93 protein-coding genes, 1 tRNA gene and 2 pseudogenes (1 of these 96 only partly in view) are annotated in these 101,566 nt (G+C 72.1%); 57 read left to right on the top strand and 39 right to left on the bottom strand.

Going from position 1 to position 101,566, the window contains the following annotated elements; genetic code table 11:
- Nucleotides 1–91 precede the first annotated feature (91 nt).
- From ACIBAD_RS22020 to ACIBAD_RS22010, 3 genes are all read right to left on the bottom strand, one after another.
- A complete protein-coding gene (locus ACIBAD_RS22020; protein WP_398908104.1) occupies nt 92–1,138 on the bottom strand; it encodes a lytic polysaccharide monooxygenase in 1,047 nt (348 codons plus the stop codon).
- Between the two features lie 253 nt (nt 1,139–1,391).
- Nucleotides 1,392–1,874: a DUF402 domain-containing protein gene (locus ACIBAD_RS22015; RefSeq protein WP_398908103.1), complete on the bottom strand. Its 483-nt coding sequence runs from the start codon at nt 1,872–1,874 to the stop codon at nt 1,392–1,394.
- Complete coding sequence (locus tag ACIBAD_RS22010) at nt 1,871–2,815, bottom strand: GNAT family N-acetyltransferase (protein WP_134074823.1); 945 nt, start codon at nt 2,813–2,815, stop codon at nt 1,871–1,873. Before ACIBAD_RS22010 ends, ACIBAD_RS22015 begins: the two co-directional genes overlap by 4 nt.
- Before the next feature lie 53 nt (nt 2,816–2,868).
- Here ACIBAD_RS22010 and ACIBAD_RS22005 point away from each other — a divergent pair, with 53 nt between their 5' ends.
- A complete protein-coding gene (locus ACIBAD_RS22005) occupies nt 2,869–3,273 on the top strand; it encodes a GntR family transcriptional regulator (protein WP_134074822.1) in 405 nt (134 codons plus the stop codon).
- Nucleotides 3,274–3,282: 9 nt separating this feature from the next.
- Here the strand turns inward: ACIBAD_RS22005 and ACIBAD_RS22000 are convergent, their stop codons facing one another.
- Together ACIBAD_RS22000 and ACIBAD_RS21995 are read right to left on the bottom strand one after the other, a co-directional pair.
- A complete protein-coding gene (locus ACIBAD_RS22000; protein WP_134074821.1) occupies nt 3,283–3,825 on the bottom strand; it encodes an FABP family protein in 543 nt (180 codons plus the stop codon).
- 167 nt (nt 3,826–3,992) lie between these two features.
- Nucleotides 3,993–5,093 carry a DUF5925 domain-containing protein gene (locus ACIBAD_RS21995; RefSeq protein WP_398908102.1) on the bottom strand — a complete coding sequence of 367 codons (1,101 nt, stop codon included), beginning with the start codon at nt 5,091–5,093 and terminating at the stop codon, nt 3,993–3,995.
- Between the two features lie 231 nt (nt 5,094–5,324).
- Here ACIBAD_RS21995 and ACIBAD_RS21990 point away from each other — a divergent pair, with 231 nt between their 5' ends.
- Nucleotides 5,325–6,128, top strand: coding sequence for an SGNH/GDSL hydrolase family protein (locus ACIBAD_RS21990; protein ID WP_398908109.1), 804 nt, complete (start codon nt 5,325–5,327; stop codon nt 6,126–6,128).
- Between the two features lie 18 nt (nt 6,129–6,146).
- Here ACIBAD_RS21990 and ACIBAD_RS21985 read toward each other — a convergent pair whose 3' ends face one another.
- Entirely contained in the window at nt 6,147–7,946 is a 1,800-nt protein-coding gene (locus tag ACIBAD_RS21985) for a serine/threonine-protein kinase (RefSeq protein WP_398908108.1), read from the bottom strand.
- A gap of 315 nt (nt 7,947–8,261) precedes the next feature.
- On the opposite strand from ACIBAD_RS21985, the gene ACIBAD_RS21980 reads away from it, so the two are divergent.
- Nucleotides 8,262–8,531: a hypothetical protein gene (locus ACIBAD_RS21980; protein WP_030870537.1), complete on the top strand. Its 270-nt coding sequence runs from the start codon at nt 8,262–8,264 to the stop codon at nt 8,529–8,531.
- Between the two features lie 35 nt (nt 8,532–8,566).
- On the opposite strand, the gene ACIBAD_RS21975 is transcribed toward ACIBAD_RS21980, so the two are convergent.
- On the bottom strand, nt 8,567–9,790 hold the full coding sequence (locus ACIBAD_RS21975) for a CaiB/BaiF CoA-transferase family protein (RefSeq protein ID WP_134074819.1): 1,224 nt from the start codon (nt 9,788–9,790) through the stop codon (nt 8,567–8,569).
- A gap of 187 nt (nt 9,791–9,977) precedes the next feature.
- Nucleotides 9,978–11,105, bottom strand: a complete 1,128-nt coding sequence (locus ACIBAD_RS21970) for a type ISP restriction/modification enzyme (protein ID WP_398908107.1) — start codon at nt 11,103–11,105, stop codon at nt 9,978–9,980.
- A 175-nt stretch (nt 11,106–11,280) separates the two neighbouring features.
- Here ACIBAD_RS21970 and ACIBAD_RS21965 point away from each other — a divergent pair, with 175 nt between their 5' ends.
- Nucleotides 11,281–11,460: a hypothetical protein gene (locus ACIBAD_RS21965; RefSeq protein WP_134074818.1), complete on the top strand. Its 180-nt coding sequence runs from the start codon at nt 11,281–11,283 to the stop codon at nt 11,458–11,460.
- A 72-nt stretch (nt 11,461–11,532) separates the two neighbouring features.
- Here the strand turns inward: ACIBAD_RS21965 and ACIBAD_RS21960 are convergent, their stop codons facing one another.
- A complete protein-coding gene (locus ACIBAD_RS21960; RefSeq protein WP_398908101.1) occupies nt 11,533–12,282 on the bottom strand; it encodes a GntR family transcriptional regulator in 750 nt (249 codons plus the stop codon).
- A gap of 82 nt (nt 12,283–12,364) precedes the next feature.
- A complete protein-coding gene (gene hmgA, locus ACIBAD_RS21955) occupies nt 12,365–13,687 on the bottom strand; it encodes a homogentisate 1,2-dioxygenase (protein WP_398908100.1) in 1,323 nt (440 codons plus the stop codon).
- Nucleotides 13,688–13,825: 138 nt separating this feature from the next.
- Between hmgA and ACIBAD_RS21950 the strand changes: the two genes are divergently transcribed.
- From ACIBAD_RS21950 to ACIBAD_RS21915, 8 genes are all read left to right on the top strand, one after another.
- The gene (locus ACIBAD_RS21950; RefSeq protein ID WP_398908099.1) at nt 13,826–15,913 is read left to right on the top strand and encodes a right-handed parallel beta-helix repeat-containing protein; all 2,088 of its coding nucleotides are present in this window, start codon (nt 13,826–13,828) and stop codon (nt 15,911–15,913) included.
- A gap of 47 nt (nt 15,914–15,960) precedes the next feature.
- Entirely contained in the window at nt 15,961–16,839 is an 879-nt protein-coding gene (locus tag ACIBAD_RS21945) for a hypothetical protein (protein ID WP_398908106.1), read from the top strand.
- The gene (locus ACIBAD_RS21940) at nt 16,836–18,203 is read left to right on the top strand and encodes a hypothetical protein (protein ID WP_398908098.1); all 1,368 of its coding nucleotides are present in this window, start codon (nt 16,836–16,838) and stop codon (nt 18,201–18,203) included. Before ACIBAD_RS21945 ends, ACIBAD_RS21940 begins: the two co-directional genes overlap by 4 nt.
- Nucleotides 18,204–18,238: 35 nt before the next feature.
- On the top strand, nt 18,239–18,859 hold the full coding sequence (locus ACIBAD_RS21935) for a TetR family transcriptional regulator (RefSeq protein WP_134074814.1): 621 nt from the start codon (nt 18,239–18,241) through the stop codon (nt 18,857–18,859).
- Nucleotides 18,860–18,968: 109 nt separating this feature from the next.
- Complete coding sequence (locus ACIBAD_RS21930; RefSeq protein ID WP_398908097.1) at nt 18,969–21,284, top strand: molybdopterin-dependent oxidoreductase; 2,316 nt, start codon at nt 18,969–18,971, stop codon at nt 21,282–21,284.
- A 73-nt stretch (nt 21,285–21,357) separates the two neighbouring features.
- Nucleotides 21,358–22,806, top strand: coding sequence for a CitMHS family transporter (locus ACIBAD_RS21925; RefSeq protein ID WP_398908096.1), 1,449 nt, complete (start codon nt 21,358–21,360; stop codon nt 22,804–22,806).
- A 106-nt stretch (nt 22,807–22,912) separates the two neighbouring features.
- A complete protein-coding gene (locus ACIBAD_RS21920; RefSeq protein ID WP_134074812.1) occupies nt 22,913–24,325 on the top strand; it encodes an aldehyde dehydrogenase family protein in 1,413 nt (470 codons plus the stop codon).
- Between the two features lie 62 nt (nt 24,326–24,387).
- On the top strand, nt 24,388–25,482 hold the full coding sequence (locus tag ACIBAD_RS21915; RefSeq protein ID WP_134074811.1) for a Zn-dependent alcohol dehydrogenase: 1,095 nt from the start codon (nt 24,388–24,390) through the stop codon (nt 25,480–25,482).
- Here ACIBAD_RS21915 and ACIBAD_RS21910 read toward each other — a convergent pair.
- The gene (locus ACIBAD_RS21910) at nt 25,479–26,201 is read right to left on the bottom strand and encodes a TetR/AcrR family transcriptional regulator (protein WP_398908095.1); all 723 of its coding nucleotides are present in this window, start codon (nt 26,199–26,201) and stop codon (nt 25,479–25,481) included. The genes ACIBAD_RS21915 and ACIBAD_RS21910 overlap by 4 nt on opposite strands.
- Before the next feature lie 68 nt (nt 26,202–26,269).
- Between ACIBAD_RS21910 and ACIBAD_RS21905 the strand changes: the two genes are divergently transcribed.
- The 3 genes from ACIBAD_RS21905 to ACIBAD_RS21895 all read left to right on the top strand — a co-directional run bounded on the left by ACIBAD_RS21905 (nt 26,270) and on the right by ACIBAD_RS21895 (nt 28,659).
- Nucleotides 26,270–27,421 (top strand): acyl-CoA dehydrogenase family protein, encoded by a 1,152-nt coding sequence (locus ACIBAD_RS21905; RefSeq protein WP_398908094.1) that lies wholly within the window; start codon nt 26,270–26,272, stop codon nt 27,419–27,421.
- Nucleotides 27,422–27,564: 143 nt separating this feature from the next.
- Entirely contained in the window at nt 27,565–27,855 is a 291-nt protein-coding gene (locus ACIBAD_RS21900) for a YiaA/YiaB family inner membrane protein (protein WP_134074809.1), read from the top strand.
- Nucleotides 27,856–28,002: 147 nt separating this feature from the next.
- Nucleotides 28,003–28,659, top strand: coding sequence for a TetR family transcriptional regulator (locus ACIBAD_RS21895; protein ID WP_134074808.1), 657 nt, complete (start codon nt 28,003–28,005; stop codon nt 28,657–28,659).
- Here the strand turns inward: ACIBAD_RS21895 and ACIBAD_RS21890 are convergent.
- Nucleotides 28,650–29,111: a MaoC family dehydratase gene (locus ACIBAD_RS21890; RefSeq protein WP_134074807.1), complete on the bottom strand. Its 462-nt coding sequence runs from the start codon at nt 29,109–29,111 to the stop codon at nt 28,650–28,652. The genes ACIBAD_RS21895 and ACIBAD_RS21890 overlap by 10 nt on opposite strands.
- Nucleotides 29,112–29,245: 134 nt before the next feature.
- Between ACIBAD_RS21890 and soxR the strand changes: the two genes are divergently transcribed.
- Nucleotides 29,246–29,689 (top strand): redox-sensitive transcriptional activator SoxR, encoded by a 444-nt coding sequence (soxR, locus tag ACIBAD_RS21885; protein WP_134074806.1) that lies wholly within the window; start codon nt 29,246–29,248, stop codon nt 29,687–29,689.
- Here soxR and ACIBAD_RS21880 read toward each other — a convergent pair.
- The 4 genes from ACIBAD_RS21880 to ACIBAD_RS21865 form a co-directional block, all read right to left on the bottom strand.
- Nucleotides 29,670–30,425 carry a 3-keto-5-aminohexanoate cleavage protein gene (locus tag ACIBAD_RS21880; RefSeq protein ID WP_398908093.1) on the bottom strand — a complete coding sequence of 252 codons (756 nt, stop codon included), beginning with the start codon at nt 30,423–30,425 and terminating at the stop codon, nt 29,670–29,672. The two genes, soxR and ACIBAD_RS21880, sit on opposite strands and share 20 nt — an antisense overlap.
- Nucleotides 30,426–30,493: 68 nt before the next feature.
- Nucleotides 30,494–31,120 (bottom strand): hypothetical protein, encoded by a 627-nt coding sequence (locus ACIBAD_RS21875; RefSeq protein WP_398908092.1) that lies wholly within the window; start codon nt 31,118–31,120, stop codon nt 30,494–30,496.
- A 151-nt stretch (nt 31,121–31,271) separates the two neighbouring features.
- Nucleotides 31,272–32,642, bottom strand: coding sequence for a serine-threonine protein kinase (locus tag ACIBAD_RS21870; protein WP_398908091.1), 1,371 nt, complete (start codon nt 32,640–32,642; stop codon nt 31,272–31,274).
- A 153-nt stretch (nt 32,643–32,795) separates the two neighbouring features.
- Nucleotides 32,796–34,130: an exo-beta-N-acetylmuramidase NamZ domain-containing protein gene (locus ACIBAD_RS21865; protein ID WP_398908089.1), complete on the bottom strand. Its 1,335-nt coding sequence runs from the start codon at nt 34,128–34,130 to the stop codon at nt 32,796–32,798.
- A gap of 80 nt (nt 34,131–34,210) precedes the next feature.
- Here ACIBAD_RS21865 and ACIBAD_RS21860 point away from each other — a divergent pair, with 80 nt between their 5' ends.
- From ACIBAD_RS21860 to ACIBAD_RS21850, 3 genes are all read left to right on the top strand, one after another.
- Nucleotides 34,211–34,990, top strand: coding sequence for an SDR family oxidoreductase (locus ACIBAD_RS21860; protein ID WP_398908088.1), 780 nt, complete (start codon nt 34,211–34,213; stop codon nt 34,988–34,990).
- Nucleotides 34,987–36,729, top strand: a complete 1,743-nt coding sequence (locus ACIBAD_RS21855) for an AMP-binding protein (protein WP_398908087.1) — start codon at nt 34,987–34,989, stop codon at nt 36,727–36,729. Before ACIBAD_RS21860 ends, ACIBAD_RS21855 begins: the two co-directional genes overlap by 4 nt.
- A 77-nt stretch (nt 36,730–36,806) precedes the next feature.
- On the top strand, nt 36,807–37,412 hold the full coding sequence (locus tag ACIBAD_RS21850; protein WP_030163051.1) for a TetR/AcrR family transcriptional regulator: 606 nt from the start codon (nt 36,807–36,809) through the stop codon (nt 37,410–37,412).
- A gap of 9 nt (nt 37,413–37,421) precedes the next feature.
- Here ACIBAD_RS21850 and ACIBAD_RS21845 read toward each other — a convergent pair whose 3' ends face one another.
- The 8 genes and pseudogenes from ACIBAD_RS21845 to ACIBAD_RS21810 all read right to left on the bottom strand — a co-directional run bounded on the left by ACIBAD_RS21845 (nt 37,422) and on the right by ACIBAD_RS21810 (nt 44,034).
- The gene (locus ACIBAD_RS21845) at nt 37,422–38,621 is read right to left on the bottom strand and encodes a S8 family peptidase (protein WP_398908086.1); all 1,200 of its coding nucleotides are present in this window, start codon (nt 38,619–38,621) and stop codon (nt 37,422–37,424) included.
- 189 nt (nt 38,622–38,810) lie between these two features.
- Nucleotides 38,811–40,058 (bottom strand): acyl-CoA dehydrogenase family protein, encoded by a 1,248-nt coding sequence (locus ACIBAD_RS21840; RefSeq protein WP_398908085.1) that lies wholly within the window; start codon nt 40,056–40,058, stop codon nt 38,811–38,813.
- Nucleotides 40,059–40,067: 9 nt separating this feature from the next.
- On the bottom strand, nt 40,068–41,138 hold the full coding sequence (locus ACIBAD_RS21835) for a phosphotransferase family protein (RefSeq protein WP_134074800.1): 1,071 nt from the start codon (nt 41,136–41,138) through the stop codon (nt 40,068–40,070).
- A 216-nt stretch (nt 41,139–41,354) separates the two neighbouring features.
- Nucleotides 41,355–42,265: pseudogene (locus ACIBAD_RS21830) on the bottom strand (MBL fold metallo-hydrolase).
- A 133-nt stretch (nt 42,266–42,398) separates the two neighbouring features.
- The gene (locus tag ACIBAD_RS21825) at nt 42,399–42,695 is read right to left on the bottom strand and encodes a hypothetical protein (protein ID WP_134074798.1); all 297 of its coding nucleotides are present in this window, start codon (nt 42,693–42,695) and stop codon (nt 42,399–42,401) included.
- An 83-nt stretch (nt 42,696–42,778) separates the two neighbouring features.
- The gene (locus tag ACIBAD_RS21820) at nt 42,779–43,099 is read right to left on the bottom strand and encodes a DUF202 domain-containing protein (protein ID WP_134074797.1); all 321 of its coding nucleotides are present in this window, start codon (nt 43,097–43,099) and stop codon (nt 42,779–42,781) included.
- On the bottom strand, nt 43,096–43,494 hold the full coding sequence (locus tag ACIBAD_RS21815) for a DUF202 domain-containing protein (RefSeq protein ID WP_134074796.1): 399 nt from the start codon (nt 43,492–43,494) through the stop codon (nt 43,096–43,098). Before ACIBAD_RS21815 ends, ACIBAD_RS21820 begins: the two co-directional genes overlap by 4 nt.
- A 9-nt stretch (nt 43,495–43,503) precedes the next feature.
- Nucleotides 43,504–44,034 (bottom strand): NUDIX hydrolase, encoded by a 531-nt coding sequence (locus tag ACIBAD_RS21810; RefSeq protein WP_398908084.1) that lies wholly within the window; start codon nt 44,032–44,034, stop codon nt 43,504–43,506.
- Nucleotides 44,035–44,110: 76 nt separating this feature from the next.
- On the opposite strand from ACIBAD_RS21810, the gene ACIBAD_RS21805 reads away from it, so the two are divergent.
- The 4 genes from ACIBAD_RS21805 (at nt 44,111) to ACIBAD_RS21790 (ending at nt 50,338) form a co-directional block, all read left to right on the top strand.
- Complete coding sequence (locus tag ACIBAD_RS21805) at nt 44,111–45,766, top strand: FAD-binding dehydrogenase (protein WP_398908083.1); 1,656 nt, start codon at nt 44,111–44,113, stop codon at nt 45,764–45,766.
- A 327-nt stretch (nt 45,767–46,093) separates the two neighbouring features.
- Nucleotides 46,094–47,041, top strand: a complete 948-nt coding sequence (locus ACIBAD_RS21800) for a hypothetical protein (protein WP_134074793.1) — start codon at nt 46,094–46,096, stop codon at nt 47,039–47,041.
- 71 nt (nt 47,042–47,112) lie between these two features.
- Nucleotides 47,113–48,657, top strand: coding sequence for an APC family permease (locus ACIBAD_RS21795; RefSeq protein WP_134074792.1), 1,545 nt, complete (start codon nt 47,113–47,115; stop codon nt 48,655–48,657).
- A gap of 244 nt (nt 48,658–48,901) precedes the next feature.
- Complete coding sequence (locus tag ACIBAD_RS21790) at nt 48,902–50,338, top strand: amino acid permease (protein WP_134074791.1); 1,437 nt, start codon at nt 48,902–48,904, stop codon at nt 50,336–50,338.
- Nucleotides 50,339–50,415: 77 nt separating this feature from the next.
- On the opposite strand, the gene ACIBAD_RS21785 is transcribed toward ACIBAD_RS21790, so the two are convergent.
- Both ACIBAD_RS21785 and ACIBAD_RS21780 read right to left on the bottom strand, forming a co-directional pair.
- Nucleotides 50,416–50,775: a zinc ribbon domain-containing protein YjdM gene (locus ACIBAD_RS21785; protein ID WP_398908082.1), complete on the bottom strand. Its 360-nt coding sequence runs from the start codon at nt 50,773–50,775 to the stop codon at nt 50,416–50,418.
- A gap of 73 nt (nt 50,776–50,848) precedes the next feature.
- A tRNA-Leu gene (locus ACIBAD_RS21780) sits at nt 50,849–50,933 on the bottom strand.
- A gap of 169 nt (nt 50,934–51,102) precedes the next feature.
- On the opposite strand from ACIBAD_RS21780, the gene ACIBAD_RS21775 reads away from it, so the two are divergent.
- From ACIBAD_RS21775 to ACIBAD_RS21765, 3 genes are all read left to right on the top strand, one after another.
- Nucleotides 51,103–52,428 carry a M20/M25/M40 family metallo-hydrolase gene (locus tag ACIBAD_RS21775; RefSeq protein WP_134074790.1) on the top strand — a complete coding sequence of 442 codons (1,326 nt, stop codon included), beginning with the start codon at nt 51,103–51,105 and terminating at the stop codon, nt 52,426–52,428.
- A gap of 130 nt (nt 52,429–52,558) precedes the next feature.
- Nucleotides 52,559–52,792 (top strand): chaplin, encoded by a 234-nt coding sequence (locus ACIBAD_RS21770; RefSeq protein ID WP_134074789.1) that lies wholly within the window; start codon nt 52,559–52,561, stop codon nt 52,790–52,792.
- A gap of 97 nt (nt 52,793–52,889) precedes the next feature.
- Entirely contained in the window at nt 52,890–53,663 is a 774-nt protein-coding gene (locus tag ACIBAD_RS21765) for a chaplin family protein (protein ID WP_398908080.1), read from the top strand.
- 58 nt (nt 53,664–53,721) lie between these two features.
- Here the strand turns inward: ACIBAD_RS21765 and ACIBAD_RS21760 are convergent, their stop codons facing one another.
- On the bottom strand, nt 53,722–53,910 hold the full coding sequence (locus tag ACIBAD_RS21760) for a DUF5703 family protein (protein ID WP_030163089.1): 189 nt from the start codon (nt 53,908–53,910) through the stop codon (nt 53,722–53,724).
- A 47-nt stretch (nt 53,911–53,957) separates the two neighbouring features.
- Here ACIBAD_RS21760 and ACIBAD_RS21755 point away from each other — a divergent pair, with 47 nt between their 5' ends.
- Nucleotides 53,958–54,644 carry a hypothetical protein gene (locus ACIBAD_RS21755; protein ID WP_134074788.1) on the top strand — a complete coding sequence of 229 codons (687 nt, stop codon included), beginning with the start codon at nt 53,958–53,960 and terminating at the stop codon, nt 54,642–54,644.
- Between the two features lie 79 nt (nt 54,645–54,723).
- Here ACIBAD_RS21755 and ACIBAD_RS21750 read toward each other — a convergent pair whose 3' ends face one another.
- Nucleotides 54,724–56,934: a helix-hairpin-helix domain-containing protein gene (locus ACIBAD_RS21750; protein WP_134074787.1), complete on the bottom strand. Its 2,211-nt coding sequence runs from the start codon at nt 56,932–56,934 to the stop codon at nt 54,724–54,726.
- Nucleotides 56,931–57,923 (bottom strand): aldo/keto reductase, encoded by a 993-nt coding sequence (locus ACIBAD_RS21745; RefSeq protein WP_134074786.1) that lies wholly within the window; start codon nt 57,921–57,923, stop codon nt 56,931–56,933. Before ACIBAD_RS21745 ends, ACIBAD_RS21750 begins: the two co-directional genes overlap by 4 nt.
- Nucleotides 57,924–58,032: 109 nt before the next feature.
- On the opposite strand from ACIBAD_RS21745, the gene ACIBAD_RS21740 reads away from it, so the two are divergent.
- Together ACIBAD_RS21740 and ACIBAD_RS21735 are read left to right on the top strand one after the other, a co-directional pair.
- Nucleotides 58,033–59,082 (top strand): LLM class F420-dependent oxidoreductase, encoded by a 1,050-nt coding sequence (locus ACIBAD_RS21740; protein WP_134074785.1) that lies wholly within the window; start codon nt 58,033–58,035, stop codon nt 59,080–59,082.
- A gap of 187 nt (nt 59,083–59,269) precedes the next feature.
- On the top strand, nt 59,270–60,058 hold the full coding sequence (locus ACIBAD_RS21735) for a ferritin-like domain-containing protein (RefSeq protein ID WP_134074784.1): 789 nt from the start codon (nt 59,270–59,272) through the stop codon (nt 60,056–60,058).
- 40 nt (nt 60,059–60,098) lie between these two features.
- Here ACIBAD_RS21735 and ACIBAD_RS21730 read toward each other — a convergent pair whose 3' ends face one another.
- A complete protein-coding gene (locus tag ACIBAD_RS21730; RefSeq protein ID WP_134074783.1) occupies nt 60,099–61,091 on the bottom strand; it encodes a magnesium and cobalt transport protein CorA in 993 nt (330 codons plus the stop codon).
- A 109-nt stretch (nt 61,092–61,200) separates the two neighbouring features.
- Here ACIBAD_RS21730 and ACIBAD_RS21725 point away from each other — a divergent pair, with 109 nt between their 5' ends.
- The 4 genes and pseudogenes from ACIBAD_RS21725 (at nt 61,201) to mshC (ending at nt 64,680) form a co-directional block, all read left to right on the top strand.
- Complete coding sequence (locus tag ACIBAD_RS21725; protein ID WP_134074782.1) at nt 61,201–61,938, top strand: histidine phosphatase family protein; 738 nt, start codon at nt 61,201–61,203, stop codon at nt 61,936–61,938.
- Nucleotides 61,939–62,000: 62 nt separating this feature from the next.
- Nucleotides 62,001–62,591: a DUF3090 domain-containing protein gene (locus ACIBAD_RS21720; RefSeq protein WP_134074781.1), complete on the top strand. Its 591-nt coding sequence runs from the start codon at nt 62,001–62,003 to the stop codon at nt 62,589–62,591.
- A pseudogene (locus ACIBAD_RS21715) lies at nt 62,555–63,329 on the top strand (SCO1664 family protein). Before ACIBAD_RS21720 ends, ACIBAD_RS21715 begins: the two are co-directional and overlap by 37 nt.
- A gap of 121 nt (nt 63,330–63,450) precedes the next feature.
- Nucleotides 63,451–64,680 (top strand): cysteine--1-D-myo-inosityl 2-amino-2-deoxy-alpha-D-glucopyranoside ligase, encoded by a 1,230-nt coding sequence (gene mshC / locus ACIBAD_RS21710; protein ID WP_134074779.1) that lies wholly within the window; start codon nt 63,451–63,453, stop codon nt 64,678–64,680.
- Between the two features lie 74 nt (nt 64,681–64,754).
- Here mshC and ACIBAD_RS21705 read toward each other — a convergent pair whose 3' ends face one another.
- The 5 genes from ACIBAD_RS21705 to ACIBAD_RS21685 all read right to left on the bottom strand — a co-directional run bounded on the left by ACIBAD_RS21705 (nt 64,755) and on the right by ACIBAD_RS21685 (nt 70,984).
- The gene (locus tag ACIBAD_RS21705) at nt 64,755–65,744 is read right to left on the bottom strand and encodes a PAC2 family protein (protein ID WP_134074778.1); all 990 of its coding nucleotides are present in this window, start codon (nt 65,742–65,744) and stop codon (nt 64,755–64,757) included.
- A 127-nt stretch (nt 65,745–65,871) separates the two neighbouring features.
- A complete protein-coding gene (locus ACIBAD_RS21700; protein WP_134074777.1) occupies nt 65,872–67,479 on the bottom strand; it encodes a glycerol-3-phosphate dehydrogenase/oxidase in 1,608 nt (535 codons plus the stop codon).
- Nucleotides 67,480–67,516: 37 nt separating this feature from the next.
- Nucleotides 67,517–69,043: a glycerol kinase GlpK gene (gene glpK / locus ACIBAD_RS21695; protein WP_134074776.1), complete on the bottom strand. Its 1,527-nt coding sequence runs from the start codon at nt 69,041–69,043 to the stop codon at nt 67,517–67,519.
- 74 nt (nt 69,044–69,117) lie between these two features.
- A complete protein-coding gene (locus ACIBAD_RS21690) occupies nt 69,118–69,900 on the bottom strand; it encodes an MIP/aquaporin family protein (RefSeq protein WP_134074775.1) in 783 nt (260 codons plus the stop codon).
- Between the two features lie 316 nt (nt 69,901–70,216).
- A complete protein-coding gene (locus tag ACIBAD_RS21685; protein ID WP_134074774.1) occupies nt 70,217–70,984 on the bottom strand; it encodes an IclR family transcriptional regulator in 768 nt (255 codons plus the stop codon).
- A gap of 252 nt (nt 70,985–71,236) precedes the next feature.
- Between ACIBAD_RS21685 and metH the strand changes: the two genes are divergently transcribed.
- The 4 genes from metH to ACIBAD_RS21665 all read left to right on the top strand — a co-directional run bounded on the left by metH (nt 71,237) and on the right by ACIBAD_RS21665 (nt 79,324).
- Entirely contained in the window at nt 71,237–74,749 is a 3,513-nt protein-coding gene (gene metH, locus ACIBAD_RS21680; protein ID WP_398908079.1) for a methionine synthase, read from the top strand.
- Between the two features lie 115 nt (nt 74,750–74,864).
- Entirely contained in the window at nt 74,865–75,566 is a 702-nt protein-coding gene (locus ACIBAD_RS21675) for an HAD family phosphatase (protein WP_134074772.1), read from the top strand.
- 480 nt (nt 75,567–76,046) lie between these two features.
- The gene (locus tag ACIBAD_RS21670) at nt 76,047–77,651 is read left to right on the top strand and encodes an ABC transporter substrate-binding protein (protein ID WP_134074771.1); all 1,605 of its coding nucleotides are present in this window, start codon (nt 76,047–76,049) and stop codon (nt 77,649–77,651) included.
- An 86-nt stretch (nt 77,652–77,737) separates the two neighbouring features.
- Nucleotides 77,738–79,324, top strand: a complete 1,587-nt coding sequence (locus ACIBAD_RS21665; RefSeq protein ID WP_398908078.1) for an ABC transporter substrate-binding protein — start codon at nt 77,738–77,740, stop codon at nt 79,322–79,324.
- A gap of 92 nt (nt 79,325–79,416) precedes the next feature.
- On the opposite strand, the gene ACIBAD_RS21660 is transcribed toward ACIBAD_RS21665, so the two are convergent.
- Both ACIBAD_RS21660 and ACIBAD_RS21655 read right to left on the bottom strand, forming a co-directional pair.
- Entirely contained in the window at nt 79,417–80,091 is a 675-nt protein-coding gene (locus tag ACIBAD_RS21660; protein WP_134074769.1) for a response regulator transcription factor, read from the bottom strand.
- A 65-nt stretch (nt 80,092–80,156) separates the two neighbouring features.
- Entirely contained in the window at nt 80,157–81,101 is a 945-nt protein-coding gene (locus ACIBAD_RS21655) for a RecB family exonuclease (protein ID WP_208329124.1), read from the bottom strand.
- A 186-nt stretch (nt 81,102–81,287) separates the two neighbouring features.
- On the opposite strand from ACIBAD_RS21655, the gene ACIBAD_RS21650 reads away from it, so the two are divergent.
- The 3 genes from ACIBAD_RS21650 to ACIBAD_RS21640 all read left to right on the top strand — a co-directional run bounded on the left by ACIBAD_RS21650 (nt 81,288) and on the right by ACIBAD_RS21640 (nt 84,243).
- Nucleotides 81,288–82,493 carry a site-2 protease family protein gene (locus ACIBAD_RS21650; protein WP_398908077.1) on the top strand — a complete coding sequence of 402 codons (1,206 nt, stop codon included), beginning with the start codon at nt 81,288–81,290 and terminating at the stop codon, nt 82,491–82,493.
- Nucleotides 82,494–82,511: 18 nt separating this feature from the next.
- Complete coding sequence (locus ACIBAD_RS21645) at nt 82,512–83,423, top strand: tRNA (adenine-N1)-methyltransferase (RefSeq protein WP_134074768.1); 912 nt, start codon at nt 82,512–82,514, stop codon at nt 83,421–83,423.
- Between the two features lie 205 nt (nt 83,424–83,628).
- The gene (locus ACIBAD_RS21640; protein ID WP_398908076.1) at nt 83,629–84,243 is read left to right on the top strand and encodes a hypothetical protein; all 615 of its coding nucleotides are present in this window, start codon (nt 83,629–83,631) and stop codon (nt 84,241–84,243) included.
- 4 nt (nt 84,244–84,247) lie between these two features.
- Here the strand turns inward: ACIBAD_RS21640 and ACIBAD_RS21635 are convergent, their stop codons facing one another.
- Nucleotides 84,248–84,568: a ferredoxin gene (locus tag ACIBAD_RS21635; RefSeq protein WP_030157182.1), complete on the bottom strand. Its 321-nt coding sequence runs from the start codon at nt 84,566–84,568 to the stop codon at nt 84,248–84,250.
- Between the two features lie 264 nt (nt 84,569–84,832).
- Between ACIBAD_RS21635 and arc the strand changes: the two genes are divergently transcribed.
- The 6 genes from arc to prcA all read left to right on the top strand — a co-directional run bounded on the left by arc (nt 84,833) and on the right by prcA (nt 90,985).
- Entirely contained in the window at nt 84,833–86,599 is a 1,767-nt protein-coding gene (arc, locus tag ACIBAD_RS21630; protein WP_030157184.1) for a proteasome ATPase, read from the top strand.
- Nucleotides 86,600–86,847: 248 nt separating this feature from the next.
- The gene (dop, locus tag ACIBAD_RS21625; RefSeq protein WP_398908075.1) at nt 86,848–88,359 is read left to right on the top strand and encodes a depupylase/deamidase Dop; all 1,512 of its coding nucleotides are present in this window, start codon (nt 86,848–86,850) and stop codon (nt 88,357–88,359) included.
- 170 nt (nt 88,360–88,529) lie between these two features.
- Nucleotides 88,530–88,742, top strand: coding sequence for a ubiquitin-like protein Pup (locus ACIBAD_RS21620; protein WP_134074767.1), 213 nt, complete (start codon nt 88,530–88,532; stop codon nt 88,740–88,742).
- A 71-nt stretch (nt 88,743–88,813) separates the two neighbouring features.
- Nucleotides 88,814–89,389, top strand: coding sequence for an endonuclease VII domain-containing protein (locus tag ACIBAD_RS21615; protein ID WP_134075732.1), 576 nt, complete (start codon nt 88,814–88,816; stop codon nt 89,387–89,389).
- On the top strand, nt 89,341–90,180 hold the full coding sequence (prcB, locus tag ACIBAD_RS21610) for a proteasome subunit beta (protein ID WP_134074766.1): 840 nt from the start codon (nt 89,341–89,343) through the stop codon (nt 90,178–90,180). The genes ACIBAD_RS21615 and prcB overlap by 49 nt, the downstream gene beginning before the upstream one ends.
- A gap of 40 nt (nt 90,181–90,220) precedes the next feature.
- Nucleotides 90,221–90,985, top strand: a complete 765-nt coding sequence (gene prcA / locus ACIBAD_RS21605; RefSeq protein WP_099893644.1) for a proteasome subunit alpha — start codon at nt 90,221–90,223, stop codon at nt 90,983–90,985.
- Between the two features lie 60 nt (nt 90,986–91,045).
- Here the strand turns inward: prcA and ACIBAD_RS21600 are convergent, their stop codons facing one another.
- Nucleotides 91,046–92,041, bottom strand: a complete 996-nt coding sequence (locus ACIBAD_RS21600; RefSeq protein WP_398908074.1) for a LacI family DNA-binding transcriptional regulator — start codon at nt 92,039–92,041, stop codon at nt 91,046–91,048.
- A gap of 157 nt (nt 92,042–92,198) precedes the next feature.
- Here ACIBAD_RS21600 and ACIBAD_RS21595 point away from each other — a divergent pair, with 157 nt between their 5' ends.
- From ACIBAD_RS21595 to ACIBAD_RS21545, 11 genes are all read left to right on the top strand, one after another.
- Nucleotides 92,199–93,533, top strand: a complete 1,335-nt coding sequence (locus tag ACIBAD_RS21595; protein ID WP_398908073.1) for an MFS transporter — start codon at nt 92,199–92,201, stop codon at nt 93,531–93,533.
- Between the two features lie 58 nt (nt 93,534–93,591).
- Nucleotides 93,592–94,953, top strand: a complete 1,362-nt coding sequence (gene pafA / locus ACIBAD_RS21590; RefSeq protein WP_134074764.1) for a Pup--protein ligase — start codon at nt 93,592–93,594, stop codon at nt 94,951–94,953.
- Nucleotides 94,954–95,057: 104 nt separating this feature from the next.
- The gene (locus tag ACIBAD_RS21585; protein ID WP_398908072.1) at nt 95,058–95,996 is read left to right on the top strand and encodes an FKBP-type peptidyl-prolyl cis-trans isomerase; all 939 of its coding nucleotides are present in this window, start codon (nt 95,058–95,060) and stop codon (nt 95,994–95,996) included.
- Between the two features lie 27 nt (nt 95,997–96,023).
- Nucleotides 96,024–96,416 carry an FKBP-type peptidyl-prolyl cis-trans isomerase gene (locus ACIBAD_RS21580; protein WP_134074762.1) on the top strand — a complete coding sequence of 131 codons (393 nt, stop codon included), beginning with the start codon at nt 96,024–96,026 and terminating at the stop codon, nt 96,414–96,416.
- A gap of 154 nt (nt 96,417–96,570) precedes the next feature.
- Complete coding sequence (locus ACIBAD_RS21575) at nt 96,571–97,527, top strand: WYL domain-containing protein (RefSeq protein ID WP_134074761.1); 957 nt, start codon at nt 96,571–96,573, stop codon at nt 97,525–97,527.
- A gap of 117 nt (nt 97,528–97,644) precedes the next feature.
- Entirely contained in the window at nt 97,645–98,613 is a 969-nt protein-coding gene (locus tag ACIBAD_RS21570) for a helix-turn-helix transcriptional regulator (protein WP_398908071.1), read from the top strand.
- Between the two features lie 135 nt (nt 98,614–98,748).
- Nucleotides 98,749–98,997, top strand: coding sequence for a hypothetical protein (locus tag ACIBAD_RS21565; protein ID WP_134074760.1), 249 nt, complete (start codon nt 98,749–98,751; stop codon nt 98,995–98,997).
- A gap of 26 nt (nt 98,998–99,023) precedes the next feature.
- Nucleotides 99,024–99,224, top strand: coding sequence for a hypothetical protein (locus ACIBAD_RS21560; RefSeq protein WP_134074759.1), 201 nt, complete (start codon nt 99,024–99,026; stop codon nt 99,222–99,224).
- A gap of 214 nt (nt 99,225–99,438) precedes the next feature.
- A complete protein-coding gene (tatA, locus tag ACIBAD_RS21555; RefSeq protein ID WP_398908070.1) occupies nt 99,439–99,735 on the top strand; it encodes a Sec-independent protein translocase subunit TatA in 297 nt (98 codons plus the stop codon).
- 73 nt (nt 99,736–99,808) lie between these two features.
- A complete protein-coding gene (tatC, locus tag ACIBAD_RS21550) occupies nt 99,809–100,774 on the top strand; it encodes a twin-arginine translocase subunit TatC (RefSeq protein WP_398908069.1) in 966 nt (321 codons plus the stop codon).
- Nucleotides 100,775–100,791: 17 nt separating this feature from the next.
- Nucleotides 100,792–101,566, top strand: partial view of a diacylglycerol kinase gene (locus ACIBAD_RS21545; RefSeq protein WP_398908067.1) — the 5' portion only. Its footprint extends 131 nt past the window's final position; 775 of the gene's 906 nt are visible here — the first part of the coding sequence; its start codon is at nt 100,792–100,794; the stop codon falls past the right edge of the window.

Raw genomic sequence — 101,566 nt, 5'->3', positions numbered from 1 at the left:
CTCGTCCGACAACGTCAATTCGGCCTTCGGCCGTCCCGTCCGTACCACAGGGCAAGCTTATACATCTGAACAGAATTCCCGACTCAGAAGACTAGCGGCCGTGGCGGCCCGGCGTCGTCGCACGGCGTCGGGCCACGCCGAACAGCACGGCCGCTCCGACGGCCAGCACGCCTGCCCCGGCGATCGCGATCGCCGGGGTGGCGGCGCTTCCGCCCGTCGCGGCGAGGCCGGTGCCGGTGCCGGTGCCGGCGGGAGAGTCCGACGGGACCGGGGCGAGGGCGGTGCTGCCGTTCGTCTTCGGGTCGTTGTCGCCGTGGCCGTTGTGCTCCACGGTGGACTTGCTCTGGCCGTCCGCGATCTGCTGGTCCGTCGGGGCCTTGGGCGCGTCCGAGGGGCGCCCGTCCCCGGTGGAGGGCTTGGCGCTGGGCTTCGTACTCGGCTTCGTGCTCGGGGTGGTGCCGGTGCCGGTGCCGGTGCCGGTGCCATTGCCGCCGTTGTCCTTGCCGAACACCACGTCGGAGCAGGTGTAGAAGGCCTCCGGGCTGTCCGAGCGCTGCCAGATGCTGTAGATCAGGTGCCGCCCGGACTTGCTCGGCACGCTGCCGGAGAACACGTAGTCCCCGTTCTGCATGCCCGGGTCGGTGGCCTCCGCGAACGGCGCAGGCTCCAGGTCCGACCACTTCAGCGGCTTCGACGGGTCGTAGCCGTCCTTCGTGATGTACAGCTCGAAGGAGCCCTTGTGCGGGGCGGTGCCCTTGTACCGGAAGGTGTGCGCGCCCGCCGCCATCGGGCTGGCCGGCCAGTCGGCGCGGGCCAGGTCCAGGCCCCGGTACTTGTCGTTGCCGGCGGAGCAGAGCTGCCCGTTCGGGATCAGCGACCGGTGGTTGCCCGCCGCGTTGGCGATGTTCACCGCGTTCCAGTCGTAGAACGCCTGGGCCCCGCTCGCCGCCACCGCCGCCTTGCAGGCAGCCGACTTCGGCGACTCCGGCCCCTCCGCGTAGCAGGCCGCCACCCGGCTGACCGGGTCCGTCATCGAGCCGTGCGCGGCCGCGGGCCCGGCGGCGTACGCGGCCACCGCGAGCGGGGCGAGGCCGGCTGCGGCGATACGGGTCACGGTGCGGCGGCGGCGTGCGGGCATGGGTGGATCTCCTTCGGAGCGGCGATGCGGGCACCACGGTCGTGGGTGTGCCGGGAGCCGGCCGGGCGGCGCCGCCCCCCCGTGGGTCCGACGCCGCCCCGTGCCCTCCTCGGCCCCGCCAAGCTAGCCCCCCGCACCCCCGCCACCACCCGTTTCGACCCCCTCCCGAAGATCCTTAGGCTCCCCTTAAGGCACCGGTAAGCACGGCCTCAGGAAGGGGCGGCCACGCCGTGCGCGGAGGGCGGGAGCCAGGTCAGGCGAGGAGGGGGGCCAGGCCCTCAGGGGTGTGCGCCTGGGCGGCCAGGGCGTCCAGGGCGCGCACGGCCTCGGCCGCCGCCTGCGGGTCGCTCTCCCCGAGCCCGCTCGCCGCGAACTCGTCCTCGTCCAGCCGCAGGACGCTCGCTCCGTCCGCCGAGACCCACAGGTCCAGATCCAGGTCCTCGACGAGGATCCCGCCCTCTCGCACCACCGCCGGGCGCGTGATGTCGCAGTACCAGCCCTTGAGGACGCCCTCGCCCGTCCGGACCTCCTTGACCGCGTACCAGCGGGTCCGCCAGAAGTGCTCGGTGAAGACGTCGCCCGGCTCGAAGCGCACGAAGCCGAAGTCCCGTACGCCTTCGGCCGCCCAGGGGGCCCGTACGGAGATCCGGTCGCCCGTGTCGGCGACCAGGGCCGCGGGGTAGCGGATCTTGGTGCGGCCCGCCTTGGTGAGGGTGACGGTGAGGTGATCGGTCATGGCCTGCTCTCCGGCTTCTTGGCGTAGCGCGTCTCGGTCGCGCAGATCTCGTACCCGAACCACTTGTTGACGGCGAGCATCGGCTCGTTCCCCGTGTCGTTGCCCGTGAAGGCCTCCGTGTAGCCGGCGGCGCGGGCCCGTCGGAGCGAGTCCGTCTTGGCGAGCTTGGCCAGCCCGCGGCCGCGGAACGCGCGCAGGGTGCCGGTCATCGCCGAGCCGTAGCGGGAGGCGCCGTCGGTCCGGGCCGCGCAGAACGCGGCCACGACGCCGTCGACCAGCACGACCCGGGTCAGCTCCCGGTCGAGCGTCGGCTCGTTCCAGACACTGCCCAGCCAGTCCTCGTAGCCGGCCGGCACCTCCGGTACGTCGCCCGGCTCGTCGGCCGACACCGCCGCGTCGGCCTCGAACAGCGGGCGCGGGTCGGCGGCGAAGGCCGAAGCCGGGCGCAGCTCGACCCCGGCGGGGAGGACGGCGGGGAGCTCCGGCAGCGGGCCGGCGGCCAGGTCCAGGCGCAGGAAGTGCGCGGAGCGGGAGGGCCGGTAGCCGCGCCGCTCGGCGAACGAGCGGTGGGCCGGCTCGTCGAGGACCCAGGCGTACGTCTCCACCGCGCCCTCGGCGGCCAGGTACTCCTCGGCCGCGCGCAGCAGGGCGGTCCCGGCGCCGAGGCCGCGGTGTGCGGGGTCGACGTAGGCGTTGACGAAGGACCGGCCGGGCTCGGGGCTCCGGTACACGAGCCCGACCTCGGCGGTGCCCACGACGAGACCGTCCTCGGTCTCGGCGGTGAGGACCCGGTAGCGCCTGTCGGGGGGCGAGGCGGCGAGTTGGTGGGCCAGGCCGGCAGAGGTGGTGATCATGAAGGGCAGCGCGGCGCGGCGCACCCGTACGACGGACTCCGCGTCCCGGGGATCGTCCGGGCGGAGGTCGCGGATCTTTACGGTCATGGCGTCGACCGTAGGCGCGGGGGCGGGGCGCACGCCTCCGAATTTCCCCGCGGATGGGGGAGAATCGCCGGGTGACCTCGACGAACCTGAAGATCCGGATCGACGGGGCGGCCGGCGCGGCCGCCCCGTACGAGCAACTGCGCACGCAGATCGCGGAGGCGGCGCGCTCCGGGGAGCTGCCGGTCGGGTACAAGCTGCCGACGGTGCGCGGGCTCGCCGAGGAGCTGGGGCTGGCGGCGAACACGGTCGCGAAGGCCTACCGGGCCCTGGAGGGCGACGGGGTGATCGAGACCCGCGGCCGCAACGGGACCTTCGTCGCGGCGGCCGGCGACGGGGCCGCCCGTGAGGCGGCCGCCGCCGCGCAGGCCTACGCGGAGCGCGCGAAGCGGCTGGGCCTCACCTTCGACGAGGCGACGGCGGCCGCCCTCGACGCCCTGCGCGCCCGCTACGGCAACTGACCGACACCCCTAGGGGGCGTACGGGCGCAACTGCGCCCGGAGGTGGTGCTGCAGGGGCCGTCCCATGGCCGCCATGTCCTGCTCGATCGTCAGCTCCCCGCCGCCGAAGGCGTACCGGCGCCGCATGGCGGTGACCTCCTTGGCCTTGGGGGTGAGGGCGACGGTGTCGGTGGCGATCTCGATCTCCGTCCCGGACACGCGGCCGGTGTACGTCTCCACGATGCCGGTCGGGTGCGCCAGGACGACCTCCAGAGAGGCGTCGGGCAGGATCCGCCACCACCCGGACTCCCGTCCCGAGGGGCGCAGGGCGGTGCCGGACTCGTCGATCAGCCAGGCCCGCGACTCGTAGCGCAGGAACGGCCGGCCGTCGTGGCTGAAGGTGATCTCCTGCTCGTACCGGAACCCCTGCTCCAGGGTCGGGTATTCGCCGCGGCCCCGGCCGTGCCAGCGCCCGAGGAGGGGCAGCACCGGCCGCAGCTGCGGGTGCGGCTCGGGGCCCTCGCCGAGGACGTGGCTGTCGGGGTACGGATTCTCCTGCGCCGGCTCGGGCACGTGCACTCTCCTGCTCGGTGGCGTCCCCGGCTGCTTCGGCCGGGTCCGGGGCCGACCCGGCCGGCCCGGCCGGTCGGCCCGGGGCGGTCGGCCGTCCGGCGCTCCGGGGCCCATTGTCCTCGGCGCGCGGGCGGCGACCGTACGCGCCCCGCCAGCGGAGCCGGTCCTTACAGGTAGAGGCCCGGCTCCGCGCCGTGCCGGCCCTGCGGCGGCAGCATCGACGCGGGGCCCGTGCCCCGCCGCAGCGCGAACAGTTCGGCGAGCGTGGCGCCCTCGCGCGACACCCCCTCGTCCGTGCCCAGCCAGTCCACCGCCTCGCCGTGCGTCAGCCGGCCGACCTCGATGCGGGCCAGGCAGCGGCCCGGCCGGACCACCGCCGGGTGGAGCCGCTCCAGGTCCTCGTTCGTGGTCACGCCGACCAGTACGTTGCGGCCCTGGCCGAGCAGCCCGTCCGTCAGGTTCAGCAGTCGCGACAGCGCCTGGCCCGCCGTGTGCCGGGCCTCGCCGCGGATCAGCTCGTCGCAGTCCTCCAGCAGCAGCAGCCGCCAGCGGCCCTTCGCCGTGCCCTCGTCCTCGCCGATCGCGATGTCCATCAGGTACCCGACGTCGTTGAACAGCCGCTCCGGGTCCAGGACGCAGTCCACCTGGCACCAGTCCCGCCACGACCGGGCCAGCGTCCGCAGCGCCGAGGTCTTGCCGGTGCCCGGCGGGCCGTGCAGCAGGAGCAGCCGGCCCGCGATGTCGTCCGGGGTCACCTTCATCAGCCGGTCCATCGCCCCGGCCACCGGCGCCGTGTAGTTGGGCCGCACCTCCGCCCAGGTCCCGGCCGCGATCTGGCGGGTCGTCCGGTACGGGCCGCGCCGCGGGGAGACGTACCAGAAGCCCATCGTGACGTTCTCCGGCTGCGGTTCGGGCTCGTCCTGCACCCCCTCCGTGGCCTCGCCGAGCACGGTGGAGGCGAGTTCGTCGCTGACCGCCGTCACCGTCACGTCCGCGCCCCGGCTCCAGCGGGAGACGAGCATCGTCCAGCCCTCGCCCTCGGCGAGCGTGGCGCTGCGGTCGGAGTCGCGCGCGGAGCGCAGCACGGTGGCCTCGGGCGGCAGCAGGGTCGCCTCCGCCTTCACCCGCTCGATCGTGACGCTGTGCGAGTACGGCTGCTCGCCCGACGCGAACCGGCCGAGGAACAGCGCGTCCACGACGTCAGACGGTGAATCGCTGTCGTCGACGTTGAGCCGGATCGGCAGCGCGTCATGCGGGTTGGCTGGCATGGCGCCCATGATCCGGCACGAAGTGGCCTCGTGCACCCGTGTTTCGCCGGATCGGGTGCCCAAGTTCCCTCTTCAAACGCACCGGTGGTGAAGATTCGGGTCGCAACTCCGCGCCGAAAATTCTTGGCATGAACACTTCCGGCCAACCCCGGCTCCCAGTACCACGGACTCAGGAGTAACTCCCGAGTAACCCCCGTGTACCTCCCCCCACAAGGAGCCGCACACATGAGCATGAAGATGTCGCGCTTCGCCGCCCTGACCTCATCCCTGTTACTCGCCGCGGGCGCCGCCCTGTTCGGCGCGGGACAGGGGGCCGCCGCCACGGCCGACTTCGGCTACGTCGCCCTCGGCGACTCGTACTCCTCCGGCGTCGGCGCCGGCAACTACGACAGCGGGAGTGGCGACTGCAAGCGCACCACCCGCGCCTACCCGGCCCTGTGGGCCGCCGCCCACTCCCCGCAGACCTTCTCCTTCGCCGCCTGCTCGGGCGCCCGTACGGGGGACGTCCTCTCCGGCCAGCTCTCCCCGCTGAACTCCGGAACCGACCTGGTCAGCATCACCATCGGCGGCAACGACGCCGGATTCTCCGACGTCATGACGACCTGTGTGCTCCAGTCCGAGTCCACCTGCGTCAACCGCGTCAACCAGGCCAAGGCGTACGTCGACTCCACCCTCCCCGGCCAGCTCGACCAGGTGTACGACGCCATCCACGGCCGGGCGCCCGGGGCCCACGTCGTCGTCCTCGGCTATCCCCGCTTCTACAAGCTGAACGGCACCTGCGCCACCGGGCTCACGGAAGGCGAGCGCTCCGCCATCAACGGAGCGGCCGACTACCTGAACGCCGCCATCGCCAAACGCGCCGCCAACCACGGGTTCACCTTCGCCTCGGTGGCCGGCGCCTTCACCGGCCACGAGATCTGCTCCGGCGACGCGTGGCTGCACAGCGTCAACTGGCTCAACATCGGGGAGTCGTACCACCCCACCGCCGCCGGACAGTCCGGCGGCTACCTGCCCGTGTTCACCAACGCCGCCTGATCGGGGCCGCCGCGCCGGTCACGAGGCGTCGGCCTCCGGGCCGGGTGCCTCAGGGCCGGCGGCCTCCGGGGCCGGAGCCTGCGCCTCCGGGGTCTGCGGGCCCGCGGACACCGGCCCCGCGGATCCCGACCCCGCCGGGACCGGGGCCGGGGCCGGCGTACCGCTCGCACCGGGGGAGGGGGAGGGACCGCCCGTCGGGGTCTCCCCCTCCCCTTCCGCCTCGCAGGTCACGGAGAACTCCACCCACTCCGAGGCCGTCGGCGCCTCCCCCCGCACCTCCAGCCGGACCGCGTCCGAGAAGGTCGCGCTCGGGTAGTACGTGAGCTCGGTGTGGTCCAGCTGCCGGCTCCGGGGGCCGTCCGCCTCGTACGTGACGGACTGCCAGCCGGGGCCGGAGGTGACCCCGCTGCGCGTCGCCCAGCGGTACTCCAGCACGGCGGGCGTACGGTCCGCGTCGACCGTCGCCGTGAAGGCCGGTGCCTGGTCGGCGGGCGGCGGACACGTCCCGCGGTAGTCGTCCCGTACGGCGCGCACCGCCACGGCGAACCGCGCCGCGGGCGCGGCCGACGGCGAAGCGGACGGCGAAGCGGAGGGGGACGGGGACGGAGCCGGGGACGGCGACTGCGAACCGGACGCGCTCGCGGACGCGCCCGACGAGGTGGCCGGGGCCGTCGTGCCGGTGCCCCCGCTTCCGCCTGACTCCTCGCGGTCCTTGAGCAGCAGCCACCCCAGGGCGGCGATCGCCAGCAGCAGCACCGCGATCCCGGCGGTCAGCACCGCCCCGGCCCGCCCCTCGCGCGCCGGCGTCCCGCCACCGCCCCCGGGTCCCGCCGGACCGGGCACCGCAGAAGGCGCCGGCCCCGGCACGGGCATCGGCATCGGCATCGGCGGGGTCGGCCCGTCCTGGCCGTCGTGCCGGTGGTGCGCCGTGGCCGTCGGGGAGTCCGGGCCCGACACCGCCCCGCCGGAGCCCTGCAGGACCCCGCCCGCCCCGACGATCCGCAGCATCCGGGCCACCTCCGCCGCGGGCAGCCGCTCCTGCGGATCCTTGCGCAGCAGCCCCTCCAGTACGGGCGTCAGCGGACCGGCCCGGTGCGGCGGCGGCAGCTCGTCGTCCACCACCGCCCGCAGTGTGGACAGCGGGGTGTCGTGGCGGAAGGGCGAGACACCCTCGACGGCGGCGTACAGCATCACCCCGAGCGACCACAGGTCCGACTCGGGCCCCGGATCGCGCCCGAGTGCCCGCTCCGGCGCGAGGTACTCGGGGGAGCCCAGCACCTCGCCCGTCATCGTGATCGAGGAGGAGCCCTCCAGGCTCGCGATCCCGAAATCGCTGAGCACCACCCGGCCGTCGTTGGCGACCAGCACGTTGGAGGGCTTGACGTCCCGGTGCAGCACCCCGGCCCCGTGCGCCGAGCGCAGCGCGGCCAGCACCTGCTCCCCGAAGTGCGCGGCGCGCTGCGGGGTGAGCGGCCCGTCGGCCTCCAGCACGTCGGCCAGCGAGAGTCCGTGTACGAGCTCCATCACGATCCAGGGCCGGCCGTCGTAGGCGGCCACGTCGTAGACCGTGACGACCCCGCGGTGCGAGACCCGGGCCGCCGCCCAGGCCTCCCGTTCCAGCCGCCGGTACATCCGCTCGATCTCGGCGCGGTCCAGTCCGGCCGGCGCCCGTACCTCCTTGACGGCCACCTCGCGGCCCAGCACCTCGTCGCGGGCCCGCCAGACGGTGCCCATGCCGCCCCGGCCCAGCTGGTCGAGGAGCAGGTACCGGCCCGAGATGACACGGCCTGCGGCGGATTCACCGCCCGGTTCACCCATGTTGTCACTCACGCGAGCCCCCAGGCGTGTCCGTGTGTCGGCGGGCGGTCACTCCAAGTTAGCGCAGCGGCCGCGTCGCGGGCCCGGTCCGGGGCGGGACGCGCGCGCGGAACTGCCGAAGGGCCCATGGGGGCTCGCGAAGGGTCCCCGAACCGCCCCGATCCCTGCGGAGAGTGACGGTCGACTCCGCTGAGTAACCGTCAACTCCCGGTCCCCATAGGGGTAATTCACACCACCGGGATACCCGAGCACGACGCGGGGGCGATAAGGTTACCCTGCCCGGGCCGGGTGCCCTCGTACGGGTGGGGAGAGATCATGGAACAGATAGCAATGCGCAGCAGGCCGCCTCGCGTGCCTGCCATCACCTGCGGCAGCAGCGCGACGAGCTCGCGCCTCGACCGCCACCTCGCCGTGCTGGGCGGACCCGCCGTCCCCCACCGCGAGGTCGCCGAGGCGACGCTGCTGATGCGCGAACTGACGTCCCGCGACCACACGCACCGCCTGCGGAGCCGGAGCGCGCGCGTTTCGCTCTTCGCGCCGCTGCGCCGTCTGCGTCGCACGCTCTTCGGCAGCCGCCGCTCGTAACAACGTCCCCGACCGTCATTGGTTTCGCCCCGGCCCTACGCAACCACACCATCCCGGCGCAGTGTCGTGATCTGCGCGCCCGTCATCCCCAGGGCGCGCAGCAGGGCCTCGGTGTGTTCGCCGAGCGCGGGCACCGCACCCATGTGCGGTTCCGCGCCTCCCGGCAGTCCGATCGGCGGCAGCAGTGCCCGCAGCGGACCGGCCGGTGATCCCACCTCGCGCCAGCGGTCCCGCGCGGCCAGCTGAGGGTGCTGCGCCAGCCGGGCCACCGAGTTCAGCCGTGCGCAGGCGATGCCCGCCGCCTCCAGCCGCCCGATCGCCTCGTCCGCGCCCAGTCCGGCCAGCGCCTCGGCGACCACCGCGTCGGTCTTCTCCCGGCCCCGGGTGCGTGCCGCGTTCGTCGCGTACGCCGGATCCTCGGCCAACTCCGGCCGCTCCAGCACCTGTTCGGCGAGGCGCCGCCACTCGCGGTCGTTCTGCACCGACAGCAGCACCCGGTCCCCGTCCGCCGTCGGGTAGGCGTCGTACGGGGCGATGACGGCGTGCGCGAGACCCGTCCGTACGGGCTGCTCCCCGCCGTGCATGGTGTGGTGCAGCGGATGGCCCATCCACTCGGCCAGCGCGTCGAGCATCGAGACCTCGACCCGGCCACCGCGCCCGGTGGTCCCGCGGCGCAGCAGGGCCGCCAGGACCCCGGAGAAGGCGTACATGGCCGCGGCGATGTCGGCGGCCGGGATGCCCGCCTTGACGGGCTGCCCGGGGGTGCCGGTCACCGAGACCAGCCCCGCCTCGCACTGCACGAGCATGTCGTAGGCGCGCTTGTGGGCGTACGGGCCCTCGGCCCCGTACCCGGAGATGTCGACGGCGACCAGCCGCGGGTACCGCGCGCACAGGGCGGCCGAGTCGAGTCCGAGCCGGGCGGCGGCTCCCTGGGCGAGGTTCTGGACGAACACGTCGGCCCCGTCGAGCAGCCCGTGCAGGACCTCCAGGCCGCGCGGGTCCTTCAGGTCGAGCGCGATCGACTCCTTGCCGCGATTGGCCCAGACGAAATGCGAGGCCAGTCCCTGCGCGGCGGTGTCGTAGGCGCGCGCGAAGTCTCCGCCGTCCGGCCGCTCGACCTTGATCACCCGGGCTCCGAGGTCGGCGAGCTGGCGGGTGGCGAAGGGGGCCGAGACGGCCTGTTCGACGGCGACGACGGTGACACCGTCGAGCGGCGGCGGTTCCACGGGGCGTGCGGGTGCGGGCGAGTCGGCTGTCATGACAGCCTGCCTACCCGCTCGGACCCCTGCCTGTCACCAGGCAGGATGTCGACACCGCCGGCTGTGCGCGGTTCGTCCGCGTATGGCGCCGGTCCAGGCCGTCCCCCCGGTCCCGCCGCGCCGAGCGTTCCGTGTTCGGTTGTTCGGTTGTTCGGTTGCTCCGTTTTCCGTTGTTTCCGTTGTTCCGTCAGAGCAGGGCGAACTGGCCGCCCGGGCCCTCCTCGTGGTGGTCGAGCACCGATGCGGGGCGCCTGGCCCAGCGCGGCGGCGGCAGCACCCCGGCCGCCGCCAGCTCGGCGGCGGGCAGCGGCGGCCCGGCGGTGAACGCCGCCCGCTCCGGGGCCAGATCGGCCAGCAGCGCGAGGGTGGTCACCAGGGCCGGCAGTTCCGAGGTCCAGGCCTGCGGCCACTCGGCGGGCCCGAGCGCCTCCAGCCCGTCGGCCTCGGGATCCCGGTGGGCGGTGCGGGCGGCGAACCAGGCCTCCAGCACCCGGGTACCGCCCTGCGCCCCGTACTCCCAGGCGCCCGGCGGGACGGGGGAGACCGTCCCGGTCCCGAGGCTCAGGGTCTCGGTCTCGGGGTCGTAGGCGAGTCCGTCCGGCCAGGCCCGGACCGCCGAGCGGACGTACGGGCGCCGGCCGCCCGGCAGCCGGGGCGGCTCGGCCCCGGGCCCGCCGCGCAGCTGGACGGTGAGCAGCCGGTGCCCCAGCTCCAGTCCGGCCCGCCAGCGGCCGGGGTCGCCGGTCAGCGGGACCTCGTACCCCCGGGGACCGGGGCGGCCCGCGGCGAGGATCCAGCACAGCACGTCCTGCGGGGTGACCCAGCCGCCGTAGCGCTCGCCCAGCAGCGGCAGCAGACCCGGCGCGAGGTTGGGCTCGGCGCCGCCGGGGCGCCGGTGCAGGGGGCGGATCCGCCCCAGCCGGCCGGCCGGGAGGTGCGCGGTGACCAGCAGCTCCGGCGTCTCCACGGCGAACAGCTGGTGCTCGTCCAGGACCCGCCACAGCTCCGGTCGGGCCATGTCGATGAGCCGCTGGTCGGGCAGCAGCCACTGCTCGTCGAAGGGGTCGCGCAGCACCCGTACGGGCTCCGGGCAGGGGCCCGGCGCGTCGGCGAAGCGGGCGGTCGACGGCGAGCGCCGCCCGGGCAGGGCCGCCGCACCGGTGGTGGGCGTACGGCTGCGGGTCGGGCGGAACAGCCGCTCCCGCTCGGTGCCTTCGGCGCCGGTCAGGGCCGCCCAGCGGGCGCGCAGGACCGCCGGGTCGGGGGCCGCCACCCAGGACCGGCCCAGGCGCAGGCCGCCCACGGACCAGGGCATCAGATCGTCCAGCAGCGGTACGTCTTCGCTCACCCGGCAGATGGTAGCGACGGGAGGCGGCGGCCGGGATGCGGCCGGGGCGTCGGCGCACGTGTGGCCGGGCTGGGCCCGGGCCGAAGAGCTACGCTCCCTATGTACGGGTATGTGCCTATGTATCGATGTCGAGGAGACGGACATGAGTCAGTACGACGAATACTCGACTCCGTCGCAGGCCGAGGGCGAACGGCTCGACGAGGACATGGACGAGAAGGAGAAGATGCAACGGCACCCGCAGACGATGCGGACCACGCCGTCGCAGGCGGAGGGCGAGCGGAGCACAGACGAGGAGCGGAGCAGGGACGAGGAAGGGAAGTAGCCCCCGCAGGGTGTGGCGCAGCCGTCCGGTGGCGCAGCGGTCCGGTGGCGCGGCGATCCGGCGGCGCAGCCGTCAGGTGGCGTCGACCGTCACCGTGAACGAGAACCGGTCACCCCGGTACCGGATCCGCGCCACGTCCACGACCCGCCCGTCCTCGTCGTACGTCACACCCGTGTAGTGCAGGATCGGACTGAGCAGCGGTACCTGCAGCAGCTCGGCCGTCTCCGGGTCGGCGAGCCGCGCCTCGACCGTGTCCGTGATCCGGCTGATCTTCACACCCACCACGTCGCGCAGCACCTTGGTCATCGGCCAGCGCGCCAGATCGGCCAGGTCCACGGCTTCGGCGACCTCCGGCCGGACCGCGTTCTCCGCCCAGTTCGTCGGCTCGCCGCTCTCCCCGTCGTGGCGGAGCCGGCGGAACGTGACCACCTCGGCCGTGTCCGGGAAGTGCTCCAGCAGCTCCCCGGACACGGGCGTCCGCGCGTGGCCGAGGATCGTCGTACGGTCGCCCGACTGCTGCGCCACGATCGCGTCGACCGAACCCAGCAGCCGTACCGGCGCCCCGCGCCGCGCACCCGGCTCGATGAACGTGCCGCGCCGCCGGTGCCGGCTGATCAGCCCCTCGCCCTCCAGCTCCTTGAGGGCCTGGCGCATGGTCAGCACGCTCACCCCGTAGTGCTCGGCGAGCTGCTCCTCCGTGGGCAGGCGCAGCGAGGCGTCCGGGGTGCGCCCCAGTATCGAGGCGCGCAGCGACTGTGACACCTGGTACCAGAGCGGAAGCTTCCGGTTGAGCACCAGCGAGTCGGGGGCGAAGGCGGTCACGGGTGGTTCTCCGTAGGGACGGGGCGTGGCGCACGTGGTGCGTGGCACGTGACGCGCAGCGCGGGGCGCGCGCGTAGCGATATTAGGCGCGGAAGTGGCGCTGGAGCCCCTGCCAGACGTCGTCGTATCCGCGCTGGAGGTGATCGGCGCCGGCCGCCTGGGTGGTGGCGGTGATCGGCCAGCGGGTCTCGAACATGAAGGCCAGGCCGTCGTCGATCTTCTGCGGCTTCAGCTCGGCGGCGCTCGCCCTGTCGAAGGTCTCCCGGTCCGGTCCGTGCGCCGACATCATGTTGTGCAGCGAGCCGCCGCCGGGGACGAAGCCTTCCGCCTTGGCGTCGTAGGCGCCCTCGATCAGGCCCATGTACTCGCTCATGACGTTGCGGTGGAAGTACGGCGGCCGGAAGGTGTCCTCGCCGACCAGCCAGCGCGGGGCGAAGACGACGAAGTCCACGCCCGCGAGGCCCGGGGTGTCAGAGGGCGAGGTCAGCACGGTGAAGATCGACGGGTCCGGGTGGTCGTAGCTGATGGAGCCCAGGACGTTGAAACGGCGCAGGTCGTAGACGTACGGGGTGTGCGTGCCGTACCAGGCGACCACGTCGAGCGGGGAGTGGTCGTAGGTCGCGGACCAGAGGTTGCCGCAGAACTTGTTGACCACCTCGGTCGGGCGCTCGACGTCCTCGTACGCGGCCACCGGGGCCCGGAAGTCGCGCGCGGCGGCCAGGCCGTTGGCGCCGATCGGTCCGAGGTCCGGCAGCTCGAAGGGGCGGCCGTAGTTCTCGCAGACGTACCCGCGGGCGTCCTCGTCCAGGAGCTCCACCCGGAAGCGCACGCCGCGCGGGATCAGGGCCACCTCGCCGGGCCCGGCGCCGAGCAGGCCCAGCTCGGTGCGCAGCAGCAGGCCGCCGCGCTCGGGGACGATCAGCAGCTCGCCGTCGGAGTCGCTGAACACCCGGTCGGTCATGGAGGCGTTGGCGGAGTAGAGGTGGATGGCCATGCCGGTGCGCTGGGTGGCGTCGCCGTTGCCGCCGAGCGTCCACAGGCCCGCCAGGAAGTCGGTGCCGGGGGCCGCGTCGGGCAGCGGGTTCCAGCGGAGCCGGTTGGGGTCCGCCGGGGCCTCGGTGAAGGGTGCGGAGCGCAGGACGCCGTTGTCGACCCGGGTGAACGGCGGGTGGGCCGCCGAAGGGCGGATCCGGTAGAGCCAGGAGCGGCGGTTGTGCCCCCGGGGCTCGGTGAAGGCGCTGCCGCTGAGCTGCTCCGCGTAGAGGCCGAGGGGGGCGCGCTGGGGCGAGTTGCGGCCGGGCGGCAGGGCGCCGGGGACAGCCTCCGAGCTGTGCTCGTTGCCGAAGCCGGTGAGGTACTCCAGTGCCTCGGCCGTCTTCCGGGCCTGCTCGGCCTGCTCGCTCATGGGTGCTCCCGCTCTGTCACGGTCGAAGGAATCCTATGGCTGACAGTAGGATTCCGCGGCCCGTGCGTCAATGGCGCCCCCGATTTCGCGCTGCCGCAGGGGATCCCAAAAGATGAACATTGCTCTACTCTCACGCGCATGTCGTGGACCCGCAGGTTCCCTGCCGTACCGGCGGCGCTCTTCGCCGCCCTCCTCGCGCTGCTGTCCCTCTTCGCCGCCGCGCCCGCCGCCCGCGCGCACGAGGAGCGCCCCGTGACCCTGCCGGACGGCTCCGGGTCCGTGCCCCGGTACCGGAAGGCCGAGCCGGACCTGGTCGTCTGCAAGACCGACCGGCCCGCGTTCGAACGCCGGATATCCGCCTTCCCGGAAGAGCTCAGGCAGCGCAACCTCACCCTGTACGAGCGCTGCGAGAAGAGCGGCTACCGGCACCTCCAGGAAGCCGTGGACGCCGTGGACCGGCCCGGCATGAACATCGCGATCCTCCCCGGCCTGTACGAGGAGGAGCCCTCGCTGCCGAAGCCGACGGGGGAGTGCGCCGCGCTCAAGGCCCCCAACTCCTCGCTCGGCTACCAGATCCTCACGTACGAGCAGCAGGTGCAGTGCCGGCACAACCAGAACCTCGTCGCGATCCTCGGCAAGACGGACCTGCAGATCGAGGGCACGGGCGCGAACCGGCAGGACGTCGTCATCGACGCCAAGTACCAGAAGCTGAACGCCATCCGCGCCGACAAGTCGAACGGCGTCTACTTCCGCAACTTCACCGCGCAGCGGACCACCTTCAACTCGCTGTACGTGCTCGCCGGCGACGGGTTCGTCATCGACGACGTCCTGACCCGGTGGAACGACGAGTACGGCTTCCTGACCTTCGCCAGCGACCACGGCCTGTACAAGAACTGCGAGTCGTACGGGAACGGCGACTCCGGCATCTACCCGGGCAGCGCCTCGAACATCAACGACGGGCGCGGCTACGAGGTCCCGCGCTACTCCATCGAGATCACCGGCTGCCACAGCCACCACAACATGGTCGGCTACTCCGGCACCGCGGGGGACTCGGTCTGGGTCCACGACAACGAGTTCGACCAGAACATGGGCGGCGCCTCGATGGACAGCGCCTTCCCCGGGCACCCGGGGCTCCCGCAGAACCACGCCAAGTTCGAGCGGAACCTGATCCACGACAACAACGCCGACTACTACGGGTACGTCGCCGACGGCACCTGCGCCAAGCCGCCGATCGAACGCGGCTACGAGCAGGGGGTGGTCTGCCCGCAGATCTCCATGCCGCCGGGCACCGGGATCATCACCGCGGGCGGCAACTGGAACGTGTACGAGGACAACTGGGTGTACGGGCACCGGCGCGCGGGCTTCTTCCTCTCGGCGGTCCCGGCGTTCATCCGGGGCGAGGAGGCGTGGTCGAAGCAGGCGGACACCTCCCACCACAACCGGTACGCCGCCAACATCCTCGGCAAGGACAAGTCGGGGGCCTCGCGCCCCAACGGCATGGACGTGTGGTGGGACGGCCAGGGCCGCGGGAACTGCTGGCAGAGCGGACCCGACGGCTCCACCCCGGGCACGCTCCCGCACTGCGGCGACCGCCGCGGTGAGGTGTCGGGCGCCTCCTCCCGGCTGGTCGGCGAACCGGTGAAGCTCGCCCAACTCCTCGTCTGCGCCGACTACAGCGTGCAGGCGCGCAAGCTCCCGGCCGGCTGCGACTGGTACGGCGCGCGGGGCATGGAGCGGGTGGAGACCCAGATCGCACTGGCGGTGGCGGCGGTCCTGCTCCTCGTCGGCGGGGTGCTGTGGTGGCGCCGCCTGCGCGGATCCAGCCTGGGCACGGCGGCCTCGCTGCTGGGCCTGGCCGGACTGGCCCTGGACGTGGCCGGCTCCACGATGCCGCTCGTGGACACCGCCGTGCCGGCCCTGGCGCTGCTCCTGCTGGGCCTGTGGTGGACGGGCGCGGGCCTCGCCCTGCGGCCCACCCGGCCCTGGCTGGCGCGGCTGACCCTGCTCCTGGCGGCCCTCACCCTCCTCGACGCCTTCGACAAGGCCGTCCTGATGATCCCCGCGATCCCGATCGGCCCCTCCTGGCTCCGGGCCCTGGTCCTGATCCCGTGGACGCTCTGGGCCACCATCGCCGCCTCCCGCCCGGGCGAGGGCGCTCCTGCCCCGGCCCGCCCGGGCGAGGGCGCGCCCCTCCCGGCCCGCCCCGCCGAAGGAGGAGCGCAGTGAGCGACGACCGGGCCGCAGGCCCCATCGGACGCGATGGCTGCGGGACACTGCCCGTCGGGGCGCGGGCTCGGGCTCGGCGCGGTGCCCGAAGCGCCGCCCTGTTCGCGCTCGCCCTCCTCCTCGTGGGCGGCGCGGCCACGGGCTGCGGCGGGCGGGCCACCACCCACCACAAGCCCGGCACCAGCCACGAGCAGGCCACCGGCAGCGTCGGAAACCTGCTCGACGCCCAGGACCCCGCCGGCCACCGGCTCCGCGAGGTCCCGGCCGAGGGCGCGCCGCAGGTGCAGCTCGCCGCCCGCCCCGACTCCGAGGACGGCTGGAACCTCCAGCTGACGGTGAAGAACTTCCGCTTCACCCCCGACAGCACCGGCGGGGCCGCCCTCCCGGGCGCCGGTCACGCACACCTGGAGCTGGACGGCCGCAAACTGGCCCGGCTGTACGGCCCCTGGTTCCACCTGCCGGCAGCTCAGGTGCCCGAGGGCGCGCACACCCTGACCGTCCGCCTCTACGCCGACGACCACACCGCCTGGGCCGTAGCCGGCAAGGCCGTCGAGGGCACGCTTCAGCTCACCGCCACCGCCGCTGCCCCCGGCCAGGCCGGCCACAGCCACACGCCGCCGCCGGTGCCCACGTCCCCCTCGCCGCCACCGCCGGAGGCGCCCGCCGACCGCACCGTCACCATCACCGTCCGGGACGGCAAGGTCAGCCCGGCCCCCGGCCGCACCGAGCTGCGGCGCGGGGAACGCGTCGCCCTGCGCGTCACCAGTGACCGCGCGGACACCCTGCACGTCCACGGCTACGACAGGGAACTCGCCCTGCCGGCAGGCCAGGAGGCCACCCTGGTCCTGACGGCCGACCGTACGGGCCTCTTCGAGGTCGAGACCCACGAGTCCCGCCTGGTCCTGACCCAGCTCCTCGTCCGATGACCCCGGTCGGGCCCGTGCCCGTGCCCGTCGCGGGCGGTGGCGGCGGGGGCCGGGGCGTGGTCGACTGCCCGGCCGGTCCGCTCACCACGCTCGCGCACGGGATCGGGTCCCAGCACGATCTGCCGATCTCCCCCTTCTACGCCTTCGCCGGTGCCTTCGCCGCACTGTTCGTCTCCTTCCTCGCGCTCGGCCTGCTCTGGTCCTCCTCCCGATTCCGCGGCGACCGGTCAGGCCTCGCCCTGCCCGCCGCCCTGGAACGGATCGCCGACGCCCCGGCCACCCGTACCGCCCTGCGCGGACTCGGCCTCGCCGCCGCCCTCGCCGTCCTCCTCTGCCTCCTCCTCGGTCCCGACGACCCCGCGCGCAACCCCGCCCCCGGCGCCGTCTACGTCCTCCTCTGGGTCGGCCTCGTGCCCACCTCCCTCCTCTTCGGCCCCGTCTGGCGCCTGCTCAACCCGCTCCGCACCCTCCACCGCCTGTACCGCCGGCTGCCCCGCGCCCGCCCGCGGCCCGCACCCTCCCCCCTTCCTCCCCGGCTCGGCCAATGGCCCGCCGCCATCGGACTGTTCGGCTTCACCTGGCTCGAACTCGCCGCTCCGGACCCCGCATCCACCACCACCCTCCTGACCGCCCTCGCCGTCCACACCACCGTCCACCTCGCACTCGCCGCCCGCTTCGGGGAGCGCTGGTTCGCCCACGCGGACGCCTTCGAGGCGTACTCCGCCCTCCTGGCCCGGCTCTCCCCCCTCGGCCGCCGCAGCGACGGCCGCCTGGTCCTCCGCAACCCCTTCCACGGACTCGACGCGACGCCCGAGCGGCCCGGACTCGTCGCCACCGTCTGCGTCCTGCTCGGCTCCACCGCCTACGACGGCTACTCCGACAACCCGTCCTGGATCAACACCCTCCAGACCTCCCCCCTCGGCCGCACCCCCACGGCCACCCTCGGACTGCTCGCTTCCGTCGCCCTCGTCGCCACCCTGTACTGCCTCTGCGCCGCGGCCACCCGCCTCGTCTGCGGCCCGCACCCGGGCCCGCTGACCGCCTTCGCGCACTCACTCGTACCGATCGCGCTCGGCTATCTCATCGCCCACTACTTCTCCCTCCTCGTCACCGAAGGACCACGCACAGTAAGCATGGCACTCGGCACTGACAACGCCCCAGAACCCTTGCCACCCCTGGGTCCCGGCGGCCTCGCCGCCCTCCAAGTCGTCGCCGTCGTCACCGGCCACGTACTCGGTGTGATCGCGGCCCACGACCGCTCCGTACGCCTCTTCCCGCCCGCCAGGGCCGTGACCGGCCAGCTGCCGCTGCTCGCGCTCATGATCACTTACACGATCGGGGGCATCGGCCTCCTGCTGAACTGACACCGCTGCTGAACCGAGGAGCCAGGAGCGGCATGATGGACCCCGTGCCCCCCGCCCACCCCCTGCGCCGGACGCCGATCCAGCAGCGCAGCGCCGACCGGCTCGCCCGGATCCTCGACGCCTGCGCCGAACTGCTGGACGAGACCGGGTACGAGAACCTCAGCACCCGGGCCGTCGCCCTGCGCGCCGGCGTGCCCATCGGCTCCGTCTACCGCTTCTTCGGCAACAAGCGGGCCATGTCCATCGCCCTCGCCCACCGCAACCTGGACCGGTACACCGACGCCATCGCGGACCGCCTCGCCGCGCTCCCGGCCGGCGACTGGCGGCCGGTCGTGGACGCCGTGCTCGACGAGTACCTGGCCATGAAGCGGACCGTCCCCGGGTTCGCGCTCGTCGACTTCGGGATCCCCGCCCCGCCCGCCGAGGGCCCGGCCGCCGACCCGAACGGGCTGGTCGCCGTGCGGCTCACCGAACTGCTCGGCGCCCACCTCGGCCTGACCCCCGACACCACCCTGGAGCGGGCGGTCCTGGTCGCCGTCGAGGCCACGGACGCGCTGACGAAGCTGGCCTTCCGAGCCGACCCGGCCGGCGACCCCGCCATCGTGGCCGAGACCCGGGCGATGATGCACGCGTACCTGTCCCGCGTACTGGACTGACCCGCACTCGGCGGGGTCCGGCGAGAACAGCCCCTCCCCACCGTGCCAACCGGTCGGTATGCTCGGCTCGCCCGCGTGTCCGTGTCGCGCCTGCCGCCCTGGAGGGCCCATGCCCCGCACCGCCCTGCGCATCTGCCCCCTCTGCGAAGCCACCTGCGGCCTCACCCTCACCATCGAGGGCACTGCCGTCACGGGCGCCCGCGGGGACCGCGAAGACGTCTTCAGCCGCGGCTTCATCTGCCCCAAGGGCGCGGCCTTCGGCGCGCTCGACGCCGATCCCGACCGCCTGCGCACCCCCCTCGTCCGCCGCGACGGCCGGCTCCGGGAGGCCACCTGGGAGGAGGCGTTCGAGACCATCGCCGACGCCGTCCCGGCCCTCGTGCAGGAGTACGGAGCCCAGTCCGTCGGCGTGGTCCTCGGCAACCCGAACGTGCACACCATGGCGGGCAACCTGTACCCGTCACTGCTGCTCAAGGCCCTCGGCACCCGGAACTTCTTCACCGCCAGCACCCTCGACCAGATGCCCAAGCACGTCTCCAGCGGGCTCCTCTTCGGCGACCCCTTCGCGATCCCGGTCCCCGACCTCGACCGCACCGACTTCCTGCTGCTCCTCGGCGCCAACCCGGTCGAGTCCAACGGCTCCCTGTGCACCGCCCCCGACTTCCCGGGCCGGCTCAAGGCACTGCGCGCCCGCGGCGGCACCCTGGTCGTCGTCGACCCCCGCCGCACCCGCACGGCCAAGCTCGCCGACCTCCACCTCGCACCGCGCCCCGGCAGCGACGCCCTGCTGCTGGCCGCCCTGGCGCGCACCCTCCTCGCGGAGCGGCTCGCGGCCCCCGGCGCCCTGGAGGAACAGGCCGCGGGGCTCGGGGAACTCGCCGAAGCCCTCGCGAGTTTCACTCCTGAGGCCGTCGCCCCCGCCTGCGACCTCACGGCCGCCGAGATCCGCGACCTCGCCCGCGCCCTGGCGGCCGCGCCCACCGCCGCCGTCTACGGGCGGATCGGCAGCTGCACCGTCGAGTACGGCACGCTCGCCAGCTGGCTGGTCGACGTGCTGAACATCCTCACCGGCAACCTCGACCGGCCCGGGGGAGCCCTCTTCCCGCTTCCGGCCGCCGGCCCGCGGCCGCGCCCCGCCGGGCCGGGCAAGGGCTTCACCCTGGGCCGCTGGCGCAGCCGGGTCAGCGGACACCCCGAGGCCAAGTCCGAACTGCCCATCGCCGCCCTGGCCGAGGAGATCGAGACGCCGGGGGAGGGGCGGATCCGGGCGCTGGTCGCCATCGCCGCCAACCCGGTGCTGTCCGCCCCCGACGGGCGGCGCCTCGACGCGGCCCTGGCCGGGCTCGACTTCATGGTCAGCATCGACCCGTACCTCAACGAGACCTCCCGCCACGCCCACGTCGTACTGCCTCCGCCGCCGCCCTCGCAGAGCGCCCACCACGACTTCGCCTTCAACGGGTTCGCCATCCGCAACCAGGTCCGCTACAGCCGTCCTGCCGTCCCGCTCGAAGCGGGCCGGCTCGACGAGTGCGAGATCCATGCCCGCCTGGTCCTGGCCGTCTCCGGCATGCACGGATCCGCCGACCCCTCCTCCGTCGACGAGATGGTCATCCTGGGCACCCTCGCCAAGGAGACCGCCGACCCGCGCTCCCCCCTGCACGGGCAGGACCCGGCGCGCCTGGCCGGCCTGCTCGCGGGGGAGAGCGGCCCCGAGCGGCGCCTCGACCTGATGCTGCGACTCGGGCCGTACGGAGACCGGTTCGGCGCCGGCTCCGCACCCGGGGCGGCACCGGGCGAGGACGGGGCCGCGGACGGGTCCGGGGGCAGGGGCGAAGGCGGGGACGCGGGCGGGTGCGGCGGTGCGGGGCTCAGCCTGGAGCGGCTGCTCGCGCACCCGCACGGCATCGACCTGGGCCCGCTACGGCCCCGGCTCCCGGGCGTGCTGAGGACGCGCAGCGGCAGGATCGAGCTGCTCCCGGACCCGATCGCGGCCGAGCTCCCCAGGCTGCGGGCGGCGCTCTCCGACCGCCCCGCCGCCCTGGTGCTCGTGGGCCGCCGCCACCTGCGGTCCAACAACAGCTGGTTGCACAACGTCCCGGCCCTCACCGGAGGTTCCAACCGCTGCACCCTCCAGGTGAATCCGCAGGACGCCGGGCGGCTCGGCCTCACCGAGGGAGGCCTGGCCCGGATCACCGCCGAGGGCGGCAGTCTTGAGGTCCCCGTCGAGGTCACCGACACCGTCCGCACCGGCGTCGTGAGCCTCCCGCACGGCTGGGGCCACGACCGTGACGGGGCCCGGCTCTCCGTCGCCTCCGCCGCGCCCGGCGCCAACGTCAACCAGCTCCTCGACGGCTCCCGGCTCGACCCGCTGTCCGGTACCGCCGTGCTCAACGGCTTCCCCGTCGAACTGGCACCCCTGCCCTGAGCTGGGGTTTTGCTCGTATTGCTCACACGCTGACGTCTTGTTGGCGCAAGGAGGGGGCACCTACGTTCCCTGCATGCTGACCTTCCTCGGCTTCGCCATGATCGCCACCTTCCTGGTCCTGATCATGATGAAGAAAATCTCGCCCATCGCGGCGCTCGTCCTCATCCCCGCGCTGTTCTGCGTGTTCGCAGGAAAGGGCGCCCACCTCGGCGACTACGTCATCGACGGCGTCGGCAAACTCGCGCCGACCGCCGCCATGCTGATGTTCGCCATCGTCTACTTCGGCGTGATGATCGACGTCGGCCTGTTCGACCCGATCGTGCGCGGCATCCTGCGCTTCTGCAAGGCGGACCCGGTGCGGGTCGTGGTCGGCACCGCGGTCCTCGCCGCGATCGTCTCGCTCGACGGGGACGGCTCGACCACCTTCATGATCACCGTCTCGGCCATGTACCCGCTCTACAAGCGGCTCGGCCTCAGCCTGGTGGTCATGACGGGCGTCGCCGCCACCGCCAACGGCGTCATGAACACCCTGCCCTGGGGCGGCCCCACGGCCCGCGCCGCCACCGCCCTCAAGGTCGACGCCTCCGACATCTTCGTCCCGATGATCCCCGCCCTCGCGGTCGGCCTGCTGTTCGTGTTCGTCCTCGCGTACGTCCTCGGCCTCAAGGAGCGCCGCCGGGTCGGGACGCTGGTCATGCCGGGGGAGGCGGCGGAGCCCGCCGAGGAGCGCCTGCTGGTCGCCACCGCCACCGCCACCGCCGGATCCGTCGAGGCCGGGTCCGCCGCTCCGGCCGAGCCGGCCGCCCCCGCCTCCCGTACGGGGGGAGGCTCCCCCTCCGCCCCGGAGTCCGCTCCCGGCTCCGCCGCGGAAGAGGACGGCTTCCAGGGCCTCGACCCCCACCGTGCGACCCTCCGCCCGCGCCTCTACTGGTTCAACGCCGGTCTCACCGTCGTCCTCCTCACCGCGATGATCACCGAGCTGCTGCCCATCCCGGTGCTCTTCCTCCTCGCCGCGGCCCTCGCCCTCACCGTCAACTTCCCGCACATGCCCGATCAGAAGGCCCGGATCGCCGCCCACGCCGACAACGTGCTGAACGTCGCCGGCATGGTCTTCGCCGCAGCCGTCTTCACCGGCGTCCTCAGCGGCACCGGCATGGTCAAGCACATGGCCGACTGGCTCGTCGGGGTCGTCCCCGAGGGCATGGGCCCGCACATGGCCCTGGTCACCGGGCTGCTCAGCCTGCCGCTCACCTACTTCATGTCCAACGACGGCTTCTACTTCGGCGTCCTGCCGGTCCTGGCCGAGGCCGGCGCCGCCCACGGGGTCTCCCCCCTGGAGATCGCCCGCGCCTCGCTGGTCGGCCAGGCCCTGCACATGTCCAGCCCGCTGGTTCCCGCCGTCTACGTCCTCGTCGGCATGGCCAAGGTCGAGTTCGGCGACCACACCCGCTTCACCGTGAAGTGGGCGGCCCTCACCTCCCTCGTCGTCCTCGGCGCGGGGATGCTTTTCGGCATCATCTGACCCGGGGAGCACTGGCGGGCCGAAAACTACCGGCGGTAGTTTGTAGGGTGGTCGAACGAGGTCAGGTCTATGCGACACGCGTTCGTGCGCGCTCGGGAGGAAAGCCATGAAGGCCCACGACGGGATGTACATCGACGGCGCATGGCGGCCCGCCGCCGGACGTGAGCGGATCGAGGTGGTCAACCCGGCCGACGAGCAGGTCATCGCCGGGGTCCCGGCCGGAAACGCCGACGACGTGGACGCGGCCGTACGCGCCGCGCGCGCCGCCTTCCCCGGCTGGGCGGCCACGGCCCCGGCCGGGCGGGCCGCCCTGATCGGCGCCCTCCGCGACGTGCTGGTCGCCCGGAAGGACGAGTTCGCCGAGATCATCACCGCCGAACTGGGCTCCCCCCGCGGCTTCTCGGAGATGGTCCACGTGGGGGCGCCGATCGCGGTGTCCTCCTCGTTCGCCGAGCTGGGGGCCTCGTACGCCTTCGAGGAGCGGATCGGCAACTCCACCGTGCTGCTGGAGCCGGTCGGCGTCGTCGGGGCCATCACGCCCTGGAACTACCCGCTGCACCAGATCGTTGCCAAGGTGGCACCCGCTCTCGCCGCCGGCTGCACCCTCGTCCTCAAGCCGGCCGAGGACACCCCGCTGACCGCACAGCTCTTCGCCGAAGCCGTGCACGAGGCGGGCATCCCGGCGGGCGTGTTCAACCTGGTGACCGGCACCGGCCCGGTCGCCGGGCAGGCGCTGGCCGCGCACGAGGGAGTCGACCTCGTCTCCTTCACCGGCTCCACCGCCGTCGGCAAGCAGATCGGCGCCACGGCCGGCGCCGCCGTCAAGCGCGTCGCCCTCGAACTCGGCGGCAAATCGGCCAACGTCATCCTGCCCGGGGCCGACCTGGCCAAGGCCGTCGCGGCGGGCGTGGGCCACGTCATGAACAACTCCGGCCAGAGCTGCAACGCGCTCACGCGGATGCTCGTCCACCGCGAGCAGTACGAGGAGGCCGTCTCGCTCGCGGCCGCCGCCGTCGCCAAGTACCCCTCGGGCGACCCCCGCGACCCGGGCACCCGCCTCGGCCCGGTCGTCAACGCCAAGCAGCGCGACCGCATCCGCGGATACATCGCGAAGGGCGTCGAGGAGGGCGCGCGCCTCGTCGCCGGCGGCCCCGAGGCGCCGCACGGACACGGGTACTTCATCGCCCCGACCGTGTTCGCCGACGTCACGCCCGAGATGACCATCGCGCAGGAGGAGATCTTCGGCCCGGTGCTGTCGATCCTCCCGTACGAGGACCAGGACGAGGCCCTGCGCATCGCGAACGGGACCGTGTACGGGCTGGGCGGCGCGGTCTGGGCGGCGGACGAGGAGACCGCGGTCGCCTTCGCGCGCCGCATGGACACCGGCCAGGTGGACATCAACGGCGGCCGCTTCAACCCGCTCGCGCCCTTCGGCGGCTACAAGCAGTCGGGCGTCGGCCGCGAGCTCGGCCCGCACGGCCTGGCCGAGTACCTCCAGACCAAGTCGCTGCAGTTCTGAGCCGCCCGCACCAGCTCCAAGCCACCGCCTTGCCCTCCTGAGCACGAGAGACGGAATCGACCATGGTCCGCGCCGCCATCCTGCCCGCCGTCGGAGCCCCGCTGGAGATCCGGGAGATCGTCCTGCCCGATCCCGGCCCCGGCCAGGTCCGGGTGCGGCTCGCCGCAGCCGGTGTCTGCCACTCCGACCTCTCCCTCGCCGACGGCACCATGACGGTCCCCGTTCCCGCCGTCCTCGGCCACGAGGGCTCGGGGACGGTCCTCTCCGTCGGCGAGGGCGTCACCCACGTCGCCCCCGGCGACGGGGTGGTGCTCAACTGGTCCCCGTCCTGCGGAGAGTGCCACCACTGCTCGATCGGGGAGGTCTGGCTCTGCGCGAAGGCGCTCAGCGGGGTCGGAGCCGTCTACGCCCACGACGCCGCGGGCACCCCGCTGCACCCGGGGCTGAACGTGGCCGCGTTCGCCGAGGAGACGGTCGTCGCGGCCAACTGCGTGCTGCCCGCGCCCGCCGGGATCCCGCTCGCCGAGGCCGCGCTGCTCGGCTGCGCCGTCCTCACCGGCTACGGCGCGGTGCGCAACAGCGCCCGGGTGCGCCCCGGCGAGTCCGTCGCCGTCTTCGGAGTCGGCGGGGTCGGCCTGGCCGCCCTCCAGGCCGCGCGGATCGCAGAGGCGGGCCCGATCGTGGCCGTCGACGTCTCCCCGGCCAAGGAGGAGCTGGCCCGGGCCGCCGGGGCCACGGAGTTCGTGCTCGCCTCCGACACCACCGCCAAGCAGATCCGCGCCCTCACCGGCGGACAGGGCGCGGACGTCGCCGTCGAGTGCGCGGGCCGGGCGGAGTCCATCCGCGGCGCCTGGGACTCCACCCGCCGCGGCGGGCGCACCACGGTCGTCGGCATCGGCGGCAAGGAGCAGAAGGTGGGTTTCCACGCCCTGGAAATCTTCCACTTCGCCCGCACCCTCACGGGCTGCGTCTACGGGAACAGCGACCCGGCGCGCGATCTCCCGCTGATCGCCGGCCACGTCCGCGCGGGCCGCCTCGACCTCGGCTCCCTGATCACCGACCGCATCACCCTGGACGGCATCCCGGCCGCCTTCGAGGCGATGCTCGCCGGCAAGGGCGGCCGCTCGCTCGTCGTCTTCCAGCCTGCGGCCTCCTAGCCGGCGGCTGGCGGCTTCCCATCGTCGGCGGCACGGCTCACAACGCCCTCGTGCCGGTCGTCGGCCGCGCGGCTCGTCAACGCCTCGTGCTGGAGGGCCAGTCCGTCCAGCAGGGCGGCCAGGCCCGTCTCGAACGCGCCCTCGTCCACCTCGCGCCGGCGTTCGGCCAGCAGGTGGGCCTGGCCCAGGTGGGGGTAGTCCGAGGGGTCGTACGCCGTCTCGTCGTCCACGAAACCCGCGGCGAACGAGCCCACCGCCGAGCCCAGGATGAAGTACCGCATCAGCGCGCCGATCCGCGTCGCCTGGGCCGGCGGCCACCCCGCCTCGGTCATCGCGCCGAACACCGCGTCCGCCACCCGCAGCCCCGCCGGGCGGCGCCCCGGGCCGCGCGCCAGCACCGGCACGATGTTCGGGTGGTCGGACAGCGCGTCCCGGTACGAGTGGGCCCAGTCGCGCAGGGCGCCCCGCCAGTCCCGGCCCGCCCCCGGCTCGAACATCGACAAGTCGACCCGCGCGCTGACCGCGTCCGCGACCGCGTCCAGGATCTCGTCCTTCGTGCGGAAGTGGTTGTACAGCGACGGCCCGCTGACCCCCAGCGCGGCGGCCAGCCGCCGCGTCGACACCGCCTCCAGCCCCTCCGCGTCCACCAGCGCGCCCGCCGCCTCGACGATGCGGTCTCTGCTGAGGAGGGGCTTGCGCGGTCTGGCCATGCGCCACATAGTAGGGCCTGCCCGCCATAAACTACCGGTGCTAGTTAACCTCGCGCCGGACCGTCCGGAGGTGCCCGGTGGACCTGGAGCTGAGCGAGGAGCAGGAAGCCGTACGCCGGCTCGCCCGCGAGTTCACCGAGCGCGAGATCGCCCCGTACGCCGCCGACTGGGACCGCGCCGAGAGCGTCGACCGGGCCATCGTCAAGAAGCTCGGCGACCTCGGCTTCCTCGGCCTGACCGTTCCCGAGGAGTACGGCGGCTCCGGCGGCGACCACCTCGCCTACGTCCTCGTCACCGAGGAGCTGGGCCGCGGCGACTCCGCCGTGCGCGGCATCGTCTCCGTCTCCCTCGGCCTGGTGGCCAAGACCATCGCCGCCTGGGGGACCGAGGAGCAGAAGCGCGCCTGGCTGCCCCGGCTCTGCTCCGGCGAGGCGCTCGGCTGCTTCGGCCTGACCGAGCCCGGTACCGGATCGGACGCGGGCAGCCTCACCACGCGCGCCGTGCGCGAGGGGGACGCGTACGTCATCAGCGGCAGCAAGATGTTCATCACCAACGGCACCTGGGCCGACGTGGTCCTCCTCTTCGCCCGCACCGGCGACGAGCCCGGCCACCGCGGGATCTCCGCCTTCCTCGTGCCCACCGCCACCCCCGGACTCGCCCGCCGCGAGATCCACGGCAAGCTCGGCCTGCGCGGCCAGGCCACCGCCGAACTCGCCCTCGACGGGGTCCGCGTCCCCGCCTCCGCGATGCTCGGCCCCGAGGGCAAGGGCTTCTCCGTGGCCATGTCGGCCCTCGCCAAGGGCCGGATGTCCGTCGCCGCCGGATGCGTCGGCATCGCGCAGGCGGCGCTGGACGCGGCCGTCTCGTACGCCGCCCAGCGCGAGCAGTTCGGCAAGCCCATCGCCCACCACCAGCTGGTCCAGGAGCTGATCGCCGACATCTCGGTCGACGTGGACGCGGCCCGGCTGCTGACCTGGCGGGTCGCCGACCTCGTCGACCGCGGGCAGCCGTTCGCCACCGAGTCCTCCACCGCCAAGCTCTTCGCCTCCGAGGCCGCGGTACGGGCGGCGAGCAACGCCCTCCAAGTGCACGGCGGTTACGGCTACATCGACGAGTACCCGGCCGGCAAACTGCTGCGCGACGCCCGGGTCATGACCCTGTACGAGGGCACCAGCCAGATCCAGAAGCTGCTGATCGGCCGTGCCCGTACCGGAGTGTCCGCTTTCTGAGCGGCGGTCCGGGCGGGCCTCCCTGCGTGCGGCCCGGAATGCGGCCCGGAATGCGCCCCGGAAAGCGTCCCGGCGGGTACCTGAGTACGCATCTGAGTACGTGCGCGGAGGCGCGCGCGGCCGCGCCGCCCGATGCTGGGCCCATGAGTGAGACACCGGTCAAGCAGCGCAACTCGGCGGCGTACTACGGTCAGGCCGTCGCCTCCTTCGCCATCGCCATCTGTGCCGTCGCCGTGGGGATCTACCACCTCCAGGTGGACGGCTGGGTCCGCGCCTTCCTCGGCATCGCGGTCCTCTACCTCACCACCTCGGCCTTCACCCTCGCCAAGGTGATCCGGGACCGTCAGGAGCTCACCCAGATCGTCACCCGGGTCGACCAGGCCCGGATGGAGAAGATCATGGCCGACTACGACCCCTTCCAGCCGAAGGTCTGAGGCCCGGGCTCGCGTCCAGGGCCCGGCGCGGGGTCCGGAGCCGTCGGCTGCGCCGGGGGCCCGGCCTGATCCGCACGACACGGCCTAAGCGCTTGCTCACCCTCCGGTAAGGTGTTCCTTCCACAGGACGAAGAGGGTGAGCGAGCGATGGACAGCGCGGAGGAGACGACCGAGGCGACCGCCGGCTACCGGCCGTGGTCGGAGGTCACCCCCGACGCCGCGCGGCGGCTGCTCGTCGCCGCCGTCGAGGCGTTCGCGGAGCGCGGGTACCACGCCACCACCACACGTGACATCGCAGGACGGGCCGGCATGAGTCCGGCCGCGCTCTACATCCACTACAAGACCAAGGAAGAGCTGCTCCACCGGATCAGCCGGATCGGCCATGACAAGGCCCTGGAAATCCTGGAGACCGCCGCTTCCGGCCCCGGGTCGGCCGCCGAGCGGCTCGACGCCGCCGTACGGTCCTTCGTGCTGTGGCACGCCGCGCACCACACCACCGCCCGCGTGGTCCAGTACGAGCTGGACGCCCTCGCCCCGGAGCACCGCTCCGAGATCGTGGCCCTGCGCCGGCAGAGCGACGCCGCCGTACGCCGCATCCTCGCCGACGGGGTCGCGGCGGGGGAGTTCGACGTCCCGGACGTCCCCGGCACCACCCTCGCCGTCCTGTCCCTCTGCATCGACGTGGCCCGCTGGTTCAACACGGCCGGCCGCCGCACGCCCGACGAGGTCGGCGCGCTCTACGCCGACCTCGTCCTGCGCATGGTGGGCGCCGCCCCGGGCGGACCCGGGACGCTTCAGAAGTAGTAGCGGGACACCGACTCCGCGACGCACACGGGCTTGTCGCCGCCCTCGCGCTCGACCGTGACCGTCGCCGTGACCTGGACGCCGCCGCCCGCCTCCGTGACCTCCGTGATCACGGCGGTGGCGCGCAGCCGCGAGCCGACCGGGACGGGCGCCGGGAAGCGCACCTTGTTCGTGCCGTAGTTGATGCCCATCTTCATGCGCTCGACCCGCATGACCTGCGGGACCAGGCTCGGCAGCAGCGACAGCGTCAGATAGCCGTGGGCGATGGTGGAGCCGAAGGGCCCGCCCGCGGCCCGCTCCGGGTCCACGTGGATCCACTGGTGGTCGCCGGTGGCATCGGCGAACAGGTCGATCCGCTTCTGGTCCACGTCCAGCCACCCGCTCGGACCGAGCGGTTCCCCGATCCCCGCGCGCAGTTCCTCGGCGGACGTGAAGGTCCTCGGCTCGGCCATGCGTCTCCCTCTCCCTGGCAACGTCGGGCGAATAAGCGCTTGCTCAGCGCGCTGCTCAGCATGGTGGGGCCGCATGTATCTGTCAACGACACGTCTGTCAACGAATGTCGGACCGGCCGACTACCCTCGGCCTCGTGCCGCAGATTCCCGAGAAAGTCCACGAGCTCACCGTCGGCCAGCTGTCCGCCCGCAGCGGCGCGGCCGTCTCCGCGCTGCACTTCTACGAGACCAAGGGCCTGATCAGCAGCCGCCGCACCGCCGGCAACCAGCGCCGCTACAGCCGCGACGCACTGCGCCGGGTGGCCTTCGTGCGCGCCGCCCAGCGCGTGGGCATCCCGCTCGCCGCCATCCGCGACGCGCTCGCCCAGCTACCCGAGGAGCGCACCCCCAACCGCGAGGACTGGGCCCGGCTTTCGGAGGCCTGGCGCGCCGAGCTCGACCACCGGATAACCCAGCTCGCGCGCCTGCGCGACCACCTGACCGACTGCATCGGCTGCGGCTGCCTCTCGCTGAAGAACTGCGCCCTGTCCAACCCGGACGACGTCTTCGGCGAGCAGCTCACCGGCTCCCGGCTGTAGCGGCTGCCGCGCGGCCCACGATCGCGCGGGCCGCCGCCACCAGCTCGGCGTTCGACCGCGCCGGCCGCCCGTCCGGCAGGTGCAGTACGTCGCCGACGCCGGTCCGCGCTCCCGCACCGCACCGAGCGGCCAGCCGCAGCACCGGCCAGGCGGCGGCCTCCCGCCCGAACAGCAGCAGCGGTACCGGCGGCAGCCACCGCAGCCCGGCCACCAGCGCCGGATCGGCCGAGGCCAGCTCCACCGCGAGCCGGATCCGCGCCGGGTCCCGGACCGGCCAGGCCAGGAACCGAGCCAGCGGCCCGGGCCCGGTCCCCGGCCCGGCCCCGGCCTCCCCGCCCAGCGGAACCACCGCGTCCACCGCCACGCCCCGAGCCAGCAGGGCCTGCGCCAACTCCTCGGCCCCCGGCTCCGCGAAATGCACCACCGCCCGGTCCGGCAGCACCCTCCACGACCGGACCCGCTCCAGCCGCCCCGCCGGATCGGGCTCGGCCCCGATCCCCGCCGACACCGAAAGCGGTACGGAGACCCCCGCGCCCCGCACCGCGTCCAGCAGCGGTCCCACGACCCGGGGCGACAGGCTCTCCCTGCCGCACGGGGTCCGCGGATGGACCAGTACCTCCCCGGCCCCGGCGGCCACCGCCGCCAGCGCCGACTCCACCACATCCGGCGGGGACAGGGGCACGGCGCCGCCGTCGACGGCGCCGCGTGCCCCGTTCAGCGATACCGCAACCGACACCGGATCCGGCCCCGCCGCCGAAACCGGCGCCCCCGAACCCGGCCCCGTTGCCCCCAGCCCCCGCAGGCTCACGCCGCCCCCGCCGAAGCCGGGTCCGCCACCGAAACCGCGTCCGCCAGCGCCGGCCTCGGGACGACGATCCCGCACCCCGCACACACCGGACCGTCCCAGGCCCACGCACCCTCCCAGGTGCGATGCCCCGCGCGGGGCCCCCGTCTCTGCCCCGGCCCGTGCGCGGGCCAGCGCAGCTCCTGCTCCCCGCAGACCGGGCACCCCGTCCCCGGCTGCGACTCCAGCGCCGCGACCAGCCGCCGCAGCACCTCTCCCAGCGTCCCGTCCGGCCGCACCCCCGGATCGGCGCACCGCACCACCGCGTCCCCGCTGCCGCCCCAGGCCCACTCCGGCCGGCGCAGCCCGTGGTGCTTCTCCCGCCGGCGCCGCTCCGCGAACTGCCGCTCGTACTCCAGCCAGACCGCCCGCGCGTCCTCCAACTCCTCCAACGCCGCCACCAGCCGCTGCGGATCGGCCGCCCGGTCCTCGGGGGCTATGCCGTGCCGGTCGCACAGATGCCACCACGTCGCCCGGTGCCCGTACGGAGCGAAGCGCTCCAGGCAGCGGCGCAGCGAATGGCGCCGCAGGGCACGGTCATTGCGTGCGTCCCGCACCTGGTACGCCAGACTTCGGAATCCCGCCATCACACCTTCACCTCCGTCGCGCCCACGCCCGCACCGGGGGGCGTCGTACTACGTCGAACGACGACGCACCGTGAGATGTGCCCAACATGCCCGGCCAGGTGCGGGCGCATGCGGGGGCGGTCGAGGCGTACGGGTGGCACATGGCCGGAAGTCAGCGCCCCATGCGCCCCGCGGCAACCACGAGCCGGGCCAGCTCCTCGTGGCAGATGTCACTGTGCGCCCCCGACGGGGGACCGCCGCGGCGCACCACGGACCCGGTGTCCACACTGACGCAACCGGCCTGCGGGACCCCCGCGCGCAGCGCCGCGTCCAGGGTGAGCCGCGGCGCGCCCGGCACGGCCTGCACCCCGTCATGACCGATCGCGCCCCACCGCTCGTCGAAGCCGAGGAGACCGGCCGAATCCCCTGCCATCCGGGAGGCCAGCGGATAGAAGACCTTGAGGGCCGAGTCGTACGGGGAGTGGCAGGCGATCACCGGGCCGTCGACCCTGCGCTGCATCCCGCGCAGGGCGCCTCCGCTGCCCTTGTCGTGGGGGAGCCGGTCGGTGAAGGCGTAGTGGGAGAAGGCCCCCTGGAGCAGCGTCGCGGACTTCACGTACCGGGCGCCGTCCGGCACCGCGCGCAGCGAGAAGGACACCACCCGGGCCCCGAAGCTGTGCCCGATCAGATGGATCCGCAGGGCCGGGCGCCGGCCCGCGAGTTCGGCCAGGACCGGGCCGAGGCCGTGCTCGCCGACGACTCCGGCCCGCTTCTTCATCTGGTAGTACGTGGCCTGCCGCAGCAGCTCCTTGGCGCCGCTCCACAGCGTGCGAAGCCCACCGCCGAGGGAGAAGCCGGGCACGGCGGCGCCCCCGACCGGGGCTCCCGCCTCGGCCAGCCCCTCCGTGAGGGCACGGCACACCTCCAGCACGTCCAGCGTGAAGATGGCGGGTACGTCCCGTACGACCGGCCGGGCGACGGCCACGGCCGCGCCCGCCGGATCGACGGCGCCCTCCGCACCCCCCGCATCCCCGGCACCCCCCGCATCCACCACGTCCACGCCCACCAGCTCCCGCACCAGCGCCCCGAACTCGGTGAACGCCGCCGCCGACTCCGGCCGGTCCTCCAGCAGTTCGGCGATCCGGTCCAGCTCCGCCACCCGCCCCGGCCAGAACTCCCCGAGCGCCCGCAGCGTGGCGGGGTCCAGCGCCGTCCCGTGGCCCGGCTCGGCGAGCGCGCCGCGGGGGTCGAAGTCCGGTATCGGCTCGTCCGAGAACCGGATCGAGGGCCAGACGACGCCCACGTACCCCAGCCGCACCCCCGGCCCCACCAGCCCCGGGAAGGGTGCGTAGAAGCGGTCGAAGAGCCGGGTCGAGGTCGACCGGTCGCTGTTCCAGCCGTGCGCGAAGACCAGCAGGTCGGTGGCCTCCAGGGCGGCCACCGCATCCTGGGTGCCCTGGTCCACGTCACCGTCCGCGTCGAAGGTCAGCTCCGCGTACGGACCGACCCCGATCCCGCCGCTCGACGCCGTTGCATCCGACATGAGGTCCCCCTCCGCGCCGTCTCTCCGGTGCCGTCCAGCATCCTGCCGCCGCCCCTACCCGGCCAGACCCCTGCCGCCCACGGATTCAAGAGGATTCCCACGGATCCACACCGAGTGACACCGAACGACACCGACCACACGGTCCACGCGGATTCACGGATAGAGCAGGTACCGCCCCCGCACCGCCGCGAACCGCTCCAGCCCCGCCGCCCAGTCGCCCGCGATCTCCTCGACCCCCGCCCCCGCGTCCACCATCTTCCGCACCCGGTCCGAGCCGGTCAGCTGGTCGATCCAGTGGTCCGTGCGCCACGCGAAGCCGCTCCACGTCCGCTTCGCGGTCACCAGGAGCCCGATCCCGGCCCGCACCGGGTCGAAGGCCGCCCGGTCGTGCACGATCAGCCGGACCCCGCCGCACACCTTCCCGGTGAACTTCGAGAAGGTCGGCGTGAAGTACGCCTCCCGGAACCACACCCCGGGCACTCCCAGCGCCTGCGCCGCCTCCGCCCACCGCCGGTCCACGCCCTCCGCGCCGACCACCTCGAACGGTGTGGTCGTCCCGCGCCCCTCGGACAGGTTGGTGCCCTCGAACAGGCAGGTCCCGGCGTACGCGAGGGCCGTGTCCGGCGTCGGCACGTTCGGGCTGGGCGGCACCCAGGGCAGTCCGGTCGCCCCGAAGAAGGAGTCCCGCCGCCACCCCGTCATCCTCACGGTGCTCAGCCTGGCCGGTTTCGCCGCCAGGAACTCCGCGTTGAACAGCAGGGCCAGCTCGGCCACGGTCATCCCGTGCGCGAGCGCGATCGGCTCCCGGCCCACGCCGCTCGCGTACGCGCGCTCCAGTACGGGCCCGGCCGCCCGCCGGCCGCCCACCGGGTTCGGCCGGTCCAGTACGACCACCGCCTTGTCGGCCAGCGCGGCCGCGCGCATGCAGTCGTACAGGGTCCAGATGTAGGTGTAGAAGCGGGCCCCGACGTCCTGGATGTCGAAGACGACCGTGTCGATCCCGGCCGCCGTGAACACGTCCGCGAGCTTCTGCCCGCTCTTGCCGTACGTGTCGTACACGGGCAGCCCCGTCGCCGGATCGCGCCCGGCCGTCTCGGAGTCGCCGGCCTGCGCCGTGCCGCGGAACCCGTGCTCCGGCCCGAACACCGCCACCAGGTCCACCCGGGCGTCCTCGTGCAGTACGTCGACCAGGTGGCGGGCGTCGGCGGTGATCCCGGTGGGGTTGGTGACGACCCCCACCCGCCGGCCGGAGAGCACCTCGTAGCCGTCCGCGGCGAGCTGTTCGAAGCCGGTGCGCACCCGGTCGGAGGCGGCCGCCGCGGGATCCGGACCCGCACCCGCACCCGCACCCGGATCTGCAGCCGCCGCCGCAGCCGAGCCCGTCACCCGCCCGTGCGGCGCCGCACCCACCGCGCCCCCCGCCCCCAGCGTCCCCAAGGCCCCGGTCGTACCCGCCAGTCCCAGCAGCCCCCGTCGCGACAGCGTCATCCGGCCAAGCTAGACGTCGGCCCTCTTCCACCTCGACATACCGACCGGTTAGTCTGCCCGGCATCCGGCCGTGAACCGCCATGAAGGGTGATCCCGTGAGTGCGTACCAGGACCAGCGAGTCGTCGTCACCGGCGCGGGCGGCGGCATCGGCGCCGCCCTCGCCCGCCGCTTCGCCGCCGAGGGGGCCACGGTGGTGGTCAACGACCTCGACGCCGCCAAGGCCGCCGCCGTGGCGGGCGGGATCGGGGCCGGGGCGATCGCCGTCCCGGGCGATGCGTCGGCGGTCGTGGCCGAGGCCCGCGAGGCCCTCGGCGGCAGGGTGGACGTCTACTGCGCGAACGCCGGACTCGGCTCGGGCGGCGACGCGTTCGCCGAGGAGGCCGTGTGGGAGGCCGCCTGGGACACCAACGTCATGGCGCACGTCCGCGCGGCCCGGCTGCTGCTGCCGGACTGGCTGGAGCGCGGGAGCGGGCGCTTCGTGTCCACCGTCTCGGCCGCAGGACTGCTGACCATGATCGGGGCGGCGCCGTACAGTGTCACCAAGCACGGTGCGCTCGCCTTCGCGGAGTGGCTCTCGCTGACCTACCGCCACCGCGGTGTGGAGGTCCACGCCATCTGCCCGCAAGGGGTCCGCACCGACATGCTGACGGCCGCGGGATCGGCGGGCGAACTCGTCCTCGCGCCGACCGCGATCGAGCCGGAAGCGGTTGCGGACGCACTGTTCGACGGCATGGAGAAGGGCCGGTTCTTGATCCTCCCGCACCCCGAGGTCGCGGACTACTACGCCGCCCGCGCCACCGAACCGGACCGCTGGCTCACCGGCATGAACCACATCCAGCAGAGGTGGGAGACCAGGTGACGCGGCCGGACCCGCCCTCCCGCTACGCGGCCAAACCGTGGCTGGAACTGCTCAGCCCGGCCCAGCGCGCCCCCGTCTCCCCGCCGCCGAGCCTGCTGCACGCCTTCCGCGACGCCGCCGCCCGGGCCCCCGCGCGCACCGCGCTGGCCTACTTCGACGGCCGCATCGGCTACGCGGAGACCGACGCGCTCTCCGACTCCGTCGCGGGCCACCTCGCCGGGCACGGCGTCGGCCGCGGGGGCCGGGTCGCCGTCATGCTCCAGAACACCCCGCACTTCGTGCTCGCCGTCCTGGCCGCGTGGAAGGCCGGGGCGGTGGTCGTCCCGCTCAACCCCATGTACAAAGCGGGCGAGATCGGGCACATCCTGCGCGACTCCGGAGCCGTCGCCCTGATCTGCGGCGACCGCGCGTGGACGGCGTACGCGGCCGAGGCGGTCCGGGGCACGGCCGTACGGGTCGCCCTGACCGCCTCGGACCGGGACTTCCAGACCCGGAACGACCCGCGCGTCTTCGCCCCCGCGGACCCGGCCCCCGCCGACCCGGCTCCCGCGGACCCGGCCCCCGCCGACCCGGCTCCCGCGGACCCGGCCGACCCGGCCCCCGCCGACCCCGTGGTCCCGGCCGACCTCACCGCCGTGGCCCGCCGCGGGCACCCCGCCCCGCCCGACCCCGGTCTGACCGCCGCCGACACCGCGCTCATCAGCTACACCTCCGGCACCAGCGGCACCCCCAAGGGCGCCATGAACCCGCACGGCGCGCTCACCCACAACGCCGTCCGGCAGGTCACCGGACACCCGCTCCCCGCGGGCGCCACCTACTTCGCCCTCGCGCCCCTCTTCCACATCACCGGCATGGTCTGCGAGCTCGGCGCCTGCTTCGCCAACGCAGGCACCCTCGTCCTCGCCCACCGCTTCGACGCCGGCGTCGTCCTCGACGCCTTCCTGGCGCACCGCCCCGCCTACACCGTCGGCCCGGCCACCGCCTTCATGGCCCTCGCCGCCCACCCCGAGGCCACCGCCGACCACTTCGCCTCGTTCCAGGTGCTCTCCTCCGGCGGCGCCCCGCTGCCGCCCGCCCTCGTCGAACGGCTCCGCGCCGCCTTCGGCTTCTACCTGCGCAACGGCTACGGCCTCACCGAGTGCACCGCCCCCTGTGCCTCCGTGCCCGTACACCTCGAAGCCCCGGTGGACCCCGCCTCCGGCACCCTCTCGGTGGGCCTGCCCGGCGCCGACACGCTCGTACGGATCCTGGACGAGCACGGCGCCGAGGTGCCCTTCGGCGAGAGCGGCGAGATCGCCGTCCGCGGACCCCAGGTCGTCCCCGGCTACTGGGGGCTGCCGGCGGACACGGCCAAGGCCTTCCCGGACGGCGAACTGCGCACCGGCGACGTCGGGTTCATGGACCCGGACGGCTGGCTTTACGTCGTCGACCGCAAGAAGGACATGATCAACGCCTCCGGGTTCAAGGTCTGGCCGCGCGAGGTCGAGGACGTGCTCTACACGCACCCCGCCGTGCGCGAGGCGGCCGTGGTCGGCGTCCCCGACCCGTACCGCGGCGAGAGCGTGAAGGCCTACGTGAGCCTGCGCCCCGGCACCTCGGCGCAGCCGCAGGAGCTGTCCGCGTACTGCGCCGCCCGCCTCGCCGCGTACAAATACCCGCGCCAAGTGGAGATCCTGCCTCTCCTGCCGAAGACGACGAGTGGCAAGATCCTGCGACGGGAACTGCGCGACCGAGGCTGAAAACAGCCGTACGGTCGTACAGCCGCTCGCACGTCTGGTCGTACGGACCAGGGAACAGGGAAGGGAAGGTCAGCGCCATGGCTGCCAGGACGACGGAGCCCGAAGGCACGCACGAGACCCCGGTGCCGCAGCGGCTGCTGGCCGTCGCCACCCGGCTCTTCGCCGAGCGCGGCTACGACCGCACCTCCGTCCAGGAGATCGTCGAGGCCGCCGGGGTCACCAAGGGCGCGCTCTACCACTACTTCGGGTCCAAGGACGACCTGCTGCACGAGGTGTACGCGCGGATGCTGCGCCGCCAGCAGCAGCGCCTCGACGCGGTGGCCGACTCCGGCGCCCCGGTCGAGGAGCGGCTGCGTGCCGCGGCCGCCGACGTGGTGGTCACCACCATCGAGAACCTCGACGACGCGGCGATCTTCTTCCGGTCGATGCACCAGCTCAGTCCGGAGAAGTTCAAGCAGGTACGGGCGGAGCGCCGGCGCTACCACGAGCGGTTCCGGGCGCTGGTCGAGGAGGGCCAGCGCACCGGGGTGTTCTCCACCGCGACCCCCGCGGACCTGGTGGTGGACTACCACTTCGGCTCCGTCCACCACCTGTCCACTTGGTACCGGGCGGACGGCCCGCTCACGCCGCAGCAGGTCGCCGATCACCTCGCCGACCTGCTGCTGCGCGCCCTGCGCCCGTAGCGGGATCCGCTACGGGGCCACCTTCAGCAGCTTGTTCGCCGTGCCCGCCGAGGGGTTGGTCACCGCGCCGCTCGTGGCCGCGGCCGTCAGCGCCGCGGCCGTCTGAGCCGGGGTCGCGGACGGGTGCCCGGCCAGGTAGACCGCCGCGGCGCCCACCACGTGCGGGGTGGCCATGGAGGTGCCGGAGATGGTCTTCGTACCGGTGTCGCTGTCGTTCCAGTCGGACGTGATGTCCGAACCCGGCGCGTACAGGTCCACCACGGAGCCGAAGTTCGAGAACGAGGACTGCGCGTCGTCGATGGTGCTCGACGCCACGGTGATCGCCTCCGGAACCCGCGAGGGAGAGTCCTGTCCGGCGTCGGCCGACTCGTTGCCCGCCGCCACCGCGAAGGTGACGCCCGAGGCGATGGCCCGGCGCACCGCCTCGTCGAGGGCCTCGTCCGCGCCGCCGCCCAGGCTCATGTTGGCCACCGAGGGCCCCGAGTGGTGCTGGGTGACCCAGTCGATCCCGGCGACCACCTGCTCGGTCGTGCCGGAGCCGTTGTCGTCCAGCACCCGCACCGCGACCAGCTTCGCCTTCTTGGCGACGCCGTGCGCGGTCCCGGCTATGGTGCCCGCGACGTGCGTGCCGTGGCCGTTGCCGTCGTCGGCCTTGTCGTCGTTGTCCACCGCGTCGAAGCCGGACGTCGCGCGGCCGCCGAAGTCCTTGTGGGTCGTGCGGATCCCGGTGTCGATGACGTACGCCGTCACTCCCTCGCCGGCGCTGTCGGGATAGCTGTACTTCTTGTCCCCCGCCTTGGCCGTCTGGTCGATCCGGTCCAGACCCCATGAGGGCGGGTTGTCCTGGGTGGCCTTGATGGTGAACTTCTTGTTCTGCACGACCTTGCCGACGGCCGGGTCCGCGGCGAGCCGCCTGGCCCCGGTCTCGCTCAGGCCGGAGGCCGAGAAGCCGTTGACCCCGGAGCTGTACGTGCGCTTCAGCTCGCCGCCGTACTTCTTGGCCAGCTGTTCCTTGTTCGCGGATGCGTCGAGGATGACGACGTAGCTACCGCTGATCGCACCGGGTGCGCCCAGTCCGTACACCGTGCCCTCGGCCGGTGTCGCCGCCCCCGCTAAGGGGCTGGCGATCAGGGCCGCGGCCGCCGCCGCGGCGGCTCCCGTGCCGACCGCCGCGTACCGGAAAGTGCGCGAGCGCTTGTGAGTTGCCATCTGGAGAGTTCTCCTCTTGCTGACGTGTGGGGCGTCAAACTTTCTGGAGAACCCTGTTCCGATTGACAGGCGCAAATCAAGAACGTACCGGCGGTTCGGGGTTGTTCAACAAGGTTTCTTAAAAGGCCCCCCGCACCCCCTCCATGTCGCACACGGGTTCGCGCGAACTCCTGCACGATTCCCACACGTTCACGGGCGGCCCGCGTACTTCTTCAACTCCCGGTGCGCCAGCGAGCGCTGGTGCACCTCGTCCGGCCCGTCGGCGAGGCGCAGCGTCCGCGCCGCCGCCCACAGCTCGGCCAGCGGGAAGTCCTGGCTCACCCCGCCCGCGCCGTGCAGCTGCACCGCGTCGTCCAGGATCCGCACCACCGCCCGCGGGGTCGCGATCTTGATGGCCTGGATCTCGGTGTGCGCACCCCGGTTGCCGACCGTGTCCATCAGCCAGGCCGTCTTCAGCACCAGCAGCCGCAGCTGCTCCACCGTGACCCGGGCGTCCGCGATCCAGTTCTGCACGACTCCCTGTGCGGCCAGCTCCTTGCCGAAGGCCGTACGGCCCACCGCGCGCCGGCACATCAGCTCGATGGCCCGCTCCGCCATGCCGATCAGCCGCATGCAGTGGTGGATCCGGCCCGGGCCGAGCCGGGCCTGGGCGATCGCGAAGCCGGTGCCCTCCTCGCCGATCAGGTTCGCGGCCGGCACCCGGGCCCCGTCGAAGACCACCTCGGCGTGGCCGCCGTGGTCGTGGTCCTCGTACCCGTAGACGGTCATCGCCCGGCGCACCTCGACCCCCGGGGTGTCGCGGGGGACCAGGATCATCGACTGCTGGCGGCGCGGATCGGCGCCGTCCGGGTCGGTCTTGCCCATGACGATGAAGACCTTGCAGTCCGGGTTCATGGCTCCGGAGATGAACCACTTGCGGCCGCTGACCACGTACTCGGACCCGTCCGCCGAACGCTCGATCCGGGTCTCGACGTTCGTCGCGTCCGAGGAGGCCACCTCCGGCTCGGTCATCGCGAAGGCGGACCGGATCTCGCCGGCCAGCAGCGGCTCCAGCCACTGCTTCTTCTGCTCCTCGCTGCCGAACTGGGCGAGCAGCTCCATGTTCCCGGTGTCCGGGGCCGCGCAGTTGGTCGCCATCGGCGCCAGGTGCGGGCTGCGGCCGGTGATCTCGGCGAGCGGTGCGTACTGGAGGTTGGTCAGCCCGGCGCCGTACTCCGCACCCGGAAGGCTGTGCTGGTCCACGAAGAAGAGGTTCCACAGGCCCTGGCGGCGCGCCTCGGCCTTCAGTGCACCGAAGACGGCAGGGGTGTCCCAGGGCGAGGCCAGCCGCGCGCGCTGCTCGGCGGCGACGGGTTCCGCCGGGTACACGTACTCGTCCATGAACGCGAGGAGCCGCCCGCGGAGTTCCTCGGTCCGTGCGTCGAATGCGAAGTCCATGGGTGTGTCTCAGCCTTCCTGGCCGGTCGGGAACGTACGGGGGGCCTGGAGGGTGGTCAGGCCGTGCTCGATGAAGACCGGGACCAGATCGCCGATCCGGTCGAAGCCCGCGCCCACCGTCTGCCCCAGCGTGTAGCGGTAGTGGATGCCTTCGAGGATCACCGCGAGCTTGAACCAGGCGAAGGCGGTGTACCAGGAGATCGCGCCGGTGTCCCGGCCGGAGCGGGCGGCGTACCGCTCGATGAGCTCGGCCGGCGCCGGGTGGCCGGGCGCGCCGCTCGTCGTGCTGACCGGGGAATCCGTCAGCCCCAGGTCCGAGCTGTACATCACCAGCAGTCCGAGGTCGGTCAGCGGATCGCCGAGCGTGGACATCTCCCAGTCCAGCACCGCCCGGATCGTGTCGTCCGGACCGCCGATCAGCACGTTGTCCAGCCGGAAGTCCCCGTGCACCACGGTCGGGGCGGGGGAGGCGGGCAGGGAGCGGCCGAGCGCGGCGTGCAGCTCGGCGATGCCCGCGAGCTCGCGCCCCCGGGAGGAGTCGAGCTGCTTGCCCCAGCGCCGCAGCTGGCGGTCGAGGAACCCCTCGGGCCGGCCGAAGTCGCCCAGCCCCACCGCCTGCGGATCCACCGCGTGCAGGTCGACCAGGGTGTCGACCAGGCCCAGTACCGCCTGCCGGGTGCGTTCGGGGCCGAGCTCCGCGAGCTGGTCGGCGCTCCGGTACGGGACCCCGTCCACGTACTCCATCACGTAGAACGGCGCCCCGAGGACCGACTCGTCCTCGCACAGGAGCACCGGCTCGGGCACCGGCACGGCCGTGCCGTGCAGCGCCCGGATGACCCGGTGCTCTCGCTTCATGTCGTGGGCCGTGGCCAGGACGTGGCCGAGCGGCGGACGGCGCACCACCCAGCGGCCGGTCCCGTCGGTGATCTCGTACGTGAGGTTCGACCGGCCTCCTTCGATCAGCCGGCCGCGCAGCGCCCCGGCCACGAGCCCGGGCCGCGCCCGGTCGAGATGGCCGCGCAGCCGCTCCAGGTCGAGGCCCCGGGGGCCGGCCGAAGCGGACTCTGACGCTGAGGTCATGGTGCGCACCTCCGTACGGAGTGGACGAGACGGAACAGACGAGTGACATCATGCCGACCAGTCGGTATGTCGTCCAGTGCCCAGGCCCGACGAGTACGGGCAGACGAAGTGCTGCCAGCGCGTACGGGCGACCGCGCACGGGCGCACGGGTACGGGCGAACGCGTGCGGGCGAACGCGTGCGGGCCGGAGGGAGCCCCCCGGCCCGCACCGCCGGTTCACGCGTGACAGAGGATCGGCGTCCCGCCGTTCATCACGGTCATGTCCTGCAGCACCGCCAGTATGTCGAGCGGCGCCCCCTCCGGTTCCCCGGCCAGCTCCGCGTACGCCCGGTGCAGGTTCGCCACCAGCCGCTCGCTCTCCCGCCAGGCGGCGAACTCGCCGAGGTCGGCCTTCCGCGCCGCCTCCAGCGGGGTCAGCCCCTCGGCCCTGCCCTCCCGGGCCAGCTCGGCCACGTATCGCAGATAGCGCTCGGTGGCCCCGTACGCGGACGGGTCGGTCAGCGGCCCGTGGCCCGGTACGAGGTCTCCGCGCCCAGTGAGCGCAGCAGCTCCAGCGCCCGCAGCGAACCGGCGAGCGAACCCATCGCCAGGAACGGCGTGCCCTCGGCGAAGACCAGGTCGCCGGTGAAGACGATCCGCTGCCGCGGCAGGAACACGATCGAGTCCCCGGTGGTGTGCGCGACGCCCGGGTGGATGACCTGGACCTCCGTCTCACCGAGGTGGAGGGTCATCCGGTCGTTGTACGTGAGGTCCGGCGCGGTGATCTCGACCGAGCCGAAGTCGGTGGCGGGCCAGATCAGCTCCAGCTGGTGCCCGGCCGCGATCTGCTCCGTGCGCGCGTTGTCGTGCCCGAGGACCAGCGCATCGGGGGCGAAGACGGCGTTGCCGTACGTGTGGTCGCCGTGGTGGTGGGTGTTGACCACCGTGCGCGGCAGCGGCACCCCGGCCGCCACGACCGCCTCGCGCAGCGCCAGGGCCCGCCGCTCGGTGGCCGCGGTGTCGATGAGCAGGGTCCGGCCGCCGTCCGTCACGAAGCCGGCGTTGTTCAGGCACCAGCCGCCGTCCGGCTGGACGTAGGCGTAGACCCCGGTCGCGGGCTGGACGAGGTACGGCTCTTCGGCGGTCATGAGTGCTCTCCCCGGGTCGCTCTGACAAGCGGTCAGCATCCTGCCAGTCGCGGCGGCGCCGGGGGAGGGCGGGGTCGGCCGACCGGCCCGGGGGGTCAGCCGGTCGGCCGACCGGCGGCGGGTGCGGCGACGGTCAGTGGTCGTCGTAGTGGCCGTCGTGCTCGGCGTGCCGGTGCCCGTCGTGCACGTAGTCCACGTGGTCGCCGTGCTGCACCGCCTCGTGCCCGCAGGCCGGCCCGTGGGCGTGGTCGTGGTCCTCGTGGGCGGCGTGCCCCGCGGGCTCGCACTCGTCCCAGTGCCCCGCGTGCTCGCGGTGCAGGTGGCCGTCGTGCGCGTAGTCGACGTGGTCCCCGTGGGGCAGCTCGGTGTGGCCGCAGTCGGGGCCGTGGGCGTGTGCGTGCGTGGGGTGTTCCCGGTGCATGGTCGTCATGGCGCCGAGGCTAGTGCGGAACATCCCTTATCGCCTGTTGTGTCCCGATCGGCGCGCACAAGCCGGATCATCCGATCAGCACCTCAGAAGATGACCGCCACCGCGAACACCGACAGGGCCACCGTGCACGCCACCGCCGCCAGCGCCGACCGCGGAGCGAGCCCCGGCGGCCGGGCCGCCGACAGCTGCCGCACCCGCCGGTGCGCGATCCCCAGGAAAGCCAGCCAGATCAGCGCGATCACCGCGGCCCCGACCACCTCCACCGGCGAGCCCGACCCGCGCAGCGCCGTCCGCAGCGCCAGCACCGCCGTCACCGAGCACGCCAGCGTCGTACGCCGCCACGCGAGCCGGGTCCGCTCGGGCTGCAGCCCCGCGTCGCGCCCCGCCCCACCCGAGGCCGTCACCGCCCGCTCGTCCAGCCCATCAGCACCACCAGCATCATCGACACCGCGACCAGCCCCACCCCCAGGCTCAGCACCACCGGGAACCGGGAGACCGGCAGGTCCTCGCCCCGCCGCATCGCCCGCTCGCACCGCACCCAGTGGTTCACCGCCCGCAGCGCACAGGCGGCGCCCACCGCCAGCAGCGCGAGGGACACCCCGACCCGCACCCCCCAGCGCAGGTCCGGCAGGAACTGGTCCACCGCGAACCCGCCGCCCACCAGGGCGAGGGCGGTGCGGATCCAGGCCAGGAAGGTCCGCTCGTTGGCCAGCGAGAACCGGTAGTCGGGGGTCTCGCCCTCGTCCCTCACCCGCTGCGGCGCGAACCAGAGGCGCACGTCCTTGACGAAGTCGATCACCTGGTCAATCTACTGGCGGGACTCCCGGTGCGCGCGCAGCCGCCGGTACGCCTCCAGCCCGTCCGGCACCCATTCCCACTCCCCGTCCGCGACCCGCCCCGCCAGCTCCTCCTCGGAGAGCCACGCGTGCCAGGCCACCTCCGACTCCTGCGGCCGTACCGGCAGCTCGCACCGCACCTCGTGCACGTACGACCACCAGGACCCGCCCGGCCCCTCGTACAGGAACTTGAACAGCGGCACCGGCTGCGCCAGCCCGGCCACGCCCAGCTCCTCCTCGGCCTCCCGCAGCGCGGCCCCGGCGTAGCTCTCGCCGGCGCCCACCACCCCGCCCACGAACATGTCGTAGGCGGACGGGAAGACCAGCTTCGCCGCCGTCCGCCGGTGCACGAAGATCCGCCCCCGCGCGTCCCTGGCCTGCACGAACACGCACCGGTGGAGCAGCCCGCCCGCGTACACCTCGCCCCGCGGCGCCCGCCCGGTCACCCGGTCGTCCCGGTCCACCACGTCCAGTACTTCGTCAGCAGCACTCACACGGCTCATCCAACCACCGCTGTTGACTGGTTACCGCTCCGTAGCCAAGGATCTGCCCCACCACCGACCGGAGGACGGGTTCGCAATGACGTACGACGCAGACGTGATCGTGATCGGGGCGGGGCTCGCCGGCCTCGCGGCCACCGCCGAGCTCGTCGACGCGGGCCGCAAAGTCATCCTGCTCGACCAGGAGCCCGAACAGTCGATCGGCGGCCAGGCGCACTGGTCCTTCGGCGGGCTGTTCTTCGTCGACTCGCCCGAACAGCGGCGGATGCGGATCAAGGACAGCCGTGAACTCGCCCTCCAGGACTGGCGCGGCACCGCCGGTTTCGACCGCGAGGAGGACGCCTGGCCGCGCCGTTGGGCCGAGGCGTACGTCGACTTCGCGGCCGGCGAGAAGCGGCCCTGGCTGCACGCCCAGGGCGTCCGCTTCTTCCCGGTGGTCGGCTGGGCCGAACGCGGCGGGTACGACGCGAACGGCCACGGCAACTCCGTCCCCCGCTTCCACATCACCTGGGGCACCGGACCGGGCCTCGTCGCCCCCTTCGAGCGGCGGGTCCGCGCCGGGGTGGCCCGCGGGCTGGTCCAGCTCCGCTTCCGCCACCGGGTCACCGGGCTCGCCCGGACGGCCGGCGCCCTGGACACCGTGACGGGCGAGGTCCTGGAGCCCTCCGACGCCGTACGGGGTACCGCGAGCGGCCGCGAGAGCGCCGGGGCCTTCTCCCTCCGGGCCCAGGCGGTGATCGTGGCCAGCGGCGGCATCGGCGGCAACCACGACCTCGTGCGCGAGCAGTGGCCGGCCCGGCTCGGCACCCCGCCGCAGCGGATGCTCTCCGGGGTCCCGGCGCACGTGGACGGCCTGATGCTCGGCATCGCGGAGGAGGCCGGGGCCAGCCACATCAACAAGGACCGCATGTGGCACTACACCGAGGGCATCGAGAACTGGAACCCGATCTGGGCCAGGCACGGCATCCGCATCCTGCCGGGCCCGTCCTCGCTCTGGCTGGACGCCACCGGCAAGCGGCTGCCCGTACCGCTCTTCCCCGGGTTCGACACCCTCGGCACCCTCGACCACATCATGAAGACCGGCCACGACCACACCTGGTTCGTCCTCAACCAGCGCATCATCGGCAAGGAGTTCGGCCTCTCGGGCTCCGAACAGAACCCGGACCTGACCGGCAAGTCGGTCCGCGACGTCATCGACCGGGCGCGGCAGGCCGTACCGGGGCCGGTGAAGGCCTTCATGGAGCACGGCGCGGACTTCGTCGTCGAACGCGACCTCGCCTCGCTGGTGCGCGGTATGAACGCGGTCACCAAGGAGGACCTGCTCGACGAGGAGACCGTCCGCCGGGAGGTCGTGGCCCGGGACCGTGAGATCGCCAACCCCTTCACCAAGGACCTCCAGGTGACGGCCATCCACGGAGCCCGCAAGTACCTCGGCGACAAGCTGATCCGCACCGCCGCCCCGCACCGGATCCTCGACCCGAAGGCGGGCCCGCTGATCGCCGTACGGCTCTCCATCCTGACCCGCAAGTCCCTGGGCGGCCTGGAGACCGACCTGTCCTCCCGCGTCCTCACCGGGTCCGGCGAGCCGCTGCCCGGCCTGTACGCGGCGGGCGAGGCGGCCGGCTTCGGCGGCGGCGGCGTCCACGGCTACCGAGCCCTGGAGGGCACCTTCCTCGGCGGCTGCATCTTCTCGGGCCGCGCGGCGGGCCGCGCCGCGGCCGCGGCGGTGGGCTAGGGGGAGTCCGCACCGTCCTGCCCGGCCCGCGCCGGTGCCCCCGCGTGGAGCGCGCCGTTCGGCCACGGGCGCCCACCCCTCGCCCGGCACCGGCAGGGGGGCGCCCGCGCCCCCGTACCCGGCCGGCAACCCCGTCGTCGAGGTCATCGCCGCGGTCGGAAGCCGCGAACGGGTGGAAACGCGCCAACTGTCCGTGCGTCCGCACCAGTTGAAACACGCCACGCAGTGGACTGGACCTTGACTCGGAGCTGTGCCTACCGCTTTGCTGTGCGTGATCATCCAGCCAAACCGTCCGCCCGCGCCCGTGTTCTGGAGGGAAACCCGCGGATGTCCCCGCCTCCGCCGCCCCTCGGCCGCGCCCGCAAGCGGGACGCCCAGCTCTTCGACCCGGCTCTGTGCGACACGGAACTGGTCGACGTGCGCGCCCAGTTCACCCAGGGCCGCTGGGCCAAGGCCCGCTCCCTCCTCGTCGCCACCGGCGACGACTGGGACCGCCGCGGCCACCGCCTCGTCGTCCTCGCCGAGACCCCGGCCGCCACCGCCTGGGCCCGCGAATGGCTGCTCGCCGAACCGGAGAGCCCCGACGCCGCCACCCTCCTCGCCTGCGCCGCCGTCTTCACCGCCCTGCGCCGCAAGGGCACGCCCGAGGCCGCCGAGGAGGCCTGCCGTCGGGCCGCCGCCCTGCTCCCCGCCGACCCCACCCCCTGGCTGGGGCTGCTCATGCTCACCCGCGCCTTCGGCACCGAGGAGGAGTTCAGCCGCCACTTCGACCAGGTCCGGGCCCGCCACCGCGAGCACCACCACGCCCACCACCTGATGGTCGCCAAGCTGGCCGAGCACACCCCCGCCTCCGGCCACGACCCGCTCCACGAGGTCTACGACTTCGCCGCCTGGGCCGCCGAGGAGTCCCCGGCCGACTCCCCGCTCGCGGTCCTGCCGGTCATCGCACACGCCGAGCGCTACCGGGTGCTCGCCGCCACCCAGGGCCGCACCCCCGACGGGGCCGCCGCCCACTGGTCGAGCCGCCGCGCCCGCCAGGTCCTGCGCTCCGCCTTCGACTGGTGGCTTGAGTGGGAACGCGAGGACCACCCCCGCAACCGGGTCGACCTCAACTTCCTGGCCCACGCCAAGCTCTGCGAGGGCCGCCCCGCCGAGGCCGCCGCCCTCTTCCACCGCATCGGCAGCCACGCCACGCCCGCCCCCTGGTCCTATCCCGACCTCGACCCGCACAAGGCCTTCCTCGCCGCCCGCAGCGCCGCGCTCGGCACGGCCTGACGCGGCGGGGCCGCACGGCACCCCCGCTCCGTACGACCTTCCCCCGACCTTCCCCGAAAGGACACCCCGCCATGGCGACGGGCAGATCCACCACGCTCAGCACCGCGCCCGAGATCCGCACCTACAAGGGCCAGGACCGCGCCCTGCGCGCCGACCGCCTCGGCACCGCCGGACTGCTGCTCTCCGTACTCGCGGCCAGCGCGCCCCTGATGGTGGTCGCCGGCGTGATGCCCACCACCTTCGGCGTCATGGGCATCGTCGGCCAGCCCCTGCTGTTCGTGATCCTCGGCGTGGTGCTCGCGCTCTTCAGCATCGGCTACGCCGAGATGAGCCGGCACGTCCACAACGCCGGCGCCTTCTACGCGTACATCGCCCGCGGCCTCGGCCCCACCGCGGGCGCGGGCGCCTCCTTCGTCGCCCTCGTCGCGTACAGCGCCATGCAGGTCGGCGTCTACGGCATCCTCGGCTTCGAGATCTCCGGCCTCTTCGCCACGTACCTGCACACCGACCTCGCCTGGTGGATACCCGCCCTGGCGGCCGTCGCCCTCACCGGCGCGCTCGGCTGGCTCAAGATCGACCTCAACGCCAAGGTCCTCGGCGTCCTCCTCCTCATCGAGGTCGTCCTCGTCGTCATCTTCGACATCGCGGCGCTCGGCAAGCCCGGCGCCGAAGGCGTCTCGCTGCAGGCCTTCAACCCCGAGACCCTGAGCGGTCCCGGCCTCGGCACCGCCCTGTGCTTCTGCATCGCCGCCTTCGTCGGCTTCGAGCAGTCCCCGGTCTACGCAGAGGAGACGAGCAAGCCCCACATCGTCGTCTCCCGCGTGATGTTCCTGGCCGTGGGCTTCGTCGCCCTCTTCTTCGCGTTCAGCGCCTGGGCCCTCACCGTGGCCACCGGCCCCGCCGAGGTGGTCAAGACCTCCGCGGAAGCCGGCCCCGGCCTCCTCTTCCAGCTCACCGAGGGCCGCCTGGGCACCACCTTCACCGACGTCCTGCACGTCCTCTTCGTGACCGGCATGTTCGCCGCCATGCTCAGCTTCCACAACGTGGTGGCCCGCTACGCCTTCGCCATGGGCCGCGAGGGCCTGCTCCCGGCCGCATTCGGCCGGACCAGCGCGGGCACCGGCGCCCCCGCCACCGGCTCGCTCCTCCAGACCGTCATCTCCACCCTCGTCGTCCTCGCCTTCGCCCTCACGGACGACGAGCCGGCGGCGGACCCCACCACGCCCGTCCTGCACCTGTTCACCTGGATGGGCAACGTGGGAGCCCTCGGCGTCACCCTCCTCATGGCGGCCGCCTCCTTCGCCGTCATCGCCTTCTTCGTCCGCCGCGGCACCGCCGGCGCCCAGGTGTGGCGGCTCGTCGCGGCGGGCGCCGCCGGGATCGCCCTGCTCGGCATCGCCGTCTTCACGCTGAAGGACTTCGACGTCCTGGTCGGTGCCGAGAAGGGCTCCGCACTCAGCTGGGTCCTGCCCGGGATCATCGGCGCCGCCGCCGTCGGCGGGCTGCTGTACGGGGCCGTCCTGCGCAGCCGCCGACCCGAGGTGCACGCCCGCATCGGCCTCGGGAACGAGGCCTTCCGCCTCGACCAGGCGGCGGAGGCCGTCCCCCGCGACTGACCGCGGCGGCCGACCCCCACGAAAAGCCCGCACCGCCTCGCTTTCCACCCCCTACGAAGCCCCCGGCGCCCATTTCCATGGTCGCCGGGGGCTTCTGCGTGGGGAGGCCGGGTTTTGGCCATGGCCAGGGCTCATGGTCTCCTGGGGCGACAAAAACCACCGGACCCCCGCACAGGTGACACCACCCAGCTCCCCTGCACGGCGGTCCGGGCCTGCCGTCCCACCCACGAAGGCGAAGTCCTACATGAGTGACCGCACCTTGACCGAGGCCCCCGCCCCGGCGTCCTCCCGCCACGTCGACGCCGGTGACGAGGGCTACAGCAAGGACCTCAAGTCCCGCCACATCAACATGATCGCGATCGGCGGGGCGATAGGCACCGGCCTGTTCCTCGGCGCCGGCGGCCGGCTCGCCAACGCGGGCCCCTCCCTCGCGATCGCCTACGCGGTGTGCGGCATCTTCGCCTTCTTCGTCGTCCGCGCCCTGGGCGAGCTCGTGCTCTACCGGCCCTCCTCCGGCGCGTTCGTCTCCTACGCGCGCGAGTTCATGGGGGAGAAGGGCGCCTACACGGCCGGCTGGCTGTACTTCCTGAACTGGTCCACGACCACCGTGGCCGACATCACCGCCGCCGCGACCTACGCCCACTTCTGGTCCATGTTCACCAGCGTTCCCCAGTGGATCCTGGCCCTGATCGCCCTCGCCGTGGTCCTCACCGCGAACCTGATCTCGGTGAAGTACTTCGGCGAGATGGAGTTCTGGTTCTCCCTCGTCAAGGTCGCCGCCCTGGGCGTCTTCCTGCTCGTCGGCATCTACCTGGTCGCCACCAGCCACGACATCGGCGGCCACACCCCGGGCCTCTCCTCGATCACCGACAACGGCGGCATCTTCCCGTCCGGCATGCTCCCGATGCTCCTGCTGCTGCAGGGCGTCGTCTTCGCGTACGCCTCCGTCGAGCTGTGCGGAGTCGCCGCGGGCGAGACCGAGAACCCCGAGAAGATCATGCCGAAGGCGATCAACTCGATCATGTGGCGCGTCGGCCTCTTCTACGTCGGCTCGGTGATCCTGCTCGCGCTGCTGCTCCCGTACACCTCGTACTCCTCCGACCAGAGCCCCTTCGTCACCGTCTTCGACAAGCTGGGCATCCCCGGCGCCGCCGGCGTCATGAACCTGGTCGTCCTGACCGCGGCGCTCTCCAGCCTGAACTCCGGGCTCTACTCCACCGGCCGCATCCTGCGCTCGATGGCCATGTCCGGCTCCGCGCCGAAGTTCACCGCCCGCATGAACAAGGGCAAGGTCCCCTACGGCGGCGTGCTCTTCACGGCCGCCTTCGGCCTCGCCGGCGTCGGCCTGAACTACCTGATGCCGAAGGACGCCTTCGAGCTCGTCCTGAACTTCGCCTCGCTGGGCATCCTCGGCACCTGGGGCATGGTCATGATCTGCTCGCTCTTCTTCTGGCGCCGCGCGCAGGAGGGCAGCCTGGAGCGCCCCTCCTACCGCCTGCCCTGGGCGCCGTACACGCAGATCGTCACGCTGGTGTTCCTGGTCGCCGTGCTGGTCCTGATGTGGTGCGACGGCGGCGTCGGCCGCACCACCGTCCTGTGCGTCCCCGTCATCGGGGCCGCGCTCGTCGGCGGCTGGTTCCTGGTCCGCCGCCGTGTGGCGGAGATCGCCGCGAACCGCTGACGGCACCCGGCCGCCTGCCGAACACGGAAGGACCCCGCCCTCGGGCGGGGTCCTCCTCGTTGTCCCGGGTCCGTGGATCAGGCCTTCTTGACCACGCTGGACTTCAGCTGCATCGCACCGAAGCCCTCGATCCTGCAGTCGATGTCGTGGCCGTCCACGCCGTCGACGAGCCGGATGTTGCGCACCTTCGTGCCCGCCTTGATCCCGGACGGGCTGCCCTTGACCTTGAGCGCCTTGACCACGGTCACGCTGTCGCCGTCGCAGAGCACATTGCCCACCGCGTCCTTGACGACCTTCTCCCCGGAACCCGCCCCGGTCTGCGCACCGCCCTCGGCGGGAACCCATTCGTGGCCGCACTCGGGGCACACCACGAGGGCGTTCATCTCGTAGGTGTACTCGCAGGAGCATTTCGGGCACGGCGGCAGGTTCTCGATCACGCCTTCAGGGTAGCCCGACGCCGGAAAGGGCCCCGAACGCCGAAAACCCCACCGAAGTGGGGTTCTCGCTCTGTGTCCGAGGGGGGACTTGAACCCCCACGCCCGATAAAGGGCACTAGCACCTCAAGCTAGCGCGTCTGCCATTCCGCCACCCGGACAAGGTGTCTGTCTCGCGTCCCTCGCGGGCCGTTCCGACGTGGAAAACATTACCAAACATTCCGGGGTCCTCGATCACACCCCCCGGCGGCCGAGGATCGCCCTTGGGGAGAGCCGGGCGAGGCGGGAGGATGGGGAGGCAGTCGATGCCGATCAGTGGGAGGAAGCAGCGTGAGCGAGTCGAGCGCGGGCAGGACCGTCTCGGGCGAGGACGAGGTCGTGGACCTCTGCCGGGACCTCATCCGGATCGACACCAGCAACTACGGGGACCACTCCGGTCCCGGGGAGCGCAAGGCGGCCGAGTGGGTCGCGGAGAAGCTCGCCGAGGTCGGGCTGGAGCCGCAGATCTTCGAGTCCCACAAGGGGCGCGCCTCGACCGTCGCGCGCATCGAGGGGGAGGACCCGTCGCGGCCGGCCCTGCTGATCCACGGGCACACCGACGTGGTCCCGGCCAACGCCGCCGACTGGACGTACGACCCCTTCGCGGGCGAGATCGCCGACGGCTGCGTGTGGGGCCGCGGCGCCGTCGACATGAAGGACATGGACGCGATGACGCTGGCCGTCGTACGCGACCGGCTGCGCAGCGGCCGCAAGCCCCCGCGGGACATCGTGCTGGCCTTCCTCGCCGACGAGGAGGCGGGCGGCGTGTTCGGCGCCCGGCACCTCGTGGACAAGCACCCCGGGCTGTTCGACGGGGTCACCGAGGCGATCGGCGAGGTCGGCGGCTTCTCGTTCACCGTCAACGAGAACCTGCGGCTGTACCTGGTGGAGACCGCCCAGAAGGGCATGCACTGGATGCGGCTCACGGTGGAGGGCACCGCGGGCCACGGCTCGATGACGAACAACGACAACGCCATCACGGAGCTGTGCGAGGCCGTGGGCCGGCTCGGCCGCCACCAGTGGCCGGTGAGGGTCACCAAGACCGTCCGGAGCTTCCTGGACGAGCTCTCGGACGCGCTCGGCACCCCGCTGGACCCGGACGACATGGACGCGACCCTGGCCAAGCTCGGCGGCATCGCCAAGATGGTCGGCGCGACCCTGCGGAACTCGGCCGCCCCGACCATGCTCGGCGCCGGATACAAGGTCAACGTCATCCCCGGCCAGGCCACCGCGCACGTCGACGGCCGCTTCCTGCCCGGCTACGAGGACGAGTTCTTCGCCGACCTCGACCGGATCCTCGGGCCGCGCGTGAAGTACGAGGACGTGCACGGGGACAGGGCCCTGGAGACGGACTTCGACGGGAAGCTCGTCGACGCCATGCAGGGCGCCCTGAAGGCCGAGGACCCGATCGCGCGCGCCGTCCCGTACATGCTCTCCGGCGGCACGGACGCGAAGTCCTTCGACGACCTCGGCATCCGCTGCTTCGGCTTCGCCCCCCTGCAGCTGCCGCCGGAGCTGGACTTCGCCGGGATGTTCCACGGAGTGGACGAGCGGGTGCCGGTCGACGGGCTGAAGTTCGGCGTGCGCGTCCTGGACCGATTCATCGACAACTGCTGAGAATCGGGAAGGTGTGCGTTTCTCACTGGGAAGAGTGAATGCACTCATACGCTCGTAGCCCTGGTGATCCCTCCTCGTTACAGGTGGTGCGGTCCGCGGCTGGGACCGCATTGCCAACTAGGAGGAACTCATGCTTAAGAAGGTTGTCGCCGCTGCGGCTGCCACCGGTGGTCTGGTTCTCGCGGGTGCGGGCATCGCCGCCGCCGACGCGGACGCGCAGGGTGCGGCCATCGGCTCCCCGGGCGTCCTGTCCGGGAACGTCGTCCAGGTCCCCGTCCACGTTCCCGTGAACATCTGCGGTAACACGGTCAACGTGGTCGGCCTGCTGAACCCGGCTTTCGGCAACACCTGCGTCAACGCCTGACGTTTCTGAAGTCTTGGGCCCCGGAGCGCATTCCAGCGCTCCGGGGCCGCCGGGCTTTCAAGGCCCGGCTGTTCTTACACCGCAGGGGGACAAACACATGCGACGACAGGCAGCGGTCACCAGGAAGACCCTGATCACCATGGCGGCGGCGGGGGGTGTGCTCGCGCTGGGTGGGGGTTACGCACACGCGGACTCCGGTACCTCCGGCCATGCCGTGAACTCTCCGGGCGTGGCGTCCGGGAACTCCGACCACGTACCCGTGGACGCTCCGGTGAACGTCTGCGGCAACACCGTCTCGGTGGTGGGGCTGCTCAACCCGGCCTTCGGGAACCGGTGTTCCAACGACTCGGCCACGCCGGGCCACCCCGGTCACCCGGGGCACCCGGGCACTCCGGGCCACCCGGGCAACCCCGGCCACCCGGGCGAGCCCGAGGAGCCGGACGAGCCGTGCGACGACGAACCGGACCACCCGGGCCACCCCGGCACCCCGGGCCACCCCGGCACTCCGGGTACGCCCGGCCACCCCGGCCACCCCGGCACTCCGGGTACGCCCGGTCAGCCCGGCCACCCCGGCACGCCCGGCCACCCCGGCACGCCCGGTCACCCCGGCACTCCGGGTACGCCCGGCAATCCCGGCCAGCCGGGCACGCCCGTGACTCCAGCCGTTCCCGGGCTTCCCGGTGGGCCCACCGGGCCCGGTACGGGCGGAGTCACTCCCGTCACCCACCCCGGCCAGGGGATCGCTCCGGCCCAGCAGGCCGGGCTCGCCGCCACCGGCGCGGGAGACGTCCTCGGCGTGGGGCTTCCGCTCGCCGCCGGCACGCTGCTGGCCGGCGCCGTGCTCTACCGGCGCGCCCGCAGCGCGGCCTGACGGGCCGCGGCCGTCACGGCGCGGGCCCCGGACCGGGGCCCGCGCCACCCGTCCCGTCTCACCAGGTGGCGCGGACCTGACGGATGATCCTCCGGCGCAGCCGTACCCGGCGACTGCCGTCCCGGAGCAGGGTGAGGCGGTCGAGTTCCCAGTTCCCGTACTCGGCATGGTCGGTGAGCAGGCGGGTCGCCTCCTTGCGGGGCACACCGCGCGGCACGTACACGTCGACAAATTCGTATTCCGGCATCGCATCTATTGTGCGGGCAGAGCCCTGCTACGGATAGCGTCTGCACTATGTCTGATGCCGCTCTGCCCAGTGTTGCCGAGGTACGCGCCGCCGCCGAGGCGGTCAAGGCCGCGCTCGACCGCCACCTCGCCGCGGTCGAGAGCAGGATCGGGGACGAGGACCCGGCCGTCTACACCGCCTTCAACGAACTCGCCGCCGCCGCTGAGGAGTACGACGAACTCCTTTACGACCGCTACGACGAGGTCACCCCGTTCGAGATCCCCACGCCCGAGGACGGCGTCCCGTACACCGGGCCGGCCGAGCCCGCAGCCTTCAGCGTGCTCATCCGCCGTGACTACGCCGTCGTGGAACCGCCGCGGCTGATCGCCCAGGCCGAGCGCGTCGCCGCGCACGACCGGGAGGCCGAGCTCGCCTTCGACGGCGGCACCGCGGGTGCGCTGGGCGTGCTCTTCGGGGAGTACGAGCCCGACGAGATCGCTTCCCGCTACAAGGAGTTCGGCCTGGAGGAGGGGGACTCCACGCTCTGGATCGCGGCCTCGGAGGAGGTGGCGGAACCGGGGGAGTGGCTGGGCTCGCCCTTCGGGCACACCGATCCGCAGGACGTACTGCACCGCTTCGACGTCAGCTCCGTCTTCGACGAGGAGGCCGACGATTTCGATGAGGACGAGGACGAGGACGAGGAAGGCGCGGCCGCGGGCGGCCAGGCGGCCCGGCCCGGCCTGACCCCGGCCTGATCCCGGTCCGCGCACACGACACCGCGGCCCCCGTACCCGAAGGGACGGGGGCCGCGGTGTCGCGCGGTTCACTCCGGCGTCACTCCGGCTGCTCCTGCGCCGCCGCCACGAGGGCCCGCAGCAGGCCGGTCAGCCGGGTCGTACGCGGCTTCGGCAGCACCTCGGCGACGGCGCGCGGCAGTGCCTGGTCGACGCCGTGCACCACGGACAGGTGGCGCTCCGCCCGGCCGAACGCCGTGTACACCCAGTCCCGGGAAAGGGCCTGTGCCGCGTCTCCGGGCAGGACGACGACCGCGGCCGGCCAGCGCGCGCCGACGGCCTGGTGCGCCGTCACCGCCCAGCCGTGCCGCACCTGCGACTCGACCTGTTCCTTCGGTACGACGATCCGCGCGCCGGCGGCGTCCAGGTGCAGGCCCTGCGCGTCGGCCGACACGACCCGGGCCGGTACGGCCCGCCCGGGCGAGGGCACGTGCACGACGCGGTCGCCGGGGTCGAAGCCGCCGAACCGGCCGGGGCCGGGGTTCAGCCGCTCCTTGAGGGCCGCGTTCAGCGCCCGCGTACCCGCCGAGCCGCCATGGCCGGGGGTGATGACCTGGACCGCGTCCGCCGGAATCCCGAAGGCCCGCGGTACGGACTCGGCCACCAGCTGCACGGCGCGGTGGACGGCCTCCCCGGCGTCGCGCACCGGGACGATGACGACCTCCTTGCCGGGGGCGTCGACCTGGTTCAGCTCGCCGATGCCGATGCCCGAGACGAGTTCGCCGATCGGGCCCGGGTCGGGGGTGCGGGAGACCAGCTGCGGGCAGGCGCGGGCCGCCAGGACATCGCCGAACACCCGGCCGGGCCCGGCGGATCCGAGCACCCCGGGGTCCCCGGAGAGCACCAGGCGGGCCCCGTCGGGGACGGACTCGACGAGTGCGGCGGCGGTCTCCACGTCCAGCTGCGGGGCGTCGAGGACCACCAGCAGGTCCACCGCGAACTGCCCGTCGGCGTCCCGGCCGGGCCCGGCGGCGCCGGAGAGCAGGTCCGCGACGGTGACGGCGCCGGGCGCCGGGGCGTGCGCGGCCAGGCATACGCGCAGGCCCTGGTCGCGGGCGGCCTCCAGCAGGGCCTGCGGTTCGGCGCGGGCGGCCTCGCCGCCGGTGTGGGTGACCAGGCCGTGGCCGGAGACGGCGCGGACCAGCTCGGCGCCGGGGCCGGTCGCGGCCTTCTCCCAGTCCGCCGGGTCGTCGAAGGTGTTGGCCAGCCGGGCCAGGCCGTCGGCCAGGCTCTCCTCGGCCAGCGCGTAGCCCTCCAGGCCGACGAGTACGCGGACGGGCTGCTCCTCCCCTTCGACGGCGGGCGGGCCGAGCGGCTCCTGGAACACCAGGACGGTGCCCTCGCCGATGGCCTGTTCCAGGCACTCCGCGGGCTCCGGGACGCCGTACTGGGCCAGCGCGGCTTCGAGGGCGGGGGCCTCCAGGGCGGTGTGCCCCTTGAGCGCGGCCTGCTCCAGCAGCCAGCCCACGAGGGCGGCGGCACGCCGCTCGTCGCCGGGGCCGGCGCCGGGGCCGAGGAGGGCCCGGGCGAAGCCGTCGGCCTGGGTGGGGCGGACGCCGGCGACGGCGAGGAGCCGCCAGGGGTCGTGGGCGAGCTGCTCGGCGGCGTCCTCGCCGAGGGCGGTGGCGGCTTGGACGGCCAGCGCCTCGGGGGCGCCGCCGCGGGCGAGCACGGCGCGCACGCCGTCGATGCCGGCGGCGGTGGGGGCCGGGGCGGCGGGCCGCACGGGTCGCGGGGCCGCCGGCGCCTCCGGGGCCCTGCGGGGGGCGGTGGGGGCCTCGTCGAAGTACACCGGGGAGGGCTTCTCCCCGCTCTCCACGGCCCGTACTGCGGCCAGCAGGTCGGCGGCCTTCCCACTGAGCTTGGCTCCGGCGTCGACGGGCCCCTGCCGCTCCGCCTTCCGGCGGGCGATCCGCTCCCGCTCCACCTTCTGCGCGGCCAGCTCGGCGGCGGCCTCACTGAGCGCCGGCTGCGCACCCTCGCCGGCGCCGGTCGCGCCCCCCGCGGCTTCGCCGCCCTCGGCTGCGATGGAGCCGGGAGCGGCCCCGTCGGCCGACCGGGGCTCCGCCGCTTCCGCTTCCGCCGCTTCCGCTTCGGCGGCTTCGCCGGAGGGGACCGCGCCTCCGGCGGCCTCCGGCTCCGCCGCTCCGGCGTCCGTGGGCGGCTGCGGCTGTGGCTGCGCCGGGGTCGTGTCGGGGGTGGGCGGGGAGGCCGCGGAAGCGGCTTGCGCGGCTTGGCGGTCCGTGCTCACAGCGTGCTCCAGTCGTGGTCGGGGTAGCGGTGCACGGGCGCCGACACATCGTCCAGCGCCCGGCAGATCTCCTCCGGAAGAGTAAGGGGCTCCACCGACAACGCCTCGCTGAGCTGCGCGGACGTCCGCGCGCCCACGATCGGCGCGACCACCCCCGGCCGGTCCCGGATCCAGGCCAGGGCCACCTGGAGCGGGGTCACCGCCAGCCCCTGGGCCGCCGTCGCCACCGCGTCCACGATGCCGCCCGCCGTCTCGTCCAGGTACGGCTCCACGAAGCCCGCCATCGTCGGCGAGGCGCCCCGCGAGTCCGCCGGGACGTGCTCGCGGTACTTCCCCGTCAGCACCCCCCGCCCCAGCGGAGAGGAGGGGAGCAGCCCGACGCCCAGGTCCAGCGCCGCCGGCAGGACCTCGCGCTCCACGCCCCGCTGGAGCAGCGAGTACTCCAGCTGCGCCGACGCCAGACGCGTCCGCACCCCCGGCGCGGCCAGCTGCCACGTCGCCGCCTTCGCCAGCTGCCAGCCGGAGAAGCCCACCAACCCCGCGTACCGGGCCCGCCCACTGCTCACCGCCAGGTCCAGGGCCTGGAGGGTCTCCTCCAGCGGGGTCGCCGGGTCGAACGCGTGGACCTGCCACAGGTCGACGTGGTCCGTTCCGAGGCGGGCCAGCGAATCGTCCAGCGCGGCGAGGAGGTGGCCGCGCGAGCCGTCGACCCGCCGGTCGGCGGCCCGGACCGAGCCCGACTTCGTCGCGATCACCAGGTCCCGGCGCGGGACCAGCCCGTCGATCAACTGCCCCAGCAGGTACTCCGCCTCACCGCCCCCGTACACGTCGGCGGTGTCGACGAGCGTCCCGCCCGCCTCCCAGAACGTCTTCAACTGCTCGGCGGCCCCCGACTCGTCCGGGCCCTCCGCGGAACGGCCCCAGGTCAGGGTGCCGAGGCCGATCCGGGACACGCGCAGTCCGGTGCGGCCGAGATGCCTCTGCTCCATGACCGCTGAGACTACTGGGGCACTGACGCAGGGAGCCCTGGCGCGCTACAGTCCCCCGCAGACGTACGTTACTGATCGGTAAACCGGCATCACCGTAAGGGGACGACACATGCGGCTCGGCATCAATCTCGGCTACTGGGGCGCTGGCATGGACGCCGACAACCTCGCCGTGGCCCAGGAGGCGGACCGCCTCGGCTACGACGTCTGCTGGGCCGCCGAGGCCTACGGCTCCGACGCCCCGACCGTACTCGCGTGGGTCGCCGCCCAGACCGAGCGCATCGACGTCGGCTCCGCGATCCTCCAGATCCCGGCCCGCCAGCCCGCGATGACCGCCATGACGGCCGCCACCCTCGACTCCCTCACCAAGGGCCGCTTCCGGCTCGGCCTCGGCGTCTCCGGGCCCCAGGTCTCCGAGGGCTGGTACGGGGTCAAGTTCGACAAGCCGCTCGCCCGCACCCGCGAGTACGTGGAGATCGTCCGCAAGGCGATGAGCCGCGAGCGCCTCAGCTACGAGGGCGAGCACTGGACCCTCCCGCTGCCCGGCGGCCCCGGCAAGCCGATCAAGCTCACCGTGCATCCGGAGCGCGAGCACATCCCGCTCTACATCGCCGCCATCGGGCCCAAGAACCTGGAGCAGACCGGCGAGATCGCCGACGGCGCCCTGCTCATCTTCCCGGCCGCCGAGCACCTGGAGGCCACCGCGCTCACCCACATCCGGGCCGGCCGGGAGAAGGCCGGACTGACCATGGAGGGCTTCGACGTCTGCCCGACGGTCCCGCTGGCCGTCGGCGAGGACGTGACCGCCCTCGCCGACATGTTCCGCCCGTACACGGCCCTGTACGTGGGCGGCATGGGCAGCCGCAAGCAGAACTTCTACAACCAGCTCGCCCAGCGCATGGGCTACGAGAAGGAAGCCGCCGAGATCCAGGACAAGTACCTGGCGGGCGACAAGGCGGCGGCGGCCGCGGCCGTCCCGCACTCGCTGATCGACTCGACCACCCTGCTCGGCTCCGTCGAGCGGATCGCGGACGGGATGCGGGCCTACGCCGAGGCCGGGGTCACCACCCTCACGCTCGCCCCGGCCGGTTTCACCCTGGACGAGCGGATCACCGCCCTGCGGGCCGGCACGGAGGCCATGGAGCGCGCCGGCCTGGCATGACCGTTCCCCGCCTGCTCTGCGGCCGTGGTGGGGGCTCGGGGGTCTTCCCCGCCACGGCCGACACAGGCACAACGCGGGCGGCACCCTCCGGGTTACGCCCGCGCCCCCACTCCGAGACGTCGTTCATTCGGGCGAGCGGCGCCACCCCTCGGTTGCCGGGCCCCCGGATCGGCCGTTGACTCGATGCATGCTCTCTGCCCGCAGCCTGTTCCAGGAGATCGTCGACCACGACGACTCGTTCCAGCTGTTCTGCTCCATCGCCGCCAGCGGGGAGTCCCAGGGCGGCTGGGAGAACGCCCGGATCGCGGCCCTGGTGCCCGACGGCATGCGCGAGCTCGCACCGAAGATCACCCGGCACGGCGCCGACGAGGACAAGCACGGCCGGATCTTCAACGCCCTGCTCCGCAAGCGCGGCCTGCCGCCCGTCCCGGTGCCGCCCGAAACCGACTACACCATGCTGCTGGAGCGGCGCGGGATCGGCCTCGCGCACGAGAAGCTGCGCCGCGACGAGCCGCTGACCGAGGAGGACATCGTCGTCTACCTCGCGCACAGCCGGGTCACCGAGCAGCGCGCGGCGGACCAGATGGTCATGCTCGTCCGGCAGTTCGGGGACCACCCCGAGGTCGGCAAGGCCGTCCGCATGATCAGCCAGGACGAGGACAACCACCTCGCCTACTGCCACGAGGAGCTGCTCCGCCTCGTCCGCGAGGGCCACGGCCGGACCATCCAGCGGGTGCTGCGCGACAGCGCCCTCGTCGAGATCTCCGTCTACCGGGACGTGAGCCTCGCCGTGATGGGCCACATGGGCCGACTGCTGCACTGGCCCGCGCCCAAGGCGGCCGCGCTGGCCGCCGGGATCCGCGGGATGTACGCGTACGAGCGGTTCGCCGGCTGGCACCGGATGATCAGCCTGCGCCCGCCGGAGCGGCGCGACGCGCTGGGCGGCGTACCGGTGACCACGCCCGAATACGCGTAGGGGGTGTCTTGTCGATCAGGCCGGATCAGGGAGCGGCGGGCTACAGCCAGCCGCGGGTCTTGAACAGGCGGTGCAGGCCCAGGCAGGTGGCCACCATCACCAGGAGCACCACCGGATACCCCCAGGGCTGCCGCAGCTCCCACATGTGGTCGAAGTTCATGCCGTAGATCCCCGCCACCATCGTCGGGACGGCCGCCATCGCCGCCCAGGCCGAGATCTTGCGCATGTCGTCGTTCTGCCGGACCCCCATCTGCGCCAGGTGCGCGGACAGGGCGTCCGACAGCAGCCGGTCCAGGCCCTCGATGTACTCGCTCGCCTTGGTCAGGTGGTCGGCGACGTCACGGAAGAAGGGCTGCGCGTGCTCGTGCACGAAGGGCACGTCCCCGAAGGCCAGCCGGTCCATCGGCTGGAGCAGCGGGCTCGTCGCCCGGCGGAACTCCAGCACCTGCCGCTTGAAGGCGTAGATCCGGGCGGCGGTGTTCTTGGTGTCCGTCGCCTGCGGCGCGAAGACGTCGGCCTCCACCTCCTCCAGATCGACCTGGAGCTCGGCGGCGACCTCGATGTAGTGGTCGACCACCGCGTCGGACACCGCGTACAGCACCGCCGTCGGCCCGTGCCGAAGCACCTCCGGATCGTGCTCCAGCCGGTGGCGTACCGCGCTCAGCGGTGCCCCCTCGCCGTGCCGGACCGTGACCACGAAGGAGTCGCCAATGAAGAGCATCAGCTCGCCGGTGGTGACCGTGTCGGTGTCGTCGTCGTACATGACCGGCTTGAGGACGACGAACAGCGAGTCGTCGTACACCTCCAGCTTGGGGCGCTGGTGCGCGGTCAGCGCGTCCTCCACCGCCAGCCTGTGCAGTCGGAACTCCCGGCTGACGTGCTCGAACTCCTCCTCCGTCGGCTCGTACATCCCGACCCAGAGGAAGGCGTCACCACTGGCCCGCGCCTCGTCGAGGGCGTCCGAGAGGTCCTCGGGCGCAGGAGAGCGGCGGCCGTCCCGGTACATGGCGCAGTCGACTATCACGGAGGGCATTCTCCCCCGCCCGCACGCGGCCCGCACGCACCACCACCGCTGAGGAGGTGCCCGGCGGACCAGGGCCGGGTCCGGGTCTGATCCGCCGGACACCCCTTACGCTTGCGCCATGGCCACGCTGATCCTCGTACGACACGGGCGGTCCACCGCCAACACCGCAGGACTGCTCGCCGGGTGGACGCCGGGAGTCGCCCTCGACGAGCGCGGCGCCGAGCAGGCGGCGGCGCTGCCCGGGCGGCTCGCCGCGGTGCCCCTCGCCGCGGCCGTCAGCAGCCCCCTCCAGCGCTGCCGCGAGACCCTCGCGCCGCTGCTCGCCGCGCGCCCGGAGCTGGAGCTGCACACCGACGACCGGATCGGCGAATGCCACTACGGGGACTGGTCGAACCGCAAACTCTCGGAGCTCTCCGACGAACCCCTGATGAAGATCGTCCAGCAGCACCCCTCGGCGGCCGCCTTCCCCGGCGGGGAGTCGATGCGCGCCATGCAGGCGCGCGCCGTGGACGCCGTACGGGAGTGGAACGCGCGGATCGAGGAGGAGCACGGCAGCGACGCCGTCTTCCTGATGTGCTCGCACGGGGACATCATCAAGTCCCTTGTCGCGGACGCCCTGGGCATGCACCTCGACCTCTTCCAGCGCATCCACGTGGACCCCTGCTCGGTCACGGCCGTCCGCTACACGCCGACGCGGCCGTTCCTGCTCCGGCTCGGCGACACGGGGGACTTCGGCTCGCTCGCCCCGCGCCCGGCCCGCGCACCGGACTCCGCGGCCGCCGACACCGCCACGTTCGAGAGCGCGGCGGAGACCGGAGGGAACGCCGTCGTCGGAGGCGGCGCGGGCGCGGCCTGATCGAACGGCGCAGTAGGGTGGACGGGCCGAAACAACCCGCCACCGAGACTTGGAGACTGGACGTGCCCCGTCAGGTGTTCCTCTACGACCCGCCGGACCGCTTCGTGGCGGGCACGGTCGGCCTCCCGGGACGCCGTACGTTCTTCCTGCAGGCCTCATCCGGCCCCCGCGTCACCAGTGTCTCCTTGGAGAAGACCCAGGTCGCGGCGTTGGCCGAGCGGATGGACGAGCTGCTGGACGAGGTCGTACGGCGCACCGGGGGCAATGCCCCGGTCCCGGCCGTAGCCCCCGCCGAGGGCGCGGACACCGCGCCGCTGGACGTCCCGGTCGACGAGGAGTTCCGCGTCGGCACCATGGCCCTGGCCTGGGACGGCGAGGAGCAGCGGATGATCGTCGAGGCGCAGGCTCTGGTGGAGCTCGACGCAGACTCGGAGGAGGACCTCGCCGAGGCGGAGGAGCGGCTGCTCCAGGACGAGGAGAACGGCCCGCCGATGCTGCGGGTCCGCCTCACCGGCGCCCAGGCCCGGGCCTTCGCCAAGCGGGCCCTGGACGTGGTCAACGCGGGCCGGCCGCCGTGCCCGCTGTGCAGCCTGCCGCTCGACCCGGAGGGGCACGTGTGCCCGCGCCAGAACGGCTACCGGCGCCAGGCGTGAGCGCCACGGGGGAACTTGAGGAGCTGCTCGCCCTGGGCGAGCTCACGGTCGTCGGCCGGATCCGCGAGGCGTCCAACGCCGTGCTGCTGTGCAGGGTGGAGTACGGGGAACTGAGCGCCGACTGCGTGTACAAGCCGGTCAAGGGCGAGCGCCCGCTGTGGGACTTCCCGACCAGGCCCCATCCCGTGGCCTCGGAGACCAGGTAGGCGGCGACCTCGCGCTGCGCCAGGTTCCCGTCCGAGGCGTCCGGCGACGACGAGTCCGCACCCGCCGAATCCGGCGACCCCAGTGGGGGAGGGGTGGAAGCCGGTCGCCCTCGCCGACGTCGGGGAGGGCCGCACCGCGCTGCTCGTGCACGCCGACGACCCGCGGCTGCGCCGGCTCGCCGTCCTCGACGCCGTGATCAACAACGGCGACCGCAAGGGCGGCCACCTGCTGCCCGCGCCCGACGGGCGGCTCTACGGCATCGACCACGGGGTGAGCTTCCACCGCGAGGACAAGCTGCGGACCCTGCTGTGGGGCTGGGCCGGCGAACCACTGACCGACGAGGCGCGCGAGGTGCTCACCGCCCTGGCCGCCCGGCTGGCCGACGGGCAGCCGCTCGCCACCCGGCTGGCCGAACTGATCACCCCGGTCGAGCTGGCCGCCGTACGGGCCCGCGTGGCCGATCTGCTGCGCACCGGAGTGCACCCGCAGCCGTCCGGGCAGTGGCCGGCCATCCCCTGGCCGCCGGTCTGAACAGGCCCGGCCGGCCCGAGCCCCGGTAGGCACACAACCAGCCAGACCGCAAGAGCGCCGATCAAGCCAACAGTGCAGGTCCGGTTCGTTTTCGGAACACGCGTCCGGTTAGGCTCGACACATGCATGCCTGGCCCGCTTCTGAGGTCCCCGCCCTTCCTGGCAAGGGCCGCGACCTCCAGATCCACGACACCGCGACCCAGGGGACGATCACCCTCGCCCCCGGTCCCGTCGCCCGTATCTACGTCTGCGGCATCACTCCGTACGACGCGACCCACATCGGTCACGCGGCGACCTACAACGCGTTCGACCTCGTACAGCGCGTGTGGCTCGACACCAAGCGGCAGGTCCACTACGTCCAGAACGTGACGGACGTCGACGATCCGCTCCTTGAGCGGGCGCTGCGCGACGGCCAGGACTGGACCGAGCTCGCGGAGCGCGAGACGGCCCTCTTCCGCGAGGACATGACCGCGCTGCGGATGCTGCCGCCGCAGCACTACATCGGCGCCGTCGAGGCCATACCGGGCATCGTGCCGCTGGTGGAGCGGCTGCGCGACGCCGGCGCCGCGTACGACCTGGACGGCGACGTCTACTTCTCGGTGGAGTCCGACGCGAACTTCGGCAAGGTCTCCCACCTCGACGCCGAGGCGATGCGGCTGCTGTCCGCGGAGCGCGGCGGCGACCCGGAGCGCCCGGGGAAGAAGAACCCGCTGGACCCGATGCTGTGGATGGCGGCCCGCCCGGGCGAGCCGAGCTGGGACGGCGGCTCGCTCGGCCGCGGCCGGCCCGGCTGGCACATCGAGTGCGTCGCCATCGCCCTGGACCACCTGGGCATGGGCTTCGACATCCAGGGCGGCGGCTCCGACCTGGCGTTCCCCCACCACGAGATGGGCGCCTCGCACGCGCAGGTACTGACGGGCGAGTTCCCGATGGCCAAGGCGTACGTGCACGCGGGCATGGTCGCGCTGCACGGCGAGAAGATGTCGAAGTCGAAGGGCAACCTGGTCTTCGTCTCCGCGCTGCGGCGCGCCGGGGTGGACCCGGCGGCGATCCGCCTCGCGCTGCTCTCGCACCACTACCGGGCGAACTGGGAGTGGACGGACGAGATCCTGGAGCAGGCGGTGGCCCGCCTGGAGCGCTGGCGCGCGGCCGTGTCCCGCCCGGACGGCCTGCCGGCGGACGCCCTCGTCGAGGAGGTCCGCGAGGCCCTGGCGAACGACCTGGACGCCCCTGCCGCGCTGGCGGCGGTGGACCGCTGGGTGGACGCCCAGAACGCCTCCGACGGGGACGACGAGTCCGCGCCGGGCCTGGTCTCGCGCACGGTCGACGCCCTCCTCGGCGTGGCCCTGTAACCCGCCGCGGCCGAAGCCCACGATGCCCCCCGTCCTTCCGGACGGGGGGCATCGGCGCGTTCCGGGCCGGCCGGCTACGCCTCGGGAGGCGTGTCGTCCTCGTCCGGGGCCGGCGGCTCCTCGCCCGAGCCCGACGGGTCCGGCTTGCGCTTCGGCGGGCGGGTCAGGCCGCTCGACGTGTCGCGCAGGTACGAGCCGTCGCCCGGCTCGGCCGAGGGGGCCGCGGGGTCCCGGCGGCGCAGGTACCGCTCGAACTCCCGCGCGATGGCGTCGCCCGAGGCCTCCGGCAGGTCCGCCGTGTCCCGCGCCTCCTCCAGCGTCTGCACGTACTCCGCCACCTCGCTGTCCTCGGCGGCCAGTTGGTCCACGCCGAGCTGCCACGCCCGCGCGTCCTCGGGGAGTTCACCCAGCGGGATCCGGATGTCGATCAGATCCTCCAGCCGGTTCAGCAGTGCCAGCGTCGCCTTCGGGTTCGGCGGCTGGGAGACGTAGTGCGGGACCGCCGCCCACAGCGAGACCGCCGGGACGCCCGCATGGGTGCAGGCCTCCTGGAGGATGCCCACGATCCCCGTCGGCCCCTCGTACTTGGTCTCCTCCAGGTCCATCGTCCGTGCCAGGTCCGCGTCCGAGGTGACCCCGCTGACCGGCACCGGCCGGGTGTGCGGGGTGTCCCCGAGCAGCGCGCCCAGGATCACGACCATCTCCACGCCCAGTTCGTGCGCGAAGCCCAGGATCTCGTTGCAGAACGACCGCCACCGCATGGACGGTTCGATGCCCCGCACGAGCACGAGGTCGCGCGGCTTCGCGCCGCCGATCCGCACCACCGACAGCCTCGTCGTCGGCCACGTGATCTTCCGTACCCCGTTGTCCAGCCACACCGTCGGCCGGTTGACCTGGAAGTCGTAGTAGTCCTCGGCGTCCAGCGCCGCGAAGACCTCGCCCTTCCACTCCCGGTCCAGGTGCGCGACCGCACCGGAGGCCGCGTCACCCGCGTCGTTCCAGCCCTCGAACGCGGCCACCATGACCGGGTCGATCAGCTCGGGCACGCCCTCAAGCTCGATCACCCAGGTCTCCTTCCGAAGTTCCCTTGTGTACGTGGGCCAGCCTAAGCCTTGAGGGGACACCGGCCACAGCCCACGACAGAGGGGCGGTTCCCCTCGGAACCGCCCCTCTTCCCCACCTGCGTACGAGCTATGCCTTGCGGCTCAGCATCTCCTCGACCCGCGCGCGCACGGAGTCGTCGTCCAGGCCGCGGACCGTCACCGTGGTGCGGCGGCGCAGCACGTCGTCGACCGTCTCGGCCCATTCGTTGTCACGGGCGTAGGCGACCTGCGCCCAGATCTCCGGGCCGTCCGGGTGGATCCGCTCGGCCAGCGCCGGGTCCTCGTTCGCGAGACGCGCGATGTCGAAGGCCAGCGAGCCGTAGTGCGAGGCCAGGTGGCGGGCGGTGAGCGGGTCCATCCGCGTGCCGGGCTCGCGGTCCACGAGCAGGCGGTGCGCGACGGCGTTCGGGTTGGCGACACCGGGCAGCGGAACCCGGCGCACCAGCGACTTCACCGGCTCCATGTCGTCGGTGAGCGGGCTGCCGGGCAGCTTGGCCAGCTTGTCCATGACCACGCGGCCGATGTGCCGGTACGTGGTCCACTTGCCGCCGGCCACCGACAGCATGCCGCCGGCGCCCTCGGAGACGACGGTCTCGCGCTTGGCCTTCTCGACGCCGCCGGGGCCGCCCGGCAGCACCCGCAGGCCGGCGAAGGCGTACGTCATCAGCGAGCGGTCCAGGTCGGCGTCCTTCACCGAGAAGGCCGCCTCGTCCAGGATCTGCTGGATGTCGGCCTCGGTGGCGCGCACGTCCGCCGGGTCGCCCTCGTACACCTCGTCGGTGGTGCCGAGCAGCAGCTGGTCCTCCCACGGGAGGGCGAAGGTGATGCGGTACTTGTCGATCGGGGTGGCCATGGCGGCCTTCCACGGCGACTTGCGCTTCATGACGATGTGCGCGCCCTTGGAGAGGCGGATCGACGGCATCGAGTGCTTGTCTTCCATGCGCCGCAGGTGGTCCACCCACGGGCCGGTGGCGTTGAGCACGACGCGCGCGTCGACGCCGAACTCGGTGCCGTCGAGGCGGTCCTTGAGCTCGGCGCCGCTGACCCGGCCGCGCGTCATGCGCAGGCCGGTGACCTCGGCGTGGTTGAGGACGACGGCGCCCGACTCGACGGCCGCGCGGACCGTCATGACGGCGACGCGGGAGTCGTTCATCTGGTGGTCGTAGTAGACCGCGACGGCCTTGAGGTTGTCCGTCTTCAGACCCGGGTTGTCGGCGGCGGCACGGGCCGGGGATATGACCTTGCCCATGCCGTCGCCGAAGGCCGAGAGGGCGGAGTAGGCGAAGACGCCCGCGCCCAGCTTGGCCGCACCGACCGGTCCGCCCTTGTAGACCGGCAGGTAGAAGGTGAGCGGGTTGACCAGGTGCGGGGCCACGTCCTTGGCCAGCACCCGGCGCTCGTGGTGGTTCTCGGCCACCAGCTTGACCGCGCCGGTCTGCAGGTAGCGCAGACCGCCGTGGACGAGCTTGGAGGAGGCGGAGGAGGTGGCGCCGGCGAAGTCGCCGGCGTCCACCATGGCGACCCGCAGACCCGACTGCGCGGCGTGCCAGGCCACCGAGGTGCCCAGGATTCCACCGCCGATGACCAGCAGGTCGTACGTGGCCTTGGCCAGCTGCTCACGGGTCTCGGCGCGGCTCGCGTTCGAGCCGGCGGTCGGGTGCGTACCCAGGGTGGGGACGCTCTGCAGGGTGCTCATATCTCTTAGCTCCTCGTCGATTGACTCAGCTGGTGCGTCAGCTGGCGTCTTCGTCGTCGATCCAGCCCATGGACCGCTCGACGGCCTTGAGCCAGTTCTTGTACTCGCGGTCCCGCTGTTCGGCGGGCATCCGCGGGGTCCACTCCGCCGCGCGGCGCCAGTTGGCGCGCAGGGCGTCGGTGTCGGGCCAGAAGCCGACGGCCAGGCCGGCGGCGTAGGCGGCGCCGAGGCAGGTGGTCTCCGCGACCATCGGACGGACCACGGGGGCGTCCACGAAGTCGGAGAGGGTCTGCATCAGCAGGTTGTTGGAGGTCATGCCGCCGTCGACCTTGAGGGCCGTGAGCTCGACGCCCGAGTCCTTGGTCATGGCGTCGGTGATCTCGCGGGTCTGCCAGGCGGTGGCCTCCAGGACGGCACGGGCGATGTGCGCCTTGGTGACGTACCGGGTGAGGCCGGCGATCACACCGCGGGCGTCGGAGCGCCAGTACGGGGCGAACAGGCCGGAGAAGGCCGGTACGAAGTAGGCGCCGCCGTTGTCCTCGACGGAGAGCGCGAGGGTCTCGATCTCGGCCGCGGTCTTGATCATGCCCATCTGGTCGCGCATCCACTGGACGAGCGAGCCGGTGACGGCGATGGAGCCCTCCAGGGCGTAGACCGGCTTCTGGTCGCCGATCTTGTAGCCGACCGTGGTCAGCAGGCCGCTGTAGGAGTTGATGACCTTGTCGCCGGTGTTCATCAGCATGAACGTGCCGGTGCCGTACGTGGACTTGGCCTCGCCCTCGGCGAAGCAGGTCTGGCCGAAGAGGGCGGCCTGCTGGTCACCGAGCGCCGAGGCGACCGGGACACCGGCGAGGACGCCGTCCTTGACGTGGCCGTAGACCTCGGCGGAGGACTTGATCTCGGGGAGGATGTCGAGGGGGACCTCCATGGACTCCGCGATCTTGGCGTCCCACTCCAGGGTGTGCAGGTTCATCAGCATGGTGCGCGAGGCGTTGGTGACGTCGGTGACGTGCACACCGCCCTCGGCACCGCCGGTGAGGTTCCAGATGACCCAGGAGTCCATGGTGCCGAAGAGGATGTCACCGGCTTCGGCGCGCTCCCGCAGGCCCTCCACGTTGTCGAGCAGCCAGCGGGCCTTCGGACCGGCGAAGTAGCTCGCCAGCGGCAGTCCGGTCTCGCGGCGGAAGCGGTCCTGGCCGACGTTGCGGCCGAGCTCCTTGCACAGGGCGTCGGTGCGGGTGTCCTGCCAGACCAGCGCGTTGTGCACCGGCAGGCCGGTGTTCTTGTCCCACAGGACGGTGGTCTCGCGCTGGTTGGTGATGCCGACGGCCTTGACGTCGGCGGCGGTGATCTCGGCCTTGGCGATGGCGCCGGCGACGACCTCCTGGACGTTCGTCCAGATCTCGGTGGCGTCGTGCTCGACCCAGCCCGGCTTCGGGAAGATCTGCTCGTGCTCCTTCTGGTCGACGGCGACGATGCGGCCGTCGCGGTCGAAGACGATGCAGCGGGAGGAGGTGGTGCCCTGGTCGATGGCGGCGATGAAGGGGCCGGTGCTGCTGGTCATGTGGCTGCTCCTGGCAGGTCTAGGTAGGCGGAATCAGGTGGCGGTGCGGATCTTGCGATTCGTGCCGGGGCTGATCAGGCGAACGCGAGGTTGTACAGACCACCGGCGAGGGCGGCACCGACGAGCGGGCCGACCACCGGGATCCAGGAGTATCCCCAGTCGGAGCCGCCCTTGTTGGGAAGCGGCAGCAGGGCGTGGACGATGCGCGGGCCGAGGTCGCGGACCGGGTTGATGGCGTAGCCGGTCGGACCGCCGAGCGAGAGGCCGATGCCGACGACCACGAAGGAGGTGATCAGGACGCCGATGACGCCGAGGCCCTTGCCGTTGTCCTGCAGGCCCTGGGTCAGGATCGCGAGGACGAGGACGAACGTGCCGATGACCTCGGTCGTGAGGTTCTGGACGACGTTGCGGATCTCGGGGCCGGTGGAGAAGACGCCGAGCACCGGGCCGGCCTGGTCGTGCGGGTGCGGGTCCTCGGGGCCGAGCTTGGCGTCACGGATGTGCTCGGGGTCCGAGAGGTGCACTCGGAACTGGCCGTAGTACGTGATCCACATGAGAACCGCGCCGATCATGGCGCCGAGGAGCTGGCCGGCGAGGTAGACCGGTGTGTCGCTCCAGTCGCCGTTCTTGATCGCAAGGCCGACGGTGACCGCCGGGTTGAGGTGCGCGCCGGAGAGCGGCGCGGAGACGTAGGCGGCGATGAGAACGGCGAAACCCCAGCCGAACGTGATCGCGAGCCAGCCTGCGTTCCGGGCCTTGGAGCTCTTGAGCGTCACGGCGGCGCAGACGCCACCACCGAGCAGTGTGAGCAGGGCGGTACCGATGGTCTCGCCGATGAAGATGTCGGAGCTGGACACCCGCGACTCCTTTGTCTTACGTCCAGGGGTGTGCGGACACCGGGTCCCGTCCGGTGGTCCGCGCACTCGGTGAGTGGTTCACCGGTCCGTGGCCTTGCCACACCCTAACGCGTATTGCCGGTAGGTGTTCGACAATGCCGACCGATGAACGGCAGTTTTCATCCCAGGTGAAGAACGCGTCAAGGGTTGGCCAGGCCAAAGTGTCGGATCGTTACCACTAGGTACGATCAGCCAAACCCGGCCACCAGGTGGCCGGAATATGGCTAAAAGAGGGCAGAAAGCGGCCAGGGGATGGCCGAAAACGTACTGAAGGGACCTAGAACCGGCCTGCGCCGAGATCGCGTGAAACGGCACGCGCACAGTCCCGCACGGACGCCACGAGGCTCGCCCGGGGCTCCCCGGACTCCCCGCACACCCGCTCGACGGCCCCCGCGACCGCCACCGCGCCCACCGGCATCCGGCGCCGGTCGTGGATCGGCGCCGCCACCGAGGCGACGCCGTCCCAGGTCTCCTCGACGTCCGCGGCCCAGCCGCGCGCCCGGGTGAGGTCGAGGATCTCCTCGAAGCCCGCGCCGTCGGTGACCGTCCGGGGCGTGAACGCCTCGCGCTCCGCCTCCAGTGCCTCCGTGTGGGCGACCGGGTCGTACGCGGAGAGCACCTTGCCCAGGGCCGTGGAGTGCAGCGGCTGCATGGCGCCGACCTCCAGCACTTGGCGGCTGTCGTCCGGGCGGAACACGTGGTGCATGATCAGCACCCCGCTCTTGTGGAGCACGCCCACGTACACGCTCTCGCCGCTCGCCCGGGCCAGATCGTCCGTCCAGACCAGCGCGCGGGCGCGCAGCTCGTGGACGTCCAGATAGCTGTTGCCCAGGCGCAGCAGCTCCGCGCCCAGCTGGTAGCGGCCCGAGGCGGGGTCCTGCTCCACGAAGCCCTCGGCCTGCAGCGTGCGCAGGATCCCGTGGGCCGTGCCCTTGGCCAGGCCCAGGGAGCTGGCCACGTCCGAGAGGCCCAGCCGGCGCTCCCCGCCCGCCAGGAGTCGCAGCATCGCAGCGGCTCGTTCGAGCGACTGGATGTTCCGTGCCATCGCGCAGCCTCCTGCTGACGTAGTTCGACAATGCTGAACAGTATCGGTCGATGTCGACCTTGTGCATGGTTGGGCAACTGTTCAGGCCTCCGTCGACCAGGTGACCCCTGGCAGACCCCCGGGCACAGAATGCAGTCCGCCACGTGGGACGGCACCACCGGGGCCGGTGCCGCGCGGTTACCCTGACCGCGTGCACCCTTGACACAGCGAGGGTGCAAAGCCGACAGCCGTCGCATCCCAGGGAGCACAGCCATGGCCTCGTTGCCGAACCCGCCCGCTGACACCCAGACCCGGGCCGATGCCCTCCGAGAGGCGCTCGCCACCCGCGTGGTCGTCGCCGACGGAGCCATGGGAACGATGCTCCAGGCGCAGGACCCCTCCATGGAGGACTTCCAGCAGCTCGAAGGCTGCAACGAGGTGCTGAACGTCACCCGCCCCGACATCGTGCGCTCCGTCCACGACGCGTACTTCGCGGTGGGCGTGGACTGCGTCGAGACCAACACCTTCGGCGCGAACTTCGCGGCGCTCGCCGAGTACGACATCCCCGAACGCAATTTCGAGCTGTCGGAGTCCGGCGCCCGCATCGCCCGCGAGGCCGCCGACGAGTACACCGCCGCCACCGGGCAGCAGCGCTGGGTCCTCGGCTCCATGGGCCCCGGCACCAAGCTGCCCACCCTCGGCCACATCGACTACGCGACGATCCGCGACGCCTACCAGGTCAACGCCGAGGGCCTGATCTCCGGCGGGGCCGACGCCCTCCTCGTCGAGACCACCCAGGACCTCCTGCAGACCAAGTCCTCCATCATCGGCGCCCGCCGCGCCATGGAGGCCCTCGGCGTCTCCGTCCCGCTGATCTGCTCCGTCACCGTCGAGACCACCGGCACCATGCTGCTCGGCTCCGAGATCGGCGCCGCGCTCACCGCGCTGGAGCCCCTCGGCATCGACATGATCGGCCTGAACTGCGCCACCGGCCCCGCCGAGATGAGCGAGCACCTGCGCTACCTGGCACGCAACGCGCGCATCCCGCTCTCCTGCATGCCCAACGCCGGCCTGCCCGTCCTCGGCAAGAACGGCGCGCACTACCCGCTGTCGGCCCCCGAGCTCGCCGACGCCCAGGAGACCTTCGTCCGCGAGTACGGGCTCTCCCTCGTCGGCGGCTGCTGCGGTACGACGCCGGAGCACCTGCGCCAGGTCGTCGAGCGCGTCCGCGGGCTCAGCCCGGCCGTCCGCGAGCCCCGCCCGGAGCCCGGCGCGTCCTCGCTGTACCAGACCGTCCCGTTCCGCCAGGACACCGCGTACATGGCGATCGGCGAGCGGACGAACGCGAACGGCTCGAAGAAGTTCCGCGAGGCCATGCTCGACGCCCGCTGGGACGACTGCGTCGAGATGGCCCGCGACCAGATCCGCGAGGGCGCGCACATGCTCGACCTCTGCGTGGACTACGTGGGCCGCGACGGCGTCGCCGACATGAAGGAGCTCGCCGGCCGCTTCGCCACGGCCTCGACGCTGCCGATCGTCCTGGACTCCACCGAGGTCCCCGTGATCCAGGCCGGCCTGGAGAAGCTGGGCGGCCGCGCCGTCATCAACTCGGTGAACTACGAGGACGGCGACGGCCCCGACTCCCGCTTCGCCAAGGTCACCCGGCTGGCCCGCGAGCACGGCGCCGCGCTGATCGCGCTGACCATCGACGAGGAGGGCCAGGCCCGCACCGTCGAGCACAAGGTCGCCATCGCCGAACGCCTGATCGACGACCTGACCGGCAACTGGGGCATCGACGAGTCGGACATCCTCATCGACACGCTGACCTTCACCATCTGCACCGGCCAGGAGGAGTCCCGCAAGGACGGCATCGCCACGATCGAGGCGATCCGCGAGCTCAAGCGCCGCCACCCGGACGTCCAGACCACGCTCGGCCTGTCCAACATCTCCTTCGGCCTGAACCCGGCCGCCCGCGTGCTGCTGAACTCGGTCTTCCTCGACGAGTGCGTCAAGGCGGGACTGGACTCGGCGATCGTCCACGCCAGCAAGATCCTGCCCATCGCCCGCTTCGACGAGGAGCAGGTCAACACCGCCCTCGACCTGATCTACGACCGCCGCGCCGAGGACTACGACCCGCTCCAGAAGCTGATGGCCCTCTTCGAGGGCGTCAACACCAAGTCCCTGAAGGCCGGCCGCGCCGAGGAGCTCATGGCGCTCCCGCTCGACGAGCGGCTCCAGCGCCGCATCGTCGACGGCGAGAAGAACGGCCTGGAGGCCGACCTCGACGAGGCCCTGCGGGACCGCGCCGCCCTCGACATCGTCAACGACACCCTCCTGGAGGGCATGAAGGTCGTCGGCGAGCTCTTCGGCTCCGGCCAGATGCAGCTGCCGTTCGTCCTCCAGTCCGCCGAGGTGATGAAGACCGCGGTCGCCCACCTCGAACCGCACATGGAGAAGACCGACGACGAGGGCAAGGGCACCATCGTGCTCGCCACCGTCCGCGGCGACGTCCACGACATCGGCAAGAACCTCGTCGACATCATCCTCACCAACAACGGCTACAACGTCGTGAACATCGGCATCAAGCAGCCGGTCTCCGCGATCCTCGAAGCCGCGCAGGAGCACAAGGCCGACGTCATCGGCATGTCCGGCCTGCTCGTGAAGTCGACGGTGATCATGAAGGAGAACCTGGAGGAGCTCAACCAGCGCAAGCTGGCGGTCGACTACCCGGTGATCCTCGGCGGCGCGGCCCTCACCCGCGCCTACGTCGAACAGGACCTCCACGAGATCTACGAGGGCGAGGTCCGCTACGCCCGCGACGCGTTCGAGGGCCTGCGCCTGATGGACGCCCTGATCGCCGTCAAGCGCGGCGTCCCCGGCGCCGCCCTGCCCCAACTCAAGCAGCGCCGCGTCGCCAAGCGGGACGCACCGGCCCCGCAGGCGGACGAGCCGGAGGAGAAGGGCGGCCGCTCCGACGTGGCCGTCGACAACCCCGTCCCCACCCCGCCGTTCTGGGGCACCCGCGTGGTCAAGGGCATCCCGCTGAAGGACTACGCCTCCTGGCTGGACGAGGGCGCGCTGTTCAAGGGCCAGTGGGGCCTCAAGCAGGCCCGCGCCGGCGGGGCCACGTACGAGGAGCTCGTCGAGACCGAAGGGCGGCCGCGGCTGCGCGGCCTCCTCGACAAGCTGCACACCGAGAACCTGCTCGAAGCCGCGGTGGTCTACGGGTACTTCCCGTGCGTGTCCAAGGGCGAGGACCTGATCATCCTCGACGACGACGGCAACGAGCGGACCCGCTTCACCTTCCCGCGCCAGCGCCGCGGCCGGCGCCTGTGCCTCGCCGACTTCTTCCGCCCGGAGGAGTCCGGCGAGACCGACGTGGTCGGCCTCCAGGTGGTCACGGTCGGTTCGAAGATCGGCGAGGCCACGGCCAAGCTGTTCGAGTCCGACTCGTACCGCGAGTACCTGGAGCTGCACGGCCTGTCGGTCCAGCTGGCCGAGGCCATGGCCGAGTACTGGCACGCCCGCGTCCGCGCCGAGCTCGGATTCGGCGGCGAGGACCCGGCCGCGGTGGAGGACATGTTCGACCTGAAGTACCGCGGCGCCCGCTTCTCGCTGGGCTACGGGGCCTGCCCCGACCTGGAGGACCGCGCCAAGATCGCCGACCTCCTGCAGCCGGAGCGGATCGGCGTCCACCTCTCCGAGGAGTTCCAGCTCCACCCGGAGCAGTCCACCGACGCGATCGTCATCCACCACCCCGAAGCGAAGTATTTCAACGCACGCTGACGCGAACCGACGTACACTTGTCGGTCCCATACAGGCCGGTCGCCTGTTCCCCGGGGGAATGCCCATGGGGAAGAGGCGGCCGGCCTTCTCGTCCCCTGAGAGAGGTGTGTGCCGGATGACCAGCACCGTTCCCGCGCCCGTCGCCCGTACGGCCGACGGGCATGCCCTGCAGGCGGTGCTGCTGGACATGGACGGCACCCTCGTCGACACCGAGGGTTTCTGGTGGGAGATCGAGGTGGACGTCTTCGGCGAGCTCGGCCACCGGCTCGACGAATCCTGGCGCCACGTCGTCGTCGGCGGGCCGATGACCCGCAGCGCCGCCTTCCTCATCGAGTCCACCGGCGCCGCCGTCACCCTTTCGGAGCTGAGCGTCCTGCTCAATGAGCGCTTCGAGGCGCGGATCGCCGATCAGGTCCCGCTGATGCCCGGCGCCGAGCGGCTGCTGGCCGAGCTGGCCCGGCACAACGTGCCCACCGCCCTCGTCTCCGCCTCGCACCGCCGCGTCATCGACCGGGTGCTGCGCGCCCTGGGCCCCGAGCGGTTCGCGCTGAGCGTGGCCGGCGACGAGGTGGCCCGTACGAAGCCGCACCCCGACCCGTACCTGCTCGCCGCCCGCACCCTCGGCGCGCACCCCTCGCGGTGCGCGGTCATCGAGGACACCGCGACGGGCGTCGCCTCCGCCGAGGCCGCCGGCTGCCGGGTCGTGGCCGTGCCCTCCGTCGGCCTGATCGCGCCCGCGCCCGGCCGTACGATCGTCCGCTCGCTGGAGGACGTGGACCTTCCGTTCCTGCGCTCCCTCATCACTCCGATGAACTGATCGCACACGCTCAGTGCCGAACGGAATGGCGGTGTGACCGAGGCCCCACGGAAGGATCTTCCGTTCCATGGCCTGGAGGCTGAAATTCCATCCTTTCCGTGGCAGTTGTAACGGGTGACCTTTGTCACCCGCCAACCCCCCTACGGACCTGTCAGGGGGCCTGGAAACCTGCCCTTGTGTCCGGATTGATCAGCTCCTGACCGAATCTGCGGTGACCGGCACATAGACAGGCAGTCCGCACCCATCACCGTGCGATTACGCCCCAAGTCCTGCCAGTTCAAGCCATCCCCTCCCAGACCACTAATGTCGACGCGGGCACTACGCCGCACCGCTGCTGTCCCGGACACACACCCATGTGCCGGAACCGCGTGGACCGATCGTCACAACACCGGCCCGATCGTTCCGCCCTGAACGGGCGACCGCCGCGAAGTGCCCTTTACGCCGCTTTGAGCAAGTGCCGGTCAAGGGAGTACTTCCAGCATGAACCGCAAGACCCTGGTGCTGACGGCCGCGGCCGGACTGCTCACCCCCACGCTCGCCGCCTGCGGCAGCACGAGCGGAGGCGGAGCGGGATCCGGAGTGATCGTCGTCGGTACCACCGACCGGTACGAGGCGGCCGATTACGCCCCCGCACCGTTCGACCCGGCCTACGCGTACGACGCCGGCGCCTGGAACGTCCTGCGGCAGACCGTCCAGACGCTGATGCACACCCCCCGCGGCGGCGGCCAGCCCGTCCCCGAAGCGGCCTCCGACTGCCGCTTCACCGACACGGGCAACGAGAGCTACCGCTGCACCCTGCGCCCCGGCCTCAAGTTCGCCGGCGGCGAGCCCCTCACGGCCAAGGACGTCAAGTTCTCCATCGACCGCGTCCTCGCCATCAAGGCGGAGAACGGCCCCGCCTCGCTGCTCTCCACCCTCGACACCGTCGAGGTGAAGTCCGCCGACACCGTCGTCTTCCACTTGAAGACCCCGGACGCGACCTTCCCGTACAAGCTCTCCACCCCCGCCGCCGGCATCGTCAGCGAGAAGAACTACGACGCCAAGAAGCTCCGCGAGGGCTTCGCCGTCGACGGCTCCGGCCCGTACACGATGAAGGCCGAGGTCAAGGACGACCACCTCGTCCGGGCCGTCTTCAGCAAGAACCCGAACTACAAGGGCGACTTGAAGCTGCAGAACGACAAGGTCGAACTGCGCACCTTCACCGACTCCGCGGCCATGGGCAAGGCACTGGGCGCCGGCTCCGTCCACGTGGTCTCCCGCACCCTGTCGCCCGCCCAGATCACCGAGTTCGCCGCCAAGCCCCCCAAGGGCGTCAAGCTGGTCCCGATGCCCGGCCTGGAGATCCGCTACATCGGCTTCAACACCGACGCCCCGGCCGTCAAGGACAAGGCCGTACGCCAGGCCCTCGCCGCCGCCGTCGACCGCAACGCGATCATCGACAAGGTCTACGGCAAGTCCGCGCAGCCGCTGTACTCGCTGGTCCCCACCTCCGTGCCCGGCCACGTCAACTCCTTCTTCAACAAGTACGGCGAGGCCAACACCGCGAAGGCCGCCGACCTGCTGAAGGCCGCCGGGATCAAGACCCCGGTCAAGCTGACGCTGAACTACACCAAGGACCACTACGGCGACGGCACGGCCACCGAGTTCGAGACCCTCAAGAACCAGCTGAACTCCACCCAGCTGTTCGACGTCACCGTCCAGGGCTCCGACTGGTCCGACTTCCGGCCCGCGCAGAAGAAGGGCGACTACGCCGCCTACGGGCTCGGCTGGTTCCCCGACTACCCGGACGCCGACAACTTCCTCGCTCCCTTCCTGGAGCAGGACAACTTCCTGGGCACGCCGTACGCCAACGCCGCGGTGCGCACCAAGCTCATCCCCGATTCCCGGCGCGCCGTCGACCGCAACGTCGCCGTCCCCGCGATCACGGAGATGCAGGACATCGTCGCCGAGGACGTGCCCGTCCTGCCGCTGTGGCAGGGCAAGCAGTACGTCGCCGCACGCGACGGGATCACCGGAGTGGAGTGGTCGGTCAACGCCATCTCCGACCTCCAGCTGTGGGAACTCGGCCGGGGCGTCAGCGGCTGAGACCGGCAGTACCGGCAGTACCGGCGGCGGGTGTCGCAGGCCGGCGCAACGATTCATTGAGACTGACTGTGAAGGACGTTCGCGTGATGAGACGTAACCAGTGGCTTGCGGCCCCGCTCGGCGCGGCCACCGCCGCCGCACTGCTCAGCGGTTGCGGTTCGACCGGCAGCCCCACCGCCGACGGCGGCGGCAAGGGCGTGGTCATGGGCATATCCGACCGGGTACGGTCCACCGACCCCGCCTCCGGCTACGACGCCGGGTCCTGGCTGCTCTTCAACAACGTCTTCCAGTCCCTGCTGGCCTTCCCCAAGGGCGGCGGCACCACGCCGGAGCCCGACGCCGCGCAGAGCTGCAACTTCGAGGGCGGCGACAGCAAGGTCTACAAGTGCACCCTGCGCGCCGGCCTGAAGTTCAGCAACGGCCACCCGCTCACCTCCAAGGACGTCAAGTACTCCTTCGAGCGCACGCTGAAGATCAACGACGACAACGGCCCCGCCGTGATGCTCTCGTCGATCGCCGGCATCGACACCCCCGACGACAAGACCGTCGTCTTCCGCCTCAAGACCTCCGACGCGACCTTCCCCAGCAAGATCGCCTCGGGCGCGGGCTCGATCGTCGACCACAGCGAATACCCGGCGGACAAGCTGCGGACCGACAACAAGGCCGTCGGCTCGGGCGTCTACAAGCTGGACTCCTTCAACGACAAGAGCGCCGGCTTCTCCGTCAACGAGAACTACAGCGGCAAGGCCAAGGCGAAGAACACCGGCGTCACCCTCAAGTTCTTCAACGGGGACCAGGCCGGCCTGAAGAAGGTCCTGGACGGCGGCGACGTCGACTTCGCCTTCCGCGGCCTGGCCGCCAAGGACATCGCCGCCCTGTCCTCCACCAAGACCGGGGACAACAAGGTCGAGGTCGTCCAGGGCACCGGCGCCGAAGTCGAGCACCTCGTGTTCAACATGAACGACCCGGTCGCCGGCAAGCTCCCGATCCGCAAGGCCATCGCCTACCTCGTGGACCGCGAAGCGATCGTCAAGGAGGTCTACGACGGCACGACGACCTCCCTCTACTCGATCGTCCCGGCCGGCATCGGCTCCCACAACACCGCCTTCTTCGACCGCTACGGCGGCAGCCCGCAGCCCAAGAAGGCCGAGGCCGTCCTGCGCGCCGCCGGCATCAAGGACAAGGTGAAGATCACCCTGTACTCCACGACGACGCGCAACGGCCCGTCCACCGACCAGCAATTCCAGCTCATCGCCAAGGAGCTCAACGAGAGCGGACTCTTCGAGGCCGACGTCAAGTCCGTCGAGTTCACGCAGTACGAGAAGGACATCCAGGACGGCAAGTACGGCGTGTACGTCAAGGGCTGGGTCCCCGACTACCCCGACGCCGACAGCTTCACCCAGCCGTTCTTCGGCCCGGACAACGTCGTGCACAACAACTACGACAACAAGGAGATCAGCGGGACGATCATCCCGTCGACCGCCGCCAAGTCCGACCGCACCGCGGCCAACCCCGACTACAACCGGCTCCAGGACATCGTCGCCGACGAGATCCCGCTGCTCCCGCTCTGGCAGAGCAAGCAGTACGCCGTCACCCGCCAGAACGTGACCGGTCTGCAGTGGTCGCTGGACGCCTCCACCGTCTTCCGCTTCTGGGAGATCAGCAAGGGCTGACCCGACCCGGTACGGCGAAGGGGCCGGCAGCCGCACGACGCGGCTACCGGCCCCTTCGGCCGTGTCCGGGCGGGCACGGCCGCCCCGGCGCGCTACGCCCCGGCGCCCGGCCGCACCAGACCGCTCTCGTACGCGTACACCGCCGCCTGCACCCGGTCGCGCAGGCCCAGCTTCGTCAGCACGTGCCCCACGTGGGTCTTCACCGTCGTCTCGCTGACGAACAGGTCCGCCGCGATCTCCGCGTTCGACAGACCGCGCGCCACCAGCTTCAGCACCTCGACCTCCCGCTCGGTCAGCGTGCCCAGCGCGTCCGGCAGACTCTCCTCGCCCGACGGCAGGTGCCCCGCGTACTTGTCCAGCAGCCGGCGCGTGATGCTCGGCGCCAGCATCGCCTCGCCACCCGCCACCACCCGGATCGCCTGCACCAGCTCGACGGCCGGCGCGTCCTTCAGCAGGAACCCGCTCGCCCCCGCCCGCAGCGCCTCCACCACGTACTCGTCCAGATCGAACGTGGTCAGCACGAGCACCTTCGCCGGGCCGTCCCGGCCCGGACCCGTGATCTGCCGGGTCGCCTCCACCCCGTCCATCCGGGGCATCCGGATGTCCATCAGCACCACGTCGGGCTGCAGCGCCCGTACCTGGTCCAGCGCCTGCAGACCGTCCCCGGCCTCGCCGACGACCGCCAAGTCCTGTTCGGCCTCCAGGATCATCCGGAAGCCGGTGCGCAGCAGCGGCTGGTCGTCGACCAGTAGGACGCGGATCGCCACGGGGGGTACCTCGAATTCGTACGGCGGCATCGACGGACCCCGCCCATTCTGCCCTGACCGGCCCCTCAGGACTCCGCCGGGCGGCCCGCCCCGGACTCGGCCGCGGCCCCCGGCCCGGAGCCGGGTCCCGTTCCGGGCCGCGGGATGACCACCAGCGGATAGACCGGCGGAGTCCCGCCGAACTCCGGACACACCGCCCGGTGATCGCACCAGCCGCACAGCTTCGTGGGCCGCGGCCGCCAGTCGCCCGTCTCCGTCGCCTCCTTGATCGCCTCCCACAGCGCCAGCAGCTTGCGCTCCACCCGCTCCAGGTCCGCCACCACCGGGTCGTACGTCAGCACGTCCCCACTGCCCAGGTACACCAGCTGCAGCCGCCGCGGCACGACCTGCTTCAGCCGCCACACCACCAGCGCGTAGAACTTCATCTGGAACAGCGCGCCCTCGGCGTACTCCGCCCGCGGCGCCTTGCCCGTCTTGTAGTCGACGATCCGCACCTCACCCGACGGCGCCACGTCCACCCGGTCGATGATCCCCCGCAACCGCAGTCCCGACTCCAGCTCCGTCTCCACGAAGAACTCCCGCTCCACCGGCTCCAGCCGCGTCGGGTCCTCCAACGTGAACCACCGCTCCACCAGCGCCTCGGCCTCCGTCAGCCAGCGCGCCAGCCCCGCCCCCTCATCACCCTGCGGAAACAGCTCCGCCAGCTCCGGCTTCGACTCCAGCAGCCGATCCCACTGCCCCGGAACCAGGGCCTTGGCCCGCAGCGCCGTCCGCTCCACCGCCGGATGGTCGAAGAGCCGCTCCAGCACCGCGTGCACCAGCGTGCCCCGCGTCGCCGCCGCACTCGGCTTCTCGGGCAGCTTGTCGATCACCCGGAACCGGTACAGGAGCGGGCACTGCATGAAATCGCTCGCCCGCGAAGGGGAGAGCGAAGAAGGCGCCACAGCGCGCGGCGCTGCATCGGCATCGGCATCGGCTGCGCCAGGAACCGGACCGGGGCTCGTCGTCATGGACAAAACCCTACGACCCGCCGCCGACAGCGCGCGCATACCATCGACGCCGGGCACCCTCGCACTGCATGATCGAAGCATCACACCGCGTACCGGACACCCCGCCACGCACCGCACGTGCACCTGCACCACACTGAGAGAACCGCCGGCCGCAACCCGCCGGACAGCACCGAACGAAGGACAGCCGTGACAGACACCGACGAAACCGGCGAGCGCGCAGACAAGCGCTCCGGACCGGGCGGCGGCATCCTCATGGGCCGCCCCTTCGGAGTGCCCGTCTACGTCTCGCCCAGCTGGTTCCTCGTCGCCGCCCTCATCACCTGGGTCTTCGGCGACCAGCTCGACCGCGTCCTGCCCGACCTCGGCCCCGCCCGGTACCTCGTCTCCCTCTTCTTCGCCGTCGCCTTCTACGCCTCGGTCCTCGTCCACGAACTCGCCCACACCGTCGCCGCCCTGCGCTTCAAACTCCCCGTGCGCCGGATCCAGCTCCAGTTCTTCGGCGGCGTCTCAGAGATCGAGAAGGAGTCCGAGACCCCCGGCCGCGAATTCGTCCTCGCCTTCGTCGGCCCCCTCCTCTCGCTCCTGCTCGCCGGCACCTTCTACCTCGGCATGGAGCTCGTCCGCCCGGCCAGCGTCCCCGGCGTCCTGCTCGCCGGCCTGATGATCTCCAACCTGCTCGTCGCCGCGTTCAACCTGCTCCCCGGCCTCCCGCTCGACGGCGGCCGCATGCTCCGCGCCGTCATCTGGGGCATCACCGGCAAACCCATGACCGGCACCGTCGCCGCAGCCTGGGTCGGCCGCGGCCTCGCCGTCGCCGTGCTCATCGGACTCCCCATGATCACCCACACCGGCCTCCTCGGCGCCGGCACCGGTACCGTCGAGTCGACCGGCATGAACACCGTCATGGACGCCCTGCTCGCCGCGATCCTCGCCGCCATCATCTGGACCGGCGCCGGCAACAGCCTGCGCATGGCCCGCCTGCGCGAACACCTCCCGGAACTGCGCGCCCGCACCCTCACCCGCCGCGCCGTCCCCGTCGAGAACGCCACCCCCCTCTCCGAGGCCCTGCGCCGCGCCAACGCCCACGGCGCCCGCGCCCTCGTCGTCGTCGACGGCCACGGCGACCCCCTCTCCATCGTCCGCGAAAGCGCCATCGCCTCCGTCCCCGAACACCGCCGCCCCTGGGTCGCCGTCAGCACCCTCGCCCAAGAGCTCACCGACGGAATGAAGCTCTCCGCCGAACTCTCCGGCGAGGAACTCCTCGACCACCTCCGCGCCACCCCCGCCACCGAGTACCTCGTCCTCGAACCCGGCGGCGAGATCTACGGCGTCCTGTCCACCCTCGACGTGGAGAAGGCCTTCGTGAAGGCCATGGCGCGGCCCCAGCCCTGAAGCCAATACACTGGTCACATGTCCGAACCGACCGGTGCCGCCCGCCGACGCGGGCCCTTCGAGGTCGGGGACCAGGTTCAGCTCACCGACCCCAAGGGCCGCCACTACACGTTCACGCTCGAAGCCGGGAAGAATTTCCACACCCACAAGGGTTCCTTCCCGCACGACGAGCTGATCGGCTCCCCCGAAGGAAGCGTCGTCCGTACCACGGGCAACGTCGCCTACCTCGCGCTGCGTCCCCTGCTCCCCGACTATGTCCTGTCCATGCCCCGCGGCGCCGCCGTGGTCTACCCCAAGGACGCCGGCCAGATCCTGGCCTTCGCCGACATCTTCCCCGGCGCCCGCGTCGTGGAAGCGGGAGTGGGCTCCGGCTCCCTGAGCAGCTTCCTGCTGCGCGCCATCGGCGACCAGGGCATGCTCCACAGCTACGAGCGCCGCGCGGACTTCGCCGAGATCGCCACCGCCAACGTCGAGCGCTACTTCGGCGGCCCCCACCCCGCGTGGCAGCTGACCGTCGGAGACCTCCAGGACAACCTGTCCGACACCGACGTCGACCGCGTGATCCTCGACATGCTCGCCCCCTGGGAGTGCCTGGAGGCCGTCTCCAAGGCACTGGTCCCCGGCGGCATCCTGTGCTGCTACGTGGCCACCACCACCCAGCTCGCCCGCACCGTCGAATCCATCCGCGAGTTCGGCTGCTACGCCGAGCCGCAGCCGTGGGAATCGATGATCCGCAACTGGCACGTCGAGGGCCTGGCCGTCCGCCCGGACCACCGGATGATCGGCCACACCGGCTTCCTCGTCACCGCCCGCCGCCTCGCGGACGGCGTCGAGCCGCCCATGCGCCGCCGCCGCCCCGCCAAGGGCGCGTACGGCGAGGACTACGACGGACCGGGCAGCCAGTCCGGCGGCTCCGGCGACCGCGGCTGACACCGGCCCCGCCGCCCACCCAACACGCAGGCGCTGCGGCGCAGTTCCTCGGACGAACCGGGAACTGCGCCACAGCGCCTTTTCGTTGTCCCGGCGGACGCCGCCCATACCGGCCCCAGCCGACACGGACCCGGCCGTTCCGCCCCGGTGTGAGGTGTGGCACGATGCTGGCTCCCCGTCACCCTTCGCACAGGAGACACCCCGCGTGCCGCACCGCCCCGCCGAGCTGACGCCGACACCGGAATTCCTGGGCCACCACAACGGCTCCAGGCCCCTCCACTGGCTCGCCACGGCCACCGCCATGGCCGCCGTCGTAGCCGCCGCGGGACTCATCCAGCCGGACGCGGCCGCAGGCGGCCCCGCGGCCCCCGTGAACACCTCCGCGGCCCCCGCGAGCGGCCCGCAGGCCGCCGCCCCCGACCCGGCCGCGGTCACGTACCCGCTGGACTGCAAGGGCCTGCCGACGGCCGTCACGGCCACCGCCCAAGGCGATCTCGACGGCGACGGCCGCCCCGAGACCGTGGTCGCCGTCCGCTGCGACGCCGGATCCGGCACCCCGCCCCACGCGATCTACGTCCTCGCACAGGACAAGACCCCCGGCGCGACGCCGAGGGTCGTCGCCACCCTGCTGGAGGCCGGGAAGAGGCAGATCGCCACCGATCTCACGATCCGCGACGGAGCCGTCACCGCCAGCCTCCTCGGCTACTCCTCGCCCCAGGTGCCCCGCTACAGCCCCGACGTGAAACAGCTCGCCAAGTGGCGCTGGAGCGGCGGAAAATTCCGCCAGGAGCTGACGAACTCAGACGCCAGGAGTGTTTGAACCGTCACTCCGCGTCCGGACCGAAGACCTCGACCCTGTCCGAAACGCGCCTTACATGGATGCAGTCACCCGGGCACTCCTTCGCCGAGTCCACCACGTCCTGCAGCAGCGTCAGAGGAACCGGAGTCGTCGCCCCCGCCTCCACCAGCAACTCGTCCTCAGGGCTCTTCACGTACGCCAGACCATCGATGTCCAGCTCGAACACCTCCGGCGCGTACTGCACACAGATGCCGTCACCGGTGCACAGGTCCTGGTCGATCCAGACCTCAAGCGGCTCGCCGGCCTGCCCGGCACCACCCGTGGGGGCCTCCTGCTGCACGGTCATATCTCCTGCCGTTCCCTGCGCTCAGTGATCCGTTTCCGCCACGAGCCGCGGCAAGTCGCGCGAGCCCTGACGGGTGTTGAACACTTCGACCTTACAACCGGCCGCTTTCCGATGTTGATGGGTGGGTATTTCCTTGGCGTGAGGGAGTACGCAAGGGTGAAGATCGGACACACCTCTACCGTCTTTGTGATCTAGGGGTTTCAATCACCACCAGCCCAGGTAGGGTCAGGAAGCGTCCAGCTCCCCTTGGAGGAGGTGAGGACCGTGGCAGCCCACGACGACGACATCAACCGCGGCATCCGGCCGGGGCGAGGGTCTGAGGACCCCGCCGGCCAGGTTGCCTATCTCGAGCAGGAAATCGCCGTCCTGCGACGTAAGCTCGCCGACTCTCCGCGACACACGAGGATTCTCGAAGAGCGGATCGTCGAGCTCCAGACAAACCTGGCCGGCGTCTCCGCGCAAAACGAGCGACTGGCAAATACGCTCCGTGAGGCCCGCGACCAGATCGTCGCCCTCAAGGAGGAAGTCGACCGGCTCGCGCAGCCGCCGGCCGGCTTCGGTGTCTTCCTTCAGGCGAACGAAGACGGCACCGTCGACATCTTCACCGGCGGCCGAAAGCTCCGCGTGAACGTCAGCCCCAGCGTCGAACCGGAAGACCTCCGGCGCGGCCAGGAGGTCATGCTCAACGAGGCCCTCAACGTGGTCGAGGCCATGGAGTTCGAACGGGCCGGGGACATCGTCACCCTCAAGGAGATCCTCGAGGACGGCGAGCGCGCCCTGGTGGTCGGGCACACCGACGAGGAAAGGGTGGTGAGGCTCGCCGAGCCGCTCCTGGACATCACCATCCGCCCCGGCGACGCCCTCCTGCTCGAACCCCGCTCCGGCTACGTCTACGAGGTGGTCCCCAAGAGCGAGGTCGAGGACCTGGTCCTCGAAGAGGTCCCGGACATCGACTACGACAAGATCGGCGGCCTGGGCGACCAGATCGAGCTGATCCGCGACGCGGTCGAGCTCCCGTACCTCTACCCCGACCTCTTCAAGGAACACGAACTGCGGCCCCCGAAGGGCATCCTGCTCTACGGCCCTCCCGGCTGCGGCAAGACGCTCATCGCCAAGGCAGTGGCCAACTCCCTTGCCAAGAAGGTCGCCGAGGTGACCGGACAGGCCCAGGGCAAGTCCTACTTCCTGAACATCAAGGGCCCCGAACTCCTCAACAAGTACGTCGGCGAGACCGAGCGGCACATCCGCCTCGTCTTCCAGCGTGCCCGTGAGAAGGCCAGCGAGGGCACCCCCGTCATCGTCTTCTTCGACGAGATGGAGTCCCTCTTCCGCACCCGCGGATCCGGAGTCAGCTCGGACGTGGAGAACACCATCGTCCCCCAGCTGCTCGCCGAGATCGACGGCGTGGAAGGCCTGGAGAACGTCATCGTGATCGGCGCCTCCAACCGCGAGGACATGATCGACCCGGCCATCCTGCGCCCCGGCCGGCTCGACGTGAAGATCAAGATCGAGCGCCCCGACGCCGAAGCCGCGAAGGACATCTTCGCCAAGTACCTCAAGGCCTCGCTGCCGCTCCACAGCGACGACCTCACCGAGCACTCCGGCTCGCCCGAGGTCGCCGTCCACAGCATGATCCAGACCGTCGTCGAGCAGATGTACGCCGAAACCGAGGAGAACCGCTTCCTTGAGGTCACGTACGCCAACGGCGACAAGGAAGTCCTGTACTTCAAGGACTTCAACTCCGGCGCCATGATCCAGAACATCGTGGACCGGGCGAAGAAGATGGCCATCAAGGCCTTCCTGGAGCACAACCAGAAGGGCCTGCGCGTCTCCCACCTCCTCCAGGCTTGCGTGGACGAGTTCAAGGAGAACGAGGACCTGCCCAACACCACCAACCCGGACGACTGGGCCCGGATCTCCGGCAAGAAGGGCGAGCGGATCGTATTCATCCGCACCCTCGTCACCGGAAAGCAGGGCGCGGACACCGGACGCTCCATCGACACGGTGGCAAACACCGGTCAGTACCTCTGATCGAACAGGGCGGCTGCGGATGCCCTGCCCGGGCACCCGCAGCCGACTGCTTTACCGACTGTCCTTTTCAGCCGGTGACGGGGTGAAGTCAATGACTGAAATGATCTCCCCACCAGCGCGGAGTGGTTCTAGGCTCTTCCGTACCGCCGGTCGCGCAGTGCGGGGACGGGCACCGCACACGCACCGGAGCACCAGCGGTACTTGAGCGCCGCTCCCGAACGGGAGCGCCGCCGGGCAAGGAGGGCCGCATGACCGTACGGCGAGTAATGGGAATCGAGACGGAGTACGGGATCTCCGTCCCGGGGCACCCGAACGCCAATGCCATGCTCACCTCGTCCCAGATCGTCAACGCCTACGCGGCGGCGATGCACCGGGCGCGCCGCGCCCGCTGGGACTTCGAGGAGGAGAATCCGCTGCGGGACGCCCGCGGCTTCGACCTCGCCCGCGAGGCCGCCGACAACAGCCAGCTCACCGACGAGGACATCGGCCTCGCCAACGTCATCCTGACCAACGGCGCACGGCTCTACGTCGACCACGCGCACCCCGAGTACAGCTCCCCGGAGATCACCAACCCGCTCGACGCCGTCCTCTGGGACAAGGCCGGCGAGCGGATCATGGCCGAGGCCGCCGTACGGGCCGCCCAGCTCCCCGGCGCCCAGCCCATCCACCTCTACAAGAACAACACCGACAACAAGGGCGCCTCCTACGGCACGCACGAGAACTACCTGATGAAGCGGGAGACCCCCTTCTCGGAGATCGTGCGCCACCTGACCCCCTTCTTCGTCTCCCGCCAGGTCGTGACCGGCGCCGGACGCGTGGGGATCGGCCAGGACGGCCGCGAGCACGGCTTCCAGATCAGCCAGCGCGCGGACTACTTCGAGGTCGAGGTCGGCCTGGAGACCACGCTCAAGCGGCCCATCATCAACACGCGCGACGAGCCGCACTCGGACGCCGAGAAGTACCGCCGCCTCCACGTGATCATCGGCGACGCCAACCTCTCCGAGATCTCCACGTACCTCAAGCTGGGCACCACCGCCCTCGTCCTGTCGATGATCGAGGACTCCTTCATCAACGTGGACCTGGCCGTGGACCAGCCCGTCCGCACCCTGCACCAGGTCTCCCACGACGCCGATCTGCAACACCTGATCACGCTGCGCAGCGGCCGCACGCTGACCGCCGTGCAACTCCAGATGGAGTACTTCGAGCTGGCCAGGAAGTACGTGGACGAGCGTTTCGGCTCGGACGCGGACGAGCAGACCAAGGACGTGCTGGCCCGCTGGGAGGACGTGCTGGGCCGGCTGGAGAGCGACCCGATGAGCCTGTCGGGGGAGCTGGACTGGATCGCCAAGCGAGAGATCCTGGAGGGCTACCGCAGGCGCGACGGGCTCGGCTGGGACGCCGCCCGGCTGCACCTGGTGGACCTCCAGTACGCGGACGTACGGCCCGAGAAGGGCCTGTACAACCGCCTGGTGGCCCGCGGCAAGATGAAGCGGCTGGTGGAGGAGCCGGCGGTGGAGCGGGCCCAGGGCAAGCCGCCGGAGGACACCCGGGCGTACTTCCGGGGCCGGTGCCTGGAGCAGTACGCCGACGACGTGGCCGCGGCCTCGTGGGACTCGGTGATCTTCGACCTCCCGGGCCGCGACTCCCTCCAGCGGGTCCCGACGCTGGAACCCCTGCGGGGTACCCGCAAGCACGTGAAGGAGCTCCTGGACCGCTGCCGCACGGCGGAGGACCTGGTGCGGGTACTCAGCGGGAACTGAGGGCTGAAAAGCCCCCGGTCCGGGAATCATGAAAGCAGCCGCACGTTATGAAAGTGCGGGGACGAATGTCGGACCCTCCTTGTAGGGTCCGACGTAGGGTCTGATCTTGAGAGATCCCGATCCCGGGGTCTCTCGACATGAGCGCGCGAACCGAGCGGGGTGAGGTAGACATGGCGACCAAGGACACCGGCGGCGGACAGCAGAAGGCGACTCGCTCGACCGAGGAGGTCGAGGAGGCGTCGGTCGAGGAATCGACCGACCTCAAGGAGCGCCAGGAAAAGCTCTCCGACGACGTCGACTCCGTACTTGACGAAATCGACGATGTCTTGGAAGAGAACGCCGAGGATTTCGTGAGGTCATTCGTGCAAAAGGGCGGCCAGTAAAGCTCGCCGGGGCCATTTAGCCTTCGAATCGAAGGTGGGGGGGTTGGGTGGCCGAGACGGCACCTGAGGGCATGAAGCGCTGCTCGCGATGTAAGCGCGTTCAGTCATGCGAGGCCTTTGCGAGTAATCGAGCAATGCGGGACGGTCTGCAGGCGTACTGCCGGGACTGCCAGGCCGAGCACTACAAGCAGAGGCAAGAGGCGAAGGGGCGGACGGTACGGGTCAAGATCCCCGTGCCGTCCGGGCACAAACGGTGTCCCCAGTGCGGGGAGATCAAGCCTCACTCGGAGTGGGAGCGCAACAAGACGAGTTCGGACGGTTGGGCCAGCTACTGCCGAGAATGCCGGGCCCAGCGGAATCGGGCCTCGTACTTCAAGCGGCACTACGGCATCACCGAGGCCGAGCGGGACCGCATGATCGCGGCCCAAGGCGGGAACTGCCTGCTCTGTCAGGCTGCTCCGGCAGAGCACGTGGATCACGATCATCAGACGGGTAAGGTCCGAGGCGTACTGTGCTTCAGCTGTAACGCAGCCTTGGGGCAGTTCAAGGATCGGCCGGACGTCATACGGCGTGCAGCCGCTTACGTGGAAGGAAACCTGTGGAAGCCAACAATCGCGGCACAGGGCGTCTACCGGCAGCCTTCCTGACGCCGGGTTCGTCTTCGTTCATGGACTTCCTCGGGGCGCACTCGCCCGAGATGCTGCCGGGGAACCGGAAGCTGCCCGAGGGCGTCGTCGAGGCGCCGCACGGGACGACCATCGTCGCGGCCACCTTCCCCGGCGGGGTGGTGCTGGCCGGTGACCGGCGCGCGACCATGGGGAACATGATCGCGCAGCGGGACATCGAGAAGGTGTTCCCGGCCGACGAGTACTCCGCGGTGGGCATCGCCGGTACGGCGGGTCTGGCCGTGGAGATGGTCAAGCTGTTCCAGCTGGAGCTGGAGCACTTCGAGAAGGTGGAGGGGACGACCCTCAGCCTGGAGGGCAAGGCCAACCGGCTCTCCACCATGATCCGGAGCAACCTGGGCATGGCGATGCAGGGGCTGGCCGTCGTACCGCTGTTCGCGGGGTACGACGAGGCCAAGGAGAAGGGCCGGATCTTCTCCTACGACGTGACCGGCGGCCGCTCCGAGGAGCACGGCTACGCGGCCACGGGCTCCGGCTCGATCTTCGCCCGGGGCTCGATGAAGAAGCTGTTCCGCCCCGATCTGACGGAGGAGCAGGCCACCACCCTGGTCGTGCAGGCGCTGTACGACGCCGCCGACGACGACTCGGCGACGGGCGGTCCGGACCTGTACCGCCACATCTACCCGATCGTCACGGTCATCACCGACGAGGGCTTCCGCAGGCTGACGGACGACGAGTCGCAGGAGCTCGCCCGTACCGTCACCAACCGCCGGCTGGAGCAGCCCGACGGCCCGCGCGCCGCCCTGCTCTGACCACTCCTCTCGTCGCCCAGAAGAAAGGGACGGACAACCGGTGTCGACTCCGTTCTATGTGTCACCCCAGCAGGCCATGGCCGACCGGGCGGAATACGCCCGGAAGGGCATCGCCCGCGGTCGCAGCCTTGTCGTGCTGCAGTACGCCGACGGCATCGTGTTCGTCGGTGAGAACCCGTCGCGCGCGCTGCACAAGTTCAGCGAGATCTACGACCGGATCGGCTTCGCGGCCGCCGGCAAGTACAACGAGTACGAGAACCTGCGGATCGGCGGTGTCCGCTATGCCGATCTGCGCGGATACACCTACGACCGTGACGATGTGACGGCCCGTGGGCTGGCGAACGTCTACGCGCAGACGCTCGGCACGATCTTCTCGTCGGCAGGCGAGAAGCCGTACGAGGTGGAGCTGGTGGTGGCCGAGGTCGGTGCGACGGCCGCGGGTGACCAGATCTACCGGCTGCCGCACGACGGTTCGATCGTGGACGAGCACGGCTCGGTGGCGGTCGGCGGCAATGCCGAGCAGATCAGCACGTACCTGGACCAGCGCCACCGGGACGGGATGACCCTGGCGGAGGCGTTGAAGCTGGCGGTGCAGGCGCTGTCGAGCCAGGCGAACGGTGCGGACAAGACGATTCCGGCCGAGCGGCTGGAGGTCGCGGTGCTGGACCGGACGCGGGCCCAGCAGCGGAAGTTCAAGCGGATCCGGGGCCGGCAGCTGTCGCGGCTGCTGGAGGCGGACGTCACGGCGGCGGTGCAGGCGGATGCCGTGTCGAACGACGAGGCTCCCGAGGACGATTCCGAGTAGGGAAGCGTGCCTGGTGGCGCCCCCGGCCTTGCGGCCGGGGGCGCCTTCGCGTCTGCGGGGTCAGGCGGGGGCCGGGCCGGTGGAGGCGCGGACGACCAGGTCGACCGGGATGTCGGGGGCGGTCCACGGGGTGCCGTCCAGGACGGCGAGGAGAGCGCTCATGCCCTGTTCGCCGACGCGCTCGGCGGGGAGGTGGACGGTGGTGAGCTCGGGTTCGACGGCGGTGGCGAGGGCGAGGTCGTCGAAGCCGGTGACGGAGAGGTCCTCGGGGACGCGCAGGCCCAGGCGCCGGGCGGCCTTGCAGGCGCCGGCGGCGAGGATGTCGTCGTCGCAGACGACGGCGGTGGGCCTGCTCCCGGGGGCCGCGAGGGCCGCCTCCATGGCCGTACGGGCGTCGGCGACGGTCAGCGGGGCCCGTACGGTGCGCAGCTCGGCGTGGGGCGACAGCCGGGCGGCCAGGGCTTCGGCGCGGACGTCGAAGGTCCAGGAGTCGACGGCGGAGGCGAGGTGGAGGATGCGGCGGTGGCCGAGCGCGAGGAGGTGTTCGGTGACCTGGCGCATGCCGTCGGCCATGGCGAGGTTGACGTGGGCGGCGGCGCGTCCGGCGGTGGGGTCGCTGTCGAGCATGACGAGGGGGAGTTCGGCGCCTCCGATGGCGTCGAGGGCGTGGGCGGCCATGGAGGAGGCGATGACCCCGTCGAGGGCGGCGCGGGCGGAGGCGAAGGGGTCGCGGGCGGGGCCGGTGCCGTCGGGGGAGGGGTAGAGCACGACGCCGAAGCCGTGTTCGGCGGCGATGCGGGCGGCGCCGGTGTAGACGCGGGCGAAGAACTCGTTGGTGAGGGCGGGGACGACGAGGAGGGCGGTGCGGGTGGAGCCGAGGCGGAGGTTGCGGGCGGCGAGGTTGGGGCGGTAGCCGAGGGTGGTGGCGGCTTCGCGGACGAGGCCGGCGGTGCGTTCGGAGACGCGGCCGCGCCACTTGTCGCCGAGGACGAGGGAGACGGTGGCCTGCGAGACCCCGGCGGCGGTGGCCACGTCCCGGCTGGTGGGTCTCGTCACACGGTGCTCCTGTAGTGCGAGGTCGTTCGGGGGTGGCGGGCGGTGTGGCGGTCTTTCGGGTGGACCCCTGCGGTGTGGCCATGGTACGTATGACGGGTCACGTTATACGTATTACCTTGATTGCTCCCGGCGGGATTCCGGGCAGAAGGGGGCCGTCATGGCCGCGGGATACGCGGAGCTGCTCAGGACCCGGCACGCCGCGAGGCTGCTGGCGGGCACGCTCATAGGCCGGCTGCCGAACGGCACCGGCCCGATCGCGATCGTGCTGTTCACCCGGGCGGAGGGCGGCAGCTACAGCCTGGCGGGCGCGCTGGCGGCCGTGTACGGGCTGGCCAATGCGGTGGGGCAGCCGCTGCTGGGGCGGGCCGTCGACCTGTTCGGGCAGCCGCGCGTGCAGCTGCCGGCGGCGGTGGTGTCCGCGCTGGGCATGGTGGGGCTGGCGGTGGCGGGCACCGGTTCGCCGGCGGCCGCGTACGGCGCCGTGGTCGTCGCGGGGCTCTTCACGCCGCCGCTGGAGGGCGGGCTGCGGGCGCTGTGGCCGGGTGTGCTCGGCGGCAAGGAGGAGCGGGTGCACGCCGCGTACGCGATGGACGCGGTGGCCCAGGAGGTCATGTTCACGGTCGGTCCGCTGCTGGTGACGCTGTTCGTGGCGCTGTGGGACCCGGCGGGTGCGCTGCTGGTGATCAATGCGATCGGTGTGCTCGGTGCGCTGTCCGTCGTGGTGTCGGAGCCTTCGCGTACGTGGCGTTCGGCGCCGCGCGAGGCGCACTGGCTGGGCGCGCTGCGCTCGCCGGGGCTGCTGGCGCTGCTGGGCTCGTTCTTCTTCGTGGGCACGGCGCTGGGTTCGATCACGGTGGCGGGCGTGGCGTATGCCGACGACCACGGGAATCAGGCGGTGTACGGCTGGCTGATGGCGGCGCTGGGGCTGGGCGCGCTGGTCGGCGGCGTGGCGTACGGCGCCCGCCGGTGGGCGGGTGCGCCGGAGCGGCGGCTGCGGCTGCTGGTGGCGCTGCTGGCGGTCTGCTACCTGCCGTTGATGCTGGTGCCGGGCCCGCTGCCGATGGCGGGGCTGACGGCGCTGGCGGGCGTGTTCCTGGCGCCCGCGCTGGCCTGTGCGTTCATCGTCGTGGACCGGCACGCTCCGGCGGGGACGGTGACGGAGGCGTTCTCGTGGCTGGTGACGTTCTTCGGGGTGGGCGCGGCGATCGGTACGGCCGCGGCCGGGCCGGCGGTGGAACTGGGCGGTACGGCGAGCGGGTTCGCAGTGGCGGGCGTCGCCGGGGCCGCGGCGCTGCTGGTGCTGACGGCCACTCAGCGGATCCTGGCCGCTCCCGGCCGGACCCGGACGGTGACGGGTTCGCCGTCGGGATCCGCCGAGGGCGTCGGCGGGGGTGCGGACGCAGGCGCGGGCGGGGGCGCCGGTGGAGCCGCGGGCGGGGGTGCGCCGGAGGGTCCGGCGGGCGGTCCGAAGGAGCGGCTCGTCGGCAACTGATCGAAACGGCGTTCACGAACCCGGTTTCAGAACAGTGCGGAAGGCGTAATGTTCAGTCATGGACCGCCGCATTTTCGGGCTGGAGAACGAGTACGGCGTCACGTGCACGTTCAGGGGACAGCGCCGACTGTCTCCTGACGAAGTGGCGCGCTACCTCTTCCGCCGTGTTGTGTCATGGGGCCGCAGCAGCAATGTCTTCCTGCGGAACGGCGCCCGCCTGTACCTCGACGTGGGTTCGCATCCGGAATATGCAACTCCCGAATGCGACAACGTGACGGAACTCGTCACGCACGACAAGGCGGGCGAGCGCATTCTCGAAGGTCTGCTCGTCGATGCCGAACGCCGCCTGCACGAGGAGGGAATCGCGGGCGACGTCTATCTCTTCAAGAACAACACCGACTCGGCGGGCAACTCGTACGGCTGCCACGAGAACTATCTGGTGGCCCGGCACGGGGAATTCTCCCGCCTGGCGGACATCCTCATTCCGTTCCTCGTCACGCGCCAGCTGATCTGCGGCGCGGGCAAGGTGCTGCAGACCCCCCGGGGCGCGGTCTACTGCGTGAGCCAGCGGGCCGAGCACATCTGGGAGGGCGTCAGCTCCGCGACGACGCGCTCGCGGCCGATCATCAACACCCGGGACGAGCCGCACGCGGACGCCGAGCGCTACCGCCGCCTGCACGTGATCGTCGGGGACTCGAACATGTCCGAGACGACCATGCTGCTCAAGGTCGGGGCCACCGACCTGGTGCTGCGCATGATCGAGGCGGGCACGGTGATGCGGGACCTGACGCTGGAGAACCCGATCCGGGCGATCCGCGAGGTCAGCCACGACATCACGGGCCAGCGCAAGGTGCGCCTGGCGAGCGGTCGCGAGGCCTCGGCGCTGGAGATCCAGCGCGAGTACTACGACAAGGCCGTGGACTTCGCCGAGCGCCGCGGGATCCGTACCGGCACGGTGGACCAGGTGCTGGAGCTGTGGGGCCGGACCCTCGACGCGATCGACGCGGAGGACCTGGACCGGATCGGGACCGAGATCGACTGGGTCATGAAGTACCAGCTGATCGAGCGCTACCGGGCCAAGCACGGCATGACCATGTCGAATCCGCGCGTGGCCCAGATAGACCTCGCGTACCACGACATCCACCGCCGGCGCGGGCTGTACTACCTGCTGGAGCGCAAGGGGCAGGCGGCGCGGGTCTGCAACGACCTCAAGATCTTCGAGGGCAAGTCGGTGCCGCCGCAGACCACGCGGGCGCGGCTGCGCGGCGATTTCATCCGCCGGGCGCAGGAGCAGAGGCGGGACTTCACGGTCGACTGGGTGCACCTCAAGCTGAACGACCAGGCGCAGCGGACCGTGCTGTGCAAGGACCCGTTCCGGTCCGTGGACGACCGGGTGGAGAAGCTGATCGCGGGGATGTGAGATCCCGCTGATCTTGGGCAGGGCCCCGTACGGATCTCGTACGGGGCCCTGCGCACGCCTTAGAGTGGCGTCGACCGCACCGCCGTCTGAGATCTGAGGAACACGTGCGCCGACTTGCCGGCCTGCTTGTCGTACCCCTTCTGCTGCTGTCGACAGCAGCCTGTGGCGACAGCGGCTCCGACTCTGCCGAGATGAAGAACGGGGCGCCCGCGATCACGAAGGGTGCCAAGTTCGGTGAGACCCCGACCCTGTCCAAGGGCAAGGGGGACCCGCCGAAGGAACTGAAGGTCGTGACCGTCAGCGAGGGCAACGGCCCGGTGCTGAAGAAGGGCGATGTCGCCCAGGTCAACTACCTCGGTCAGGTCTGGGACGGCAAGGAGCCGTTCGACCAGAGCTTCGGCAAGGGCAAGCCGTTCGAGGTGACCATCGGTGCCGGAATGGTCATCAAGGGCTGGGACCAGGGTCTTGAGGGCAAGAAGGTCGGCAGCCGTCTGGAGCTGGTGATCCCGCCGGACCTGGGTTATGGCGAGAAGGGATCCGGCGACAAGATCAAGCCCAACGCCACGCTGGTCTTCGTCGTGGACATCGTCAAGGGCACCTCGGTCCCGGCCTCGGCCACGGGCAAGGAGGTCGCGCAGGACAACAAGGACCTGCCGAAGATCGGTACGAACACGGACGGCAAGGAAGTCTCCGTGACCGTTCCGAAGGACACCGCGCCGCCGGCGAAGCTGGTCTCGAACTACGTGCTGGAGGGTGACGGCCCGGCCGTCAAGGACACCGACAGCGTCGTGGTCAAGTTCAACGGCAAGACGTGGAAGGACGACAAGACCTTCGAAAGCACGTACGCCACGGACCAGACGGTGACCTGGCCGATGGACCAGCTCTCGGTCAAGGGTCTCAAGGAAGGCCTGACCGGCAAGAAGGTCGGCAGCCGGATCCTGCTGGTCATCCCGCCGGACCAGGGCTTCGGCGACAAGGAGACGGGCACCATCCCGGCGAACTCGACGCTGGTCTTCAGCCTCGACATCCTCGCCGTGATGTAAGACTGTCCGGGTTGACCTGATTTAGTAATGAGGAGCAGTTCCGTGAGCAACCAGCTCGAGAAGCCCGAGATCGACTTCCCCGACTTCCCGGTCCCGGCCGACCTCGTCATCGAGGACATCTGGGAGGGCGACGGCGCCGAGGCCACGGCCGGCAGCAAGGTCTCCGTCCACTACGTGGGCGTGGCCTACTCGACCGGCGAGGAGTTCGACGCCTCCTGGAACCGCGGCGCCCCGCTGCAGTTCATCCTGGGCATCGGCCAGGTCATCAAGGGCTGGGACCAGGGCGTCCAGGGCATGAAGGTCGGCGGCCGGCGCAAGCTCGTCATCCCCGCCCACCTCGCGTACGGCGACCAGGGCGCCGGCGGCGCCATCAAGCCGGGCGAGACGCTGATCTTCGTCTGCGACCTGATGGGCGTCTGATTCGACGACCCGTGATCGGTAGAAGGGGCCCCCGCCGTCAGGCGGGGGCCCTCGCTTTTGCCGGGGCCCGCCGGGGCGGTACGGTCAACGGTCACGGGCGTGTCTTGCGTGCCGTGGGTGCAACGTGTGGGCGGAGAAAGGCGGAAGGGCGTCGATGGCGATTGCCAAGGCCGAGCGGCTGATGAATCTGGCGCTGTGTCTGCTGGGGACCCGCCGGCCGCTGAGCAAGCGAGAGCTGCGGGGTTCCATCGAGGCGTACATGGAAGCCGGCAACGACGAGTCGTTCAACCGCATGTTCGAGCGGGACAAGGACGATCTGCGTGAACTCGGCCTGGTCATCGAGACGGTGGAGAACCTGGAGGGCGAGACCGGCTACCTCGCCCGCCGCGACAGCAACCGGCTTCCGCCCGTCTCCCTCGACGCCGAGGAGGCCGCCGCCCTGGGGCTCGCGGCCAAGGTCTGGCAGCAGGCCCGCCTCGCCGGAGCCGCAAGCGGCGCCCTGCAGAAGCTGCGCGCGGGCGGGATGCCGGAGGCGGGGGATCCGTACGAGGGCCAGCACAGCGCCATCGAGCCGCGCATCCCGGTCCACGAGGCGGCCTTCGAACCGCTGATGCTGGCCTGCCGCGACCGCCGGCCGGTGGTCTTCGACTACCGCAAGTCCACCGCCGCGCGCCCAGAGACCCGTCAGGTGGAGCCGTGGGCGCTGGAGTGCTGGCGCGGCCACTGGTACCTGGCCGGCTACGACCGGGACCGCGGGGCGGAGCGGGTCTTCCGGCTCTCCCGGATCACCGGCAAGGTCCGCTCCCGGGCGGCCAAGTACACCGCCGAGGTCCCGGACGTGGTCACCGTACGGGAGACCGTGGCGAGCTGGGCCGGGGAGAGCGCGGACCGCTCCGCGCTGATCCGGCTGCGGTCCGGGGCCGGGTACCCGCTGCGGGCCAAGGCCACCGCCGTGCGCGAGGGCGGGGACGGCTGGGACGAGCTGGAGATCCCGTACGGGCACGGGCTCGACGCCTGGCTGGTCGAATTCGGGCCGGACGTGGTGGTCGTGGGCCCCGCCGACCTGCGGGCCGACGTCGTGGACCGGCTGCGCGCCGTGGCCGCGGGCTGAGGCCGCCCCCCGGCGGACCGGAGCGGCCCGAGCCGACGCGGCCGCCGCCCGATCCGCCGCACCGATCGCACCACCGCACCGTTCGCAAGACGTGCCCTGAGGGGGAGACGTACCAGCATGGCTGCCAACGCCATCGACCAGACCCGCCGGATGCTGTCCCTGGTGACGTACCTGCGCGAGCGCCCCGGGGCGCACGTCGCCGACGTCGCCCGCGCCTTCGGGATCACCGAGGACGAGCTGATCTCGGACCTCGACGTGCTGCCCATGTGCGGGACCAGCTTCCGCGGCGGGGACCTGCTCGACATCGACACCGACGGGGAGCGCATCTGGTGGCGCAACCCCGACGCCTCGGGGGAGTCCACCGCGGAGCCGCTGCGCCTGGCCGCCGACGAGGCGACCGCGCTGCTGGTCGCCGCCCGCGCCGTGGCCACGCTGCCCGGGCTGCGCGAGAGCGACCGGGACGCGCTGCTGCGCGCCACCGCGAAGCTGGAGGCCGCCGCCGGCGAGGCGGCCGGGGCCAGCTCCCGGCTGTCGGTGACGTTCGAGGCGGAGGGCGGGGTCTTCGCGGACGTCGACCGGGCCATCGCGGAACGCCGGCGGCTGTGGCTGCGCTACTACTCGCCGGCCCGGGACGAGCTGACCGAGCGCAAGGTCGACCCGATCCGGCTGTTCGCGGTGGGCCACACGTACATGGAGGGCTGGTGCCACCTCTCCGAGGCCCGGCGCACCTTCCGCCTCGACCGGGTCGCCGAGATCCGGCTGCTGGACGAGAGGGCCGAGCCGCCCGCCATCGAGCCGCGCGACCTGTCCGAGGGACTCGTCCAGCCGGCCGCCGAGGACCCGGAGGTCGTGGTCGAGGTCGGGCCGGGCGGCCGCTGGGTCGCCGAGTACTACCCGCACGACAGCGCCGAGGAGCTGCCCGACGGCGGCCTGCGGATCACCCTGCGCAGCCCGGACCCGGCCTCGCTGCGCCGGCTCGCGCTGCGGCTGGGCCGCGAGGGCCGGATCGTGGCGCCCGCGGAGCTCGCCGACAGCGCGCGGCAGGCGGCCCGGGAGGCGCTCGCCGGGTACGGGGAGCGGGGCTGAGCGGGGCGGGGCGCGCACGCCGAAGAGGGCAGGCAGGGCAAGGAAGCGGCGGGCCGTGCGGTACGGGCCGTGCCGTACGGGAGCTGCGCCGTCCGCGAGCGGACGGTCTGAGGGGAGCGCCGAGCGATGTCGCCAATGTCCGGGCCACGGGGTGTGCAGGCCGCCGCAGGGCCGCCGGTCTCCTTCAAAGCGGCCTGTTCCGACTGCCGGGCCCGCTTCGAGCTCGACGCGGGGGCGCTGCGGCTGGTGATCGGCGGGAGCCGGCGCACCACGTTCTACTCGTTCACGTGTCCCGCGTGCGGGGCCTCCGTGCGCAAACCAGCCGGTGAGCGCATCGTGGAACTGCTGACCGGGGGCGGCGTGAGCACCCTGCGCAGCGTCTGAGGCGGCCGGTGGCCTAGGCTCGACGCATGCTGTGGCCGATGCTCGCAATCGCCCTGGGTTTCCTCGGGCTCGCCGTCCTCGCCGTCCTCGCGGTGCGCGTCTTCGTGGAGGTGCGGCGGCTGTCCGGCCAGGTCGCGCTGGCCAGCCGGCGGATCGCGGACGCCTCGGGGGACCTGGAGCGCGCGGCGAGCGATCTGGCGCGTGCGGGTGGCGCCGCCCGGCCGTAAACCGGTACAAAGCGCAGGATCGTGACCCGCAGGTCCCTGGAAAGTCCGGGTCGGGACCCGTACCGTCGATCCGAGCCGCACGCAAGGTGGGGTACCCCGGGGGATTGCCGGGCGTTAACCCCCGGGGGTTACGATCCTTGCCTGAGCGGTCACGGATCGAGATCCGGGGCCGCCGACACCACAACCAGCCGTTTCGGTGAGAAGGAAGTCAGACATGATCGGCAATCTGAAGCCTCTTGAGATCCTCCTGATCATCGCCGTGATCTTCCTGCTGTTCGGTGCCAAGAAGCTCCCCGACATGGCGCGCTCCCTCGGCAAGTCGGCCCGCATCCTCAAGAGCGAGGCCAAGGCCATGAAGGCGGAGAGCGCCGCGGAGGACAACGCCGCCGCCGCCACCGTCGCCGACCAGGCCCCGCAGCAGGCCACCGCCCCGCGCACCATCAAGGCCGCTCCCGGCGACGTGACCGGCTCGCGTCCGGTCAACGAGCCGAACCACACCACCCAGGGCTGATCGCCCGGCCGCCGGACCGCCGGTCCGCGGCCGAGATCGCGCCGGTCATCTGCAACGAGACAAGGGACGTGGGTTGCTCAAGTCTGCCCGCAAGCAGGAGAAGCAAGGCAAGCAGGAGAAGGACGCCGAAGGGCGGATGCCTCTTGTCGAGCACCTGCGTGAGCTGAGAAACCGCCTGCTGAAGTCGGTCCTGGCGATCCTCGTGATCACTGTGGTGGCGGCCTTCTACTACAAGAACCTGATCGACTTCATGCTGAAGCCGATGCTGGACTCCGTCGGCTGCACCAACGGCGTGGTCTCGCAGCGCAACGGCCGGCCCTGCGCCGACATGACCGTGAACGGCCTCATCGCCCCGTTCTCGATCGCGCTCAAGGTCTCGCTCACCGCCGGTGTGGTGCTCTCGGCCCCGGTGTGGCTCTACCAGCTCTGGGCCTTCGTCGCCCCCGGCCTGCACAACCACGAGAAGCGCTACGCGATGGGCTTCGTCGCCGTCGGCGCTCCGCTGTTCGGCGCCGGTGCGGTGCTCGCGTACAAGCTCCTGCCGAAGACCGCGCAGATCCTCCTCGAATTCACCCCCGAGAACGCGCGCAACCTGCTCCCGGTCGACGACTACCTCGACCTGGTCACGCGCATGGTCGTCGTCTTCGGCCTCGCGTTCGAGCTGCCGCTGCTGCTGATCCTCCTCAACTTCACCGGGGTCCTCACCGCGAAGCGGCTGGCGAGCTGGTGGCGGGCCATGGTGCTGGGCATCACGATCTTCGCCGCGTTCGCCACGCCCACCGGCGACCCGCTGACCATGCTGTCGCTGGCCGCGCCGATCATCGCCCTCTACTTCATCGCCCTCGGGATCTGCCTGGTCAACGACCGCAGGCGGCGCCGCGGCAACCCCGACGCGCTGCTCGACGACGACGAGGCCTCCGAGCTGGACCTGACGCCCGCGCCGATCGGTCGGATGGAGCCCGTCCAGGCCCCGGCCGCCCTGCCCGAGCAGGCCGACGGCGGCCGCAGGCAGATCAACGGTTACGACGACGCGACCTGACAGGTACATTCCGGTGGGTGAGCGCTGAGATCACCCTCCTCGTCAATCCCACCGCGGGACGCGGCCGGGGCGCGCACGCCGCGCAGCCGGCCGCTTCCGCGCTCCGCGCCGCCGGGTTCTCCGTACGGACGGTCCTGGGCGCCGATGCCGGGGACGCGCTGGCCCGGCTGCGCACCGCCGTCCGGGAGGGCACCGGGGCGGTGATCGCCGTCGGCGGCGACGGCGTGGTCTCCCTGGCCCTGCAGGCCCTGGCCGGGACGCTGGTACCGCTGGGGGTGGTCGCCGTGGGGACCGGGAACGATTTCGCCCGGGCCATGGGGCTGCCCGTACGGGATCCCGCGCAGGCGGGGCGGCTGGCCGCCGAGGCGCTCAAGGAGGGCCGGGTCCGCGAGATCGACCTCGGGCGGGTGGCGGGGACCCCGGACCGGCGGGAGACCTGGTACGGGACCGTGCTCTGCTCCGGCTTCGATTCGCGGGTCAACGACCGCGGCAACCGGATGCGGCTCCAGGCGGGCCGGTTCAAGTACGACCTGGCGATCCTCGCCGAGCTGGCCGCCTTCCGGCCGTTCCCGTACCGGATCACCCTTGACGACGGCCCGGTGATCGAGACCGAGGCCACGCTGGTGGCCGTGGGCAACGGGAGCTCGTACGGCGGCGGCATGCGCATCTGCGCGGACGCCGTCCCGGACGACGGGCTCCTCGACGTCGTGGTCGTGGGCGACTGCAGCCGGGCCACCCTGCTCAGGGTCTTTCCACAGGTCTACAAGGGGTCGCACCTCGGTCACCCGAGGG

This window comes from Streptomyces sp. NPDC051109 (assembly GCF_044455885.1).
GTDB lineage: Bacteria > Actinomycetota > Actinomycetes > Streptomycetales > Streptomycetaceae > Streptomyces.
Note: the sequence above shows the minus strand (reverse complement) of the source record. Positions and strands in the feature narration are given on the sequence as shown.

Coding starts and splice junctions, on each gene's coding strand:
- ACIBAD_RS21645 (WP_134074768.1), top strand. CDS start 82,512: ATGTCCGAACCGACCGGTGCCGCCCGCCGACGCGGGCCCTTCGAGGTC.
- ACIBAD_RS22020 (WP_398908104.1), bottom strand. CDS start 1,138: ATGCCCGCACGCCGCCGCCGCACCGTGACCCGTATCGCCGCAGCCGGC.
- ACIBAD_RS21670 (WP_134074771.1), top strand. CDS start 76,047: ATGAACCGCAAGACCCTGGTGCTGACGGCCGCGGCCGGACTGCTCACC.
- ACIBAD_RS21965 (WP_134074818.1), top strand. CDS start 11,281: ATGAGTCAGTACGACGAATACTCGACTCCGTCGCAGGCCGAGGGCGAA.
- ACIBAD_RS21730 (WP_134074783.1), bottom strand. CDS start 61,091: ATGCCCTCCGTGATAGTCGACTGCGCCATGTACCGGGACGGCCGCCGC.
- ACIBAD_RS21865 (WP_398908089.1), bottom strand. CDS start 34,130: ATGACGCTGTCGCGACGGGGGCTGCTGGGACTGGCGGGTACGACCGGG.
- ACIBAD_RS21910 (WP_398908095.1), bottom strand. CDS start 26,201: ATGTGGCGCATGGCCAGACCGCGCAAGCCCCTCCTCAGCAGAGACCGC.
- ACIBAD_RS21800 (WP_134074793.1), top strand. CDS start 46,094: ATGTCCCCGCCTCCGCCGCCCCTCGGCCGCGCCCGCAAGCGGGACGCC.
- ACIBAD_RS21765 (WP_398908080.1), top strand. CDS start 52,890: ATGCGACGACAGGCAGCGGTCACCAGGAAGACCCTGATCACCATGGCG.
- hmgA (WP_398908100.1), bottom strand. CDS start 13,687: ATGAGCGAGCAGGCCGAGCAGGCCCGGAAGACGGCCGAGGCACTGGAG.
- ACIBAD_RS21760 (WP_030163089.1), bottom strand. CDS start 53,910: ATGCCGGAATACGAATTTGTCGACGTGTACGTGCCGCGCGGTGTGCCC.
- ACIBAD_RS21975 (WP_134074819.1), bottom strand. CDS start 9,790: ATGACAGCCGACTCGCCCGCACCCGCACGCCCCGTGGAACCGCCGCCG.
- ACIBAD_RS21580 (WP_134074762.1), top strand. CDS start 96,024: ATGAGGAGCAGTTCCGTGAGCAACCAGCTCGAGAAGCCCGAGATCGAC.
- ACIBAD_RS21940 (WP_398908098.1), top strand. CDS start 16,836: ATGACCCCGGTCGGGCCCGTGCCCGTGCCCGTCGCGGGCGGTGGCGGC.
- ACIBAD_RS21595 (WP_398908073.1), top strand. CDS start 92,199: ATGGCCGCGGGATACGCGGAGCTGCTCAGGACCCGGCACGCCGCGAGG.
- ACIBAD_RS21950 (WP_398908099.1), top strand. CDS start 13,826: ATGTCGTGGACCCGCAGGTTCCCTGCCGTACCGGCGGCGCTCTTCGCC.
- ACIBAD_RS21685 (WP_134074774.1), bottom strand. CDS start 70,984: ATGGCACGGAACATCCAGTCGCTCGAACGAGCCGCTGCGATGCTGCGA.
- ACIBAD_RS21740 (WP_134074785.1), top strand. CDS start 58,033: ATGCGGCTCGGCATCAATCTCGGCTACTGGGGCGCTGGCATGGACGCC.
- glpK (WP_134074776.1), bottom strand. CDS start 69,043: ATGACCAGCAGCACCGGCCCCTTCATCGCCGCCATCGACCAGGGCACC.
- ACIBAD_RS21835 (WP_134074800.1), bottom strand. CDS start 41,138: ATGACCTCAGCGTCAGAGTCCGCTTCGGCCGGCCCCCGGGGCCTCGAC.
- ACIBAD_RS21825 (WP_134074798.1), bottom strand. CDS start 42,695: ATGACGACCATGCACCGGGAACACCCCACGCACGCACACGCCCACGGC.
- ACIBAD_RS21790 (WP_134074791.1), top strand. CDS start 48,902: ATGAGTGACCGCACCTTGACCGAGGCCCCCGCCCCGGCGTCCTCCCGC.
- ACIBAD_RS21860 (WP_398908088.1), top strand. CDS start 34,211: ATGAAGGGTGATCCCGTGAGTGCGTACCAGGACCAGCGAGTCGTCGTC.
- ACIBAD_RS21920 (WP_134074812.1), top strand. CDS start 22,913: ATGAAGGCCCACGACGGGATGTACATCGACGGCGCATGGCGGCCCGCC.
- dop (WP_398908075.1), top strand. CDS start 86,848: ATGACCGTACGGCGAGTAATGGGAATCGAGACGGAGTACGGGATCTCC.
- ACIBAD_RS21995 (WP_398908102.1), bottom strand. CDS start 5,093: ATGCCAGCCAACCCGCATGACGCGCTGCCGATCCGGCTCAACGTCGAC.
- ACIBAD_RS21985 (WP_398908108.1), bottom strand. CDS start 7,946: ATGGGTGAACCGGGCGGTGAATCCGCCGCAGGCCGTGTCATCTCGGGC.
- ACIBAD_RS21970 (WP_398908107.1), bottom strand. CDS start 11,105: ATGCCCTGGTCCGTGGGCGGCCTGCGCCTGGGCCGGTCCTGGGTGGCG.
- ACIBAD_RS21570 (WP_398908071.1), top strand. CDS start 97,645: ATGGCTGCCAACGCCATCGACCAGACCCGCCGGATGCTGTCCCTGGTG.
- ACIBAD_RS21665 (WP_398908078.1), top strand. CDS start 77,738: ATGAGACGTAACCAGTGGCTTGCGGCCCCGCTCGGCGCGGCCACCGCC.
- mshC (WP_134074779.1), top strand. CDS start 63,451: ATGCATGCCTGGCCCGCTTCTGAGGTCCCCGCCCTTCCTGGCAAGGGC.
- ACIBAD_RS21770 (WP_134074789.1), top strand. CDS start 52,559: ATGCTTAAGAAGGTTGTCGCCGCTGCGGCTGCCACCGGTGGTCTGGTT.
- ACIBAD_RS21850 (WP_030163051.1), top strand. CDS start 36,807: ATGGCTGCCAGGACGACGGAGCCCGAAGGCACGCACGAGACCCCGGTG.
- ACIBAD_RS21925 (WP_398908096.1), top strand. CDS start 21,358: ATGCTGACCTTCCTCGGCTTCGCCATGATCGCCACCTTCCTGGTCCTG.
- metH (WP_398908079.1), top strand. CDS start 71,237: ATGGCCTCGTTGCCGAACCCGCCCGCTGACACCCAGACCCGGGCCGAT.
- ACIBAD_RS21615 (WP_134075732.1), top strand. CDS start 88,814: ATGAAGCGCTGCTCGCGATGTAAGCGCGTTCAGTCATGCGAGGCCTTT.
- ACIBAD_RS22010 (WP_134074823.1), bottom strand. CDS start 2,815: ATGACCGTAAAGATCCGCGACCTCCGCCCGGACGATCCCCGGGACGCG.
- ACIBAD_RS21890 (WP_134074807.1), bottom strand. CDS start 29,111: ATGGCCGAGCCGAGGACCTTCACGTCCGCCGAGGAACTGCGCGCGGGG.
- ACIBAD_RS21840 (WP_398908085.1), bottom strand. CDS start 40,058: ATGGACTTCGCATTCGACGCACGGACCGAGGAACTCCGCGGGCGGCTC.
- ACIBAD_RS21575 (WP_134074761.1), top strand. CDS start 96,571: ATGGCGATTGCCAAGGCCGAGCGGCTGATGAATCTGGCGCTGTGTCTG.
- ACIBAD_RS21930 (WP_398908097.1), top strand. CDS start 18,969: ATGCCCCGCACCGCCCTGCGCATCTGCCCCCTCTGCGAAGCCACCTGC.
- ACIBAD_RS21700 (WP_134074777.1), bottom strand. CDS start 67,479: ATGAGCACCCTGCAGAGCGTCCCCACCCTGGGTACGCACCCGACCGCC.
- pafA (WP_134074764.1), top strand. CDS start 93,592: ATGGACCGCCGCATTTTCGGGCTGGAGAACGAGTACGGCGTCACGTGC.
- ACIBAD_RS21560 (WP_134074759.1), top strand. CDS start 99,024: ATGCTGTGGCCGATGCTCGCAATCGCCCTGGGTTTCCTCGGGCTCGCC.
- ACIBAD_RS21900 (WP_134074809.1), top strand. CDS start 27,565: ATGAGTGAGACACCGGTCAAGCAGCGCAACTCGGCGGCGTACTACGGT.
- ACIBAD_RS21875 (WP_398908092.1), bottom strand. CDS start 31,120: ATGGCGGGATTCCGAAGTCTGGCGTACCAGGTGCGGGACGCACGCAAT.
- tatA (WP_398908070.1), top strand. CDS start 99,439: ATGATCGGCAATCTGAAGCCTCTTGAGATCCTCCTGATCATCGCCGTG.
- ACIBAD_RS21635 (WP_030157182.1), bottom strand. CDS start 84,568: ATGACCGTGCAGCAGGAGGCCCCCACGGGTGGTGCCGGGCAGGCCGGC.
- ACIBAD_RS21655 (WP_208329124.1), bottom strand. CDS start 81,101: ATGACGACGAGCCCCGGTCCGGTTCCTGGCGCAGCCGATGCCGATGCC.
- ACIBAD_RS21870 (WP_398908091.1), bottom strand. CDS start 32,642: ATGTCGGATGCAACGGCGTCGAGCGGCGGGATCGGGGTCGGTCCGTAC.
- ACIBAD_RS21805 (WP_398908083.1), top strand. CDS start 44,111: ATGACGTACGACGCAGACGTGATCGTGATCGGGGCGGGGCTCGCCGGC.
- ACIBAD_RS21795 (WP_134074792.1), top strand. CDS start 47,113: ATGGCGACGGGCAGATCCACCACGCTCAGCACCGCGCCCGAGATCCGC.
- ACIBAD_RS21980 (WP_030870537.1), top strand. CDS start 8,262: ATGGAACAGATAGCAATGCGCAGCAGGCCGCCTCGCGTGCCTGCCATC.
- ACIBAD_RS21755 (WP_134074788.1), top strand. CDS start 53,958: ATGTCTGATGCCGCTCTGCCCAGTGTTGCCGAGGTACGCGCCGCCGCC.
- ACIBAD_RS21620 (WP_134074767.1), top strand. CDS start 88,530: ATGGCGACCAAGGACACCGGCGGCGGACAGCAGAAGGCGACTCGCTCG.
- ACIBAD_RS21675 (WP_134074772.1), top strand. CDS start 74,865: ATGACCAGCACCGTTCCCGCGCCCGTCGCCCGTACGGCCGACGGGCAT.
- ACIBAD_RS21735 (WP_134074784.1), top strand. CDS start 59,270: ATGCTCTCTGCCCGCAGCCTGTTCCAGGAGATCGTCGACCACGACGAC.
- ACIBAD_RS22005 (WP_134074822.1), top strand. CDS start 2,869: ATGGGGGAGAATCGCCGGGTGACCTCGACGAACCTGAAGATCCGGATC.
- ACIBAD_RS21845 (WP_398908086.1), bottom strand. CDS start 38,621: ATGGCAACTCACAAGCGCTCGCGCACTTTCCGGTACGCGGCGGTCGGC.
- ACIBAD_RS21565 (WP_134074760.1), top strand. CDS start 98,749: ATGTCCGGGCCACGGGGTGTGCAGGCCGCCGCAGGGCCGCCGGTCTCC.
- ACIBAD_RS22015 (WP_398908103.1), bottom strand. CDS start 1,874: ATGACCGATCACCTCACCGTCACCCTCACCAAGGCGGGCCGCACCAAG.
- ACIBAD_RS21725 (WP_134074782.1), top strand. CDS start 61,201: ATGGCCACGCTGATCCTCGTACGACACGGGCGGTCCACCGCCAACACC.
- ACIBAD_RS21990 (WP_398908109.1), top strand. CDS start 5,325: ATGAAGATGTCGCGCTTCGCCGCCCTGACCTCATCCCTGTTACTCGCC.
- ACIBAD_RS21895 (WP_134074808.1), top strand. CDS start 28,003: ATGGACAGCGCGGAGGAGACGACCGAGGCGACCGCCGGCTACCGGCCG.
- ACIBAD_RS21935 (WP_134074814.1), top strand. CDS start 18,239: ATGGACCCCGTGCCCCCCGCCCACCCCCTGCGCCGGACGCCGATCCAG.
- ACIBAD_RS21915 (WP_134074811.1), top strand. CDS start 24,388: ATGGTCCGCGCCGCCATCCTGCCCGCCGTCGGAGCCCCGCTGGAGATC.
- ACIBAD_RS21810 (WP_398908084.1), bottom strand. CDS start 44,034: ATGAGCCGTGTGAGTGCTGCTGACGAAGTACTGGACGTGGTGGACCGG.
- ACIBAD_RS21745 (WP_134074786.1), bottom strand. CDS start 57,923: ATGGAGCAGAGGCATCTCGGCCGCACCGGACTGCGCGTGTCCCGGATC.